This is a genomic window from Rhizobium sp. AN73 (assembly GCF_030757975.1).
GTDB classification, from domain to species: Bacteria; Pseudomonadota; Alphaproteobacteria; order Rhizobiales; family Rhizobiaceae; genus Agrobacterium; species Agrobacterium arsenijevicii.
Genome location: NZ_JARWME010000002.1, coordinates 517,685 through 626,142, shown reverse-complemented (window position 1 = coordinate 626,142; position 108,458 = coordinate 517,685). Strand labels below are relative to the sequence as shown.

The 108,458-nt window shown below is 58.7% G+C and carries 125 protein-coding genes, 1 tRNA gene, 1 other RNA gene and 2 pseudogenes (1 of these 129 cut by a window edge); 43 read left to right on the top strand and 86 right to left on the bottom strand.

Annotated elements, in window-relative coordinates; genetic code table 11:
• Positions 1-389: 389 nt before the first annotated feature.
• Entirely contained in the window at positions 390-743 is a 354-nt protein-coding gene (locus tag RBH10_RS12960) for a nuclear transport factor 2 family protein (protein WP_045017006.1), read from the top strand.
• 316 nt (positions 744-1,059) lie between these two features.
• Here the strand turns inward: RBH10_RS12960 and RBH10_RS12955 are convergent, their stop codons facing one another.
• The 37 genes from RBH10_RS12955 to RBH10_RS12775 all read right to left on the bottom strand — a co-directional run bounded on the left by RBH10_RS12955 (position 1,060) and on the right by RBH10_RS12775 (position 21,086).
• Positions 1,060-1,722: a hypothetical protein gene (locus RBH10_RS12955; RefSeq protein WP_281036915.1), complete on the bottom strand. Its 663-nt coding sequence runs from the start codon at positions 1,720-1,722 to the stop codon at positions 1,060-1,062.
• A 203-nt stretch (positions 1,723-1,925) separates the two neighbouring features.
• Positions 1,926-2,951, bottom strand: coding sequence for an acyltransferase family protein (locus RBH10_RS12950; protein WP_281036916.1), 1,026 nt, complete (start codon positions 2,949-2,951; stop codon positions 1,926-1,928).
• Positions 2,927-3,241: a hypothetical protein gene (locus RBH10_RS12945; RefSeq protein ID WP_281036917.1), complete on the bottom strand. Its 315-nt coding sequence runs from the start codon at positions 3,239-3,241 to the stop codon at positions 2,927-2,929. Before RBH10_RS12945 ends, RBH10_RS12950 begins: the two co-directional genes overlap by 25 nt.
• 3 nt (positions 3,242-3,244) lie before the next feature.
• On the bottom strand, positions 3,245-3,367 hold the full coding sequence (locus RBH10_RS12940; protein ID WP_272871359.1) for a hypothetical protein: 123 nt from the start codon (positions 3,365-3,367) through the stop codon (positions 3,245-3,247).
• Positions 3,368-3,370: 3 nt separating this feature from the next.
• Complete coding sequence (locus tag RBH10_RS12935) at positions 3,371-3,673, bottom strand: hypothetical protein (protein ID WP_281036918.1); 303 nt, start codon at positions 3,671-3,673, stop codon at positions 3,371-3,373.
• A gap of 3 nt (positions 3,674-3,676) precedes the next feature.
• Positions 3,677-3,952, bottom strand: coding sequence for a hypothetical protein (locus RBH10_RS12930; protein ID WP_112416389.1), 276 nt, complete (start codon positions 3,950-3,952; stop codon positions 3,677-3,679).
• A 5-nt stretch (positions 3,953-3,957) separates the two neighbouring features.
• Positions 3,958-4,314 carry a hypothetical protein gene (locus tag RBH10_RS12925; RefSeq protein ID WP_281036919.1) on the bottom strand — a complete coding sequence of 119 codons (357 nt, stop codon included), beginning with the start codon at positions 4,312-4,314 and terminating at the stop codon, positions 3,958-3,960.
• A gap of 140 nt (positions 4,315-4,454) precedes the next feature.
• Positions 4,455-4,946, bottom strand: coding sequence for a DnaT-like ssDNA-binding protein (locus RBH10_RS12920; RefSeq protein ID WP_281036920.1), 492 nt, complete (start codon positions 4,944-4,946; stop codon positions 4,455-4,457).
• 6 nt (positions 4,947-4,952) lie between these two features.
• Positions 4,953-5,318, bottom strand: coding sequence for a hypothetical protein (locus RBH10_RS12915; protein ID WP_281036921.1), 366 nt, complete (start codon positions 5,316-5,318; stop codon positions 4,953-4,955).
• A 53-nt stretch (positions 5,319-5,371) separates the two neighbouring features.
• The gene (locus RBH10_RS12910; protein ID WP_112521877.1) at positions 5,372-6,406 is read right to left on the bottom strand and encodes a major capsid protein; all 1,035 of its coding nucleotides are present in this window, start codon (positions 6,404-6,406) and stop codon (positions 5,372-5,374) included.
• An 11-nt stretch (positions 6,407-6,417) separates the two neighbouring features.
• The gene (locus RBH10_RS12905) at positions 6,418-6,867 is read right to left on the bottom strand and encodes a hypothetical protein (protein ID WP_281036923.1); all 450 of its coding nucleotides are present in this window, start codon (positions 6,865-6,867) and stop codon (positions 6,418-6,420) included.
• Positions 6,868-6,869: 2 nt separating this feature from the next.
• Positions 6,870-7,991, bottom strand: coding sequence for a hypothetical protein (locus RBH10_RS12900; protein WP_281036924.1), 1,122 nt, complete (start codon positions 7,989-7,991; stop codon positions 6,870-6,872).
• Positions 7,991-8,251, bottom strand: coding sequence for a hypothetical protein (locus tag RBH10_RS12895; RefSeq protein ID WP_111784365.1), 261 nt, complete (start codon positions 8,249-8,251; stop codon positions 7,991-7,993). The genes RBH10_RS12900 and RBH10_RS12895 overlap by 1 nt, the downstream gene beginning before the upstream one ends.
• A 2-nt stretch (positions 8,252-8,253) precedes the next feature.
• Entirely contained in the window at positions 8,254-9,624 is a 1,371-nt protein-coding gene (locus tag RBH10_RS12890; protein WP_281036925.1) for an anti-CBASS protein Acb1 family protein, read from the bottom strand.
• A 9-nt stretch (positions 9,625-9,633) separates the two neighbouring features.
• The gene (locus RBH10_RS12885) at positions 9,634-11,085 is read right to left on the bottom strand and encodes a PBSX family phage terminase large subunit (protein WP_281036926.1); all 1,452 of its coding nucleotides are present in this window, start codon (positions 11,083-11,085) and stop codon (positions 9,634-9,636) included.
• A complete protein-coding gene (locus RBH10_RS12880; RefSeq protein ID WP_281036927.1) occupies positions 11,049-11,663 on the bottom strand; it encodes a terminase small subunit in 615 nt (204 codons plus the stop codon). Before RBH10_RS12880 ends, RBH10_RS12885 begins: the two co-directional genes overlap by 37 nt.
• A 225-nt stretch (positions 11,664-11,888) precedes the next feature.
• Complete coding sequence (locus RBH10_RS12875) at positions 11,889-12,068, bottom strand: hypothetical protein (RefSeq protein ID WP_281036928.1); 180 nt, start codon at positions 12,066-12,068, stop codon at positions 11,889-11,891.
• 30 nt (positions 12,069-12,098) lie between these two features.
• Positions 12,099-12,518, bottom strand: coding sequence for a hypothetical protein (locus RBH10_RS12870; RefSeq protein WP_281036929.1), 420 nt, complete (start codon positions 12,516-12,518; stop codon positions 12,099-12,101).
• Positions 12,519-13,385: 867 nt separating this feature from the next.
• A complete protein-coding gene (locus RBH10_RS12865) occupies positions 13,386-13,565 on the bottom strand; it encodes a DUF1150 family protein (RefSeq protein WP_113382113.1) in 180 nt (59 codons plus the stop codon).
• Positions 13,565-14,479 (bottom strand): hypothetical protein, encoded by a 915-nt coding sequence (locus RBH10_RS12860; RefSeq protein ID WP_281036930.1) that lies wholly within the window; start codon positions 14,477-14,479, stop codon positions 13,565-13,567. The genes RBH10_RS12865 and RBH10_RS12860 overlap by 1 nt, the downstream gene beginning before the upstream one ends.
• On the bottom strand, positions 14,476-14,955 hold the full coding sequence (locus RBH10_RS12855) for a hypothetical protein (RefSeq protein ID WP_281036931.1): 480 nt from the start codon (positions 14,953-14,955) through the stop codon (positions 14,476-14,478). The genes RBH10_RS12860 and RBH10_RS12855 overlap by 4 nt, the downstream gene beginning before the upstream one ends.
• Positions 14,952-15,494: a helix-turn-helix domain-containing protein gene (locus RBH10_RS12850; RefSeq protein WP_281036932.1), complete on the bottom strand. Its 543-nt coding sequence runs from the start codon at positions 15,492-15,494 to the stop codon at positions 14,952-14,954. Before RBH10_RS12850 ends, RBH10_RS12855 begins: the two co-directional genes overlap by 4 nt.
• Positions 15,491-15,832: a hypothetical protein gene (locus tag RBH10_RS12845; RefSeq protein WP_281036933.1), complete on the bottom strand. Its 342-nt coding sequence runs from the start codon at positions 15,830-15,832 to the stop codon at positions 15,491-15,493. The genes RBH10_RS12850 and RBH10_RS12845 overlap by 4 nt, the downstream gene beginning before the upstream one ends.
• Complete coding sequence (locus RBH10_RS12840; RefSeq protein ID WP_281036934.1) at positions 15,829-16,584, bottom strand: DNA cytosine methyltransferase; 756 nt, start codon at positions 16,582-16,584, stop codon at positions 15,829-15,831. The genes RBH10_RS12845 and RBH10_RS12840 overlap by 4 nt, the downstream gene beginning before the upstream one ends.
• Positions 16,585-16,685: 101 nt before the next feature.
• Positions 16,686-16,844 (bottom strand): hypothetical protein, encoded by a 159-nt coding sequence (locus RBH10_RS12835; RefSeq protein ID WP_281036935.1) that lies wholly within the window; start codon positions 16,842-16,844, stop codon positions 16,686-16,688.
• On the bottom strand, positions 16,841-17,044 hold the full coding sequence (locus RBH10_RS12830) for a helix-turn-helix transcriptional regulator (RefSeq protein ID WP_281036936.1): 204 nt from the start codon (positions 17,042-17,044) through the stop codon (positions 16,841-16,843). Before RBH10_RS12830 ends, RBH10_RS12835 begins: the two co-directional genes overlap by 4 nt.
• Positions 17,037-17,552 (bottom strand): hypothetical protein, encoded by a 516-nt coding sequence (locus RBH10_RS12825; RefSeq protein ID WP_281036937.1) that lies wholly within the window; start codon positions 17,550-17,552, stop codon positions 17,037-17,039. Before RBH10_RS12825 ends, RBH10_RS12830 begins: the two co-directional genes overlap by 8 nt.
• Positions 17,518-17,877 carry a hypothetical protein gene (locus tag RBH10_RS12820; RefSeq protein ID WP_281036938.1) on the bottom strand — a complete coding sequence of 120 codons (360 nt, stop codon included), beginning with the start codon at positions 17,875-17,877 and terminating at the stop codon, positions 17,518-17,520. Before RBH10_RS12820 ends, RBH10_RS12825 begins: the two co-directional genes overlap by 35 nt.
• On the bottom strand, positions 17,874-18,182 hold the full coding sequence (locus tag RBH10_RS12815) for an endonuclease (RefSeq protein ID WP_281036939.1): 309 nt from the start codon (positions 18,180-18,182) through the stop codon (positions 17,874-17,876). Before RBH10_RS12815 ends, RBH10_RS12820 begins: the two co-directional genes overlap by 4 nt.
• Positions 18,183-18,247: 65 nt before the next feature.
• On the bottom strand, positions 18,248-18,661 hold the full coding sequence (locus RBH10_RS12810; RefSeq protein WP_281036940.1) for a hypothetical protein: 414 nt from the start codon (positions 18,659-18,661) through the stop codon (positions 18,248-18,250).
• 20 nt (positions 18,662-18,681) lie between these two features.
• On the bottom strand, positions 18,682-19,089 hold the full coding sequence (locus RBH10_RS12805; protein ID WP_281036941.1) for a hypothetical protein: 408 nt from the start codon (positions 19,087-19,089) through the stop codon (positions 18,682-18,684).
• Between the two features lie 242 nt (positions 19,090-19,331).
• Entirely contained in the window at positions 19,332-19,658 is a 327-nt protein-coding gene (locus tag RBH10_RS12800; protein WP_281036942.1) for a hypothetical protein, read from the bottom strand.
• Between the two features lie 112 nt (positions 19,659-19,770).
• Positions 19,771-19,947, bottom strand: coding sequence for a hypothetical protein (locus RBH10_RS12795; RefSeq protein WP_281036943.1), 177 nt, complete (start codon positions 19,945-19,947; stop codon positions 19,771-19,773).
• A 2-nt stretch (positions 19,948-19,949) separates the two neighbouring features.
• Positions 19,950-20,120, bottom strand: coding sequence for a hypothetical protein (locus RBH10_RS12790; protein ID WP_281036944.1), 171 nt, complete (start codon positions 20,118-20,120; stop codon positions 19,950-19,952).
• Positions 20,117-20,437: a hypothetical protein gene (locus RBH10_RS12785; protein ID WP_281036945.1), complete on the bottom strand. Its 321-nt coding sequence runs from the start codon at positions 20,435-20,437 to the stop codon at positions 20,117-20,119. The genes RBH10_RS12790 and RBH10_RS12785 overlap by 4 nt, the downstream gene beginning before the upstream one ends.
• An 8-nt stretch (positions 20,438-20,445) precedes the next feature.
• Positions 20,446-20,889 carry a helix-turn-helix domain-containing protein gene (locus tag RBH10_RS12780; RefSeq protein WP_281036946.1) on the bottom strand — a complete coding sequence of 148 codons (444 nt, stop codon included), beginning with the start codon at positions 20,887-20,889 and terminating at the stop codon, positions 20,446-20,448.
• Positions 20,886-21,086: a helix-turn-helix transcriptional regulator gene (locus RBH10_RS12775; protein ID WP_281036947.1), complete on the bottom strand. Its 201-nt coding sequence runs from the start codon at positions 21,084-21,086 to the stop codon at positions 20,886-20,888. Before RBH10_RS12775 ends, RBH10_RS12780 begins: the two co-directional genes overlap by 4 nt.
• Before the next feature lie 91 nt (positions 21,087-21,177).
• Between RBH10_RS12775 and RBH10_RS12770 the strand changes: the two genes are divergently transcribed.
• The 6 genes from RBH10_RS12770 to RBH10_RS12745 all read left to right on the top strand — a co-directional run bounded on the left by RBH10_RS12770 (position 21,178) and on the right by RBH10_RS12745 (position 23,355).
• Positions 21,178-21,870 (top strand): helix-turn-helix domain-containing protein, encoded by a 693-nt coding sequence (locus RBH10_RS12770; RefSeq protein ID WP_281036948.1) that lies wholly within the window; start codon positions 21,178-21,180, stop codon positions 21,868-21,870.
• Positions 21,870-22,061, top strand: a complete 192-nt coding sequence (locus tag RBH10_RS12765) for a hypothetical protein (protein WP_281036949.1) — start codon at positions 21,870-21,872, stop codon at positions 22,059-22,061. The genes RBH10_RS12770 and RBH10_RS12765 overlap by 1 nt, the downstream gene beginning before the upstream one ends.
• Complete coding sequence (locus RBH10_RS12760; protein WP_281036950.1) at positions 22,061-22,309, top strand: hypothetical protein; 249 nt, start codon at positions 22,061-22,063, stop codon at positions 22,307-22,309. Before RBH10_RS12765 ends, RBH10_RS12760 begins: the two co-directional genes overlap by 1 nt.
• Positions 22,310-22,435: 126 nt before the next feature.
• Complete coding sequence (locus RBH10_RS12755; RefSeq protein ID WP_281036951.1) at positions 22,436-22,708, top strand: hypothetical protein; 273 nt, start codon at positions 22,436-22,438, stop codon at positions 22,706-22,708.
• 22 nt (positions 22,709-22,730) lie between these two features.
• Positions 22,731-23,012 (top strand): hypothetical protein, encoded by a 282-nt coding sequence (locus RBH10_RS12750; protein WP_281036952.1) that lies wholly within the window; start codon positions 22,731-22,733, stop codon positions 23,010-23,012.
• Positions 23,005-23,355 carry a hypothetical protein gene (locus RBH10_RS12745; protein ID WP_281036953.1) on the top strand — a complete coding sequence of 117 codons (351 nt, stop codon included), beginning with the start codon at positions 23,005-23,007 and terminating at the stop codon, positions 23,353-23,355. Before RBH10_RS12750 ends, RBH10_RS12745 begins: the two co-directional genes overlap by 8 nt.
• Before the next feature lie 180 nt (positions 23,356-23,535).
• Here RBH10_RS12745 and RBH10_RS12740 read toward each other — a convergent pair whose 3' ends face one another.
• Positions 23,536-23,847, bottom strand: a complete 312-nt coding sequence (locus RBH10_RS12740) for a helix-turn-helix domain-containing protein (protein ID WP_281036954.1) — start codon at positions 23,845-23,847, stop codon at positions 23,536-23,538.
• A gap of 6 nt (positions 23,848-23,853) precedes the next feature.
• Between RBH10_RS12740 and RBH10_RS12735 the strand changes: the two genes are divergently transcribed.
• Positions 23,854-24,705, top strand: coding sequence for a tyrosine-type recombinase/integrase (locus RBH10_RS12735; protein ID WP_281036955.1), 852 nt, complete (start codon positions 23,854-23,856; stop codon positions 24,703-24,705).
• Between the two features lie 83 nt (positions 24,706-24,788).
• Here RBH10_RS12735 and RBH10_RS12730 read toward each other — a convergent pair.
• Positions 24,789-24,864 (bottom strand) — tRNA-Thr (locus RBH10_RS12730).
• A 207-nt stretch (positions 24,865-25,071) separates the two neighbouring features.
• On the opposite strand from RBH10_RS12730, the gene RBH10_RS12725 reads away from it, so the two are divergent.
• Positions 25,072-26,811 carry a diguanylate cyclase gene (locus RBH10_RS12725; RefSeq protein WP_281036956.1) on the top strand — a complete coding sequence of 580 codons (1,740 nt, stop codon included), beginning with the start codon at positions 25,072-25,074 and terminating at the stop codon, positions 26,809-26,811.
• 24 nt (positions 26,812-26,835) lie between these two features.
• On the opposite strand, the gene RBH10_RS12720 is transcribed toward RBH10_RS12725, so the two are convergent.
• The 5 genes and pseudogenes from RBH10_RS12720 to RBH10_RS12700 form a co-directional block, all read right to left on the bottom strand.
• A complete protein-coding gene (locus RBH10_RS12720) occupies positions 26,836-27,945 on the bottom strand; it encodes an endonuclease/exonuclease/phosphatase family protein (RefSeq protein ID WP_281036957.1) in 1,110 nt (369 codons plus the stop codon).
• A 59-nt stretch (positions 27,946-28,004) separates the two neighbouring features.
• Positions 28,005-29,033 (bottom strand): ABC transporter ATP-binding protein, encoded by a 1,029-nt coding sequence (locus RBH10_RS12715; protein WP_281036958.1) that lies wholly within the window; start codon positions 29,031-29,033, stop codon positions 28,005-28,007.
• Positions 29,021-30,715, bottom strand: coding sequence for an iron ABC transporter permease (locus RBH10_RS12710; protein ID WP_281036959.1), 1,695 nt, complete (start codon positions 30,713-30,715; stop codon positions 29,021-29,023). Before RBH10_RS12710 ends, RBH10_RS12715 begins: the two co-directional genes overlap by 13 nt.
• Positions 30,716-30,724: 9 nt before the next feature.
• A complete protein-coding gene (locus RBH10_RS12705; protein ID WP_281036960.1) occupies positions 30,725-31,708 on the bottom strand; it encodes an ABC transporter substrate-binding protein in 984 nt (327 codons plus the stop codon).
• Between the two features lie 302 nt (positions 31,709-32,010).
• Positions 32,011-33,256 (bottom strand): annotated as a pseudogene (locus RBH10_RS12700) (PLP-dependent aminotransferase family protein).
• 263 nt (positions 33,257-33,519) lie between these two features.
• On the opposite strand from RBH10_RS12700, the gene RBH10_RS12695 reads away from it, so the two are divergent.
• Positions 33,520-33,972: an RbsD/FucU family protein gene (locus tag RBH10_RS12695; RefSeq protein WP_281036962.1), complete on the top strand. Its 453-nt coding sequence runs from the start codon at positions 33,520-33,522 to the stop codon at positions 33,970-33,972.
• A gap of 108 nt (positions 33,973-34,080) precedes the next feature.
• Positions 34,081-35,112, top strand: a complete 1,032-nt coding sequence (locus RBH10_RS12690) for an endonuclease/exonuclease/phosphatase family protein (protein WP_281036963.1) — start codon at positions 34,081-34,083, stop codon at positions 35,110-35,112.
• Between the two features lie 101 nt (positions 35,113-35,213).
• Here RBH10_RS12690 and ilvC read toward each other — a convergent pair whose 3' ends face one another.
• From ilvC to RBH10_RS12675, 3 genes are all read right to left on the bottom strand, one after another.
• The gene (gene ilvC / locus RBH10_RS12685; protein ID WP_045016989.1) at positions 35,214-36,233 is read right to left on the bottom strand and encodes a ketol-acid reductoisomerase; all 1,020 of its coding nucleotides are present in this window, start codon (positions 36,231-36,233) and stop codon (positions 35,214-35,216) included.
• Between the two features lie 47 nt (positions 36,234-36,280).
• The gene (locus RBH10_RS12680; protein WP_281036964.1) at positions 36,281-36,934 is read right to left on the bottom strand and encodes a TetR/AcrR family transcriptional regulator; all 654 of its coding nucleotides are present in this window, start codon (positions 36,932-36,934) and stop codon (positions 36,281-36,283) included.
• Positions 36,935-37,099: 165 nt separating this feature from the next.
• On the bottom strand, positions 37,100-37,513 hold the full coding sequence (locus RBH10_RS12675) for a helix-turn-helix domain-containing protein (protein WP_281036965.1): 414 nt from the start codon (positions 37,511-37,513) through the stop codon (positions 37,100-37,102).
• 113 nt (positions 37,514-37,626) lie between these two features.
• Between RBH10_RS12675 and RBH10_RS12670 the strand changes: the two genes are divergently transcribed.
• Positions 37,627-38,508 carry an SDR family oxidoreductase gene (locus RBH10_RS12670; RefSeq protein WP_281036966.1) on the top strand — a complete coding sequence of 294 codons (882 nt, stop codon included), beginning with the start codon at positions 37,627-37,629 and terminating at the stop codon, positions 38,506-38,508.
• A gap of 38 nt (positions 38,509-38,546) precedes the next feature.
• Here RBH10_RS12670 and RBH10_RS12665 read toward each other — a convergent pair whose 3' ends face one another.
• Positions 38,547-39,467 carry an AraC family transcriptional regulator gene (locus RBH10_RS12665; protein ID WP_281036967.1) on the bottom strand — a complete coding sequence of 307 codons (921 nt, stop codon included), beginning with the start codon at positions 39,465-39,467 and terminating at the stop codon, positions 38,547-38,549.
• 191 nt (positions 39,468-39,658) lie between these two features.
• Between RBH10_RS12665 and RBH10_RS12660 the strand changes: the two genes are divergently transcribed.
• A complete protein-coding gene (locus RBH10_RS12660; RefSeq protein ID WP_045016984.1) occupies positions 39,659-40,705 on the top strand; it encodes an NAD(P)-dependent alcohol dehydrogenase in 1,047 nt (348 codons plus the stop codon).
• An 88-nt stretch (positions 40,706-40,793) separates the two neighbouring features.
• Here RBH10_RS12660 and RBH10_RS12655 read toward each other — a convergent pair whose 3' ends face one another.
• Together RBH10_RS12655 and RBH10_RS12650 are read right to left on the bottom strand one after the other, a co-directional pair.
• Entirely contained in the window at positions 40,794-42,059 is a 1,266-nt protein-coding gene (locus RBH10_RS12655) for an NAD(P)/FAD-dependent oxidoreductase (protein WP_281036968.1), read from the bottom strand.
• Between the two features lie 71 nt (positions 42,060-42,130).
• The gene (locus tag RBH10_RS12650; RefSeq protein WP_281036969.1) at positions 42,131-42,886 is read right to left on the bottom strand and encodes a pyridoxine 5'-phosphate synthase; all 756 of its coding nucleotides are present in this window, start codon (positions 42,884-42,886) and stop codon (positions 42,131-42,133) included.
• Positions 42,887-43,120: 234 nt separating this feature from the next.
• Between RBH10_RS12650 and RBH10_RS12645 the strand changes: the two genes are divergently transcribed.
• Complete coding sequence (locus RBH10_RS12645; protein WP_045016980.1) at positions 43,121-43,816, top strand: MerR family transcriptional regulator; 696 nt, start codon at positions 43,121-43,123, stop codon at positions 43,814-43,816.
• Positions 43,817-43,899: 83 nt separating this feature from the next.
• Here RBH10_RS12645 and RBH10_RS12640 read toward each other — a convergent pair whose 3' ends face one another.
• Positions 43,900-45,027 (bottom strand): ATP-dependent RecD-like DNA helicase, encoded by a 1,128-nt coding sequence (locus RBH10_RS12640; RefSeq protein WP_045016978.1) that lies wholly within the window; start codon positions 45,025-45,027, stop codon positions 43,900-43,902.
• Positions 45,028-45,151: 124 nt separating this feature from the next.
• Here RBH10_RS12640 and RBH10_RS12635 point away from each other — a divergent pair, with 124 nt between their 5' ends.
• Together RBH10_RS12635 and RBH10_RS12630 are read left to right on the top strand one after the other, a co-directional pair.
• Positions 45,152-46,438 carry an SDR family oxidoreductase gene (locus RBH10_RS12635; protein WP_281036970.1) on the top strand — a complete coding sequence of 429 codons (1,287 nt, stop codon included), beginning with the start codon at positions 45,152-45,154 and terminating at the stop codon, positions 46,436-46,438.
• Entirely contained in the window at positions 46,438-46,920 is a 483-nt protein-coding gene (locus tag RBH10_RS12630) for a DUF2269 domain-containing protein (RefSeq protein WP_281036971.1), read from the top strand. Before RBH10_RS12635 ends, RBH10_RS12630 begins: the two co-directional genes overlap by 1 nt.
• 6 nt (positions 46,921-46,926) lie before the next feature.
• On the opposite strand, the gene RBH10_RS12625 is transcribed toward RBH10_RS12630, so the two are convergent.
• Entirely contained in the window at positions 46,927-47,409 is a 483-nt protein-coding gene (locus RBH10_RS12625; protein ID WP_281036972.1) for an SRPBCC family protein, read from the bottom strand.
• Positions 47,406-47,765: a helix-turn-helix transcriptional regulator gene (locus RBH10_RS12620; protein ID WP_281037381.1), complete on the bottom strand. Its 360-nt coding sequence runs from the start codon at positions 47,763-47,765 to the stop codon at positions 47,406-47,408. Before RBH10_RS12620 ends, RBH10_RS12625 begins: the two co-directional genes overlap by 4 nt.
• 142 nt (positions 47,766-47,907) lie before the next feature.
• On the opposite strand from RBH10_RS12620, the gene RBH10_RS12615 reads away from it, so the two are divergent.
• The 3 genes from RBH10_RS12615 to RBH10_RS12605 are packed head-to-tail and all read left to right on the top strand — an operon-like array spanning position 47,908 to position 49,611.
• Entirely contained in the window at positions 47,908-48,288 is a 381-nt protein-coding gene (locus RBH10_RS12615; protein WP_281037382.1) for a hypothetical protein, read from the top strand.
• Positions 48,272-48,829, top strand: coding sequence for an RNA polymerase sigma factor (locus RBH10_RS12610; protein WP_045016968.1), 558 nt, complete (start codon positions 48,272-48,274; stop codon positions 48,827-48,829). Before RBH10_RS12615 ends, RBH10_RS12610 begins: the two co-directional genes overlap by 17 nt.
• Positions 48,826-49,611 carry an anti-sigma factor gene (locus RBH10_RS12605; RefSeq protein WP_281036973.1) on the top strand — a complete coding sequence of 262 codons (786 nt, stop codon included), beginning with the start codon at positions 48,826-48,828 and terminating at the stop codon, positions 49,609-49,611. Before RBH10_RS12610 ends, RBH10_RS12605 begins: the two co-directional genes overlap by 4 nt.
• 6 nt (positions 49,612-49,617) lie before the next feature.
• Here the strand turns inward: RBH10_RS12605 and RBH10_RS12600 are convergent, their stop codons facing one another.
• Positions 49,618-50,211 carry a LysE family translocator gene (locus RBH10_RS12600; RefSeq protein ID WP_045016964.1) on the bottom strand — a complete coding sequence of 198 codons (594 nt, stop codon included), beginning with the start codon at positions 50,209-50,211 and terminating at the stop codon, positions 49,618-49,620.
• A 163-nt stretch (positions 50,212-50,374) separates the two neighbouring features.
• On the opposite strand from RBH10_RS12600, the gene RBH10_RS12595 reads away from it, so the two are divergent.
• Positions 50,375-51,220 (top strand): aldo/keto reductase, encoded by an 846-nt coding sequence (locus RBH10_RS12595; protein ID WP_281036974.1) that lies wholly within the window; start codon positions 50,375-50,377, stop codon positions 51,218-51,220.
• A 153-nt stretch (positions 51,221-51,373) separates the two neighbouring features.
• On the opposite strand, the gene RBH10_RS12590 is transcribed toward RBH10_RS12595, so the two are convergent.
• Positions 51,374-51,907 carry an SRPBCC family protein gene (locus RBH10_RS12590; RefSeq protein ID WP_281036975.1) on the bottom strand — a complete coding sequence of 178 codons (534 nt, stop codon included), beginning with the start codon at positions 51,905-51,907 and terminating at the stop codon, positions 51,374-51,376.
• Positions 51,900-52,268, bottom strand: coding sequence for a helix-turn-helix transcriptional regulator (locus RBH10_RS12585; RefSeq protein ID WP_281037383.1), 369 nt, complete (start codon positions 52,266-52,268; stop codon positions 51,900-51,902). Before RBH10_RS12585 ends, RBH10_RS12590 begins: the two co-directional genes overlap by 8 nt.
• Before the next feature lie 364 nt (positions 52,269-52,632).
• Between RBH10_RS12585 and RBH10_RS12580 the strand changes: the two genes are divergently transcribed.
• Entirely contained in the window at positions 52,633-53,769 is a 1,137-nt protein-coding gene (locus tag RBH10_RS12580) for a hypothetical protein (RefSeq protein WP_306180633.1), read from the top strand.
• Between the two features lie 72 nt (positions 53,770-53,841).
• Here RBH10_RS12580 and ilvN read toward each other — a convergent pair whose 3' ends face one another.
• Complete coding sequence (ilvN, locus tag RBH10_RS12575; protein WP_003513099.1) at positions 53,842-54,414, bottom strand: acetolactate synthase small subunit; 573 nt, start codon at positions 54,412-54,414, stop codon at positions 53,842-53,844.
• Positions 54,415-54,433: 19 nt separating this feature from the next.
• Positions 54,434-56,227 (bottom strand): acetolactate synthase 3 large subunit, encoded by a 1,794-nt coding sequence (locus tag RBH10_RS12570; RefSeq protein ID WP_281036977.1) that lies wholly within the window; start codon positions 56,225-56,227, stop codon positions 54,434-54,436.
• Between the two features lie 381 nt (positions 56,228-56,608).
• On the opposite strand from RBH10_RS12570, the gene RBH10_RS12565 reads away from it, so the two are divergent.
• Positions 56,609-58,615 (top strand): ATP-binding protein, encoded by a 2,007-nt coding sequence (locus RBH10_RS12565; protein WP_281036978.1) that lies wholly within the window; start codon positions 56,609-56,611, stop codon positions 58,613-58,615.
• A gap of 9 nt (positions 58,616-58,624) precedes the next feature.
• Here RBH10_RS12565 and miaA read toward each other — a convergent pair whose 3' ends face one another.
• Complete coding sequence (gene miaA / locus RBH10_RS12560) at positions 58,625-59,521, bottom strand: tRNA (adenosine(37)-N6)-dimethylallyltransferase MiaA (protein ID WP_281036979.1); 897 nt, start codon at positions 59,519-59,521, stop codon at positions 58,625-58,627.
• Between miaA and serB the strand changes: the two genes are divergently transcribed.
• Positions 59,520-60,410: a phosphoserine phosphatase SerB gene (gene serB, locus RBH10_RS12555; RefSeq protein WP_281036980.1), complete on the top strand. Its 891-nt coding sequence runs from the start codon at positions 59,520-59,522 to the stop codon at positions 60,408-60,410. The genes miaA and serB overlap by 2 nt on opposite strands.
• On the top strand, positions 60,407-60,979 hold the full coding sequence (locus tag RBH10_RS12550; RefSeq protein ID WP_281036981.1) for a GNAT family N-acetyltransferase: 573 nt from the start codon (positions 60,407-60,409) through the stop codon (positions 60,977-60,979). The genes serB and RBH10_RS12550 overlap by 4 nt, the downstream gene beginning before the upstream one ends.
• Before the next feature lie 26 nt (positions 60,980-61,005).
• Here RBH10_RS12550 and RBH10_RS12545 read toward each other — a convergent pair whose 3' ends face one another.
• The 7 genes from RBH10_RS12545 to RBH10_RS12515 form a co-directional block, all read right to left on the bottom strand.
• Complete coding sequence (locus tag RBH10_RS12545; protein WP_281036982.1) at positions 61,006-61,755, bottom strand: SDR family oxidoreductase; 750 nt, start codon at positions 61,753-61,755, stop codon at positions 61,006-61,008.
• A gap of 89 nt (positions 61,756-61,844) precedes the next feature.
• Positions 61,845-63,386 (bottom strand): Do family serine endopeptidase, encoded by a 1,542-nt coding sequence (locus RBH10_RS12540; RefSeq protein WP_281036983.1) that lies wholly within the window; start codon positions 63,384-63,386, stop codon positions 61,845-61,847.
• A gap of 262 nt (positions 63,387-63,648) precedes the next feature.
• Positions 63,649-64,566, bottom strand: coding sequence for a protease modulator HflC (gene hflC / locus RBH10_RS12535; RefSeq protein WP_045016942.1), 918 nt, complete (start codon positions 64,564-64,566; stop codon positions 63,649-63,651).
• A gap of 1 nt (position 64,567) precedes the next feature.
• Complete coding sequence (gene hflK, locus RBH10_RS12530) at positions 64,568-65,689, bottom strand: FtsH protease activity modulator HflK (RefSeq protein ID WP_045016941.1); 1,122 nt, start codon at positions 65,687-65,689, stop codon at positions 64,568-64,570.
• Positions 65,690-65,832: 143 nt separating this feature from the next.
• Positions 65,833-66,360 carry a dihydrofolate reductase gene (locus RBH10_RS12525; protein ID WP_281036984.1) on the bottom strand — a complete coding sequence of 176 codons (528 nt, stop codon included), beginning with the start codon at positions 66,358-66,360 and terminating at the stop codon, positions 65,833-65,835.
• Positions 66,357-67,151 (bottom strand): thymidylate synthase, encoded by a 795-nt coding sequence (locus RBH10_RS12520; protein ID WP_281036985.1) that lies wholly within the window; start codon positions 67,149-67,151, stop codon positions 66,357-66,359. The genes RBH10_RS12525 and RBH10_RS12520 overlap by 4 nt, the downstream gene beginning before the upstream one ends.
• A gap of 98 nt (positions 67,152-67,249) precedes the next feature.
• Positions 67,250-67,558 carry a DUF2853 family protein gene (locus RBH10_RS12515; RefSeq protein WP_045016938.1) on the bottom strand — a complete coding sequence of 103 codons (309 nt, stop codon included), beginning with the start codon at positions 67,556-67,558 and terminating at the stop codon, positions 67,250-67,252.
• Between the two features lie 141 nt (positions 67,559-67,699).
• Here RBH10_RS12515 and ssrA point away from each other — a divergent pair.
• The 4 genes from ssrA (at position 67,700) to RBH10_RS12495 (ending at position 69,376) form a co-directional block, all read left to right on the top strand.
• Positions 67,700-68,072: a transfer-messenger RNA gene (gene ssrA / locus RBH10_RS12510) on the top strand.
• A gap of 229 nt (positions 68,073-68,301) precedes the next feature.
• Positions 68,302-68,814, top strand: coding sequence for an SspB family protein (locus RBH10_RS12505; RefSeq protein ID WP_281036986.1), 513 nt, complete (start codon positions 68,302-68,304; stop codon positions 68,812-68,814).
• Between the two features lie 44 nt (positions 68,815-68,858).
• Positions 68,859-69,062, top strand: a complete 204-nt coding sequence (locus tag RBH10_RS12500) for a DUF4169 family protein (RefSeq protein ID WP_045016936.1) — start codon at positions 68,859-68,861, stop codon at positions 69,060-69,062.
• Positions 69,063-69,166: 104 nt separating this feature from the next.
• The gene (locus RBH10_RS12495) at positions 69,167-69,376 is read left to right on the top strand and encodes a ribbon-helix-helix domain-containing protein (protein ID WP_045023766.1); all 210 of its coding nucleotides are present in this window, start codon (positions 69,167-69,169) and stop codon (positions 69,374-69,376) included.
• Between the two features lie 328 nt (positions 69,377-69,704).
• Here RBH10_RS12495 and RBH10_RS12490 read toward each other — a convergent pair whose 3' ends face one another.
• From RBH10_RS12490 to RBH10_RS12475, 4 genes are all read right to left on the bottom strand, one after another.
• Positions 69,705-73,436 carry an AsmA-like C-terminal region-containing protein gene (locus tag RBH10_RS12490; protein WP_281036987.1) on the bottom strand — a complete coding sequence of 1,244 codons (3,732 nt, stop codon included), beginning with the start codon at positions 73,434-73,436 and terminating at the stop codon, positions 69,705-69,707.
• A gap of 91 nt (positions 73,437-73,527) precedes the next feature.
• The gene (locus tag RBH10_RS12485; protein WP_281036988.1) at positions 73,528-74,940 is read right to left on the bottom strand and encodes an FAD-binding oxidoreductase; all 1,413 of its coding nucleotides are present in this window, start codon (positions 74,938-74,940) and stop codon (positions 73,528-73,530) included.
• Between the two features lie 134 nt (positions 74,941-75,074).
• Positions 75,075-78,224 carry an efflux RND transporter permease subunit gene (locus tag RBH10_RS12480; protein ID WP_281036989.1) on the bottom strand — a complete coding sequence of 1,050 codons (3,150 nt, stop codon included), beginning with the start codon at positions 78,222-78,224 and terminating at the stop codon, positions 75,075-75,077.
• Positions 78,221-79,372 carry an efflux RND transporter periplasmic adaptor subunit gene (locus tag RBH10_RS12475; protein WP_281036990.1) on the bottom strand — a complete coding sequence of 384 codons (1,152 nt, stop codon included), beginning with the start codon at positions 79,370-79,372 and terminating at the stop codon, positions 78,221-78,223. The genes RBH10_RS12480 and RBH10_RS12475 overlap by 4 nt, the downstream gene beginning before the upstream one ends.
• A gap of 227 nt (positions 79,373-79,599) precedes the next feature.
• On the opposite strand from RBH10_RS12475, the gene RBH10_RS12470 reads away from it, so the two are divergent.
• From RBH10_RS12470 to RBH10_RS12460, 3 genes are all read left to right on the top strand, one after another.
• Positions 79,600-80,010, top strand: coding sequence for a carboxymuconolactone decarboxylase family protein (locus tag RBH10_RS12470; RefSeq protein WP_045016930.1), 411 nt, complete (start codon positions 79,600-79,602; stop codon positions 80,008-80,010).
• Between the two features lie 101 nt (positions 80,011-80,111).
• Complete coding sequence (locus RBH10_RS12465) at positions 80,112-82,586, top strand: ATP-dependent helicase (RefSeq protein WP_281036991.1); 2,475 nt, start codon at positions 80,112-80,114, stop codon at positions 82,584-82,586.
• A gap of 102 nt (positions 82,587-82,688) precedes the next feature.
• Positions 82,689-83,501, top strand: coding sequence for a glycosyltransferase family 25 protein (locus RBH10_RS12460; protein ID WP_281036992.1), 813 nt, complete (start codon positions 82,689-82,691; stop codon positions 83,499-83,501).
• Between the two features lie 162 nt (positions 83,502-83,663).
• On the opposite strand, the gene betI is transcribed toward RBH10_RS12460, so the two are convergent.
• A complete protein-coding gene (gene betI, locus RBH10_RS12455; RefSeq protein ID WP_281036993.1) occupies positions 83,664-84,260 on the bottom strand; it encodes a transcriptional regulator BetI in 597 nt (198 codons plus the stop codon).
• Positions 84,261-84,358: 98 nt separating this feature from the next.
• On the opposite strand from betI, the gene RBH10_RS12450 reads away from it, so the two are divergent.
• From RBH10_RS12450 to RBH10_RS12435, 4 genes are all read left to right on the top strand, one after another.
• Entirely contained in the window at positions 84,359-85,297 is a 939-nt protein-coding gene (locus tag RBH10_RS12450) for a choline ABC transporter substrate-binding protein (protein ID WP_281036994.1), read from the top strand.
• Positions 85,294-86,124: an alpha/beta fold hydrolase gene (locus tag RBH10_RS12445; RefSeq protein WP_281036995.1), complete on the top strand. Its 831-nt coding sequence runs from the start codon at positions 85,294-85,296 to the stop codon at positions 86,122-86,124. Before RBH10_RS12450 ends, RBH10_RS12445 begins: the two co-directional genes overlap by 4 nt.
• A gap of 111 nt (positions 86,125-86,235) precedes the next feature.
• Positions 86,236-86,718, top strand: a complete 483-nt coding sequence (locus RBH10_RS12440) for a DMT family transporter (RefSeq protein WP_281036996.1) — start codon at positions 86,236-86,238, stop codon at positions 86,716-86,718.
• Positions 86,715-87,137 carry a DMT family transporter gene (locus RBH10_RS12435; protein ID WP_281036997.1) on the top strand — a complete coding sequence of 141 codons (423 nt, stop codon included), beginning with the start codon at positions 86,715-86,717 and terminating at the stop codon, positions 87,135-87,137. Before RBH10_RS12440 ends, RBH10_RS12435 begins: the two co-directional genes overlap by 4 nt.
• Before the next feature lie 85 nt (positions 87,138-87,222).
• Here RBH10_RS12435 and RBH10_RS12430 read toward each other — a convergent pair whose 3' ends face one another.
• Complete coding sequence (locus tag RBH10_RS12430) at positions 87,223-88,509, bottom strand: DUF2778 domain-containing protein (protein WP_281036998.1); 1,287 nt, start codon at positions 88,507-88,509, stop codon at positions 87,223-87,225.
• 515 nt (positions 88,510-89,024) lie between these two features.
• On the opposite strand from RBH10_RS12430, the gene pncA reads away from it, so the two are divergent.
• A complete protein-coding gene (pncA, locus tag RBH10_RS12425; protein WP_281036999.1) occupies positions 89,025-89,651 on the top strand; it encodes a bifunctional nicotinamidase/pyrazinamidase in 627 nt (208 codons plus the stop codon).
• Positions 89,652-89,658: 7 nt separating this feature from the next.
• Here pncA and RBH10_RS12420 read toward each other — a convergent pair whose 3' ends face one another.
• Positions 89,659-89,895: a DUF2164 domain-containing protein gene (locus RBH10_RS12420; RefSeq protein WP_045016918.1), complete on the bottom strand. Its 237-nt coding sequence runs from the start codon at positions 89,893-89,895 to the stop codon at positions 89,659-89,661.
• A gap of 151 nt (positions 89,896-90,046) precedes the next feature.
• Between RBH10_RS12420 and RBH10_RS12415 the strand changes: the two genes are divergently transcribed.
• Positions 90,047-90,766, top strand: a complete 720-nt coding sequence (locus RBH10_RS12415; RefSeq protein ID WP_281037000.1) for an AzlC family ABC transporter permease — start codon at positions 90,047-90,049, stop codon at positions 90,764-90,766.
• Positions 90,763-91,077, top strand: a complete 315-nt coding sequence (locus tag RBH10_RS12410) for an AzlD family protein (RefSeq protein ID WP_281037001.1) — start codon at positions 90,763-90,765, stop codon at positions 91,075-91,077. The genes RBH10_RS12415 and RBH10_RS12410 overlap by 4 nt, the downstream gene beginning before the upstream one ends.
• On the opposite strand, the gene RBH10_RS12405 is transcribed toward RBH10_RS12410, so the two are convergent.
• Positions 91,074-92,915, bottom strand: coding sequence for an aminopeptidase P family protein (locus RBH10_RS12405; protein WP_281037002.1), 1,842 nt, complete (start codon positions 92,913-92,915; stop codon positions 91,074-91,076). The two genes, RBH10_RS12410 and RBH10_RS12405, sit on opposite strands and share 4 nt — an antisense overlap.
• 338 nt (positions 92,916-93,253) lie before the next feature.
• Between RBH10_RS12405 and RBH10_RS12400 the strand changes: the two genes are divergently transcribed.
• The gene (locus tag RBH10_RS12400; RefSeq protein ID WP_045016912.1) at positions 93,254-93,427 is read left to right on the top strand and encodes a hypothetical protein; all 174 of its coding nucleotides are present in this window, start codon (positions 93,254-93,256) and stop codon (positions 93,425-93,427) included.
• 144 nt (positions 93,428-93,571) lie between these two features.
• On the opposite strand, the gene RBH10_RS12395 is transcribed toward RBH10_RS12400, so the two are convergent.
• The 3 genes from RBH10_RS12395 to RBH10_RS12385 all read right to left on the bottom strand — a co-directional run bounded on the left by RBH10_RS12395 (position 93,572) and on the right by RBH10_RS12385 (position 95,447).
• Positions 93,572-94,450, bottom strand: coding sequence for a 50S ribosomal protein L11 methyltransferase (locus RBH10_RS12395; RefSeq protein WP_281037003.1), 879 nt, complete (start codon positions 94,448-94,450; stop codon positions 93,572-93,574).
• A 95-nt stretch (positions 94,451-94,545) separates the two neighbouring features.
• Complete coding sequence (gene sco / locus RBH10_RS12390; RefSeq protein ID WP_045016908.1) at positions 94,546-95,145, bottom strand: cytochrome oxidase assembly protein Sco; 600 nt, start codon at positions 95,143-95,145, stop codon at positions 94,546-94,548.
• 143 nt (positions 95,146-95,288) lie between these two features.
• Positions 95,289-95,447 carry a hypothetical protein gene (locus RBH10_RS12385; protein ID WP_281037004.1) on the bottom strand — a complete coding sequence of 53 codons (159 nt, stop codon included), beginning with the start codon at positions 95,445-95,447 and terminating at the stop codon, positions 95,289-95,291.
• A 224-nt stretch (positions 95,448-95,671) separates the two neighbouring features.
• Between RBH10_RS12385 and RBH10_RS12380 the strand changes: the two genes are divergently transcribed.
• Positions 95,672-96,139, top strand: coding sequence for a chemotaxis protein CheW (locus RBH10_RS12380; protein ID WP_045016904.1), 468 nt, complete (start codon positions 95,672-95,674; stop codon positions 96,137-96,139).
• 43 nt (positions 96,140-96,182) lie between these two features.
• Here RBH10_RS12380 and RBH10_RS12375 read toward each other — a convergent pair whose 3' ends face one another.
• The 3 genes from RBH10_RS12375 to gcvA are packed head-to-tail and all read right to left on the bottom strand — an operon-like array spanning position 96,183 to position 98,275.
• Positions 96,183-96,674, bottom strand: a complete 492-nt coding sequence (locus RBH10_RS12375; RefSeq protein WP_045016903.1) for a CreA family protein — start codon at positions 96,672-96,674, stop codon at positions 96,183-96,185.
• Positions 96,675-96,720: 46 nt separating this feature from the next.
• The gene (locus RBH10_RS12370) at positions 96,721-97,329 is read right to left on the bottom strand and encodes a 3'-5' exonuclease (RefSeq protein WP_281037005.1); all 609 of its coding nucleotides are present in this window, start codon (positions 97,327-97,329) and stop codon (positions 96,721-96,723) included.
• Between the two features lie 43 nt (positions 97,330-97,372).
• Positions 97,373-98,275 carry a transcriptional regulator GcvA gene (gcvA, locus tag RBH10_RS12365; protein WP_281037006.1) on the bottom strand — a complete coding sequence of 301 codons (903 nt, stop codon included), beginning with the start codon at positions 98,273-98,275 and terminating at the stop codon, positions 97,373-97,375.
• Between the two features lie 197 nt (positions 98,276-98,472).
• On the opposite strand from gcvA, the gene RBH10_RS12360 reads away from it, so the two are divergent.
• Both RBH10_RS12360 and RBH10_RS12355 read left to right on the top strand, forming a co-directional pair.
• Positions 98,473-99,387, top strand: a complete 915-nt coding sequence (locus RBH10_RS12360) for a DMT family transporter (RefSeq protein WP_281037007.1) — start codon at positions 98,473-98,475, stop codon at positions 99,385-99,387.
• Between the two features lie 226 nt (positions 99,388-99,613).
• Complete coding sequence (locus RBH10_RS12355) at positions 99,614-100,147, top strand: GNAT family N-acetyltransferase (protein ID WP_281037008.1); 534 nt, start codon at positions 99,614-99,616, stop codon at positions 100,145-100,147.
• A gap of 4 nt (positions 100,148-100,151) precedes the next feature.
• Here RBH10_RS12355 and RBH10_RS12350 read toward each other — a convergent pair whose 3' ends face one another.
• Positions 100,152-101,045 (bottom strand): aminoglycoside phosphotransferase family protein, encoded by an 894-nt coding sequence (locus RBH10_RS12350; RefSeq protein WP_281037009.1) that lies wholly within the window; start codon positions 101,043-101,045, stop codon positions 100,152-100,154.
• A 64-nt stretch (positions 101,046-101,109) separates the two neighbouring features.
• A complete protein-coding gene (ligA, locus tag RBH10_RS12345) occupies positions 101,110-103,284 on the bottom strand; it encodes an NAD-dependent DNA ligase LigA (protein WP_281037010.1) in 2,175 nt (724 codons plus the stop codon).
• A 131-nt stretch (positions 103,285-103,415) separates the two neighbouring features.
• Here ligA and RBH10_RS12340 point away from each other — a divergent pair, with 131 nt between their 5' ends.
• Positions 103,416-104,030 carry a LysE family translocator gene (locus tag RBH10_RS12340; RefSeq protein WP_281037011.1) on the top strand — a complete coding sequence of 205 codons (615 nt, stop codon included), beginning with the start codon at positions 103,416-103,418 and terminating at the stop codon, positions 104,028-104,030.
• On the opposite strand, the gene recN is transcribed toward RBH10_RS12340, so the two are convergent.
• The 4 genes and pseudogenes from recN to ftsZ all read right to left on the bottom strand — a co-directional run.
• The gene (gene recN / locus RBH10_RS12335; RefSeq protein WP_281037012.1) at positions 104,027-105,700 is read right to left on the bottom strand and encodes a DNA repair protein RecN; all 1,674 of its coding nucleotides are present in this window, start codon (positions 105,698-105,700) and stop codon (positions 104,027-104,029) included. The two genes, RBH10_RS12340 and recN, sit on opposite strands and share 4 nt — an antisense overlap.
• Positions 105,701-105,715: 15 nt before the next feature.
• The gene (locus tag RBH10_RS12330; protein WP_281037013.1) at positions 105,716-106,582 is read right to left on the bottom strand and encodes an outer membrane protein assembly factor BamD; all 867 of its coding nucleotides are present in this window, start codon (positions 106,580-106,582) and stop codon (positions 105,716-105,718) included.
• A gap of 236 nt (positions 106,583-106,818) precedes the next feature.
• A pseudogene (lpxC, locus tag RBH10_RS12325) lies at positions 106,819-107,774 on the bottom strand (UDP-3-O-acyl-N-acetylglucosamine deacetylase).
• 270 nt (positions 107,775-108,044) lie between these two features.
• Positions 108,045-108,458, bottom strand: the final stretch of a protein-coding gene (gene ftsZ, locus RBH10_RS12320) for a cell division protein FtsZ (RefSeq protein WP_281037014.1). The gene runs 1,332 nt beyond the window's last position; the window shows 414 of its 1,746 coding nt (coding positions 1,333-1,746); its start codon lies off the right edge, out of view; it ends in the stop codon at positions 108,045-108,047.

The following is a 108,458-nucleotide window of genomic DNA, read 5'->3' as shown; positions in this document are numbered from 1 at the left end:
CCTTCAAACGCAAACTGTTACCCGCATGCCATCCGCCATTCCCGTGCGGCACGCGCGCGGATCATAGGCCAAATCCACCCGCACGGCACCCCGCACGGGCGCTTAAACCGGCAAAGCCCACACAAAAACCTCGGCGACATGCCACACCGTGACCGGCGGAAAAGCCCTTGATACCGAAATTTGTCGGACCCAAGGCGACTATAATGACGGGCGGGACAAAATTGTGGAAAGCGCCGGTAAAACATGCCGCGCCATGCGCGCAATCTTCTCCAAAAACCGCCGCTAAATACCTTAGCAAAGGCGTAACCGGCACGTTTTCAGGAGGTTATGGTGGAACCGCGCCAACGGGTGTAAGCTTGGCTTTTGGATCTGAAGGGAGGGACGATCCGATGCCGCAAACCATTACCCAGACCGTCACGGACTATGTGCATGCCATGGCCTATGCGGATGAGGGCCTGATGCGTGACGTTTTCGATCCGCGCGCCAACATCGTCGGCACTTACGAAGGCGAAACCGAATGGCTTTCGCTGGAGGATTTCGTCAGTCAGATGCGCAAAAGCGAACGCGGCCTTCCCGACCATGATCCCACCTTCGAAATCCTCGGCATCGACAAGGAAGGCGACAGCGCCTCGGTGAAGCTGACAACCCGTTTCGACGGCATGGATTTTTACGAATATCTGTCCCTGCTGGAACACGAAGGCAACTGGGCGATCGTGCACAAGCTTTATCACATCAAGCCATAGGCATTGACGGAGCCAAGAATAGAATATGGATGGGGAATGGCCAAGCCATTGAAAATACTGGTGCCCCCGACAAGGTTCGAACTCGTGACCCCCTGATTACAAATCCCATCGCACTTTCAATGATTTCAAATGTGTGAGAAACCACGATCTGTAAAATACAGCCCGAAAACACCCAATGTTTCCAGTTTTATCAACATCAAATTGTAAAAATGAAATCCACAGAAAACGGCCTCTGTGGATAAGTTGTGAGTGGTTCCGTGCTCATTGGCAGACTTGAGGGATGATTAGGGACCTTTCATTGTCGGTCTTCAAGCAATCACCAAGAACTAAATGGAGAAATTTTTGGCATACGCGATATTTTTTCGTTCAGGGCATCATTGCTTTTGTTTTCATCGAGCCAAGACCTAACGGCAGCGCAGATGTCTCGACATAGATAGTCCACTTGAACTTGTAGCGCCGAGTGATCTTCTCCGTTTGGCCCTTTATGTCTTTTATAATTTCGGTGAACGACCAATCCATTTTCGCTAGGGGCTGTGATGTGAAACGAGTTAAGCGTTTGATTGATATTGTGCTCAGATAGATCGTGCTCGGCACCATGAGTGAAGGCGCATCTTAGCGCATACAGGTCTTCGGCAGACATGAAAACGCGATCGTCAGTCTCTACTTCCTGTTTGAGAAACCGCCTGAAATCTTCGGGTAAAGAAGTATCTTCCCTCATCCTGTTAAGCTGCTCAATTCGTGAAGCAGATTTCTTCTGGGTGTAAAGTGGTTGGACCCACCGGCGCGCCCAGATCACGTATCGGTTAACTTTGCCCTGCTTTTGGATGTCCTCCAGTTTCGCGCAGACATCAGGAAGGTTTACTGCTACGATAAGCGCCGCCTCCCAGTTACTTGACTGTAAGCTTCGTTCTATTGCGTCTAACAGGTGTATCATCTGAAGATATATTGACTGGGGTTGGTGACGCGACGCTTCCTGCATTGATCGTGTCACTTAGTTAAGCCACGGTATCACACAAGATGCTCCATTGGGAAAGCCCCACGTCCCGAACGGCGATTGCTTCCTGAAAATCCACCTTTTCCGGCGCAGACATGGGCATATATTCCATTTCCATTCCGGGAAAAACAAGCGAAACGGGCCGCAATCGGTCCGCGTGCGACTTATGTTCTAATTCATGATGCGACCTAAGGATACGAACCGTCGACCCGTGGCAGAGGATGAGTCGCGACAACTGACGAGCGCGGCGAAAGTATTTTCCTCACAGCCCGCTGCAAATGCCGAACCCACCATTCATCCGCTCTAGTGAGGAAATATGAAAACATCGCGAGCGCCGGTATGAACGCGGCTGTAGTGACCATCAGCGCCAGCACCACTCCCCAATCAGGAGCGACATTTGCGAATATGAAGCTTGCAAGCGAACCCACGAGGAGCATGTGGACCGCGTACATCGCGAAGGAGTAACGCCCTAGCGCGGTCAGCCAACGCGCATTCATCAGGTTTCTGAGGACAGGATTCCCAACAACGCCAATGATGAAGCAAACCCCGGCCAGAGTGGAGACAACCCATGCCTTTTGTTCATCATTCCCCCACGGAATGAAAGCGTTTGGCCATCGGGATTCCTCGTGATGGTTGTAGCTGTAGAAAATGAACCCTACACCGATACACAGGAGCGAGGCGGGAAGCTTTAGTGAAAACTGCGGGCGGCTGTAAAAGAAGGCCGAAAGACCCGTGCCGACGACGAAGGGAGCCAAGCGCCACGCCGTTGCTTGCAACGCAACATATGCAAAAGCGGAAATTATCACGACCACCCTCAAGGGCGCTCGGAAAAGCAGCATGGCGAGACCAAATGTAACGAAGCTGCCATATAACTCATGGTGCATTGTCCAAAGCGACGAATTGTATTCGCTGCGGTTCTCCAGCAGCGTCCCGAAGAGGCCTTGCCAAAGAGCGGTGTAGAACGTGATTTGAAAATGCTCACTTTCCTGCGGTTGCCCGTACAGCCCCAACCAAGTCGATCCTCCGACTTGCGAAGCCTCCGTCGCATACATCAATCCCCAGGACGAAAGAAGATAAGACCCCATTACCGTCACGAAGACCAAAAACAGAAGGCGTGGAAAGCGGCTCAAAACGCCTACGGAAATCACGCCATTGTCACCGCCAGACCGAAAAAACGACATGGGCAACACTAGGCCAGAAAGAACAAAAAACACGACGACCGCCGCAGTTCCATTCGCCAACGTGGAATAGATTTTTGCCGCGATAGACGGCTCTCAAAAACCTCTTCCGTGGCCTTCTGTAGCGGTCTGTAGGCGGCTGGATCGATGTTCAAGGCCCTCATGGCCCCGTCAACATCCTGTTGCTCCAGGCGCTCGACAATCCGGTTCAGTTCGATGTTGGATTTCAGGTTGTCGATGCTATCGAAGAAGGCCTTCTGAACCGTCGGCTCAAGATCATCCAGCAGCTTTCGGATTTGCTGTTTGGCTGTTGGTTTGCGTGCCATCAATCACCCGATTATCCAGCCACCAGCGGCCCAGCCAAGCCTTGCGGCGCATGCAATAAGGAAGCCGATGATCACGCCGCGCACGAGGATGCGGGCTGCGATCGACGGCGGCACGTTGTCGTTCAATGGTTATTCCTTGAGGGCGGCCTTGATGGCGTCTTGATACGATTCCTCGCCAGAGCCGAATGAAAAATTAGCCGCCTCTTTCATCTGAGGCGTGGGATCACTCATAGCTGCCAAGGCTGCTCGCGCAATAATCCGATAGCTTTCCAGATCATCTAACTCAGCGTCAAGGAAGCGATCCTTGCCGGGGTTCTCACGCTCAAATCTGGCGCCAGCTTCCGGCTCGATGTAGAAATTGACCGGCATATCGAACTTGTCAGTTTCGGCCTTGATGGCCTTTGCCACCCTGTCGATCATAGTCTCCGCCACTGGTCACTCCTTTAGTGCCGCATCGATCATCGCGGAATAGTCAGAGGTAGGGTTCCCCGCGGCATATCCGTTCTTATCCATATTGCTGAACGCCGCTCTTTCCATTGCTTCGGTTGGCTCTCGCATGGCGGCTACTGCGGCTCGGGCCAGATCAATGTAGTGTCCTTTGATCGGGCAGTTTTCCCATGACGACTGTATGCCTCGCGAGGATGCCTCTTCTTTGGTTTTCACAAACAGCGCGCGGGCAACCCGTTCAATGATCGTCTCTGTCATCGTCATGCCCTCTACCGCCTGCCTTGGACCTCGTAATAAACCACAATACCAGCCGGTGACAGCGGCTTGAGGCGTTCAATGGCATATGCTTTGCCGTCAGCAATTACCCTGTCACTCTTTTCGAGCGTGATCGACAGGCCTTGAGTGCTCACGTAAATCTTCTTGTCGGTGGACAGAACCAAGGTTCCGTCGATATCCCGGTCCTCATACTCCAGCGTGACCAGCGTGCACGGATAGTCCGTCTCGGTGATCTCTGGATCGTAATCTGGGCCGGACGTCACCGCGCGGCGGATGGCGCCGGTAGTGCCGAACTTGGCGATCAGACGTTCAGCCGTGGCCCTTGCGCGGGCGTAGTCGAAGGTTGCCATTTGATGGCCTTTATCTTGGAGGGTGGAGCGGCTACCGGGGCTTTACGGGACTCAGCTTACGCCTACTCCGGAGATTGGAACCCTGCCGTTAGTCGGCCTCTGATTTCTCATACGCCGCTCCACAAATGAAACTTACCAATTCAGCACCCCACAGACCAGATGCCGATGTACTGCAGGTCTTCATCCTTGAGGAATGGCGCCAGCATGCCGTCGACCAGCGAAATCAGAGGGGTCAGGAATGCTGCCGTGCCGTCTTCCTTGGCGTGCGCATACTGCACCTCCAGCGAGCCGACTTTTTCACGCACAACGGCGCCTGATGCCGAACCGACCACACTGAGGCCGCCGGGGTTATTCGCCTCCTGCCACGCCGCCTCATAGGAGGCATTGATGACGGCGACCGGCACAACATTGGAAGGCAACAGCTTGCCATTCACGATAGCGCCTTCACGTGGCCACTGGCGTTCCTGCGTGGCGTCAACGACAGAACCGAGAAACCGAGAACCATACACCGCATCGATGTACTGGCTGCCACGATTGCGGAGAACAGCAGGCGCTGGCGCTTCAGCGGGGAGAACATACCCGTTATCGGATAGCCATGTGGTAAACCCGCCATCATCACCATAGCCTGCCATGTCTCGTTACTCCGCTTTCAGGCTCGCGACGTGCGCGGCCTTGTCTTCGTCGGACAGGGCATTGAAGATTTCCGCGTCATCCTTGCGGAGCGACTTCACTTCCTTGCCGTCTGCGTCATAGATGGCCCACCAGCCGCCGCCCTTGTCCTTGGCCTGGAATGGCGCCTTGGCTTCAGCGGGGTTGACGATGGCAGTCTTGGCGCCACCCTTGTCCTTGGCGTCAGTGCTGTCGATCACATCGTACCGGCCAGCCCAGCCGATCGGCTCTTCCTTGACCGTCAGTTCCGTGCCGATCTCGATTTCCTTCGCGTCGGCTCCATAAATGCCAGACGACGTGGCGCCGGTATAAGGTGCCTTGATCCGAATTTTCATTGGATTGTCTCCTGTTGAGAAGGATCAGCCCCGCCCGAGAGCGAGGCCAGTCATCAGGTGTTGGTGGAGTAGAACACGCCGGACTTGCCGTTGATGTCCGCACGGATTTCGATACCCATCGCCCCCATGATGAGGAACTGGTAGTTGTCCGTGGGGTTCTGGCGGGTCTTGGCGGTCGTGTTCACGGCCATGCCGACGAGCGGGCGGATGTACTCGGCGCTCGGTACGAAGCCGAAGAACTCGTTGCCCGACAGTTCGAAGCTGACTTCGATCTTGTTGATGCGACGGTTGGTCAGCAGGTACTGAAGCAGAGTGCCGCCCTTGAAGCCGGAGGAGCCGGAGTAGGACATATCCAGGCGCCGGCCGATATCGGGCGACACATAGAGGTTGACCTTGCCGGTGACCAGGTTGGCATCGAGCATTGCACCCATGGTCTGGGTGAAGAATGCGTCGATCTGGTCAGCAGTCGCCGTCGTCAGGTTGATGTTGGCGCCGGATGCACCGACGTTCAAAATCTTCGAGAACGGCGACGTGCGGATGCCGTAGGCGGTGTAGCCCTGGAAGACGATCGATGAGTCGCCGTTGAGTGCGTAGAGCGCCATGTCACGGCGGATCTTCGCGGTGTGGGCTTCCTGATCGTCAGACAGAGCGTCGAAGTTCTCCGACTGAAGGGTGTTCCATTCCCGCCATTCGCGACCATAGGCCGTGGAGAAGATCGGGACCGGGGTGCCGCGGTAGTCGTAGTTGACCTTGTCCAGAGGAACCGGCACCTGGCCGGACATGGAGCGGACAACAACGCCGGCATCGCCGGAGACGCGGTTCAGCACCACGAGCTTGCCGATGTTGACCGGCTTGGCCAGCGGCATAAGGTCGGCCATCCACACCTGGCCTTCGTCGGCGCGCATGACGCGACGGGTGATGCCGTCGAGTTCGAGCCACGCGTCGCGGGGAAGAACGGCAGAAGCGTTCTGAACCGCCGCCATCTGGTTTTCCATGTTGTGGAACCAGTCGCGGTCGGCGTTCACTTCATCCCACCACGCGGCGTGCGGCCGGGAGTTGGCGATGAGCTGGGAAGAGAAATAGCGCATCTGGGTTCTCCTTATGCCTGGACCGTACCGGGCTGAGCCTTACGGGCTCGCACCAGCTGGTCTGCGCCAGACGTGTTGTTGTAGGCCTCTTCGGCCACCATCTTGACGTTCTGACCAGTTGTCGCGAGGACAAACTTGCCAGAGGCATTGGTGGTCAGGTTGGCCCCACGGGTGATGTTGGTGCCGGTCGGAACACGGACGTTGAAGAACTGCTCATCGAGCGGCTCCATACCGATGACGCGGTCGTTCGCCAGCCATGCCGTGTCCACGTCCTTCAGCGCCAGGTAGTTGTCCTGGGCGATGTAGATTTTGCCAGCAGCGTTAGCGCCGGCCTGGGCGAAGCTGGAACCGGATTCCACGAGCGCCGTGCCGGGAAGAACCGCGGTGGCGCAGACGCGTTCCTGCACCTGAGGGGTTGCCTCAGTGAAGGGGCCTGCAAAGATTTTGTTGAAGCGAGCCATGATTATTCGCCCTCCGGTGCCTTATGGGCGGCCTTGTCAGCGCCGTTGCCCTTGAATGCGGAATTGAGACCGGTTGCCTTGCCGACCTCAGCCTTGGGCGCCAGTTCCTTGAGCGCGTTCAGCGTCAGTTCTTTGGCGACGGGTTCGGTGAGCAGGCTCGCCTTCACGACCTTCTCGACCAGTTCAGCCTTTTCGGCACCTTCCTTGGCTTTCTGGTTGGCTACCAGATCGGCCTGTGCGTCGAGTACGGGCTTGAGTGCCGCAGTCACCGCATTGCCGATGGTCTCGCCGATCTTGGCCATGCCCTCCGAGAGGGTCTTGACCTCATCGGAAAGCGCCTTGAACTGCTCATCAGAGACAGACATTTCGTCTTCCTTTCGATTGGTTGAGGATTCCCGCTCGGAAAAGCCAAGGGCTTCCAATATCGCGGCTTTCATTCGATCTAGAACGCCGGCCTTTTGCCGACGGTCCAGAGCACGGGCGAGATGTTCCACTGCCCAATCCAGGTCACGATCCGCGTCTTCTACTGCGGAGTTTATGACCTCGATTTCTTCTTGCTCGCCTTTGGAGTTGACCATCATGCCAACGCCGTCAGCAGGCGTAGCCGCGCCATCCTCATCAAGAAGGATTGCGTCATGGTCGAACTCGATCTCGCGAGCGATATTCTTGTACGGCACATCGCCGTTTGCAGCCTCAAGGAGAGCAAAGAGGCCCGTCGAGGTGTGGACAGGCTCGCCCTTCTCGATCGCGTTCAGGACGCGCTTGCCGCCTTCTGAGCGGCTTGCCATTTCAACGTCGATCACCTTGTCGAGGAATACCCGGCCATTCTCACGGCGCAGGTTTTCGTTCCATGCCCCGATCCAGCCGAGGTTGATGCCTTCCGGGTCTTTGGCAGAGACGAACTTGCCGTTTATGGTCGGGTGGCCAAGGGGAGCAGGCGTCCGCTCCAGACCGGCGAAGCTCTTTTCGATCTCGTCGGCCGGGTACATGATACCGTTCATCACGATGTTGTCCGGCAGCGTGGCGCTGGGCACGATCACCACATCGCGGCCGTTGCGCTTTTCTTTACGGATGGCCGTCGTATTGGCGACAGATCGAATGTTGATGCGAACTGTTTTACCCATCACAGCAACCCCACCATGTTGGAGGCCGTTGTGCCGGTAGCCAGTACCCTGCTGGGACGAACGGGAAGCATCGTGCCGTCTGGAACGTTCTGCAGCGTGACGTTGCCAGACGCCATTGCCAGTGCGACGTTGCCGCCGGTCCCTACCCATATCGCGCGGGGGATATCTGCAAGGTCGGCGCCGTCGCTGGGCGCGATCGAAAACGCGTCGGTGGCGCTGTCAAGCGAACCACGCGACGGAAACTGGTTCCGCGGAGCCATGACTATTCCTCTTGTGTTGGTGCCGGTTTACCGAGGGCGGCTTGCGTCTCGTCGTCGGTCTCATCCCGGTACTTGTCTGCATCGCTCAGCGGCTCATAGCCGACTGCTGCGCGGATCTCGTCATCGGTGAAGACGTAGGTTGTGGTGCCCATCTTCTGGTTGGTGTCGGCCATCTTATTGGCGCGATCGACCTTTTCAGTCATTGAGCTTTCGGTGAGGTCAGCCTGGTCAATGAACCAGTCCTTCTCCGGCAGTATTCCCCATGTCACCAGTCTGGTGACAAGCTCCATGACGTTCGGGTGGGTGATGTTCGCCCGCCGCGCCATGTTGGTGGTGTTCCACTCGTCGGCGTCTTCCGTCGATGCGCGCTCGCCTGTCTGATTGCCAACCAGCACCTTCAACGGAATGCCAACAGAGGCGGCGAAAGACTGAAGTGGCGCAGACCAGAAATGCTCCGGGCTTGGCAGCGTGACGCCGAGCGTCTTGGCCTGCATGCCCTGCAGCATCAGCATCTGGTCGAACCCCTTCTGGAAGTCGGCCACCTGCTCATTCATTTTGTCGGCTATGTCCTGAACCGTAACACCCATGGCCTTGGCCATTTCCGTGATACGCACGTCGGCTGGCATTTCCAGCACCGGAGCGCTCTTGGCGTTCTTCCAGAACCCCTCGCCGCCGGCGCCCTTGATCTTTTCTAGGTCGATCAGGTCATTGTAGCCAGGCTCAAGAAGGGAGCGGCCATTGATCGATCCATCTTCCGACCAGATCAGCACGCGGTCAGGATGAATTCGAAGGCTGCGCTTGTTCGGGTTGTCGTCAGCGACATTGGCCTCGTTGAACTCGTACATCGTCGGTTCGCCATAGGTCTCCGACGTCGTGTTCGTATCCCAATCGGCTACCTTCAACTGGCCTGCCCAAACTGGATCGATGCGATAGAGGCCTTTGAGGCCGCCGCCAACCCGGTCCACAGGCTGGTCAAACTCCTTTCCATCCCTCAGCCGAAGAATGACACCGGAGTAGCCGCCAACCATCGACTTGCGATCCGCTTCCGCCAGCTTGGTCCAGAGACGCATGGACGCGAACTTGAGGCGAACCTCCTTCTCAAGTTTGGTTTCTTTGCTCTTGCCCTTCTGTGAGCCGTCACGCTCCTGTTCAAGCAAGAATGGCGTGTCCTGCCATGTCTTGAGTGCAGTCTTGTCGACGGCGGCCGTTGCAATGCCGTTGCGGCAATACATGCGGTACAGCAGATCGAACGTTAGCGCGTCTGGGTAGCCGAAATCCTTGTTATAGTCATGCTTCTGACCAGGAAAGAAGCCGGGGAACATAGCGCCCAGCTGGCGCACTGCTCTGTTCGCCAGCATCACAACATTGTTCATCGGTGCCTCTTATCGGTGACGTGATGTCAGGAACATGGCAACGCCAGAGCTTGCGATGTTCACATTGTCGGCCGCGATCAGTGCGTCGGCCAGGTTATGCGATTTGACGCCCAGATCCTTCTTGAGCTTCACTTTGGGTACGACGCGCTTCTTGCCTTCCGTCTCGACCCACCAAGGCACGCAGAGTTCCGTAAACAGCGCTTCGAGCTTTTCCTTGCCGATAGCCGACGAGAACGACAGAACATCCTCTGTGCGTATCGCTTGCCCTCGTGTGACGGCATTGAACGTCAGCATGGCGCGGCGGGCTGTGTTCGCCCACGCCTGCGCCTTCAGGTTCAGATATTCATGCTTGTTGAGCGGGCTGTTGCTGTTCAGCGTATCGCTCGGTTCATCCGGGTCCATGACAGCCCCGCCGGCATGGAAGGCGAAGTGATCTACGCTGGATCCGTTCTCTTCGTTTTGCTCATCGATGTAGCCGCCGACGAAGGCACCCACGCCGATGGTATCGTATGACACGGTAGCCCCTGCGTGCTTCGCCTTGGCCCAAACCCGCTTGGCATTCTGCACCAGCTGATCCTTGCCCGACGACCAGTCTTCGGCATCCGTGAAAATGCCATCGATCTTATCGACAGTCGCGCTCTTGTCCTCGCCGTCGTCGGCGGGGTCAAAGCCGATGATGTTTCGGCCTGTAAGCTCGATCTTGAGCACCTTGTGAGCATCCACGCAGGCATCCAGCCAGCGCCGCTTGAAGATGGATAGCTCGCTGTCACCAAGCGGGACGCCGCCATAGATGTGTTCGAACGTCTCTTTGTCGCGCGCCTGCATTGCCGCGATATCACGCTTTGCCTTCTCCGACAGGAAAGGGTTCTCGGTGTAATTGATCTGGTGCACCACGCAGTGAGGTGGCGTATTGATGACGAAGTTCTTCCAGACGTAATCCGTGACCATCTTCGGGTTGAAGAGGAGGATTGCCAGGCTGTCTTCCTTGCGGATCGTGGGGCCGATGACCAGCCATTGATCCTCTGTAAGCTTCTCTGCTTCTTCCACCCAGAGGATATCAACGTCGGACGTACCCTTGATGTCTTCAAGGTTTCGCTCGATCCCGTAGAATATGAACTCCGAGCCGGTTGCCCGGTGGATGATAGTTGTCTTCTGGATCTCGTAGGCGTCTGTCAGGCCGAGATGAGCGATTGCCCACTTCAGTTCGGTGTAGACCGATTCTTGAATGCGGTTCTGAAAGCGCCGGATGCAGAGAACGCGCATCCTGACGCCAACGTGATTGACCAGCCGAACCAACTGGCAGGCCGTGTCCCTCGTCTTCGAGCTTGAGCGACCACCGTGGAGAACGGCAATGTCATTCTCCCCGAAAAATACCTGCTCCCAGAAGTCGAATAGCGCCGGGTTGGTAAGCGTGGCGGCGGCGATCAGTCCTTCGTCTCTTGCCGCAGAACCTCTCGCCATGTCCTCGTCTCTGTCTGTATGGGGCCACCCTCGGGGCCAGAATGCTCATGGCGCTCTACGAACATGCCCAGGTGCTTGCCTATGTCGACAAGAGCGCCCTTCTTGTCGTGAAGCTTGATCTTGATACCGCCCGTTGCGTTCTGGCTGATCTCAGCGATGGCGCCGGCCGTGTCGTCGTCTATCTCGTCACTCGAAATAAGCTGGACGTTGTTCGTCACCACATTCTTGATGACCAGCACGTCACCGCCATCTGGGTTGTCTTCCTCAGTGACCAGCGTTCCTTGCCATCTGATGGCCTTCCTGATGTCCGCAAAGCCGATCTTCGCAAGCTCTGCTAGAACACGCTCCTTGGTGATGGCGAGCTTCTCTACGGCCTTCTCTGTGGCTCTGCGTTCTACTATTTGCTCCCATTCCAAAAGCTCGGACACGCGTTTTGAAATGCTTTGATTATGCTTTAGTGTCGCTGCGTTGCCCCGGTTCGGTTTGAAGCCCGCCTTCTGGTACGCCTCATCCGCAGTCAGGCCCTTTGCCAACCCTTGCGCGAAAGTCTCGTGCCGTGCATTCTTGAGTACTGGCATGGGTAACCTTGGGGGATTCGAGAATGTGGCTGAAACTGACTTCTTTAACAGGCACCGAAGTGATGGTGAATTTCAACCACGTGGCATCGATGTGGGGTATTCCTCAGGGAACCCGTATTTGCACTATCGGAGATCCCGAAGGTTTCATGGTCACCCAACCGCTAAACTGGATCAAAGCAGAGATTGGCCTATAGACCGCTCTTGCTCGGTGGTGGTCATGGGGTGTCAGCGCCAAGGCACAAACAGGGCTGCTTTGCGCCCGTAGCCGTCGCGATACCCAGTCAAACGAAGCCAGAGCCACTTGAAGAGGCTGTGATAGTAGGGAGACGGGATTGCCTTCTCCCTCTCCCCTGTTTCCCGGTTCTGCGTGTAGACGTGGTGGTTATCCAGTTGGATGGTCGTCATCGCTCTCTCCATGTGGGCGGGGGAATAGGGTTAGCGCATCATCGATTGGCGCAAGTTATTGATAGCAGCATTGATCATCATGCTGGTCATACCTGCGTTGACCGATGCCAGGACCGTTTCAAAGTGTTCGGCAATGAGCTTGTTCATCGCATCGGACATAATCCGTTCGCCTAAACCGTCCCATGTTGATTGCCCGAGGGCATCAATCTTGGCTTTGATGGACGCCTTGACTTGCGCTTCGATCTCCTCGCGGATCATCCGCTTCATCGGAGACTCTCGCTTCTCCATGCGGCCATACCGCTCCTCAACGTTAGACGTGAAATCCTCGACCACGCTGGCAACCATAGCGCTCCACATCTCATCCGGGATGAGATTGACGAACTCGGCCTTGATCTTGTTGCGGATGTTCTCCTGAACTTGGGAGAGCGGGGCAATAGCATTGTCGGTCATATTGAAATCCTTTGTCGGAAGGATGGACGAGCGGGGCCGACACCCCGCCCGCCCGTTGCGCAACATCTTGATCTGTCGGGATCGTGAATGCAGAAAGCCCCACCTTGTTACGGGCGGGGCTGGTGAAATGACTTAGCATGGATGGTTCAACCCAAGCATGCAGGTATGCCAAAACCTTTTGGTGTACGCCTTAATCGGCCCGCATGCGGCGTCTGTCTACGAGGGCTTCCCCAGACCCGTTACCCGACTGCGAAGTTTAGAGCCGATCGTCGGCTGCGCAGGAAGGAACGGCCAGGCACGAACCCCAACCTTCACGAGCTATGCCCGCCTTCCTGATTTGCTGCGAGGGCCACACGCTACCGTGGCTTATCTAGAATATGCCCTGACACCACCAGCATGAAGCTTGGCATCTCGCATGCGCTTCTGCGTTTCAGCGCCGCCTCGCATTCCGTTGCCCTGTTGGGCGAATAAGCGGGCCGAGATTCCGCGGGGCCTTAATTTGCCGCGCACGTACTGATCGGTTTCGCGTCCCTCATGGCATCTAGGCGTCTCTACCTTGCGGCACTACCACTCTGCCACCACGCTCCGAGAATCTTTAAACCAAGGCGCTATCGGAAGCGCGCAACCTTGGAGTTCTTCGGCCAATCGACCGAAACTTTCGCATGCTGGGCGCCAACTACCCAGATTACTCTACACCCTTGCGGGGAGGACGGCCTTGGCTAATTACCGCGTCGTCATGCGAATTTTATCAGGAGCGGCAGAGATTGGCATTTCTCTTTATCGTGCCCGCCCATGCCCGAGTTGGCTGGCCGCTTCCTGATGTCACCGGGGAGGCCGAAGCCTCGCACGCAAACGCGCTCCCGAGTGTTAATTCAGCATGCGGACGGTGATATCCCGATCCGCCGCTGTGAAGAATGTCACCGACCGGTTATCCGTGATGACAATGGCGTTCCCGTCTTCATCGAAGAGTGCAAAGCAGTCTATGCCTTCATGCACGATCTTCTTGACGTAGCCTTCGCCGGTTCGTTTTGTTTGGGGCTGCTGCATTATGCCGCCTCCAGCTTGGCGCGCCGTCGTGCTTCACGTTCGGCGGCCGTTGTGATATTTGCGGGGCTATTCATCGGCGCTGCATGCCGGTTTATCTCTTCATCCCGCCCACAAACCGTTGACGTTATCGATTTGCATGAGTGTTTTGCCTCTTCGTGTGACACATGTAAACCGGCACAATCACGCAAGATAATTGCACGCTTGCGCAACTTCGTTTCAACTTCTTGCAGTGTTTTTGTAATTTTACGCAATATCGTTCGTTTAACCCATGCATTTTTGTGAGGGCTACGGCGGTTTCTGTTCTCGATGAAGCGCTTAAACTCCCATCCTTTCGCCTTCACTTCTGCATAGGCAAGCAAAATCTTGCGGTCTTCATCATCAAACACCAACGACACCCAGGAGAAAGCCTCTTCCATCCGCCCGATACGAGGCCTGCTGCACTTCGCCCTGCGCTCGGTCAGATCGTTGACCGCTGCATGGCGCTGCCGGGTAATGTGCTCTTCTCCCGCGACAAGCTCCACCGTTTCATGCCCACGGATTTCTGTGCTGGTTGAGGAGGTTTCAGGCCAGGCATTTCCGAACAGCTTAGGACCGGTGGCGATAGGGAGCGCCATATCCGTCTCCATGGCCTCGATAAGCCGCTCCAGAATGATGGCCTGCGGCTCCGTTATCGACATGCCGATATCGGCTTCACGGATAATGTTGCCATCCATGTCGCCGGTCCAGTCTCTACCGTCTGACTTCCATCCGCGTGGCTCGCCAATACGGTTTCCGTCTCGGTCCACCTGATAACCGATGTAGGTCCAGAATTGATCCTGACGCCGGGTAGTTTGATCTATGAGCTTTTCTCGCCTGACGATAAACACTCGGCGCCCAGCCATATCGAGGTAGGTCTGTTGCTCGGAAATCCTCATGCCGCCTGCTCCTGTTCAATCATAGCATCGGCCAACAACGTGCCGATCTTTTCCCATGTCTTGCCCATCCGCCCGTAGCTTCCATTTACGAGGCGGTGAGCGCGTTTCTTGATCTGGGCTAGGTCTACGCGCCCGAACTCCTGAATGACGTCTGGGGCCTTCCTGTGGGCCATATGGGCCGAAATAAACCTCCATACCGACAGGATCACCACGTCATCGAAACATGTGGGGTTGCTGGTCTGAATGCAGCGGACCACCAGCCCTGTCAATTCCATGTCCCTGCGCATCAGGCGCGCTACTGTTCGCCCTCCGTAAACAACGTTCGCCGGCCGGTCCTTCCAGCCTCGAGCGTCTGTGTAGGGGAGAACCTTGATGCCATAACCCTCAAGGAACCGGTGCACATTGATGCCGTTTGGCGACCGTGGGCGCTTGGTGATAGTCTCGGGGAACAGATCGGCTGCCGGGTGGCTGGTCATCGCGCCCTCGCCTTCCCGTTGGCCCTGTGCCACTTTGCCAATGCAGCTTCAAGCGTACCGTTGTCGACCATCACCTGTATCTTGCGGACGGCATAAAGGACCGAGGTATGATCGAGACCGCCGAAGTGACGCCCCAGTTCTGGAAAGCTCATGTCCGGGTCGAGTTTGGTCTTGATCTCCCACATGATGAGGTGCTTCACGATTACGACGTGCTTGAACCGTCGGCAATCGGCCATCTGCGCGTAGCTCAGCCCGAAGTCTAGCGCGCGCTTTCTGATGTATGTCCGCGTTGGACTGCCCGCGATATCGACTTGCTCTCGTATCCAAGCCCGCCAGCACCAGACATGTGCATCGAAATTGGATGGCTCCTTGCTCCAAGTCGGTGAGCGGTTTGCCCGCACGAAGACTGGAGACGAGACACTTTCACTTTGGACACGCAGAGCCAGACGGCTGGCTTTCAGCGCTCTATCCGCCTCTCTGGCCTTTGCAGCTTCGTGCCATGCTCTTTGCGATGGGGTTAGGGTGACGTGGTGGTTCATGCCATTTCCCTCCTTTCCACACTGATCTCTTTGCCCTTGCGTCCCACCTTCTCGACAATGGTTCGCTTGTTGCTGCCCTTGGCTTTGACGAAGGGCTTGAGGTTAAAGTGGGCATCGGCATCGCTGACGGCTTTGATCGTCTCACCGTCGCGGCGCATCGTGCCGTTGATGTGCTTGATGACGTGTCCCTGGGCCGCGATAAGCGCGTCGGCCTGCACCGGAAAAACCTTCGGCTTGTCGCCCTCAAGGATCGGCCACGGCTGCGCGTTCTGGGCGAAGCGGCACATGGCCCAATGGCCGCCGGGTACTGGTTTGGTATATGCGGCGAAGTGGTTCATGCTGCGATCTCCATGTAGGCGCCGATCACTTCTGCCGCGACTTGCGGCACGATGGCATTGCCGTAGGCGCGCAGTTGGCCCACTCGCTGGGGTACCCCATAAGACGGCGACAGAACGTCACCGACAGCGAGTGACGAGCCGCTTCCTCTTCCGTCAGGCCAAGGCTCATCCCGAACAGACGGGCTTGGTCCTCCAGCCGCTTTGCGTGTCCTCGCCTCCAGGCCCTCCCTCCAGCGTCCCCCCGTGCCCTCGGCGTCTGCCACCCAAAACAGCCTTTGTCGTGCATGCGGCGCACCAACGCCCGCAGCGCATAGATCGGCGGCCCCGCATGCATATCCCAGTGCTTCCAGATCAGCTCGAACAGCGGAGAGCCATTCCCTGCCATCCTCGTTTGCAACTTGCTCTCCAAAGACAACTGAAGGGCCGCACTCGGAGATGAGGCGGTGAAAAGCGGGCCAGAGGTGGCGTTCGTCGGCATGGCCTTTGTGCTGTCCAGCGCTCGAAATCGGCTGACACGGACAGGAGCCAGTCCAGACTTCTCTATCGTCATCCCATCCAGCAAGTCGGAGGGCATACGGCCATCCGCCGATGCCTGCGAAGAAGTGGCACTGCGTATAACCCTTGAGGTCATCCGGCTGGACATCAACGATGCTCCTTTCGTCAACATCGCCCGGAGCGATGAGGTTCTTTGCTATGAGGTTGCGAAGCCATTGAGCGGCATAGGGGTCGATCTCGTTGTAATAGGCGGCCATCACACCAACCTCCTCGACATGTGGCAGTCGTCAAACGCCGGTCCAAAGCTGGTGCTTGAGCCGTTCCATTGGATGGGGTGGGTCATCAGAAAAGCCATGGTTCACTTCCTGCCGAGAATGCGCATGATCTCGTCCATACAGGCCGATGCACCGCGCCCCTGCTGGTATTGGTCGATGATGCGGTGGATGGCCGTCTCTCGCTTCTTGCGGTCGCTTCCTGCCGATTTGGCGTGATGGACGCCCTTGGGAACTGCGGTCATTCGAGCCATCCCTTCCGAAGAACGAAGGCGACGAGGCCGTGCATATTGTGGGTGCCGGTCTTGTTGTAGGCCGAGGCGATATGCCGGGTGACAGTCATCTTGCTGCGCTCCAGGATTATGGCGATGTCCTGACAGTCCTTTCCATCGGATAACCAGAGCACGATGCGCAGTTCTGTTTCGGAGAGAGGGCAATCACACATGCGGCGGCTCCCATACTTCCTGCAACGATGCGAACCAGCGGGAGCCTACAGACCGCTCCTTCTTCTTCCACATGTTGATCGACATGATGTGGTCAACATCCTTGGCGATGCAGCGATATCCCTGCTTGGCAAGCTCGCCCGTTACCTTTCGCTGCATCACAGCATGGACGAGATAGTCTCTGGGCTTGGGCTGATACGGTATCGCCTTCGGCCGGTTGATGGCATCAAGCCGCGCCTGCTCACTCCGAACCATTACGGCGAGTTCTGGCGCCTTCGGACAGAAGCTCTTGCTTGCGTCTTCAATCTTGCCTGCGCGCAGGTTGTTGACCGTGTTCCAGATAGCCGTCTCGCTACACTCTGAAAGCACGTCGCAATAAAGCTGGAGGATAGCCATCTGCCGTTCGCGAGGATCGCCGTCGGCTCCATCGTTAGACGCGCGGACCGGCAACGCCACCCAAAGAGATTTCAGCGCCTCAATGGTTGATGGTCGGAAGCTTTGAGCGTTCATAGAACCCCTCCATCAAATCGTTGGTGAAATCTGCCATGTCGCCAGTGCGGCGCTGCGGCGGCTGGTGCGGGTGGCGCTGGCCTGTCTTGGCAAGCTCGTTGAAATACCAGTTGGCTTTGAAACCCTGCCAGTTCATCGAAATCTGCATTTCGGCAGCCGCAAGCGGGTTTCCGGTGATCTGGTATTCCTTCATCAGAAGCTTGGCGGCATAACCCGTGAGTGGCGCTTTCTTTGTGTGGCGGCGGAATTCGACAATCGCTTTAGCCAGTTCTTCACCGAGGAAGGGCTGCAGGACGTTGAGGGCTTCTTTTTCAGGACCGGTCATGCTGCCACCTCGCCCGCGTCTTCCCAAGACAGCGAAACCTTCACCATGCCGTTCTTTTCGACTGGACCGTGGGGCGTGGCGCTGATGATGAATTTACTGTCGTCAATGCCGATGGCATCCGAAATGCCGTCAAGCGCTGCCTTATGGGCTGCTATGAGGTTGTCGGCGTCGTAGTGGCGCTTGCTTGGCGGATAGAACGACAGCTTCACGTTGATGGCTGTGGTGTTGATTTTGCCGATACCCGCTTCCAGCACGAGATAATGGGCGGTGCGCTTCGCGGCCTTCTTGGCGCGGGCGACCTGCATAAAATGGTGCCGTGCGTTGGGGTTGAGCCGTTTGTCTGGCCACGGGAGGAATATCTCTGCAGTTCTCATTCATCGACCTCGAACGGCCCGAGGTCGAGATTGAAATTATCGATCAAGCCATCTGCGCCAATCTTCATGATGACGTAATCGCCATAACCAGAACCTCCGGGGCACATGATCTTCGGCACATAGCCATCAATCTGCTTAACGGCTTCCCGGTTTTCATCTAGCAGCGTGTAAACACCCGCATCACAGACTTTGTAGTGCAGATCTGCGGTTGTACCTTCTGGCCATCCTTCTATCTTGCCCGTGTTGAGATCGATTACGGGCTGCCAACTGTCTCCATTTCTGCACGGGATGTTGCCGTCTTCGTCTTCAACACCATTAACTTCGGCATCTTCCCAATAACGGACGCCGCAGTCTGCTTTCAGGTATCGAACACTCTTCGCTACTCCAGTTTTCACAGTGATGCTGGCCATTCCGCTATCCTTTCCTTCTCTCAAACCTCAGACGAATCCATTCCCAAGCCCGCCTGAGCAGGCTTTTCGTCAGCCGTTTCATGATTGCCTCGTCGTTTCAGGCGATCGGCCTTGTACCGATCCGCCGCTTCCTCGTTTTTCTGGCAAAGGTCGTCGTATTTCTGGATGCCAAGCATGAGGGCTCGATAGAGCGCACCGCGTACGTCTTTCTTGCCACTGGACTTGTATTGAAGGTCGAACAGCCACGTCTCAGGGACACCGATGTTATCGGCTACTCGCCCACGGGCAGACTTTTCACGATCACCACGGCCTCGAAATTCCAAGGCCATAAGCTTGTCGTACCAGTCCTTTGCTTCGACTAACGCAGTACTAGACATTTCATCCTCTGAAACAAAATTTACGTTTCGTGAAAACCTATTGTCAGACATTCTTCATCCTTTGTGCGAGGTTGGCGGCGTCAACGGAGGCCAACATGCACAAAGGCTTTGAAACTGATGGAGACGGCGGCACAGATGCCAATCAAACCGCCGTCTCCAGGCCCGCCGCACTCGTCGGGTTCGAACCACTTGCCGTCCCCCTTGCCGCAGTCATCGCAAGGCTGCGGGGGAGGACGTTAGTAAGAGTGCTGGTCGCCCATCGGGAGCGGGATGAAAGCGACCAGCGCTGAGCGTCAGGGGGACGTGCCGCTCAGTTTGGGTTCAATATTGAGCCGCTTTGCTACGAGCGGGTGCTTGTCAAGAAGCCAGCCATGATGGCCATGTTCGCTGTCATCCATGTACTGAAACCACGGGTAATCTTCGAACCACAGGTCGTTCAGCTCGGCATATTCATGCGCTGCCGTCCTGCACTCTGGGTGGACGTAGACGCTGTAGGGATACCCCTCCCAAATACCGAAGGAGTAATCTGCTGGATGACCCACTTCGATTGTCGTGTTGCACTGCTCACAAACATGAGCCTTGCGTACCGACTTGATATCTTTGGAACTGAGATTGCTCATCACTTCCGCCCCGAGAATGCCAGGTGCGCTAGTACCGCCGACACGATGAATGCCGAGAAGAATACCGATGCGTAGATGAGGAGTTGCTGTTGATCAGGGTGCATAGAGGCGATCATGCCGGCCACTCCCCTGTGATAAGAACATCAACCTGATGTGTAACGATCGCGAAAAGACCGAGGGACACGGCAAATGCATCGACTATTGAAAGCGTCGGTACGACCCGCCATCCGGAGATGGCAAACCCTATGATCGCCATCCCAGCCATCAGTCTGCGAACCAGCTTCTTCATGATCAATTCCCCTCACGAATTTCGACCGGCTTCACAGTCCCGCAGTCGTCGCAGAACTTTTCGATCTGGTTTTCAATGGAAAGTGGACGGTGGCACTCGCGGCAGCCGACGTACTTCTGTCGGAACTCGGCACGGCGCGATTGCGTGGCGGCTTCGAGACGGGCGGAGGTCATGGTTTCCTCCATCCGAAAGGCTGCTTGCCGTTCTTGATCAGAACCGCGTCGATACGCTTGAAAAGCTGCTCATGGCTGATGCGCCGGGGAGAACCACGGAAGTCCGCCTTCTCCATCGAGAAGAACCGGTGACCGTGGTAAAGCACGTTGTATCCGTACCGGGACATGAGATGCTTGAGATAATCCAGATCGGTGCAGAAGCCGTTCTCGAACTTCCGAGGCTCGCCGTTCTTGGCAATCCACTCCGCAGTCATTGCGTCTATCGCGCTGCGGTCGTGGATGTGACGGTTGGGGGCTTGGAGTGATGTGTCCATCATGGCCAGCCTCAGAATGGGATGTCGTCGTCGCTCAAAGCGACTTCGAACTCAGTGACGACGGATTTAGCCGCGATGGCCCATGTCGCCTCCAGCACGCAAAAAACAATGTCAGTATGCAGCCTGGACAGCCGCAAAGCTTCGGTTCTTGCACTGTCTTCCGACCAGTGGCGGCAAACCGGCGCGCGCTGGTCAATCCCGTAGACCATCCAGAACTTGCCGAGTTTAGGGCGGATCACGCCCCCGTCAGTTTCGTTGTGCGCCCTGAAAAGCTGGTCGAGAGACACGTCCAGAAGCTCAGCAATCTCTGCAAGTCGATTGGCTTCGGGGTAAATCGCGCCCGACTCCCACTGCGCGACAGCGCCGCGCGTAACGCCGAAATGGTCGGCTATTTCGTTCTGCGTCAGACCGGAAGCAATTCTGGCCTTCTTGAAGTTTTGCGAGAATGTGGTCATGCCACGTTCTCCGGGTGCATCCAGTCTTCCATGGTCACAAGGCCACCTGTGGCAGCCTTGATCTTGGCGATCAGGTCAATGCGCGGTGTGCGCTCTCCCTTGACGATACGCGTGATCGTGGACGGTGCCACGTCAATGCTGGCGGCGAAAGCGACCGGCTTGATGTTGTTCTGGGTGAGATACTGTTCGAGCTTCATGTCGCTCAATTTGCCACATGGCACAATATTGTCAACTGGCAATTTGCCATCTGGCGGTGGATTTCTTTGCCAAATGGAAAATAGCTAGGGAATGGCGAACAGAATCCGTGAAATCCGCAAGAAGCGTGGCCAAACCTTGGAAGAGCTTTCCGAGGCGACGGGCATATCGTACACCCACCTATCGCGCATCGAAGGCGGCAAGCGCGGCTTGAGCCTCGAGAACGTGATAAAGATCGCCCGCAGTCTTGATGTTGAACCGGTCGAGATCACGGACGAGTTCAACCACGAAGACCTTGAACGGGCTGCGGAGCTTCCGTCACTGATCTCCGCAAAGCCGGAAGACGGCGATGTCGAGAACCTGACTATCGTTTCGGGAGCCGGCGGCGGCGGGACGCTTGATGTCGAGTATCGAGACAACGGCCGGTTAGTCGACCCAGCTATGACGGATGGCTTCTGGAGCTTCCCTGAAAGCATCAAGGCTGGGTGGAAGAACCTGGACCACATCAAGGCCCTTCCTGTGATAGGTGACAGCATGGAGCCGACGCTGATCAAGGGATCAACCGTCTTCATCGACACCAGTTACACATACCCAAACCCAGAGGATGTCTATGCCTGCGACGTGGGCGATGGACTAGTCATCAAGCGGCTCAAGCTCGTACCTCGAAGCGACAAGATCTTGGTGATTTCCGATAACACCGAACGGTACGGACAACCTGACGAGCTTCTCCGAGAAGAAGTCCGCGTGTACGGCCGCGTTGTTGCATGGTTCCAGTGGAGAGGATGATGACGCGGCCCCAACCTCCCCGCGAACGCGCCGCCCGTGCGCTGTGCCGCTTGAGCGACGTGCCAGAGAACACGAAGTTCGACGGACGGCCAATGTGGGAAAGCTTCCTGCCAGAGGTGGACGCGGTGCTTGAGGCGGTGTTTGGCGCGGATGAGCTTGCGGCTATGAAACGCGAAGAAGGATCAGATTGATGGCAAAGGCACGCGATCCGATTGAAGAGATTATCGAGGTTATGGCCAACATGCAGGCGGCCAACAATACGGCGTTGATTGCTCTCGCAAAGACACTTGAAGATGCCGGCGCAATGAAGGTGAAGGACTACAAGAAAGCCCTTCTCCATGCAGCACAAGATCTCGCACATAACGGCGCGCTCGGCCCGTCTGCTCTCTTGGAAGACCTGGCAGAGATGATGAAACGTGACGAGGTGAAGAAGCAGTAACGGGACGCATTTCAATCAGGTCACTGTGCCACACGTAGATTGAAATTCATGGACTCTAAACGTTTTGCGTGTTTTCTTTAATCGTGGCTGCACCGCGGTCGGGTTAAAGGGGATCTGACAAACGAAATGCCAAATGGGCTTATCTCAGAGCTGGAACTAACAGCAGCTAGAGGAGACATCCATCCGGCAGAGTTCAGTTTGTTGATGGACAAGACTGTGGACATGGTGCGTCATTTGCAGAAGCAAATGCCGAATGACCCGACTGTTCAGAGCCTGATTTACTACCTGAGCATCGCATCTGGCCGAGCGAACCGGCTTTCGAGAAACGAAACCACGCATCTTCTCCTTGATGCAGCAGACGCGTTGCGGATTCTCTCGGAGAAGCTGGCTTATCGATAAAACGGGACGAGGTGAAGAAGCATTGAGCGAAGAGACAGAGCTAACAAGTGAGATGTTCAGGGATCAAGTTTGGCAGCGCTTTGAAGGGCGTAGTGAGCCTGTCACAGTCTCTGATCTCGCACGCCTTTATCGATCGGTTCTCGTCATCCACGATGAGCTAATGACCGTTACAGACATCGCGCTGAACCAGCGCCGCCTCAGCATGCCTGAAATAATCCAAATGAAGGAACATCACGCAGAAATCATCAAGGTGATCAGCGAAGGATTGATTGATCTCGACAAGCGGATTCCAGAAGATGAATGAAAAAGTTGTCCGCCCCAATATTCCTTCTTGGAGAGACCACACCTTGAGAAACCTCGAAGATACGTTCTCCTTGCCCAACGGCGGCGATGGTGGCAATAATGGCGGCATGGATGGACGCATAGCCAAACTTGAAGCCGATATGGAGTACGTCAAACGTGACGTATCCGAACTGCGCACCGATATGCGCGATGTCCGAGACAGGGCAGTAAAGATCGAAGAGCGAATGGCGACGAAGACGTTTGTGTTTAGCGTCTACGGAATCGTGAGCGCATTGATTGCGGCAATCACCCTTTTCCAAGGCCAGATACAACAGTTTCTAGGCATCGCGACTGGAACACAGTGACCCGCTCCGGCGGGTTTCTTTTTGCTCTGGAAATGGAAGAGATTTCCTTTATCTCCCGTTGCTACCAATTACCCTCAGAGCAAGAACCTTATAAACAAATAACCCTTTAGAAATTCAGCTTTATAGATTGGACCCGCAGATTTGCGACCCAATTGACCCGCAGATTTGCGACCCAAGGCATTATTCGAATGGCAGACGGATGAAGTAGCTGTTCGATTTTCGATGTTCCCTGACCACGATCAGGACGCCCTCGCCTTCCAGCTCCGCGACTGCTCTCAAAACCTTGTCCTCGGACATGGAGAGCCGCTTGGCGATTTCCTTGATCCCGTACCAGCATGACTGGTCCTGCCCGTTCATCCGCTTCGCCAGCCAGTAGCCGACGCGGAAGGCGCGATCCGATAGCGCGTCCATCTCACAGATGAAATCGAGCCACTTTCGCCGCTTGTCATAGAAGGCTGCGGCTGCTTGGCCGTCGTCATTGGTTTTTAGCATGACCCTTTGTGCCATACGGCAATTATTTTTGCCAGATGGCATTTTGCCACTTGTCATTATTTTTGCCATGTGGCACAAATAGTCATCAGCAGCGACGAAGAAGCCCCCGCCGATCTCGCTGCCACCACAAGAACCGGAGATGACGACAGCATGGAAAAGCACATTGAGCTATTGGAGCAGGCAAAGGCCCACTACGCAGCGGACATGCTGTTAAAGGATATGCATCTGGGGCTTTTGGCGCGTGTCTTCGCATGGGCAAAAGACAATGAAACCATCCTTCGCAATCCATTGGAGCGCGTGGAGCATCTCCACGAGGGCACCAGAAGAGATTCCGTGTGGACGATGGACCAGATCAATACCGTTCTCACGAAAGCCGCCCCACATATCCGGAACGTGGCCTGTATCGCTCTATGGACCATGCAGAGGCAGGCCGACATACTTTCAATGCCTATGATAGCTTTCGACGGTCAAAGAGTATCAATTAAACAGGGGAAGACAGGCGCGCGCGTGCGCATAACCGCAGCGCCGGCAATCCTGCCAATATTGCAGGATGCAAAGGAAAACAGCCGCCAGCGCGTCTTGGTGAACTCTTTCGGCCAGAACTGGACACCGAGCGGGTTCAAGTCTTCATGGCGCAAGGAAATGGCGCGTCTGAGCATCAAGGGGGTAACGTTTCACGATCTGCGAGGCACCGCCATCACCTACGCCTATGCGCATCTGGACAGATCACATGAAGACAAGGTTCAGCTGATCGCTGAGATTTCCGGGCATTCTCGGGAGGAAGCGGAGGGGATTATTCGGCGTCATTATTTGGCTGGACAGGAGGTCATTGACGCCATCAGCAAGGGAACGCGCTAGCAACAAAAAGTAAAATGCGCGACATGCTGTAAAACGCATGTTTTTGAGAAATCACATAAAGTATTGAAAAATAAACGAAATACTGGTGCCCCCGACAAGGTTCGAACTCGTGACCCCCTGATTACAAATCAGGTGCTCTACCAACTGAGCTACAAGGGCAAGCCAGTGCCTTGCCAACTATCAGATTCTCACTTCGTGTAAAGCAAAAATTGACTATACGCCGTTGGGAAATTTCTTTTCCACACGGTGCCTGCGGGTTGGGATCGTCAAGTTGCGGCGAAAAGCCCGTAAAATAAGCGAAGTATTTACGCGATAGAGCTAAATTGGCGATAACTCATAACAATCCCATCGGGAATAACGCATCCAATGCGCGCAAGCATACAGAAAATACAGCTGACCGGTACGATCGTCATCGCGGTGACTTCCATCTTGCTGGCGACCCTTGCCGCACTGCCGAGCGTTTCCAATTATTTACGCTACCGGACCAATGCCCAGCAACTCAACCGCTTCGAAACCGCTCTCCAGTCCGCGTGGCTGGTATCGGCAGAGCGTGGTCCTGCCAATAATTTGATGGGAGCGTCTTCCCCCGATGCAACGCTGATCGTAGGGCTTGCCGCGGCACGCAAGGCAACGGACGACAAGCTGGCGGAACTCGAAACCTCCTTTGCCGCGGAAATCAAGGCGCAGCCCGACCTCGCAAAATCGCTTGTCGACACCCGCCAAAAGCTGGCGCAGTCCCGAGCGGCGGTGGACCAGGTTGCAGCAATTCCGGCGTCTGAACGCAGCTATACGGCAATGTCCAACGCAATTCTGTCGATGTTCAAGGCGGCAGACAGCGTCAACCTGCTTCGCGGCAAGACCGCGCGTGCAATCATCAAGGTCACGCCCAATGTGGCGATCGACATCGCCATGACCGGAACCGCCGGGGTAATGCGCGACAGGATCGGCCGCCTCGGCTCTTACGTGATCATGAGCATGCGGGCGAACAGGCAGGACAGGCTGAGCTTCCGCGCAAAGTTCGACACGGAAATGCAGAGCCTTGCGCTGCTGAGATCATCGCTGACGAACTACACCGCCGCTTACCTGTCGACACCGCGTGTCGATGCGGCGTTTCGCGATCTTGAAACCTTCTATTTCGGTCAGGCGCTTCCCTACGCGCAGAATACGATAGCGATGGTGGTGCCATCCGCCCAGCCGAGCGTTCGCGAATTCTCTGAAAACTACATTCTCGGCATGCGGTCATCCGGCACGCTGCGCGACCTTATTCTCGCCGAAACACGGGCCAGGATAGAAAAGAACAAACAGCAGGCGCTGATCTATGGCGGAGCGTCTCTCCTCCTCGCCTTCATCGCGGTTCTGGTACTGCTGCGGCTTGCATCGGTTTACAGAACGGCGCTGTTCCGACCCATGCAATCCGTCCGGACGCAGATCGCGGCGATCGCCGCCGGCGATCTTTCCGAAGCCCTGTATCAGGACAAGGCTGCCCCCGAAGTGAAGAAAATGTTCCAGGAACTGGATTTCCTGCGCGAGCAGCTTCGCCAGAAGGAGGAAATGGAGAAGCAGCAGTCCGCCCTGGCCGAACAATTACGCACACTCTCCGAAACCGATGCCTTGACCGGCGTGTCCAATCGCCGTGCGCTTGAAAAAACCGTTCGCGCCATATTGAGCGGCGAGGAGCAATACCAGTCGCTCGGCGTGATGATTGTCGACATCGACCACTTCAAATCGATCAACGACCGTTATGGCCACGCCATGGGCGACCTCGCGCTGCAAAAAACGGCTGAACTTTTAAGAGGCGCATTGCGCAGACACGATATTCTGGCGCGTTACGGCGGCGAGGAATTTGTCGTCGTGCTGCAGGATGTCAGCCATGCCACGGCAACGTCAACCGCTGACCGTCTGCGCCGCCTGATCGAAGCCCAGATCATCGATGAACAGAGCGGGCTGTCGCTCACGGCAAGTTTCGGCGTGGTCTGGCAGGAAGCACGCGCGATCAAGAACTGGGACGAGCTGATCGCGGTTGCCGATGACCGGCTCTACGAGGCCAAGCGCGCCGGCCGCAACCGGGTCTGGGCGACCTATTTCCCGAAGGTCGCCAACGGATAGGCCGCACCGAGATTTTACCGGACGCTAGATCAGGTCCAGCGTCATCACAACCGGGCAATGGTCGGAGGCCTTCGGGCGGTCCCAGCCGGTGCGCGGGTAACGCTCCACCTCCTGCCCCGGCGGAAAAATGGTGCGGTATGGCTGGCCGGCGCGAATGATCTCGGGAACCCTCGTCGCATTGATCTGCGCAAGATGCGGGGAAAGCCAGATATAATCGAGCTGGCAGAGATGCTGCTCCTGCGGCCCGCGCGAATGATAAAGCGTCCAGCGATCCATGACGTCGCGCCGCATCATCGGATTGCTGACAAAATCATCCGCCGTGAAGATATCGAGCGCGCTGCGCTCCTCCTTGACCGGCGTGAAGGTATAGCCGTTGCGCCGATCTCCGGAAATCGCAATGCGCTCCTGATAGTCGTTCATATCGCCGCAGATGGCGAAATTTTTGTTGCGGGTATTGCCCGCACCCCAGCGGTTTTCGATGATCCGGCGAACGGCCAGGGCTTCCGCCTCGCGGATCGGCATGGTGGCGAGCCGCGCATCGACCGGGTCGCGGGAATTGGTCATGGATTTGAAATGCGTGACGTAGAGCGTCAGCGGTTTGCCGCCGATCCTGAGATCGATTTCCAGACAATCCCGTTTGAAAATCTTGTCGTCGATCTGGTTGGTCGCAGCCAGCGCAGGAGTGAAGAGATCCAGATTACGGTAGGTCAGCGCCGCATGGCTCTTGATGTCGACGACCTCTATTCTATCACCGTCTCGGGTCTGCTCGCGCATGACCACGGCAACATCGATGCCGCGGCTGTCATTGCCCTCGACCAGATATTTCTGCAGGTAGCCATTGCCGACCATGCGGTAGAGATAGCCATATTCGAAAGCCTGCAGCGCGGCCATGTTGTCGACTTCCTGCAGGCAGAGAATATCGGCATCCGCATCCGCAATGGCCAGCGCCGAAAGCTGCCGCGTATCGTCGGTGGAAGAGACGGCCCGCGCGCTTTCCAGCGCCTGATAGGTCGCCTCGTCGCGAATGTCGAAAAGCTGGATCGCCCTGTCGCGCCGCGTCTGGTTGCGAAAGCCGGTGAAATCGAAACGGGTCAGCAGGTTTTCGATATTGAAGGTGGCAAGCCGAAGCGACATGGTTCATTCCTATTGCTGGAACGGGAGCTTAGCCGCTCCCGCCCCGCCTCGCCAGTGGTCTATAGACGCCAGGCCGCACGAATTGCCACCGGCAGCCGGTCTCCAATGGCCACCGCTTCCCGGGAATAGGCCCGGAGCGCCTGCCCGTCCGGCAGATCGAGACGCAGGGAATAACGCTCGCCCTCATAAAGAACCGAGGTGACAGTGCAGACAATGCCTTCCGCATCCTGCACCACATCCTGCGGTCGCACGAGAATATCCGCCTTCGACGATGCCGCCGCGCTATCCATCACCGACCGAAGTGCGGCCCAGTCGAGATCGCGCGAAGCGCCTTCCGGCGCCGGCAGGTTGAGAATTGACCCCTGCCCCACCAGCGAGCCAACGAGCCTGCCCTCCGGCCGCGCATAAAGCTCGGACGGTGGCGCGACCTGTAAAAGCTTGCCCTGCGACATGACGGCGACATCGGTTGCCAGCGCCATGGCTTCGGCCTGATCGTGGGTCACATAGATCATCGTCGCGCCGGAGCGGATGTGGAACTCGCGAAACGTCTCCTCCATCTCCTGCCGCAGATGCCGGTCGAGATTGGCGAGCGGCTCGTCGAGCAGCACGACATCGGGTTCGGTAACAAGGCAGCGGGCCAGTGCCACGCGTTGCCGCTGGCCGCCGGACAATTCGGCGGGGCGGCGATCCGCAAAACCTTCGAGACGGACGGCTGCCAGCGCCTGGCGAACCTTCTCGTGATATTTCTCGCCGGAAATGCCGCGAACTTTTAAGGGATAACCGGCATTGTCGGCAACCGACATATGCGGCCACAGCGCATAGGACTGGAACACCATCGCCATGTTGCGCCGCTCCGGCGGCACCATGTTTCCCGCGTCGGCCAGCACCCGCTCGCCGAGCAGGATGGAACCATCCGTCGGTTGCTCGAAACCGGCGATCATGCGCAGTACCGTCGTCTTGCCGCAACCGGAGGGGCCAAGCAAAGCCAGAAACCCGCCTTCACGCACGGTCAGCGATACATCGTCGACGGCAGGCTTCGAACCGGCCCCAAAGCTTTTTGTCAGACGATTGAGGATCAGTTTCGCCAAGGCACGACTCCTTTCGGCAGATAGCGCCCCAGAATTTCGAGCAGCAGCATGAGGAAAATCACCATGATGACGACAAGCACCGAAAGCGCCGAGGCGAGATCGAAGCTACCGCTGTCATCGAGGTTGTAGATGAGCACGCCGAGCGTCTGCGTGCCGGCGGACCATAACAAGGCCGATACCGTCAGTTCGTTGCAGGCGATCAGGAAAACGAGGATGACGGAGGCACCCGCCGCAGGTCCGACCAGCGGCAGGATGATATCCTTCAACCGCCGCCAGAAACCGGCGCCGGAAAGCCGTGCCGCCTCTTCCAGCGACGGGTCGAATTGCAGGAAGGCGCTGACCATCGGCTTGAGGCTGACGGCAAAAAAGGAGGAGAAATAGGCGAGCAGAATGATCCAGATCGTGCCGTAAAGTGTGGCGCCGAGCAACGGGATGGGCGCCGCGAAAAGCAGCACGTAGGATACGGAAATCACCACGCCCGGCAGCGCATAGGGAATATCCACCAGCGCCGACAGCAGGAACATGAAGCGGCTTTTGCCACGCACCAGAAAATAGGCGGTCAGAACTGTCACCGCCAGCAGGCAAAGTGATGTAACCGTCGCCAGAAACAGCGAGTTGCGGAAGGCCGTGCGGGTCACGCTCTGCCGGTAGAGCAATTCCTCATAGGCATGCATCGTCGCGGTCTTGAGGCTGAGCGGCACGCCATAAGCGGGGGCCAGCGAGCTTGCGACCAGCGCGGCGAGCGGTGCCACCAGCATGAAGAACAGGACGAGCCAGAGCACAAATTCGGCCGCCGGCCGCCAGCGCGAAAGCCGGAACGTTGCCGCCTTGCCGGAAAGACCGATGATGCGATAGTCCCTCCCCTTCATCGCCCGTTCCTGAAGCGCAAGCCCGGCCACGGAGATGATGGCGATCATGGTGGAGAGAATGGCGATATCGCCGAATGTGCTCGCACCGAAACTGGCAAAACGGCTGTAGATCAGCGTCGGCAGGGTGAAGATCGACGCCGGAATGCCGAGGATCGCCGGAATGCCAAAATTGCCGACATTGGAAACGAAGGAGATCGCCGCACCAGCAATCAGCCCCGGCGTCGACAGCGGCAGGATGATATCAAACAGCACCCGGCGTGGCGAAGCGCCGGAAAGCTTGGCGGCCTCGATACCGTCCTGTGGCAGGGCCAGCAGACCGGCACGCAGCGAGAGATAGACAAGTGGCGCATGCTGCACGCCGAGCAAAAGCGCAATACCCGCGACGGAATAAAGCGGCTGCGGTGAACCCATCGGAGGCGCAAGGCCAATCGCCTTTAATAGTGTGCTCGACGGGCCGGTCATGCCGATCCACGACAGCGCCGTCACCTGCGGTGGGATCATCATCGGCAACATGAAGAGGAAGCTCAAGATCGACTTGCCGCGTATGTCGCAGAGCGTCAGCGCCAGCGCAAAAGCGCCGCCGATCGCCAGCGAAATCAGCATGCCGAAAAACGAGGTAGACAGTGTGTTGAGCGCCGCATTCCAAAGGGCGGGATCGGCCAGAAGGCGCCATATGTCACCATTGAGTGACGAAACGATGCCGGTATAGGCAAGCCGCCCGAGCGGCAGGGCGCTGAGCGCGAAAACGACGCTCACCACAAAAGGAAACAGCCAGCGCGGCTGGCTGTTTCCATAGACATTTGAACGGGACATGCCGCTATATCAGCCCTTGGAGCCGAAGATGTCGGAGAAGGTCTTCAGATCCTGCTCGGAATTCTTGAGCGCGTCTGCGGCATTGAGCGGCAGAACCTTGAGCTTGTCGCGGGCCGGGAAACCTTCCGGCATGCCGGCATCGGCGCGAGCGGGGATGTAACCGAGCTTAACGAAGCCCTGCTGGCCCTTTTCCGAAAGCACGTAGTCGACGAACTTCTTGGCGGCTTCCTCGTGCTTGGTACCCTTGAGGATCGCGACCGGCTCGGTGACGGCCGATACGCCCTCTTCCGGGAAGACGAACTCAACCGGTGCACCCTTGGCCTTTTCGCGGATCGGCATGTAGTCGACAACCACACCATAGGCCTTCTCGCCTGAAGCGACAGACTTCAGCACCGCACCGTTGCCGCCGCCGGAGATGGCTTCATTGGCCTTCAGCGCCTTGTAGTAGTCCCAGCCGAGATCCTTTACGGCGGCCAGCGTCTGCGCATGGATAAGAGCTGCACCCGATGTCAGCGGGCTCGGCATGGTGACCAGACCCTTGGCTTCCGCCTTGGCCAGATCCTTCCAGCTCGTCGGCTTCATCGCAGCGGCGGTGTTATACATGATGCCTGTGGTGATGAGCTTGGTGGAGTAATAATAGCCATCCGCATCGTAGAGCGAGGCGTCGATGTTCTTCGCTTCCACAGACTTGTGGGCGAGAAGCTGGCCAGCCTGCTTCATACGCTCGAGCGTCACGGTGTCGGCGATCAGCAGCACGTCGGCGACCGGATTGCCGGCGCTGATCTCGGCCATCAGCTTGGCCATGATCTTCGGCGTTCCGTCACGCACCCATTCGACTTCGATACCGGGGTTGGCGGCCTTGAAGCCATCAACGGTCGCCTGCGCATCTTCGTTCGGCTGGCTGGTATAAAGCACCAGATCGGCAGCATTGGCGGCGGTGGCGATGAAGCCGAGCGATACGATGGCGGTGAAAGCGGAAAGCAGCGTTTTCATAGGTCCAGTCCCTTTTGTTTCGTGGGACCGCTAAACCATGCCTGCATAACATGTATGTGACAGGCAGGATTTTAAGGGTGGTATCTCTGTAGCCAAGGTGGAGATCGGGGCTTACCCCCCTCTGCCCTGCCGGGCATCTCCCCCTCAAGGGGGGAGATCGGCAAGAGGCACGGTCTCGCCGACCTCAACGTTCGAGAATGAAGTGACGAAAGAGCGTCTTGCTGATCTCCCTCCTTGTGGGGGAGATGCCCGGCAGGGCAGAGGGGGTAACGCCGTTCCCTCCGCCGTTGCCGAGACCACTATCAAATCGCCGGAACCACCTCACCCGACGTCGCCTGTGCCGTCGCGATCAACCGGCCGAGACGCATCATGCCTTCCTCGATCATCGCCTCGTTGGCGCAAGAGAAGCTGATACGCAGCGTATTCGTGCCGGAGCCATCCGCGAAGAAGGCGCGGCCGGGAACGAAGGCGACCTTTTCCGTGGCGATGGATTTCGCCAGAAGTGCGGCGCCATCCATGCCTTCCGGCAGCGTGACCCAGATGAACATGCCGCCCTCAGGCTTGGTCCAGCGCGTGCCCTTCGGCATGTATTTGTCGAGCGCGGCCAAGATCGCATCACGGCGCGCGCTGTAAGCGGCCTTGATCTTGGCGACTTGGCTGTCGAAACCGCGCGAGGCGACATGCTCGATGGCGATCTGGTTGATGGTGGAGGAATGCAGGTCGGCAGCCTGCTTCATCAGCACCAGCTTGCGGATAACCGGCGCAGACGCGACGATGTAACCGACACGAAGGCCGGGTGCGAGGGTCTTGGAGAAGCTGCCGCAATAGATGGTGCGGGTATTCTCGATGCCGCCCGAGCGAGCGATATCCAGCGCCATGATCGGCGGAACTGCTTCGCCATCGTAACGCAGCGACTGGTAGGCAGCGTCCTCAATGACGGCGATATCCAGCTCGTCGGCCAGCGCCAGAACCTTTTCGCGGCCGGCAAGATCGACAGTTTCCCCGGTCGGATTGGAGAAATCGGCCGAGAGATAGGCAAACTTCACGGCACCACCGAGCTTGGCTGCGGTTTCGCGGTAAGCCTCTGGCGTGCGGTTGCCGCCGGGGTTGAGCTGATCGTAATTCGGCTCATAGGCGTTGAAGGCGGAAAGCGCGCCGAGATAGGTTGGCCAGGTCACCAGCGCCGTATCCTTCGGCGACAGGAACAGCTTGCCGAGATAGTCGAGGCCCTGCTGCGAACCGGAAACGATGAAAACGTTGTCGGCGGTGCATTCGATGCCGATCTCGGCCATCTCGCCTGCCAGCCACTCGCGCAGCGGCTTGTAACCCTCGCTGACAGAATATTGCAGCGCCGCGTTGACCTGCGCGCCGGAAAAAATATCCGCATAAGCCTGCTGGAATTCCTCTGCGGGGGAAGAGAGCCGGGTCCGGAATGCCGCCGGCAAAGGAGATGATATCGGGTTGCTCGAGCAGCTTCAGCAACTCGCGGATTTCAGACGCCTTCATGCGCGAAGAGCGCGTGGCGAAAATTTGTTCCCAATCAAGCATGGGTACGTTTCCTCTTGTGTCGTTTTTATGCGTGCATCTTTACAGAAATGTCGATACGTCAGCAATACTGACTTATCAGTTTTTCATATTATTTCTGCCTCCCTGCACGTTACCCGCATTTAGGCCCGTTTTCGGCGGACAAAGCCAAATACACCCTCCCGCAAAGCTTCACAATCTCACCTTTGCGATTGACGCGGCAAGGTTTTCCGGCTGGATTGCGGGCGCGTCGCGAAGCAGCGAAAGCATTATGGGAGTTTGACAACATGCTGAAAAATATCGACCCGGCGCTGAATGCCGATGTTCTGCACGCGCTGCGCGCCATGGGTCACGGCGATACGCTGGTGATCTCCGACACCAACTTCCCTTCCGATTCGGTGGCGCGCGATACGACGATCGGCAAGGTGCTGCGCATGGACAACATCTCCGCCGCTCGCGCCATGAAGGCGATCCTGTCGGTATTGCCGCTCGACACCCCGTTGCAGCCCTCGGTCGGCCGGATGGAAGTGATGGGCGCACCCGATCAGCTGGAACCGGTACAGGCCGAAGTGCAGAAGGAAATAGATGCGGCAGAGGGAAAATCCGCCCCCATGTACGGCATCGAGCGCTTCGCCTTCTACGAACAGGCCAAAAAAGCCTATTGCGTCATCACGACAGGTGAGACCCGCTTTTACGGCTGCTTTCTCCTGACCAAAGGCGTCATCCCGCCGGGCGAATAAGATCGAACGACAAAATGGGCCGGGCGCTTCACCCGTCATGACAATTTCAAGTTGTTATGGCAAAAACTTCCACTGGGTTTGCAAAACCAACCGGAGGGGTGAGGTATCATGACACAATATGTCCTGGCGTTCTGGAATGTCGAAAACCTGTTTGCGCCGGAGGGATATCCGGCGCGGGAACCGTGGATTGCCGAGCGGCTGAAGAACGATCTGAAAGGCTGGACCGAGGACCTGTTCAAAACCAAGATCAGGCAACTCGGTTCGATCATCCGGCAGATCGGCGGTGCCGGGCCTGATCTGCTTGGCGTCTGTGAGGTCGAGAACCGTTTTGTTCTGGAGACGCTTGCGGAACATCTGAACGACCTCATGCCCGAGCGCGCCTATCGCGTGGTGCACGCCGATTCCAGCAAGGACCAGCGTGGCATCGATACCGCATTCATCTATGACAGCAAAAAGCTGCTGATCGACGAGAACGAGATTTTCAGCCATTTCGTGATGCGCCGCACCGGCACGCGCGACATTACCCAATGCACCTTCATCACCAAGGGCGGCCGTCAGCTTATCGCGCTGTCAAATCATTGGCCATCACGTTCCGGCGGCGCTGTGGAGAGCGCCGGTTTTCGCATGACCGCCGGCGAAACGCTGGGTTACTGGCACCAGCGGATCAGGGAAGAGAAAGGCAACGACATCGCCGTCGTCGCCTTCGGCGATTTCAACGACGACCCCTCGGATGCATCGCTGCGCTACCACGCCAATTCCACCCGCGAGCGCGACGATGTCGAAAGCTCGCAATCGGCCATGTTCTACAATCTCACCTGGAATTATCTGCGCCAGTCGGTGGTGGATTCAGTCGGCACGGCAAGGACGATCTACGGTACGCTCTATTTCAACGGCGACGCCAACATCTTCGATCAGATCCTCGTTTCCCGATCGCTTCTGAGCGGTACGAGCGGCTTCAAGGTGCGCGAAGAAACCGCAAAAATCGAAGCCATTGCCGCCATGGTCAGCCATAGCAAGAACGAGGGACCGATCCGTTTCGGCCTATCGAAAGGCGATGCGGTCAAAAACGTCAATCTCGGCGGATTTTCCGATCACTTCCCGGTTTCCGTCATCATCGAGGAAGACGACGCCATCGTGTGATCAAGCGCAAGCCGCCTCCCTGATAGGGCGTGCGTCACCAAAACAAACAAAAAGGCCGGAGCTCTCGCCCCGGCCTTTCTTTTTCCAATCGATAACGAAGCTTAGTTGACAGCCTTGTCGACCAGCTTGTTCTTGCCGATCCAGGGCATCATGCCGCGCAGCTTTGCGCCGACTTCTTCGATCTGGTGGGTGTCGTTCATGCGGCGGATGCCCTTGAAGCGGGCGGCGCCGGAACGGTATTCCTGCATCCAGTCAGAGGTGAACTTGCCGGTCTGGATGTCGTGCAGAACGCGCTTCATTTCAGCCTTGGTTTCGGCAGTGATGATGCGCGGACCGGTGACGTATTCGCCCCACTCGGCCGTGTTGGAGATCGAGTAGTTCATGTTGGCGATGCCGCCTTCATAGATCAGGTCGACGATCAGCTTCACTTCGTGCAGGCACTCGAAATAGGCCATTTCCGGTGCGTAACCAGCTTCGACCAGCGTTTCGAAACCGGCGCGGATCAGTTCAACGAGACCGCCGCACAGAACGACCTGTTCGCCGAAGAGGTCGGTTTCGCACTCTTCCTTGAAGTTGGTTTCGATGATGCCCGAACGGCCGCCGCCAACGCCGCAGGCGTAGGAGAGAGCGAGTTCAAGCGCATTGCCGGAAGCGTTCTGGTGAACGGCAACGAGGCAGGGAACGCCGCCGCCCTTCTGGTATTCGCCGCGAACCGTGTGGCCAGGGCCCTTCGGTGCGATCATGACGACGTCAAGCGATGCCTTCGGCTCGATGAGGCCGAAGTGAACATTGAGGCCGTGTGCGAAAGCGATCGCTGCGCCGTCGCGGATGTTGCCGGCGATGTCGGCCTTGTAGATGTCGGCCTGCAATTCGTCAGGCGTTGCCATCATGAGGAGGTCGCCCCACTTGGCGGCTTCAGCAACGGTCATGACCTTGAAACCATCGGCTTCGGCCTTCTTGACGGTCGGCGATTCAGCCTTCAGAGCGATGACGACGTTCTTTGCGCCGGAATCCTTGAGGTTCAGCGCATGGGCGCGGCCCTGGGAGCCGTAGCCGACGATGACGACATTCTTGGACTTGATGAGATTGAGATCGGCATCACGATCATAATAAACGCGCATTTTATGGTCCTTCCCTAACGCTTGTCTCTGTTGTGTGGGCCGGAACTTCAGGCGACTTTGCCGCCCAGTTCCGAATGTACCTTTTCCGTGCCGTAGAGTGTCAGAAAGGCGACGACCGCCTTCTTTGCCCGGGCGGAAAAATCCTTTTCCGGCGCCTCGCCCAGCAGCATGCGCACATGCAGATCCGAAACGATGAGGCCGTAAAAACTGCGATACGCCTCTTCGGCGTCATCGAAACGCAGATAACCGGAGCGGCGACCCGCTTCGATCAGTCCGCGGGCGCGGCGGTCGATCTGGCGACGGCCACGCTCCAGCAGCAGATCGCCGAGCTTCGAACCATCACGGCTCGCCTGCCCGATCGCCAGACGGTTGAGCGCCAGCGACACGTCGCCCGCCAGCACGTCGAGCAGATCATGCGCGAAAACCTCGAGATGATCGGCAAGCTGCGGCGCAGACACGCGATCGCCCGCCTTCTCGAAGGTGCGAACCTTGCTCTGCTGGAAAGTGATCATCGCGGCCAGCAGGCCGTCCCGGTCACCGAACCACTTATAGAGGCTTTCCTTGGAACAGTTGGCGGCGCGCGCAAGGCCCGATGTCGTGAGCGCTTTCTCGCCACCTTCGACCAGAAGACGCAATGCCTGATCCAGAACGGCGTTCTGGCGCGGCGAAAATTCCTGCGCTGTGATCGGGTCGGAGGCCACGTCTTTCCACTCCAGAGGCTCGATTAATGTACCGTACGGTACGGTTCGAGCGCCATTTAAGCGGAGGCAGCTTGTCCGTCAAGCGGATTCTTCAGAGGGAGGTGAGAATTGACGCGATGCGACAGTTCGATGCGCCGCACCATGACGCAAGGCGGGTGCGGGCAGTCAGTTTTCGACGTCAAAACGGCTTCTCGCCGTGCGTATTGCATCGTGATTGTCGAGCGCCCATTGAATAACAACTTTGAGCGGCGCGTAAAGCGATGTGCCGAGCGGGGTGATGCTATATTCCACACTCGGCGGTTTCGTCGGAAAAACCTGCCGGTGAACATAACCTTCGCGCTGCAGGTCGCGCAGCGTCTGGGTCAGCATGCGTTGGGATATGTCCGGCACCATGCGTCGCAACTCGCCAAAACGATAGGGCTTTGATGCGATCGCCCCCAAAAGCAGGGTGGACCATTTGCCGCCCATCTGGCTCATGACGTCACGCACGGGGCAATCGGCGAAATTCGTGACAGAAAACACCAACCCAAACGCCTCCTCCAGTGAGTTTTCCTGCCGTGTGGGCCTGACAATGTTCATCAGCATGGTTCCCTTTTGGTAACGATCCGCCAAGAACCTGCCTTCTTTACAACTTTTCGGCAATTCCTATTTTATAGCTGCTCTCTTTTTGAGACCACCGAAAGGATAGAAATATGAGCAAAATTCTGGTGACCGGCGCCGCCGGACAGCTTGGACAGGCCGTCATCCGCCACCTCCTCGAAACCTACCGGGTCCCGGTGGGCGACATTGTCACCGCCAGCCGCGATGTATCCCGGCTTTCCGCGCTTGCCGAAAAGGGCGTTGAAGTGCGGCGGGCGGATTTCGACGATCCCGCATCGCTCGACACGGCCTTTTCCGGCGTAACGACCCTGTTGGTCATTTCCACCGATGCGCTCACGGTTCCCGGCCTTCGTCTCAGACAGCACAAGGCCGCGGTGGAGGCAGCCGCAAAGGCCGGTATCCGGCACATTGCCTATACCTCGATGCCAAACCCCGCCAAATCGCTCGTCAGCTTCGCGCCCGATCATCTGGGGACGGAAACGGCGATCAAGGCAAGCGGCCTGCCCTACACCATCCTTCGAAATGCCTGGTATTTCGACAACCATCTGCACGGCATGCCACAAAATCTGAAAAGCGGCCAATGGTTCACGGCGCGGGGCAATGGCAGGTTCGCCGATATTTCCCGGGAAGACTGCGCCAGTGCCGCAGCCGCCGCACTGCTGAAACCGGCTGAAAACAGGATCTATACCTTGACCGGAGCGGAAACATCGACAGCCGACGGGCTGGCTTCCCTCATAACCGAGGTGACGGGCAAGCCGCTTGCCGTGGTGCAGGTAACGCCGGAACAGCTCAAACAGGCAATAGCGGCGACGGGATTGCCGGAAATCATCGCTGGTATGATCGCCTCCGCCGACGCCAACATCGCAGCCGGCAACTTCGATATCCTGACCAGAGACTTCAAAACACTAACGGGGGCAACACCGCAATCAGCGGCAGATTTCTTCAGGGCGCATAAACCCGCTCTGCTCGGCTGAAATTTCGGCCCGCGTCTTTGAAAACATCTGCCCCCGGATCAAGCCCCGAGGGCCGATGGCGGAACGGCCTGCTCCGCCGCAATAACGTCACGCGACGGCGATAGTCCATAGAAGCGGCTATATTCCCGGCTGAACTGCGAGGGGCTTTGATAACCGACGCGATGGCCCGCCGTGCCAGCGTCCAGCCGCTCCAGCAGCATCAGCCGCCGTGCCTCATGCAGCCGCAACTGCTTCTGATACTGAATAGGCGTCATGGCCGTGATCGTCTTGAAGTGGTGATGGAAGGACGACACGCTCATGCCGATATGTTCGGCGAGATCCTCGATGCGCAGCTGGCGCGCGAAATTCTCACGCAGCCAGGCAATGGCGCGGGCGATCCGGTTACCCTGGCTACCCGCCGCGACAATGTTCATCAACTGCCCGCCAGCCGGTCCCGTCAGGATTCGGTAGAGGATTTCCTGCTCGATCAGCGGCGCCATGGCTGCAATGTCTGCCGGACGATCAAGCAAGCGCAACAACCGGATGGCCGCATCGAGAAGCTCCGGCGTGGCGGCGTTGACGACGATGCCGCGCTGCCCGTTCACCGGCTCCGCAGGCGGATCGATGGGCATACGGCGCATGAGATCGAGCAGCTTTTCGTTGTCGATCGCAAGTCCGATGCAAAAATGTGGAACCTCCTTGCTCGCCTCCACCACACGCCAGGTCACCGGCAGGTCGACCGAGGTCAGGAGATAGTCGCCCGCACCGTAATTGATGGTATCCGTTCCCAATTGAACGCTTTTCGACCCCTGGATCACCATTGCGAAACAGGGGCGGTAGCTGCCGTGGCATGGCGCGCTGGGAACAGTGCGTCGGCTGATGCCGAGGGATTCGATCGCCGTCTGCACCTCGCCATCGCTGATGGCATGTCGCGCGGCGATGGAGGCGATCTCCTGATAGAGATTGAACGGCAAGGACATAGGGGAAATCCCTTAAATGAAGGAAAATATGCGTTAGTTGACCCTTATCTAGAAAGCCAGCCGACTTCCGCAAAGAGTGCACCGGGTATTTTTTTGCAGGATCGTGCAAAAAGCTCGGAGGATCGCTCTAACGTCTCTCAACACTTCCATTGCATATTCCGCCGTCCCCAACTCCCAAAAGGATATTTCAGATGGCTATTGCAAGAGGTTATGCTGCGACCGACGCGTCGAAGCCGCTCACCCCGTTCACCTTCGAACGCCGTGAGCCGAACGATGACGACGTCGTCATCGATATCAAATATGCCGGCATCTGCCACTCGGACATCCACACCGTCCGCAACGAATGGAAGAACGCCGTATTCCCGATCGTTCCCGGCCATGAGATCGCCGGCGTCGTAAAGGCGGTCGGTTCCAAGGTTACCCGGTTCAAGGTCGGCGATCACGTCGGCGTCGGCTGCTTCGTCGATTCCTGCGTCGGCTGCGCCACCCGCGACCTCGACAACGAGCAATACATGCCGGGTCTGGTCCAGACCTACAATGACGTCGATCCCTATACGAAGACTGCCACCCACGGCGGTTATTCCGACTCGATCGTCGTCAAGGAAGGTTATGTCCTGTCGATCCCGGACAACCTGCCGCTCGACGCTTCCGCACCGCTTCTGTGCGCCGGTATCACGCTCTACTCGCCGCTGCGCCGCTGGAACGCCGGTCCCGGGCAGAAGGTTGCGATCGTCGGCATGGGTGGCCTCGGCCACATGGGCGTCAAGCTTGGCGCCGCCATGGGTGCAGATGTGACCGTACTGTCCCAGACGCTGTCGAAGAAGGAAGACGGCCTGAAACTCGGCGCGAAGGAATATTACGCCACCAGCGACGCCTCGACCTTCGAGAAGCTGGCCGGCACCTTCGATCTGATCATCTGCACGGCAGGTGTGGCGATCGACTGGAACGCCTATCTCGGCCTCTTGAAGCCCAAGGGCAACATGGTCGTGGTGGGTGCGCCGGAACATGCGATCCCGGTCCACGCCTTCTCGCTCATCATCGGCGCCAAGAGCCTGTCCGGTTCGATGATCGGCTCGACCAAGGAAACCCAGGAAATGCTGGATTTCTGCGGCGAGCACAACATCGTCTCGGAGATCGAAACGATCAACATCCAGGACGTCAACGAAGCCTATGAGCGCGTGCTGAAGAGCGACGTGCGTTACCGCTTCGTCATCGACATGGCATCGCTCGACGCCTGATGAATGGATATGCGGGAGCAAGCTGCTCCCGCTGTCGAAGAAGGGCGGGAAGCCATGCTTCCCGCCCTTTTCTTTGTCCACCCTGCCCTCAGGCTTCGTCCTTCAAGGTCTCTTTCTGGGTAATCAGCCGCGCGCTGTGCTGGCCGCTGAGGTAAATCCACAGCCAGCTCCAGGCGACGGCAAGCCGCGAGCGCGTTCCGATCAGGAAGTAGATGTGGGCAAGCCCCCAGATCCACCATGCCAGCACGCCCTTGAGCTTGAATCTGCCGAAATCGATCACCGCCGCGCGTTTGCCGATCGTCGCCAGATTGCCCTGATGGCTGTAGCGGAACGGCGATGGTGATGGCTGGCCCGAGAGCCGCGCCTTGATGACCTTTGCCACATGGGCGCCCTGCTGTTTTGCCGCGGGCGCAATGCCCGGCACCGGCTTGCCATTTTCCTGATTGACGGCGGCGGTATCGCCGATAACGAAGATATTTTCGTCATCTTCCAGATTGAGATGCGGCCCGACAACGGCGCGTCCCGCCCTGTCGGCGCTGGCATTCAGCCACTTGGCAGCGGGAGAGGCCTGCACACCGGCGGCCCAGACCACGGTGCGGCAGGGATAAAAGGTCTCACCCACCGTCACGCCCTCATCGGTGCAGGCCGTTACCGGTGTGCCGAGCAGAACCTCGACGCCGAGCTTTTCGAGGGCTTCCTTCGCATAGGACGAAAGGTCTTCGGTGAAAACCGGCAGGACGCGCGGGCCTGCCTCGACAAGCAGCACGCGGCTCTTTCTGGTATCCACATTGCGGAATTCCGGCGGTAGCGCCTTGTGGGCAAGCTCGGCGATCATGCCTGCCATTTCCACGCCCGTCGGGCCTGCCCCGATGATGACGAAGGTCAGCTGCGCCTGCCGTTCGTCTTCATTGGTGGCGAGTTCGGCACGTTCGAAAGCCAGCAGAAGACGGCGGCGGATCGTCGTCGCATCTTCGAGCGTCTTGAGACCGGGTGCGGAGCGCTCCCACTCGTCGCGGCCGAAATAGGCATGGCGCGCGCCGGTGGCCAGCACCAGCGTATCGAAACCGATGGTTTCACCTGAACTTAAATGTACGGTCCGCGCCGCCCGGTCCACACCGTTCACCTCCGCAAGCAAGGTCGTCACTTCCTTGCGGTCGCGGTAGAGGTGGCGGATCGGCCAGGCGATTTCGGATGTCGCGAGAGCCGTCGTCGCAACCTGATAAAGCAATGGCTGGAACAGGTGATGGTTGCGGCGGTCAATCAGTGTAATGCGGACAGGGGCCCCCTCCAGCCCATGTACCAGTTGCAAACCGCCGAAGCCTCCACCCACGACGACAACATGATGTTCTTGCATATGTCTCTGCCTTCAAAAGCTCGCGCACGGAGCATGCGCTCGCTAACTATAGGCAAAAAAATTGACTTTGGTTATGAAATAGCCTGACCGCAGGCGCGACAAAAACGCCGGACTGTTTCAGCCATGCCATATTCCAGCGCATCCGCCGTCAGCCCGTGGCCGATCGAGACCTCCGCCAGATATGGTATGCGTGTCATCAGCTTGGGCAGGTTTGCGACAGTCAGATCGTGACCGGCATTGACGTCAAGCCCGAACGCTTTGGCATGATCCGCCGTCTCCCCGAGCTTCTCCAGAAGCGCGTCGCCCTTTTGCGGATCGTCAAAACAGCCGCCATAGGGACCGGTATAAAGCTCGATGCGGGCAGCACCCGTCTCAGCCGCCAGCTCCACCGCTTCGCGCTCACCATCGCCATCGGCAAAAAGCGAGACCCGCATGCCGCCAGCCTTGAGACGTCCCACCACTTCTTTCAGGAAAACGGCGTGTTTCCGGAAATCCCAGCCATGGTCGGACGTCGCCTGTGACGGATCATCAGGCACCAGCGTCACCTGTTCCGGTTGGGTCTGTTCGCAAAGAACGAGAAAATCCTCGGTCGGGTAACCTTCGATGTTGAATTCCGCTGCGGGGAAACTGTCATCGATGAGCGCACGCAGCACCGGCAGGTCCGAAAAGCGGATATGGCGCTGGTCGGGACGAGGGTGTACAGTCAGCCCGCTTGCCCCCGCCGCCAGTGCAATATGCCCGAAATGCGCGACATCCGGCCATGGAAGATCGCGACGGTTGCGCAGCATGGCAATTGCGTTCAGATTGACGGAAAGTTTTGCGGGCATGGCATCGGGGCTCCGGTTCGGAATTGACATCCTGTTTCACGCAGGTTGACGCCGACCGCAAGGAGGCCGATAAAATTTTTTAAGGATACGGGAACGAAAGAAGGCAATACACGTTACGGTTCTCATGCAGCGTTCGGCAAAATGTCTTGATCAGAAGGCATGTTCGTGGCGGGGAACAAATAACGGATGCCATAAAAAGCAGGCACACTGTCAAAAAGCGTGAAGGGGGAAGCAATGCAGGATGGCAGGATGCCGTTTGAACACGGCGACGAGGACAAACCCAATCTAAGGATCAGCAGCTTTCTACCGGATGTGAGCTTGCCTTCATCCCTGCCCGCCGAACCGGTCCCCATCGCCGACATGGCCAACATCTTCGGAGTAACGCACCGGACCCTCCATTTTTACGAGGAAAAGGCACTGCTGACCTCGAAACGCATCGGCCAGATGCGGGTCTATTCCCACCGCAACGTGCAGCGCATGGCCGTCATCAATGTCTGCCGCGAAGTCGGCATTTCCGTCGCATCCATTACCGATATCATGGAAAAACTTGTCCGTTCACTTTCACAGGATGAGGCAGACGACATATTTCACGACGCGCTGCGGCAGCGGAAGAGGGAATTGACTGCCGAGCGGTCCACCCTTCAGCGTCAGGCTCAGCAGATCGAGGAACTGCTCGTCACCGACACCGATATGGACGGCTTCGACGGCACCGAGCGGGGTCCGGCCAAGGATATCGCGCTGACCGACACCGAGCGGAAATGTCTGGAACTGATGGCAGAGGGTTATGCGCCGGTGCGGCTCGCCCGCGCCCTTGGTCTTTCAGGCAGCGACCTCAACATGCTGGAGGCGAAGATCATCGGCAAGTTCAATGCCAGCAACCGCTTTCAGGCGGTCGCCAAGGCGGTTCTGCTCGGCGTCATCCGCGCGTGAGACAGAGCATTTCCAGGAAAAGTGCGTAGCGGTTTTCCGTCCGGACAATGCGCAAGCGCAAAGAGATAGAGCAACGCTCTATCTCAGCGAACGATGGTCAAAGTCTCTGCGGCGCGGGTAATGGCGGTGTAAAGCCACCTTTCGCGCGAATCGCGGAAGGCATAACTCTCGTCAAAGAGAACCACATTGTTCCATTGCGAACCCTGCGCCTTGTGCACGGTCAGCGCATAGCCGAAATCGAACTCGTCATAACGCTTGCGGGTGGTCCACGGAATTTCCGTTTCCACATCCTCGAACGCGGCCTTCAGCAATTTGATCTTGGCTGCACCACGATCCATATCGTCGTCTTCGGGACGGATCATCAGGTTGATGCCGGGTTTCACCGTTTCGCGCGAAGAGCTCATGACCTGCCAGAGCGAACCGTTCAGCAATCCCTTGGCCGGATCGTTCCTGAGGCAGACCAGCTTGTCACCAGACTGCGGATAGTCGGTCGTGAAGCCCTTCAACTCGCGAAGCCTCTGGTTATAACGGCGGCGAGTGCGATTGGTGCCGACAAGCACCTGATCGGCATCGAGCACGAGCGACTGCGTCACCTCGGATTTGGAGATCACCTGTGCAGCGCCGTAGTCACCGCGCATGATCTCGCGGCCTTCGCGCACATCCATGGCAAGATGGATGATGGGGTTATCCTTGGCCTGTCGATGGATTTCGGACAGCAGATAATCCGGCTCCTGCTCGGTGAAGAAACCGCCGCCCGAAACCGGTGGCAACTGGCCGGGATCGCCAAGCACGAGGATCGGCGTACCGAAGCTCATCAGATCCTTGCCGAGCTGCTCGTCCACCATCGAGCATTCGTCGATGATGATGAGTGCTGCCTTGGCGAGCGGGCTCTGGCGGTTGATGGAGAACATCGGCGCGACCGAGGTCTTGCCGGTCTCTTCGTCTTCCACCGTTTCTTCGCCGCGCGGGCGGTAGATCAATGAATGGATGGTGCGGGCGTTGGTCGCCCCGCGCGAGCGCAGCACCTGCGCCGCCTTGCCGGTGAAGGCCGCAAACAACACTTCACCGTCGACATTTTCCGCGAAATGTTTGGCAAGCGTCGTCTTGCCGGTTCCGGCATAACCGAACAGCCGGAAAACCGGCGTCCGGCCTTCCTTAAGCCAGCGGGAAACAGCCTTGAGCGCTTCGTCCTGTTGCGGTGAAAATAACATGCGCCCTCATCGCAGGATTCGAGCGTCATGCGCAACAGAAAAAGAACGAAAGATGAATCATGCCGCCAGAATGCGGCAATAAAACACGGCTGGTTTTTAAACCATGGTGGGTATCATGCCGCGCATGAAGATATTGATTCTCGGTGCAACAGGTTTCATCGGTTCCGAAGTGGTGCGGAGCCTTCACGGCAAACGCCATACCGTGACCGGACTGGCGCGTTCCGTCGCCCATGCCGAAGACAAGTGGCCTTTCGCCAGCTGGGTTTCGGCCGATCTTGCCCGCATGACCGGCGCTGCCGACTGGGCGGCACTCGTGAGCGACCATGACGCCATCGTCAATTGCGCAGGCGCGCTTCAGGACGGCCTGTCGGATGATCTTGCCGCGACGCAGGAAAAAGCGATGCTGGCGCTTTACGAGGCAGCGGTGAATGCGGGCGGCAAGCTGCTGATCCAGATATCGGCCCGGACTTCCGGAGCCGCATCACGCCTGCCCTTCCTCGCCACCAAACGCCGTGCCGATGCGGCGCTCGCCGCAAGCGGCCTGCCTTTTGTCATTCTCCGTCCCGCGCTGGTTGTCGGGCGCAACGCCCATGGCGGCACCGCGCTGGTGCGCGCGCTTGCAAGCTTTCCCTTCGTGACGCCCCTCGTTAACGGAAAGATGCCCGTACAGACTGTCGCGGTCGAAGATGTGGCGGCAGCCGTTTGCGCCGCAATCGACGGCCAGATCCCGTCGGGCAGCGATCTCGAACTTTCCGCAGATGAAGTGCTGACATTGCAAAACGTGGTCCATGCGCACCGGCAATGGCTAGGCCTTGCCCCTGCCCCAGCCATAAATCTCCCGGCTGCCCTCACGCGCCCGGTCGCCCTTGTCGCAGATATTGCCGGGACGCTCGGCTGGCGGTCGCCGCTGCGTTCGACGGCCATGACGGTGATGTCGGAAGGTATCGTGACCGAGAACAACGCACCAGCAGGGACATCATCGCTCAAGACCCTGAAGGAAACGCTGGCCGGTCACCCTTCCGGCGTACAGGATCTGTGGTTTGCCAGATTATATCTACTGAAACCGCTTCTCATTCTGTGCCTGTCAATTTTCTGGCTGCTGTCCGGCCTAGTGCCGCTGCTGAATATCGAGCAGGCGGCGGCGCATTTTCTGCCCTTCATGCCACAAATCCCGGCCGCTGCCCTCACGGTCACCACCTGCCTCATCGATATCGCCCTGGGCGTCACGGTCCTGCTGCGCCCGCTTGCCAGAAAAGCGCTCGTCGCCATGCTGCTGGTCACCGCCGCCTATCTGACCGGCGGCAGCCTGCTGGAGCCGGGTCTGTGGTTCGATCCGCTAGGCCCCCTCGTCAAGGTCCTGCCCTCCATCGCACTGACACTTGTCGCCCTTGCCACATTGGATGAACGCTGATGACGCTTGAAGAATTGCTGCGGCTCGCCCATGTCATCGGCGCAACCGTGCTGTTCGGCACCGGTGCCGGCATCGCCTTCTTCATGGTAATGGCGCGGCGGACGGCAAACCCGGCGCTGATCGCCCATGTTTCGGGCACGGTCGTCATCGCCGACACCATCTTCACCGCCACGGCCGCAATCATCCAGCCGGTCACCGGCTACTTCCTCGCTCGCGTCATCGGCTGGCCGCTGAGCGAAGGCTGGATCGCCCTTTCGCTTTGTCTTTATGTCTTCACCGGCATTTTCTGGCTGCCGGTGGTGTGGATCCAGATCAAGCTGCGCGATATCGCCCGCGACTGCGTAGCGGCAGATGAAGCCCTGCCGCCGCAATGGTTTCGCCTCTACCGCATCTGGTTTGCCTTCGGCTTTCCCGCATTCTTCGCGGTTCTCGGCATCATCTGGCTGATGCTCACCAAGCCGGACATTGCCCTGTTCGGTTGATGCGCCTCAATTGACCGCCTGTCTTTCGACAAGCTGCGCCAGTTGCTCGGCAACCGTGTTCCAGCCGTCGAAGAAGCCCATCTCCGCGTGCTTATCGCGATCCCCGGGGTTTCTATGCATGGCATAGGCCACATATTCCATGCCTTCAGGATGATCGCGAAAACTCATCACGGCGGTGAGGAACGGGCGTGCGGACGGGCGAAAGCCTGCCGTCAGCGCATCGGTGAAGACCAGACGCTCCTCATTATCCACCGCCAGAAAACATCCGCTGATATGCGGGCCGAATGCCGTGCCGTCCTCGCTGTAGCGCGTCTCGAACGCGCCGCCGGGAAAAAGCTCCATTTTCTCGACACGGCATTTGCCGGGATGCGGCACCCACCATTGTTCGAGACTGGCCTTGTCGACCCACGCGTTCCAAACGAGCCGGCGTGGCGCCCTTATGACCCTTGAAATCTTCAGATCGAGATCGGGATTAAAAGTGTCGGTCATTTGTCATTCTCCCCTTTTCGTGAGGTCCTGTCCTGTTGCGCCATGACGAACTGTTCAAGCCGGTCCGTCCGGCCCTCCCAGATGGCGTGCTGTTGTGAAAGCCAGCCCTCCAGCATGGAAAACCGCTGTTTCTCCAGCGAGCAGAGCCGCACCCGGCCCTGCTTGCGCGTCACGATCAACCCCGCCCCTTCCAGCTGGCGGATATGTTTCATGAACGACGGCAGGGCCATGGCGAAGGGCTCGGCAAGCGTGCCGATGCTCGCATCCCCGCCCCCCAGCCGCAGAAGCACGGCCCGCCGGGTCGGATCGGCAAGGGACTGGAAGATACCGTCGAGTTCATCTGAATAGTTTTCCACAAGGCTAACTATCACGACGAAACACTTAGCTCAATGGGTAAGTTTAAAAATCGCAGAAATCTTACCGTAACAGGGAATAAAGCGGGACCTTGCGGTGTCTCTTGATGTGCTGGCGGCAAAAGCCGCTCGAACCAAGGAGGATATGTCCATGAAGATCCGCTTTATCGTTCCCGCCCTTGTTCTGGCTTTTGCCGGAACGGCCTATGCGGCCCCCGCGGTCGAAACGGTCAAGACCGCCAAAGGCAATGTGCTTGCGGGCGAAAAAGGCATGACGCTCTACACTTTCAAGAACGACAAGAAAGGCGTATCCAATTGTTATGACAAATGCGCCACGAACTGGCCACCGTTTTTCGCAGCCGCTGGCGACAAGGCCGAAGGCACCTATTCCGTCGTGACACGCAAGGACGGCAAGATGCAGTGGGCAAAGGACGGCATGCCGCTCTACTACTGGGCCAAAGACATGAAAAAAGGCGATGCTACCGGCGACGGTATGAACGGTGTATGGGATGCCGCAAAACCCTGATGGCATGAATGGCAAGACGCGGGGGAGCCTCTCCCCCGCAGCCGGCAGCTTCGAAGCGGAGATGCTGGCGCTGATACCCATGCTGCGGCGTTATTCCCGCAGCCTTTCCCGCTCCGACGCCGATGGCGAGGATCTTTTGCAGGACTGCGTGGAAAAGGCGCTGACCAACAAAAGACAATGGCACGGAACGGCTTTAAAATCATGGGCTTACACGATAATGACGAATCTTTATCGCAACCGCCACCGCGCTGCGAAACGTCACCCGTCCGAAAGTCTTGATGGCCATGAAGAGATCGCTGTTGCCGATACGCTCGGCGACACGCTGGAGAACGACCGGCTGCACGGCGCTCTGGCACTTCTTTCGCCCGAAATGCGGGCGGTGCTGATGCTGGTGACGGTGGAAGGTTACAGTTATCAGGAAGCGGCAGCGACATTGTCGATCCCCGTGGGCACCGTCATGTCGAGACTTTCCCGCGCCCGCGAAACACTTCGCCAGCACCTGGCGGCGGACAATATCATTCCCCTGCGGAGACCACGATGAAAAGGCTCGATGCCATAACCGAAGACGACCTGCACGCCTATGTCGACGGGCTTCTTTCCGACGACGACCGCGCGGCTGTCGAGGCGTGGCTGACCGAGCGGCCGGAAGAGCGTGAACGTGTCGCCGACTGGAAAAAACAGGCTGAAACTCTGCGAAATGCATTCGCCGCCTATGCCACCGAACATCCGCATGACACTTCGATGTTTATCCCCAAGACAGGCTCCGCATGGAGGCTGAAACCGGTTCTCCTGCGAACGGCGGCCGTGTTGCTGATCTTCGCAGCGGGCGCTGCAGCCGGCAGGCTTGTGCCATCCTCCCCGTCCACGCCGCAAGACGTGGTTCTGGCATCGCAGACGACGGACATCCCCGCACAGGCGAAATCCGCCTATCTCATCTATGCCAGCGAAGTGCGTCATCCCGTCGAAGTCGGAGCAGAACAGCAGCCGCACCTTGCGGCATGGCTCGGCAAACGGCTCGGTTATCCCTTCGCGATCCCCGATCTTTCCAAACTCGGATACGACCTTGTCGGCGGACGCCTCATTCCCGTCAGCGGCAAGCCCGGCGCGATGCTGATGTATCAGGACAAGACCGGCCGCCGGGTGACAGTGCTGATCGGCCGCAACGAGGAAAACCGCACCACCAGCTTCCGTATGGCCAGCGCCGATGGCGTCGAGACCTTCTACTGGATCGACAATGAACTAGGCTACGCCGTTTCCGCGGAACTGACGCGCGACGAGGTGCAGAAGATCGCCGAGGAATGTTATCGCCAGTTCCCGGCCTGAGAACAGCTATTTCAGCATCGGCCAGAGGCTGATGACCAGCAGTACGGCCATGGTGATGTTGAACCATTTGAGCCGGACGGGCACGGACAGCCAATCGCGAAGGGCGGAGCCGAAGCCCGCCCAGGTCGAAACGCTGGGAAGATTGACGGCGGCGAAAGCCAGGCCGACGATCAGGACCGTGAGGAAATATTGCCCCTCACTGGTGTAGGTCGCCATCGCCGTCACGGCCATCACCCACGCCTTGGGATTGACCCATTGAAACGCGGCGGCAGCAAGGAAACCCATCGGCTCCGATGCGGCAGAACCTTCGCTCAGGCTGCGGGAGGTGCCGATCTTCCACGCGATCCAGACGAGATAAAGCCCGCCTGCGAATTTCAGCCCCGTGTAAAGCGCGGGCACCGAATGCAGCAACGCGCCAAGCCCGAAGCCGACGCCGATCAACAGCGAAAAGAACCCCACCCCGATGCCCAGCATATGCGGGATGGTACGGCGGAAACCGAAATTCACGCCGGAGGTAAAAAGCATCATATTGTTCGGGCCGGGTGTAATGGAGGTGGTGAAGGCAAACAGCACCAGTGCAGCAAAGGTTTCGACAGTCATGATCTCTCCTGTAAAAAGACCCTATCCGCCGAACCACCATCAAACCAGCCAGCCAGGCCGATAGGCGAGGTCAAATTTTTTGATGGGTCGATCCTTCCCTTGCCGGGTTTGAGAAGTCGGAACAAAGGGCTATTGTTCCCTCAACAACCGCTGGAGCGAACCGATGTTTGACGACATACCTTCCGTCACCCTGCCATCCGGAAAAGAGGTTCCAGCCCTTGGCCTCGGCACCTGGAATATGGGCGAGATGAGATCATCGGCTTCGCAAGAGGTTGAGAGCATCCGCAAGGCGATCGATCTCGGCATGACGCTGATCGACACGGCCGAAATGTATGCCGATGGCCGATCCGAAGAGGTGGTCGGCACGGCGATCGCCGGCCGCCGCGACGAGGTGTTTCTGGTCAGCAAGGTCTATCCCTGGAACGCCAGCGCCAAAGGCACGGTGGAGGCCTGCGAGCGCAGCCTCGAAAGGCTCGGCACCGACCGTCTCGATCTCTACCTGCTGCACTGGCGTGGCGAGAGCCCGCTCGCGGAAACTGTGGCGGCTTTCGAGAGGCTGAAAAAGGAAGGCAAGATTGGCGACTGGGGCGTCTCGAATTTCGATGTCGATGACATGGAGGAGCTTTTCGCGGTTCCCGACGGCAAGAATTGCGCTGCCAATCAGGTGCTTTACAACCTCTCCCGGCGCGGACCGGAGTTTGCACTCCTGCCCTGGTGCCAGTGGCACAGCGTGCCGCTGATGGCCTATTCCCCGATCGAGCAGGGTCGTATCCTCAACAACCACGAACTCATCCGCATCGCCAAGGCCTATCAGGCAACCCCGGCGCAGCTGGCGCTGGCATTTCTGCTGGAAAGGGAGGGCGTCATCGCCATTCCAAAATCCGCCAGCGCTGCCCGCGTGGAAGAAAACCGAGGTGCCACCGATCTTGAAATCACCGACGAGGACTGGGCCGCGCTGGATGCCGCCTTCCCACCGCCGACACGCAAGACGTCGCTGGAAATGCTTTGATCTAACAGAGCGTTAAGAGACTTTTCGGAATCAGGTGCGCAAGCAGCTGAATCAAAGTGTGAGCGCTGAAAGCCGACCCTCGGGGAGCCGCTGCAACGGCCAAAGACGGCGCGGCAAACCGCGCCGTCAGTCTTCAAAACAAGCAGCGCCGAGTTATGGTATGCGGTGCTCATATTCCTTTTTCAGCCCCAGCCACGTGTCCCAGAAAGGTCCCGGTTCCTTTTCCTGAAGACGGGCGGCAAGAATATCGAGATGCGCATGCCAGCCGGCACTGATATTGAGCTTGGTCGTACGGTCCTCCGCCAGCCGTCGATGGATCAGTGTCAGAAGCACTTCCTTGCCCAGAGCCTGAAGCTCGATTGACACCTCCGCGCCCTCACCCCAGGTGAAGACGAGGCGATGCGGTGGAACAACGGTGATGATGCGCGAGGCCATCCTGTGCTCTTCGGAAAACCCTTCCGGACGGCGGCCCGGCGGATCGGAAAGCTCATCGTTGCGCCAGACAAGTTCGAACGGCGCATCGGGCGCAAGCCGCATTTCACCGGATGCCAACCAACGGCGGCGAAGGTCGCTTTGTGTCAGATAGGCCCACACACGCTCGATCGGTCCGGGCAAAACGCGTTCGATCTTCAGGGTCGCCGGTTCGACGAGCTGGCCATAGGTGTCAGACATTGCAATATCAGCCATTGTCATTTCCTCCATCTGCAGGGGATTTCCCCTGATCATCCTCCCTGAGCATCTGCTCAAGAATATCGAAGCGGCTGTTCCAGAACCGCCGGTAGAAATCCAGCCATTCATGCGCCTCTGCCAACGGTTCCGGCGCAAGGCGGCAGACATGGGTACGCCCCCTCACCTCGCGGCGGATAAGCCCGGCATTTTCCAGCGCCTTGATGTGCTTCGAGGCCGCAGCCAGCGATATGTCGAACGGCGCGGCCAACTGGCTCACCGTTCGCTCGCCACGGGATAGATCGCGCAACATCGTGCGCCGCGTCGCATCACCAAGCGCATGAAAGACAGTGTCGAGGTGTGGAACAGATAATTCAACCATGTTGTTGAATATAGATTGCCAGTCCGAAAAGTCAACCATATGGTTGAATATAAATCCAGCGAATGGAAACGGGCTAGAATGGCTACGACAAACCGCAGGCCGAACGGCTGACAACAGTCGAGCTTTCGGGACGGAATCGGATTTGGGGAAACTTTATCGCCAACCGGGTACTCTTTGAAATGTAAACGTCGAGGCACAAAGAGCGAAATATGGGCGCGGGTGCATATCAGCACACAAACATGCTAATAATCATAATCGCATGTAAATAAAAATGTGACATTGATTAAATTACGTGAGTTCTATTTACGAGAGATCAACCCGTATACGTGAATATACTGGAATACTCATCAGGATCACCAGTATTATGATCGGGAAATATACCAACCAGATGCAAGCAGCCATCCTTTTGGAAGGCAACATCACCTCCTCACCATTGCCAGATCTGGTCAAGCAGTTCCAGACCGTGTTCAACCGGCTCGGCATCGGCCTGACGTGCCCCGCAATATCTCCGGCTTATGTGCAGATGTTCGGGCCGAACGATCTCCAGATCGCTATCGAGTTCATGGCGCGGCCGGCGGATCATGGCGTTTTCGCTCCCACTCTTGGCTCGCCGATCTCCGTCATGCTTGTGCCCGATGCCGCAGAGCGGATCCGGCGCCACAAATCCCATATACTGGTCTATGTCCAGCACGGTGTGTTTGGCGGAGTGATGCAGGAAAAGGGTATTGCGGACCTGTTCAACCAGATCGGCATGCACCAGCCTGGCCATTCGCTTGCCGAATTTCTCGAGCGGATCAGGGTCCTGTCGATCGCCTGCGAAACGATCTGCGCAAACACGCAAGCAGGCCTTATCCACTGGACGCAGAGCAACATGGTGTTTCCTGCGGAGAGTTTCACGACATTTGTGGAAGAGCCGATAGGCCCACTGACGGTTCATCCCCGCATTTACAGTGAAACGTCGTCGCGGGGCACTACGGAACAATGCATCGGCATCCACACCCTGGGGGCCGCAGACTACATCGGGCGGGAAATCCACATGGAAGCCGCGCCGGTTCCCTGGACGGAGCTATATGCGGGCGCCCTGAGTTTCATCAAAATTGCTACCCATAAAAACGGATACATTATCCCCGATAACGACACCTTCGGGGTGGAAGACGATTCCGTTTCCTTCCGGGTTCGCCATGTCGAAGCAAAATCCGGACAAGGCTTGCCGGATCACTACCAACTAACCCTTCGCTACTCCCGTGAACATGGCTATACGACGCAGGATGCCAAACGCCGGCTAACGGTTCCGGGTGGTGTCAACGGCGTTGAACAGCTGATCGGCACGGCAACGCCGGAAGCACGGGCCGAGCTTCGCAAAATGCGCGAAAGCGAGGCGCTGGCCGAAGGTATCGGCGGCCGTCTCGTCGTGACACGACCTGCGGATGAGCCATCGCAGAACCCCGGCCGTACCGGAAACGCACGCATCATTCCCTTTGGAAAACGCACAGGACTGTAGTTGGGAAAACGACAAGCCCGCGACGTAGCGCGGGCTTGGATAATTCCGGGGCATTTGCCTCGTGTGCGAAGATCACATCCCCTGCGAACCACGGTTCATCGCCGCAATACCCGTGCGGCAGATCTCGATCAGGCCGAGCGGCTTGATGATGGCCACGAACTGGTCGATCTTGGACGACTTGCCGGTGATTTCGAAGATGAAATGCTCGACTGTCGCGTCTACGACCTTGGCCTGAAACGCATCGGCAAGGCGCAGCGTCTCGGCGCGGGCCTCGCCCGAACCGGCAACCTTGATGAGCGCCACTTCGCGCTCGATCGGCCGTTCCTGCCCGAGTTCCCGGGCGCGGACGGTGAGATCAAGAACCCGGTGCACTGGAACGATGCGTTCCAGCTGCGCCTTGATCTGCTCCAGCACGATCGGCGTGCCGCGCGTTACGATGGTGATGCGCGACAGATGCGCTTCGTGTTCCGTTTCCGAAACCGTCAGGCTTTCGATGTTGTAGCCCCGACCGGAAAACAGGCCGATGACCCGGGCGAGAACGCCCGGCTCGTTGCTGACGAGAACCGACAGCGTGTGATTTTCGACGGCAGCCGTTTCCTTCTGGATGAAATAGGCGGAGCCGGTGGGTTGTAGGTGTGCGTTCATGTCCTTTTCCTCTCCCGGCTCAGACTAGCTGACGGCCCTTGGCATCGATGGCGTTGGCAACAGCTTCATCCGTCGCCTCATCCGGCAACAGCATCTCGTTATGGGCTTTACCAGATGGGATCATCGGGAAGCAATTGGCGAGATTGGCGACGCGGCAATCGAAGATGACCGGTCTGTTGACCGCGATCATCTCGGCGATCTTGTCGTCCAGTTCCTTCGGATCGTCGCAATACATGCCAACCGCGCCATAGGCTTCCGCCAGCTTGACGAAATCAGGCATGGCTTCCGTATAGGAGTTGGACAGGCGGTTGCCGTGCAGCAATTGCTGCCACTGCCGCACCATGCCCATATACTGGTTGTTCAGGATGAAAATCTTCACCGGCAAACCGTACTGGATGGCGCAGGACATTTCCTGGATGCACATCTGGATCGATGCGTCACCGGCAATGTCGATGACCAGGGCTTCAGGATGCGCGACCTGCACACCGATGGCCGCCGGCAGGCCGTATCCCATGGTGCCGAGACCGCCCGATGTCATCCAGTGGTTCGGCTCCTCGAAGCCGAAGAACTGCGCCGCCCACATCTGGTGCTGGCCGACTTCGGTGGTGATGAAGGTCTCGCGTCCCTTCGATGCCTCATAGAGCCGCTGCAATGCATATTGCGGCATGATGACATCTTTGGAGTTCTTGTAGGCGAAGGAGTTGCGGGCGCGCCAGCGCTCGATCTGCGTCCACCAGTCCGCCGTCTGCGCTTTTTCCGGCTTCTTCGGCAGGGCACGCCACAGGCGAACCATATCCTCCAGAACATTGCCGACATCGCCGATGATCGGCACGTCGACACGTACGGTCTTGTTGATCGAGGACGGATCGATGTCGATGTGGATCTTCTTGGAATTCGGCGAAAACGCATTCAGGCGTCCGGTAATACGGTCGTCGAAACGCGCGCCGATGCAGACCAGAACGTCGCAATCATGCATCGTCATATTGGCTTCGTAGGAACCGTGCATGCCCAGCATGCCGAGCCAGTTCTTGCCGGAAGCCGGATAGGCGCCGAGGCCCATCAGCGTCGAGGTAATCGGGAAACCGGTCAGCTCCACCAGCTCGCGCAGCAGCCTTGTGGCAGCCGGGCCGGAATTGATGACGCCGCCGCCGGTGTAGAAGACGGGCTTTTTCGCCTTGGACATCAGTTCGATGGCCGCGTGAATGGCATTGAGGTCGCCCTGAACCTTCGGCTTGTAGCTCTCATGCTGGATAGCGGCGGAAGGCGGCGTGTAGGTGCCGGTGGCGAACTGGACGTCCTTCGGGATATCGACAACGACGGGGCCGGGACGACCCGTCTGCGCAATGCGGAAGGCCTCGTGGATGATGCCCGCCAGCTCGTTGACGTCCTTTACCAGCCAGTTGTGCTTGGTGCAGGGGCGCGTGATGCCGACGGTGTCACATTCCTGAAACGCGTCGGAGCCGATCAGCGATGTCGGAACCTGGCCGGAGAGGCAGACGAGCGGAATGGAATCCATCAGCGCATCCTGCAGCGGGGTTACCGCATTGGTGGCGCCGGGACCTGACGTGACGAGCATGACACCGACCTTGCCGGTGGAGCGGGCATAACCTTCGGCGGCATGGCCGGCACCCTGCTCATGGCGCACGAGAATGTGCTGGATCTCTTCCTGCTGGAAAATCTCGTCGTAGATCGGAAGCACGGCACCGCCCGGATAACCGAAGATGTGCTCGACACCGTTGTCCTTCAGCGCCTGCAGAACGATCTCCGCACCAGTCATGCGATTGCTGTTTTCCGTATTGTCCTTATCCGTCATTGCCTGTTTCCATCCCGCTTTGGCTTTGGATATCGAGGAGCCCGAGGGCCTGTTTGAAGACATAAAAAAAGGCCCCTAGAGGAGCCTCGTTCAGCGCATGGGTGCTTTCGCCGGATGGTTACACCATCCTGCCCATGCGCCGTCCCACCACGATAAGTACGTTAAGATTTTTCATGGGGCGGAGTGTTAGCCAGAAAACCCCCAGCCGTCAACGCATATTGCGGAAAAAATCGGCGGCGGTTTATTTTATTGCTCGAAGTGGCCTTGCGACGAAATTTTCGAACGTAAACGGTACACATGTTGTTAAATATAATCTTTTATGATCGAAGACGCAGATACTGCCCGAACCACCGCGATCATCCGCATGTAACGGGATAAGACGTGAATAACGACGAGTTTCATAAAGCGTCCCGCATGGACGACAACGAGCGGCGAGCAGGCGAACAGCCGGCAAACCGCATGCTGGGCCGCGTCATAGCCTGCAACGGCGCACATGCGACCATATCCGCCGAAACGGAACCCGGTTCCACCGATGTCTCGCAACTCTGGTCCGTCGGGCGCCTGATCTCCATCGAAATGGGAACGAGCAGGGTCGCCGCGCTGGTATACGCCATGCGTACCGGCGAAGAACATTGGTCGTCGGACAGGCCGAACAGGCTGCTGATCGACGTGGAACTCGTCGGCGAAGTCTACCGCACCGAAGACGGCAGCGAGCGCTTCTCCACCGGCATTTCCCGCTACCCCTATCTGGGTGCGGTCGCACATCGCATCCGCACAACAGACCTTTCCAAGATCTACGACAGCGGCAAGCGCGATACCTGCGTCATCGGCAAGCTCACGCAGGACGACACGATCGGTGCGGCCATCAGCATTCCGCAAATGCTCGCAAAACATTTCGCCGTCGTCGGATCGACCGGCGTGGGTAAAACCACCGCGGTCTCCCTGCTTTTGAACAAGGCGATCGAGACCGATCCGAAGCTGCGCGTCCTCATTCTCGATCCGCACAATGAATTCGCCGCCGCTTTTCCCGATCATTCTGTAGTCATCGATACCGACACGCTGGACCTCCCCTTCTGGCTGATGCGCCTTGAGGAATTCGCGGAAGTAATCTTCCGAGGCCGCAAGCCCGAGCCGGAAGAGATGGACGTTCTGCGCGATCTCATCCCGGAGGCGAAAAAGGCGTTTCGCGGTACGGAAGGCTCCGCCGTTCGCCGCACATCCGACAAAAGCGCGATTACGCCGGATACGCCGGTGCCTTACCGCATGGCCGATCTTCTGGCTCTCATCGACGAGCGTATCGGACGGCTGGAAGGGCGTGGCGAAAAACCGGCGCTGCGCTCCCTGAAGGGCCGCATCCTCTCGGCCATCAACGACACGCGCTACAATTTCATGTTCTCCAGCAATACGATCAGCGACACCATTCTGGAAACGGTGGCGCATATCTTCCGTATTCCCGGCGAAGGCAAGCCGATTTCGGTTTTCCAGCTGTCCGGCATCCCCTCCGAAGTGGTGAACTCGGTGGTCTCTGTGCTCTGCCGCATGTCCTTCGAACTGGCGGTGCTGGCGCGCGGGTCGCTGCATATGCTTGTCGTCTGCGAAGAAGCGCACCGTTATGTTCCGGCCGACCCTGAGCGCGGATTTTTCCCCACCCGGCAATCGATCGCGCAGATCGCCAAGGAAGGCCGCAAATACGGCATTTCGCTCGGCGTCATCAGCCAGCGGCCAAGCGAGTTGGACCAGACCATCCTGTCGCAATGCTCGACCGTTTTCGCCATGCGGCTGTCGAACGAGATCGACCAGAAGATCATTCTGTCTGCCGTGCCGAATGCCTCGACCTCGACCACCAGCTTTCTCTCTTCCATCGGCAATGGCGAGGCCATCGCCTTCGGCGAGGCGGTGGGCGTGCCGATGCGCATGCGCTTCGACCGCGTATCGACAGCCAAATTGCCGAAGGCGAATGGCGCAACCACCCACGCGACCCACGAAACGCCCGATACCGTCGATCTGAACACCATCGTCACCCGCATGCGCGCTGCAGCCAAACCGGTCATCACCGGCTTCCAGCAGAGCGTCGAAGCGGCTTTTTCCGACCTGCCGGAACCGATGCCCGCCCCCAGAGAGGCGGACGACATCGACCGCTGGAAGCGCGAATTGGGGACAGCCGCAACGGACGGATACGAACCTTACCGCCCCGACATGCTGCCCGGACGCGCGACCTCAGCGCCGCAAAACCCAGCAACCGCGCCGGATACCGGAGCCATCAACGAGTTGCGTAAGGCCGGTTTCCAGATGCACGCACAGAATGGCCCGCCCCCCGGCGACGCACGCCCGTCGCTGCGGGAAAGCCTGCTGAAAAAGCCGCTCGGCAGTCTCTACCGTAAGGATTAACGCCAGCCTTTACGGCTGGATACGGACCCAGTCCGCACCCATCTGGTTGCGGAACCAGGTCATCTGCCTCTTGGCATATTGGCGGGTCGCGGCCGCCGATTTCTCGATCACCTCGGCCTCGCTCATACGGCCGGCCAGCATATCGGCGATCTGGGTAACGCCGATCGCCTTCATCACTGTGGCGTCAGGTGCAAGGTCGAGCGCGAGAAGAGCCTTCACCTCTTCCACCGCACCACTCTCCATCATGGTTTCGAAACGCCGGTTGATCCGGTCATGCAGCACAGGCCTTTCCGGCAGGACGACGAATTTTTGCGCCCTGTCCGGATCGACGATCACCGGGCCACTGGCCTTTTGGAAATACCGGATCGACTTTCCGGTCGCCTCGATGACCTCAAGCGCCCGGACGATCCGCTGGCCGTCCCCCGGCTGCAGCCCCTGCGCCATCGCAGGATCGCGCTGCGACAATTCCGCGTGAAGGACCGCCGCCCCTTCTTCGAGCAACCGGGCACGCAGCCTGTCGCGTATGACGTCGGGAATGGTGGGCATATCGGAAAGTCCACCCGTCAGCGCCTTGAAATAAAGCCCGGTACCGCCGACAATAACGGGAAAACGCCCTTGCTTGCGCAAATCGGGAAGCAGGGCCGAAATCTCACGCAACCATTCGCCCGTGGAATAGAGGCTGCTCGCCGGCACGTGGCCGTAGAGCAGATGCGGCACACCCTCCATTTCCTCTTGGGATGGCCGGGCGGTCAGTACCCTCAGCGTGTCGTAAACCTGCATGCTGTCGGCATTGATGACGACACCGTTCCGCTCCCGAGCCAAACGAAGCGCAAGCGCGGACTTGCCGCTTGCCGTCGGGCCGGTTATCAGGATCGCATCAAAATTCTCATCAAGGTTTTTCATCATGGCTTTCGTTGCCACGCTTATCGCCAATCCGTCAAATCCTGTTCTGACACCGGCCCTCGGCGAAGCGGCCGCCAACGCCGTAAAAGCCTCCGGTCTTTACTGGCTGGCCGATGGCATCGCCTGCGATATTGCCCTGCCAGAAGGAACGGATGCGGAGCAGGCCCGCAACGCCATTGCCGGCACGCTTGCCGGCCAGCCGATCGATATCGTGGTGCAAGAGCAGGATAAACGGCGCAAGAAGCTTCTGATCGCCGATATGGATTCGACCATGATCGGCCAGGAGTGCATTGACGAACTGGCCGCCGAAGTGGGATTGAAAGACAAGGTCTCCACCATCACCGCCCGCGCCATGAATGGCGAGATCGCCTTCGAACCGGCGCTCAGGGAACGCGTGGCGCTGCTGAAGGGCCTGCCGGTCTCGGTTATCGATGACGTCATCGAAAAGCGCATCACGCTTACGCCCGGCGGCAAGGAGCTGATCGCAACCATGAAGGCGAAGGGTTATTACACCGCGCTCGTTTCCGGCGGCTTCACGGTCTTCACCGGCCGCGTCGCGGCCATGCTGGGTTTTGATGAGAACCGCGCCAATCTTCTCGGCGAGGCCAATGGTGAGCTTGATGGCACCGTTGCCGAACCGATCCTCGGCAAACAGGCCAAGGTCGACGCACTGAACGATATCGCGGCAAAGCTCGGCATTTCGCCGGAAGAGGCGATGGCGGTCGGTGATGGCGCCAACGATCTCGGCATGCTGCATGTGGCCGGCGCGGGCGTTGCCCTGCACGCCAAGCCCGCAGTCGCAGCCGAGGCGCAGATGCGCATCGACCATGGCGATCTGACCGCGCTCCTTTACATTCAGGGTTACCGCAAGACGGATTTTGTCACCCCATGATCATCCACGAAACACCCAGACTCATTCTGCGCGAGTGGAAGGAGAGCGACCGCGACCTGTTCCGCGAAATCAACGCTGACGAAAAGGTCATGGAATTTTTTCCCTTCCGCCGCAGCCATGCGGAGGCGGATGCCGTTCTCGAAACCATCAATGGCATGATCCGCGGCAGCGGTTATGGCTTTTATGCCATGGAACTGCGCGAGACCGGTGAAGCGATGGGGTTCTGCGGCATATCGCCGGTCATGAACCTCGATCCGCCCTTCCCGCTCGGAACCATGGAAATCGGCTGGCGGCTGGCCACCCGTTTCTGGGGGCACGGCTATGTCACGGAAGCCGCGCAGTCGCTGCTCGCCATGGCCTTCGATGAAAAGGAAACGCCGGAAATCGTCTCCTTCGCCGTCCATAACAACCAGCGCTCAACCCGGGTGATGGAACGCATTGGCCTGAAGCGTGACCCGTCACGCGACTTCGACCATCCGCGCGTGCCGGAGGATACCCACCCGCATCTGCGCCCGCATGTGACCTACGCGCTGACATTGCAGGAGTGGCGGGAACGGCAGGCGCGGTAACGCCCTCGCCCGCCAATCCCACAAGCTTACTTCACCGCCGCATTGCCGCCATCGGCAAACAGCGCCGCCCCGGCAACGAAGCTCGACATTGGGCTGGCAAGGAAGAGCGCGGCCTGCGCCAGTTCTTCCGGCTCGGCAATGCGTTTCATCGCATGCAGACCCGCAGCCCATTCCTTCTGGGCTGCATCTCCCGCCATTGGCGTATCGACCCCACCCGCCAGCACCGCATTGGCGCGAATGCCCTGCACGGCATAATCGGCGGTAATGCCTTTCACCAGTCCCATCAGTGCGGCCTTCGATGTGCCGTAAGCCGCCATGCCGGGTATGCCGGCACTGGTGCCGACGAAGCTGGAGGTGAAGACGACCGAGCCGCCGCCCCGCTTCAACATCAGCGGAATCTGGCTGCGCGCACCCAAAAATGCGGATGTGAGATTGGCGGTGAGCACATAATCCCATTCCTCGGGAGAAATCTCCGCAAGCGGCTTCATGGCGCCGACTGCGCCGGCATTGTTGACGGCGATATCGAGACCGCCAAAGACGGTTGTGGCCGCATCCGTCAGCCGGGCATGGGTTTCCGCAAGGCAGACATCACCCACAACGGTGTGGACACGCCCGCCGGTCTGGCGAATGGCGGCAGCCACATCCTCCAGCGCCGTAGCACCGCGCGCATTGATGATGACGGCGGCACCCTGCTCGGCAAACAGCCTTGCCGTCGCCCGGCCGATGCCGGATGACGCGCCTGTAATGATCGCAATCTTGTTTTCGAGTAATTTCATATCCCTGGCCTCCTGTGTTCGGAGACCAAGGGATAGAGACCGCGCCTGCCCACAACCACCCGATTCCTGACGGATCGGGCGAAATGCGTTTATTCCAGCGGCAGTGCCACAACACGCAGATTGCCCTGCGCATCGGCAACCATCATATGCGCATTCTTGCGACCTTCGGATTTCAGGCCGTTGACACGCACCAGCACGTCACCCGGAACCTCCATGAAGTCCTGTCCGACTTCGACGATGACATCGCCCGGTTTCATGCCCTTCTGCTCGGCCGGCGAACCCGGATCGACGCTGGCGACGAGCACGCCTTCGACGCTTTCGGCAATGCCCTTCTCCGTCCGCAGCTCGTTGCTCAGCACCACGAGGTTCATGCCGAGCACGCGCTGTGGCGCTTCACGCACCTCCGGCGTCTGGTCCTGCGCCTGATCGTCAGCGCCGCCCTTGTCATCAGGCACAGCCATGCCGCCGTCGCCGTCCTCGGCCTGCGGATCGTCGGTCGCGGCCTTTTCGTCCGGCGCGTCCTGCAACTGGCCAAGTTTCACCTTGACGGTCTCTTCCTTGCCATCACGGAAGACCACCACATCGACCTCCTTGCCGACCGGGCTTTCCGCCACGATCCTCAAGAGGTCTCTCATCTCGTGAATATCCTTGCCGTCGAACTTCAGCACGACGTCACCGGCCTGAATCGGGCCGTTTTCCACCGGACCACCCTTGGCCACACCGGAAATCAGGGCGCCCTTGGCGCTTTCCATACCAAGGCTTGCAGCCACGTCATCGGTAACGGGCTGGACGCGAACGCCGAGCCAGCCACGGCGGGTCTCACCGAATTCGATCAGCTGCTCGACGATATTCTGGGCGAGTTCCGTCGGAACCGCGAAACCGATGCCGATCGAACCGCCGCTCGGCGAAATGATCGCCGTATTGATGCCGATCACCTCGCCCTTCATGTTGAAGAGCGGGCCGCCGGAATTGCCCTTGTTGATCGCCGCATCCGTCTGGATGAAGTTGTCATAGGGTCCGGCATTGATGTTGCGACCGCGCGCCGAGACGACGCCGACGGTCAGCGACCCGCCGAGACCGAAGGGATTGCCGACGGCCATCACCCAGTCGCCGATGCGCATACTGCGCGAATCGCCGAACTTGACGGCCTTCAACGGAGCCTTCGGTTCCACCTTCAAAACGGAAAGGTCCGTCTTCGTGTCGGTACCGACCAGCGTTGCCTTCAGCTTCGAACCGTTCGGGAAAATCACCTCGATGGCATCCGCGCCCTCGATGACGTGGTTGTTGGTGACGATGTAGCCGGCCGGATCGATAACGAAGCCGGATCCCAGCGAATTGACCTTGTCGCCGCCTTCCGGTTTCTGGTTGTCGAAATAATCCTTGAAGAATTCCTGGAAAGGCGAGCCTTCCGGCAGCTTCGGCGGAACAGGTCCCTTGCCGTCGGTCTTGACGTTCTGCGACGTCGAAATATTCACCACCGCATCGAGCAGCGGCTCGGCAAGATCGGCCACCGATGCCGGCCCATGGCTCTGCGCCCATGCCGCAACCGGTGCCGAAAGGCTACCCGCCACAAGCGCGATGCCCGCGACTGCGGCAATGCTGCGAAAAGGCGAAAGAAGGGTCACGGCCATAAGCGTCCTCGCGTTTCAAATAGTTTCGCCCTGCTATATCGTCAAAGCATAAGGCGGAATGATGAAGTGTAAAAATACCTTTTCGTGAACAGCAGCGGCTGCCTTGTTCACTGCCTACAGCATCGGCGCGAAAACGGATATCCCTTTCAGGGCACGGGACAACAGGATTTTGTCCCGTTTTCAGCTTTGTACCCGCCCAGCCATCAGCTCAAAAAGAAAGGGCCGGTAAAAACCGGCCCCTCCATCATTATTTGATCCGCTATCAGTTCGCCGGCGCTGGTTTGGCCGGAGCCGTGGACGGAGCGCCGTCGATGTTGTTGAAATAACGGAAGAAGGTCGAGTCCGGGGAAAGGACCAGCGTGGTGCCGGTTCCAGTCAGCGAACTGGCATAGGCCGCCATGGAACGATAGAACTCGAAGAAGCTCGGGTCGCGCTGGAAAGCCTCACCGAAGACCTTGTTACGCTGCGCATCGCCTTCACCGCGCAGTACTTCGGACTGGCGTTGGGCATCGGACTCGAATTCCACGACCTGACGGTCGGCAATAGCGCGGCGACGCTGTGCCGCCTCGTTACCGCGGGCGCGGATCAGTTCGGCTTCGGCCAGACGTTCCGACTTCATGCGCTCGAAGGTCTGCTGCGACACTTCCTGCGTCAGATCGGTACGGCGGATGCGGACATCCACGATGCTGATGCCGAGCGATTCCGCGTCGGGGCGCAGGTCGTCACGCACTTCCTGCATCATCGATGCACGCGCATCCGAGAGTGCCGATTCAAAGCCGCGAAGACCGTAGACCCGGCGCAACGATGCGTCGAGACGGGTGCGAAGACGCGATTCAGCCGACATCTGATCGCCGGAGACCGTTTGCCGGAAGCGGCGCGCATCCGTGATGCGATAGACCACAAAGGCGTCAACCTCGTAGAACTTGCCGCCGGAGACCTGAACACGAATGTTGTCGTGATCGAAGCGCAGCGCCCGGTTCTCGATATATTGCACCCGGTCGGCATCCATGAAGGCGAAGGGCAGCTTGAAATAGAGGCCCGGCGCCGTTTTCACGTCCTGGATCTGACCGAAGCGCACAACGATGGCCTGCTGGCGCTCGGTGACGACGAAGATCGATGAATAGGCGAGGAAAAGCACGGCGGCGAGACCGACGAGAATGGCCGTAAGACGGTTGCCCATATCAGTTGCCTCCCTGCTGTGCCGCGCCCGGATTGCCGCGCATGATCTCGTTCAGAGGCAGATAAGGCACCACACCCTGTTTTTCGTCGATGATGACCTTGTTGGAGCCCTTCAGGACCTGTTCCATGGTTTCAAGGAACATGCGCTGGCGGGTCACTTCCGGTGCCGTGCGATACTGATCGTAGATGGAGATGAAGCGCTGCGCCTCACCCTCAGCCTCGTTGACGACACGCGACTTGTAGGCGTTCGCCTCTTCGATGATCTGAGCTGCCTGACCGCGTGCGGCACCCAGCTTCTGGTTGGCGTACTGGTTGGCTTCCTGCACGAAGCGGTCCTCGTCCTGTTCGGCACGCTGCACTTCATCGAAGGCATCGGCCACTTCGCGCGGCGGCGCCGCGTCTTCGATGGCCACCGCATTGATGGAGATGCCGGCGCCATAACCGTCCATGGTGGACTGGATGATGGTGCGCACATCCGCCGCGATCGCCTGACGGTTATCACGGAAAATGTCCTGTGCGGGACGACGGCCAACGACTTCGCGCATGGCGCTTTCGGAAACCTGCTGCAATGTCTCAGCCGGGGCGTCGACGTTGAAGAGGTAGGATTTCGGATCCGAAACGGTATAGAGCACCGAGAACTGCACGTTGACGATGTTCTGGTCGCCGGTCAGCATCACGCCGTTCGCCGAGGAAGACGACGCGCGCGAACCGATATTCTGCTGCTGTTCGGTGACCTTGACGATTTCAACCGTCTCGATCGGCCACAGATGGAAATGCAGGCCAGGCATCGAGATTTCATCCTTGGGACGCCCGAAACGCAGCTCCACGCCGCGCTCGTCCGGCTGGACGGTGTAAATGGACTGAATGCCGAGGAATACCAGAACGACAAGAGCGACGATCGCAACCGCGCCGCCGTTGAAGCCGCCCGGCAGGACATTCTTGAAACGGTCCTGACTGCGCCGGATGATCTCTTCCAGATCGGGTGGGCCGCCATTGCCGCCGCCTCCACCGCCGCGAGGCCGGTTAGGCCCCTGCCCCCATGGGCCGCCACCGCCGCCCTGGTTGTTTCCGCCACCGCCGCCGCCCCAAGGGCCGCCGCCGCCATTCTGATTGCTCCAGGGCATCAATACCTCTTTATAAAAGCCTCTCCCGATCCCGTTCGAAAGCGATTGCTCGCGTGCGGCGGGAATATGGACCCGTTATAAGAAGGAGAAGCGTGTGTTTCAACGCAGAGGTGGTAACTAAATACCCAATCAGGGTAAATAGTTCACTTTGACGCGGCTCTGCGCAAATAAGTGGTGAACAGAACGGGATAATTGTCCTTTTCCCCGGCGGGAACGGCATTTTCCTCGATTTTCTCAAAGACGGCGGGATCGATTTCCGGAAAAAAAGTGTCGCCATCGAGCTTTACGGCCACATGGGTGACGGAAAGTTGATCGGCAAACGGCATGGCCTGAAGGTAAATTTCCCCACCACCGGCCACGAAAACCTCATCCACGCCCAGTTCGGCCGCCTTGCTTTTGGCAAGTTTCAGGGCCTCTTCCAGCGACGAGACGACATCCACGCCCTGCGGCCTGTAATCGGCATTGCGACTGACGATGATGTGCGGCCGGCCCGGCAAGGGGCGCTCGCCGACAGACAGAAACGTCTTCCGGCCCATGATGAGCGGCTTGCCCATCGTCGTCGCCTTGAAGCGCTTGAGGTCAGTGGAAAGCTTCCACGGCATATCGAGATCACGGCCGATAACGCCGTTTTCCGAAACTGCGACAATGATGGTGACGCGTGGCTCGCTCATACCGCGATCGGTGCCTTGATGCTTGAATCCGCCTCGTAGTTTTCGAGCGTAAAGTCTTCGAACTTAAAGGAGAAAAGGTCTCGCACATCCGGGTTGAGGCGCATCGTCGGCAGGGCCTTGGGAGTCCGCGTCATCTGCAGTTCCGCCTGCTCGAAATGGTTGGCGTAGATATGCGCATCGCCGAGTGTGTGGACAAAATCGCCAGGCTTCAGCCCCGTCACCTGCGCCACCATCAGCGTCAGCAGCGCATAGGAGGCGATGTTGAAGGGCACGCCGAGGAAGATATCGGCCGAGCGCTGGTAAAGCTGGCAGGACAGCTTTCCATCCGAAACATAAAACTGGAACAGGCAATGGCAGGGCGGCAACGCCATCTCGTCCACCAGCGCCGGGTTCCAGGCCGAAACAATGTGACGGCGGGAATTGGGGTTGGTTTTCAAGGCCTCGATCAGAAGCGCGATCTGGTCGATATGACGCCCATCCGGTGCCGGCCAGGAACGCCACTGCGCGCCATAAACCGGGCCGAGATCGCCGTTCTCATCGGCCCACTCATCCCAGATGGAAACGCCATTTTCCTTGAGGTAGGCGATATTGGTGTCGCCCTTCAGGAACCACAGGAGTTCATGGATGATCGAGCGCAGATGCAGCTTCTTGGTGGTCAGAACCGGAAAGCCTTGCGCGAGGTCGAAACGCATCTGGTAACCGAAGACCGAACGCGTGCCGGTGCCGGTGCGGTCTCCGCGGTCGGAGCCGGTATCCATCACATGCCGGAGAAGATCGAGATATTGTTTCATGCGTTCTGCCGCCGATTCCCTGATATCCAGGGAATATAATAGCACGGGGCGGCAGAACAAATCACCGGGGGTCGTTTATCCCCGTTTTTCCGGGAAAATCAGAGCGACTGGAGCTTCCCCAGTTCCTTCGCCACCAGATAATAGAAGGTCACGCGCGACTTGGAGCGGTCCCCTGCCATGATCTTGCAAACGGCGGCGATCGCCTCATCGGCGCTGCTGTCGGTAATGCCAAGCTTCTTGCCGCACCAGCTCGCCTTGACACGCGCAAGCTCTTCCGGATCGGTAGCGGACACCAGTGATGAATCCCGGTTGCGCAATGCAATACCGAGATGTTTGACGATCTTGCCGACAATGGCTTCGTCGGCTGCTGCATCGTATTTCTTCACATCTGCGAGATAGTCAGTCATGTCCACTCCTTCGTGTGTCCCCGGCCCGGTGTTGCTTCTGTTGACCGGTTGTAGGGAGAATGTGTCAGCAATCCCTCGTCGTCAAGAATTGTCTAAATTGCGGGCGACGAATGCGAAATCTTTTCATGGAATTGTCATCGGCCCCTTTTCTCGGCCAAGGGAAACGCCTATATGAACCTTGCCGGGGCAACCCGGCTATGGCGATAAACGGTCGGTGTAATAAACCTATTGGACCCGGGGGCGGTACCCGGCGCCTCCACCAAAAACCGGCGGGCTTTTCAAGATAAAGGCCGGCTTTTGATGGGGGCGAAATAGGATCGACAAGGGCGTAAAGATCGAACTTTTGCTCGGCATGATACCGCCGTTATCGGGTCACAAGTGTAGTTGCAAATGACAACAACGCTAAGGAATACGCTCTCGCTGCCTAATGGCGGTGCGGGAATTCCGCTCTAAGTCCTCACGGTTAGCCCCGTGAGGCGGGGTTCGGAGGTACCTGGCAACAGAAACCTCCACCTTCTCCATTTTGCCTGAATTGGTTATATGATAGCTGACTTGCAAACAGCATCGGCTTTTCCGTTGCTGCCGTTCAGGACATTGCGTATACTTGGGTAATGCGTAGCCGCTTGGATCGAAATTGATCCCGGCTTCAGGATTACGCGAAGATTCAAAGTGTTACAGCGTCCTTGGCGCACATGGCGCGCAGCGCTTTAAAAGACGTTCGAATAAGGGAAAGACAGGACCGCATGGGGCAGGATCATATCCGTTACGACATTCTCGCACAGGATGCCCTTCGCGGCGTTATTCGTAAAGTTTTGGGTGAAGTGGCCGCAACCGGCCGCCTGCCCGGAGAACACCATTTCTTCATTACATTCCTGACCGGCGCACCCGGTGTGCGGATTTCGCAGCACCTCAAGTCCAAATATGCCGAGCAGATGACCATCGTCATCCAGCATCAGTTCTGGGACCTGAAAGTTACGGAAATCGGCTTCGAAATCGGCCTGTCCTTCTCGGATACGCCGGAAAAGCTGGTTGTTCCCTATAACGCCATCAGAGGTTTCTACGATCCTTCCGTCAATTTCGAGCTTGAGTTCGATGTGCCTCTGGCCGACGAGGAAGAGCTGGAAGAGGCCGAAATCACCGCCTATCCCGTTTCCCACGAGGCAAAGCCTGCTTCCACTTCCGAGACCCCCAAGTCCGGCGAGGAAAAGAAGGAAGGCTCCGTCGTTTCGCTGGATTCCTTCCGCAAGAAGCAATAACGGCTCTCTGCCCGACCGCGCGAAGCTCAAGGAGACATATCCGCATGGCCGCCGATATCGTCAATCTGCGTCAGTTTCGGAAGCAGAAAGCCCGCAGCGAAAAAGAAAAGCAGGCGGATCAGAACCGCCTGTCCTTCGGCCGCACCAAGGCTGAAAAAAATCTCACATCGGCCCTTAACGAGAAAGCCGAAAAGGCGCTCGATCAGGGGCGGCTCGAAAAAGACGATGACAGGACCGACAGGGACTGACGAGCCGGCTAACCGGAACTCTTCCCGGAAAAATCAGAAGAGAATCACAAAACAGGGGCTTACCGGCGAAACATGATTCAGATTTCCAGCCGGAGACCGATCTGATGATCCGCAAACACTCCACGACATTGCACGGCCACCGCACCAGCATTTCGCTGGAGGATGCCTTCTGGGACGAGCTGAAAATCATAGCCGAAAAGCGCAAGATCAGTTTCGCCGCCCTGCTTGCGGAAATAGACGACAATCGGCCCGCCGACAGCAATCTGTCCTCATCCCTGCGGGTCTATGTGCTGAACTGGCTCAAGACCCGCTGATATTTTCCGGCTAGAGCCTGATCCGGCCGCATCCCGCTATGCCCGGCCAGGGTATCTCGCTTCGCCGACTACAAATATTCAGGCCGAAAACTCGTAACGCCGTGAAAGTATTCATTAAACATTCCCGGCCTAATCTGCGTTGCAAGGCATTCCCGTATTGCGTAGCCTTGTTTTCAGACCGTTGCAGCCCGCACATTCGCCTCGAGGCGAACCATGATGTCAACCATCTCAGGAACAGGCACGCGGCTTCGCTCTTCTCCCCGTCCTCCACGGTTTTCGGCACCTTCTCACTCTGAGATTCGGCCATCTTTACCCTTGCGAAGAGAAGTCACGGAGTGGCGGGAGCGTTCTCCGGCGCCAGTTGCCTGATCGCGTTTTCCGTTGGCGGCACCGTTAGAACCGGCGCGGATTGCCGCTCGGGAGCGGGTTGTTGCTGTTGCTGTTGCTGTTGCTGTTGCTGTTGCTGTTGCTGTTGCAACCGCTCTTGCTGTTCCTTTTCCTGGCGCAGACGTTCTTCGGCCACGGCCTTCAGCCGCGCCTCCTCTTCCGCCTTGGCCTTGGCTTCCGCCTCCACCCGCTCTTTTTCGGCCTGACGTTCGGCCGCCTGAGAACGGTAAAGTGCTGCTTCACGGCGCAGCCGCTGCTTTTCAAGAACGCTGGCCTGCATGGCCTCGACGCGACGGCGTTCCTTTTCGAAAGCCCGGAGCGACAGATAATTGCCGAGCGCCGAAACATCGGTCGTCAAGGCAGGCGCGGCAAGCGGACCGTTGTAGTTCAGGCGAAGCGACGGCTCGGCCCCGGCGACCACCTCGGTACCGGGATTGAAGATGAGATCGAGATCGCCATTCACCGTCGATGCAGCAATATCAACCGTCGCATCGCCGGCAAGCGTCACCGGATCGATCCCGGCGCGCAAATTCTGGAAGTGAAGCGCACCGCCATTCAGGGAGAACGGCAGGGCCACGTTACCGAGCGGTATTTCGCCCTGCCACAGGCTCTGGTCGACCAGCGGCCGCACCTTGGGCGCATCGATCGGCTGCTGCAAGCCTTCCGCCGCCTGCAGGATCGGCGGAAAGGCTCCGGGATTAAGTCCCTTGAGCACAAGCCCGCTGGCGCGGACTTCGCCCGAACCGCCTGCGGATTTCAGGATTTCGCCAACGCTTTTTCCCGTCGATTCGGCGGTCAGGTCGATAGCCACCCGGCCGGTCGCGACCGGGCCGTTGGCGTTCGCCCATAATATCGATTCCGGATTGGCGTCACTCACCGCAATCTTGGTGCGGAAAATGCCTGCCCCCTGCCCTGTGGACATGGCGACCCGCCCGGTCAGCTTGCCACCCATGAAAGTGCCGGCGACATCGTCGAGCGCGAGACTGCCCTCATCATGCGTGACCTTGGCCGAAAGACCCGTGACCGTCCCGAACGAACCGGCCTCGAAACTTTCCGCTTTCAGCGACAACGAAGCCTTGAGCTGCGGGAAAGCCGGCATGGCCAGCGGCTTGGCGTTAAGCGCGCCGGTTTCCGGATCGATCACCGGCCCGTAGATCGCGTCGCCGAGCCAGGCAAGATCGACCGTCCTCAAGGCCAGGTCACCGGTGACAGGATGGGGCGCTGCGCGCTGGAATGCCAGATTACCCGAGAAGGGATTGCCGCCCGCCTGTCCACCGACGGAGGAAAACGCAATCTTTTGCGCATCCACCGCCATTTTTCCGTTCGCCTTCAACGCCATGCCGCCGCCGAGTTGCGGCAGGCCGACGGCGTTCATGATGAGATATGGCTCGATATCGGCGCTTTCCAGCGCCAGATCCGCACTGCCCTCACCGAAATTGGCGGCAGCAACGCCAAAGGACCCGATCATCGAAAAATGCGTGCGCTCCGTCGAGAAGCGGATATCGGTCTGCGCAGGAGAGCCGAGCGTACCGTTAAGCTTGACGGAAAGAAGCCCCTCCCCGTCCGCATCGAACGGCAGCGGATCAAGCCCTGCCTGCCCGAACAGGATCGCCGTCGACTGGTTTTTCAAAACCGCTTCCAGCGACATCGCCGTATCGTCGGTGATCGACAGGAAATCCGGCATCTTGGCCACGGCCGACAGGCGGCTGCCATTGACGGTACCGGAAACGGCAACATTGGCGCCGCCATTTTCGCTGTTGACCGAGACATCCATGGAAAGGTCGGAATTAGCATACCAAGTCGCACTCGCCGCTAAGCGGCTGAGAAACGGATGATCAGGCAATTTCTGCTGCAGCATCGCTAAGAACGGCTGCATATCGGTCGCATGCAGGTTCACCGTGCCCTTGCCCGCATATTTCAGCAGTGAGCCCTGCAACTGCCCCTTCGCCTTGACTTCGGCACCGGCGATATCGCCAGCCGTCATCTTTTCAAGCGAGAGAACGCCACCCGCCATGGTAAAGGCGGTTTCCACATGATTTGCGGTCACACCGGCCATGTTGAACCGGTCGGCCTTGAACTTCGCGTCGATGCGATGATCGAGCACCGAGCTTCCGACCTGATCACCGAGCGCCAGACTGCCGAGCGCCTTCAGGGCATCGAGGTCGATCTCGTTACCGGCAAGATCGATGGACAGATTGGAGGTCTTGCCATCGGAGCGCCGTTCCAGCTCTCCCTTTAGCGAAGCGTCGCCTATGGCAAGCTCGAGATTGTCGAAACGCTGGTTGAGCGTCGTCAGCGAAACATCGGCGGAAAAACCGGCGGCATTGAGCTGCCGGATTGCCGGATCGACGGAACCGGAAAGCCAGTTCGCCAGCCCAGACGGCTGGTTGGACGCAACAAGCAGATTACCGTTGAAGGCGGGGCCACCGAGAAGCGTGAGCGATCCCTTGGCTTCCAGCTGCGTCCTTCCCGGCAGCGTCGCCACGGCGTTCACCACCTGCCAGCCGGTACCCTCCGGGCGCACATCCAGCCGAATGTCGCGAATGGTCGTGTCGTCGGAAACGAGTGCCGGAAGACTGATGCTGGCCTTGCCCGGCACCTGCGGAACCGGAATGCGGGCAACCATGGCGGCAAAGGCCTCGATACGCTGGCGCACGGAAACCGTGGGCTGGCGCGAAGTCTTGCCGGTCTGTACGACGGGCGGCGCGAAACGGTTGACGTCGATCTGCTGGCCATCCGCCGTCAGCAGGAATTCCGGCTTCGCGCCGGTATCCAGCGTCGCCTCACCGGTCACGACGTATGGGTTTTCGCTGCCGCCGAGTTCCATGCGGTAGCTCGGTATGCGCACGCTTTCATTCGTCAGCTCAAAGCTGCCGCGGGTGCGCGGCGAAGAAAAGAGCGATTGTCCGGCCTGCTGCTTCTGCTTTTCGTCTTCCCGGAAACTGAACGCGAAAGAGCCGCTATAGGCGGGCTTTCCCGCCGTTGCGGCAATAGCGCCATCCAGATCGACCTCGACCGGATGCTCGTCCGGCACCACGCGGACCCGCAGGCCCATGCGACCGGCGGCATAATCCGGCTCGCTGCTGGAGAGCGAGAACGAACCCGGATGCCCGTCAACGGCGGCGCGCCCTTCCGCCTTCCATGGTCCAGCCAGCGAATTGGCGGACATATCGGCGTTGAGGCCCGTCACCACGCGGTTGCGGCCGGATTGCTCGTCAATGAATTCGATCTGCCCGCCTTCGATCTGTACGCTTTCCAGAACAACGGTGCGCGCGGGAATTTCCGCCCGGCTACCGCGCATCCAGTCAAGAGTACCGTCTTTCAGCAGCCGGATCTTGGCCTTGGGTTCCTCGATGCGCATGTCGAAGATACGCGCCTCACCCGAAAGGAAGGGCGCAAGCTCGGCATCCATGGAAAAACGCGCCACCTGAATGAGTGGCGATCCATCCGCATCCGTTCCGGCGCGCACGTCATGCAGCGTCACCGAAGGGAAAGGCAGAAGCCGGGCCTCGACGCGGCCATGCACCACCACCTTCTTGCCCAGAATGCGGCTTGCCTGATCCTCGAAATCACGACGGAAATCCGTCCAGTCAACGAAATAGGGAATGAGCAGCGCCGAAAACAGCACCACGGCCAGCAGTCCGCCCAGAAAAACCAGAATACGCCCGAGCACTGACCTGCATCTCCCTTCGCGAACGCTGCAAACCTATTCTTATTTGCCTTAACGGCAAGCAGCCTTTTGTACCAATCAAATATGAGAATGATCAGACAAGACGGAATAACTTGCCCGGATTGAAGATGTTATCGGGATCCAGCGACGTTTTGATGGCGCGCATCACATCGAGCGCATTTCCCGCTTCCTCCGCCAGAAAACTCATCTTGCCCTGGCCGATGCCGTGTTCGCCGGTGCAGGTGCCATCCATGGCGATGGCTCGGCGGTTAAGGCGGGCGACAAAGGCTTCGGTTTTGGCGACACTTTCGGCATCCTTACCATCGAACAGGATGAGTACATGGAAATTGCCGTCGCCGGCATGGCCGACGATTGGCGCCAGAAAGCCGTTTTCCGCAATATCCTGCTGGGTTTCCACCACGCAATCCGCAAGCCGCGAAATCGGCACGCAGACATCGGTGGAAAGCCCGTCGAGATGCGGGGCCAGCGCCCGCGAGGCCCAATAGGCGTCATGCCGCGCCTTCCAGAGCTTGTTGCGCTCGGCTGCGTCGCTGGTCCAGCGGAAATCGACGCCACCACATTCCGCCGCGATCTCGGCAAATTGCTGCGATTGCAGCGCTGCCGTCTCCTCGGTGCCGTGGAACTCCACGAACAGCGTCGGCTTTTCAGCGTAGTTCAAGCCGGAATAGGCGTTACAGGCGCGTACCTGCACCTCATCAAGCAATTCGATGCGAGCGACCGGAACGCCCATCTGGATCGTCATGATCACGGCATCGCAGGCCGCCTTGATGCTGTCGAAGGTGCAGACCCCGCCGGCAATCTTTTCCGGGATGCCCTGCAACCGCAGCGTAACCGAAGTCAGAACCCCGAGCGTGCCCTCGGCGCCGACGAAAAGCCGCGTCAGATCGTAACCGGCCGACGACTTGCGGGCGCGGCGTGCCGTGCGGATTTCCTCGCCATTGGCAACAACGGCGGTAACGGCCAGAACATTGTCCTTCATCGTGCCGTAACGCACGGCATTGGTGCCCGATGCTCGCGTGGAGGCCATGCCGCCAATCGAGGCATTGGCGCCCGGATCGATCGGGAAGAACAGGCCGGTGTCGCGCAGATAGACGTTAAGGTCCTCGCGCGTAACACCCGGCTCCACCGTCACGTCAAGATCTTCGGCGTTTACCTCAATGATGCGATTCATCCGGCTGAAATCGATGCAGATTCCACCATTCGGCGCATTGACCTGCCCTTCCAGCGAAGATCCGGTTCCGAAGGGAATGACCGGCACCTTATAGTGCGCGCAGGCCTTCACCACGGCTTTCACGTCGTCTGCGTTTTCGGCAAAAACGACGCCATCAGGTGCCTGCAAGGTCAGATAGGTGGTGGTGTGGCCGTGCTGCTCGCGAAACGCCTGCCCCGTCTGGACCTTGTCGCCCAGCTGCTGCTTCAGCACCGCCAGCACTGACGCGATGCCCTCTTCGTTGCGTTTTCCCGCCACCACATCTTTCAGCGCCATCGTCCATCTCCACCGCAAGATACCGCCGTAACGGACTCGATCCGTTACGAAATTCCGTTGCGTGGTATGGGATACGGTTAACGCTTTGTCCAGCAGTGCGATTGCGTCAGACGTCGTTTGGCGGCAACCGTTTTTTATTCCGCCGCAAGCAGCTGATTGTCCTCCTCCAACGCCTTGCGACGCGCGGCAAGTTCCAATTCGCGGTGCAGGCGAATTTCCTCATCGGCCTGCGGTTTGGCGAAACGGGCAATTAGCAGGTAGGAGACCGGGGTAATGTAAAGCGTCACCAGCGTCGCAAAGCCCAGACCGCCGACGATGACCCAGCCGAGCGCGATGCGGGCTTCCGCCCCCGCCCCCTGCGCCAGCACAAGCGGCACACCGCCTAAAATGGTGGCGATCATCGTCATCATTACGGGGCGCAGGCGGATGCTGGTGGCTTTTTCGATGGCTTCACGCACCGTCGCACCCTGATCGCGCAGATGGTTGGCGAATTCCACGATGAGGATGCCGTTCTTCGCCATCACGCCGACCAGAAGCACGAGGCCGATCTGGCTATAGACGTTGAGGCTGGATCCGGTGACGAGCAGCGCGATCACCGCGCAGGCGAGACCGAGCGGCACTGTCGTCATGATGATGACCGAACTCAGGACACTTTCGAACTGCGCGGCCAGCACCAGGAAGATGATGGCAATGGCGAAACCGAAGGTCAGCAGCATGCCGCTCGAATTTTCCTCGAGCGTCGCCGCCTCGCCAAGCGGCAGCAAACGGGCGCCGGGCGGCAGGATGGATTGCGAAAGCTCGTTCACCTTTTCCAGAGCCTGGCCGAGCGAAACGCCGTCCTTGAGGTTAGCGGTAAAGCCGACGGAGGGAAGCTGCTGTTCGCGGTTGAGCTGTGGCGCGACCGCATTTTCCTTCAGCGTCGCGATGACCGACATCGGCACGATCTTGCCGTCACCCGTTTTGAGGAAAACGTTTTCGAGGTCGGTCGGGTCGTTGATCGGCCGCGTGGACGACATGAGCCGCACCGGGATCGCATCGCCATTCACGAAAACGTCGACGATGGAACGGCCTTCCAGCAGCGATTGCATGGCGCGCGACAGGCCGGTGATATCTATGCCGAGATCGGAGGCGCGCTCGCGGTCGATGGAGACGGAAAGCTGCGCCTGATTGGGCTCGTTGTCGAAACGCGGTGTTTCGAACAGGCCGCTTTCCTCCATCGAAAGCAACAATTTCTGCGTCGCGGCGGTCAGTGCGGGGTAATTACTGCCGACCATCGCCATCTGCAGGCCGTTGCCCGCGCCGCGGATCCTCAGGCTATTCGGCTGCATGGCGTTGCCGCGCAGCGCCGGCACACTGTTGGCGGCAGAGGTGACATCGGCGGCAATCTGGTTCTGCGTGCGCTCACGATCGGCCCAGGGCGCCAGCGTCAGCACCAGAAAGCCGGTATTGGAGGAACCGTTCATGCCGGTGATGGAGTAGACATTGCGGATTTCACCGCTGTCGCGCAGCGGCTGGAGATTTTCCTCGATCCGCTGCAACTGGTCGCGCGTATATTCGAGGCTGACACCCTGCGGCGCCGTCACGCGCATCATGATCGAGGCGCGGTCCTCACGCGGCGTCAGTTCGTTCTGGATCATGCCGAAGGCAATCCACGACAGGCCGGAAAAGGCGAGCGCAACGATGATGACGATGAGCGGGTTGTTGAGGCAGGCCGTAAGTGTTGTCTTGTAGGTGGAAGCAAAGACATTGCCGAACCAGGCGAGCGGTCCGGTTGGCTCCTTCAATCCTTCTTTCAGCATCCGTGAGGCGAGCATCGGGCAAAGCGTCAGCGCCACGATGGAGGAGAGGCCGACAGCGAAAGCCAGCACGAAACCGAATTCACGGAAAAGGCCGCCAAGCTGGCCCGGCAGGAAAGAAAGCGGAATGAACACCGCGGCAAGCGTTGCCGTCGTCGCAATGACAGCGAAGAACACTTCCTGGGTGCCGAGAACGGCCGCGGCGCGCGGCCCCATGCCTTCCGCCCGGCGTCGCACGATATTTTCCAGCACCACGATCGCATCGTCGACCACGAGACCGGTCGCCAGAACGATGGCAAGCAGCGTCAGGATATTGACCGAGAACCCGACCATATAGATGGCGATGATGGTGCCGATCAGCGCCACCGGCATGGTGATCGCCGGAATAAGCGTCGCCCGCCAGTCGCGCAGGAACAGATAAAGCACGACCACGACGATGAGCGCGGAGAGGCCGAGCGCCAGTTGCACTTCGTGCAGCGCGCCTTCGATGAAGACGGCGTCGTCATTGGTCACGATGATGCGCGTGCCTTCCGGCAGGTTGGCCGACATGGCGTTGACGGCGGCTTTCACGCCGGTGGAAATATTGAGCGTGTTCGACTGCGCCTGCCGGATGACTCCAAGACCGACGCCCTGCACGCCATTAGAACGCAGCGAGGTGGATTCGTCATCCGCGCCCAGCATCACGGTTGCAACGTCCCGCAGGCGGACATTGTTCTTGATGAGAAGGTTGGAGAAATCCTCCGGCTTCGTCAGGCTGGCCGTGGCGCGCACGACGATATCCTGCGTGGAGCTTTTCAGCGATCCCGCCGGCACGTCGAGCGCAGCGCTTGCAAGCGCGGTGGAGACATCGGTAACCGTCAAACCACGGCTGGCGAGTGCCGCCTGATTGAGATCGACGCGGAAAACCTTTTCCTGATCGCCGTAAAGCTCCACATCCGCCACGCCGTCGACGGCGGCGAGACGGTCGATGACCTCGTCATCCACCAGCTTGGTCAGATCTTCCATGCTGAGCGTGGACGATGTGACGGCAAGGCGCATGATCGGCTGGCTGTCGGAATCCGCCTTGATGATCTGCGGCTCGTCGGCGTCCTCAGGCAACTGGTTGGTAACGCGGCCGATGGCATCACGCACATCGTTTGCGGCAACGGCCATATCGACATTGTCGCCGAACTCCATCGTCACGCGGCTGGTGCCGAACTGCGAATTGGAGGAGATGGATTTGACACCGCTGACGCGCGCCACCGCGCCCTCGATGGTTTGCGTCACTTCCTGATCGATGGTTTCGGGCGCCGCACCTTCATAGGTCGTTCTGACGCTGATGGACGGCCGGTCCACGTCAGGCAATTCGCGCACTTCGACGCCGACCAGCGCGGCAAGGCCCGCAACGACCAGCAACGTATTGAGAACCGCCGCCAGAATGGGACGGCGAACGAACAATGCGGTGAAGGCGAGCTTGGAATCCTGACCCGAAGGCGGCTGTGTCGTCATTGGCTGGCAACCTCCTCGGGCTTCGGCTGGTTGGCAACGCGGATGGCACCACCTTCCCGCACCCGCTGCAATCCTTCGGTCACGACCTGATCGCCTTCGGCCAGTTCCGCCTTCACGAGAACGGCGTCGGGATTGCGCTGCACGATCTGCACTCGCACCTTGCCGGATTTATTGTCGGTCACGCGCCAGACATAGGACCCTTCGGCATCCCATTGCACAGCCAGCGGATCGACGGAGGCATAAGTTTCCCCGGCAAAACGCATGGTGACGCCGAAGGACATGCCGGCCCGCAACTCGTCCTTGTCGTTGTCGAGCCTCGCCCGGATACGGATGGTGCGGCTCACCGCATCGACACGGTTGTCGACCGCCTCGACCTCACCCTTGAACGTCTCGCCGGGACGCGAAATCGAGGTGGCTTCGACAGGCATTCCAACCGCAATCGCGGTTGCGAACCGCTCCGGCGCCCAGAAATTGACCAGAATTTCGGAACGGTCGTCGATGCCGACGATCGTCGATTGCGTGGTGACATTGTCGCCGATATTAGCGGCGACGATACCGGCAATACCCTCTATCGGCGCAACGATGTCGCGGCGCCTGAGGTTCAGTTCGGCGGTGCTCAGCGCAAGCTTTGCGGCTTCCTCGGCAATCTGCGCACCCAGCACATCAAGGCGCGATACGGATTTCAGGTTACTGTAGGAACTCGATTTTTCGACGGCGCTTCGAAGTGCCACCTGCGCCTTGTCCCGCTCGATCACCTGCTCCTCGTCATCGAGCCGTGCGAGCACCTGCCCCTTCACGACGCGGGCGCCGGATGAAATGCGGATTTCCGAAAGCGTGCCGGATGTCTGCGGCATGACGACGACCGACTGGATTGCCTCGCCATTGCCGATGGCGTTCAACCTGTCGTTGACTGTACCTGTTTTGACCGGGGTCATCACCACCAGGGTCGCATTGTTGCGGCGCGCGCCGCCGGCATTTTGTCCGGATGGCGCGGCACCAGATGCGGCAACCTCTGTCGCTGCGGCCGGTGCTTTTCCGATGCCGATGCTGGCAAGCACATTGCGGGCCTCGGGCGCATAAAAGCCCCAGAGACAGAGCCCTGCTCCCGCCACGGCAAGACAGACACCCACCTGTTTCCACACCCGCATACAATTCTCCGGTTATCCGCACAGCATAAATCCGCCCCGAAAAAGACCTTTTCGGACCGGGCGAAGTATTCCCGCATGCCTTAACGAAGGCAACGCACAAATCCGTTTCTTACATAATTGTAATTTGTGATGAATTGTCGTCCAAAAGCAGCCCGGCGGCCATTTCGGTCGCAAATATTTGCCGATCCGGTAATCTGCCGCGGAAACAGCCGTGACCGGAGGAAGCCATGAGCACCGTGACGAAAGCCGAGAATCCCGAAGCCAATCCCCGCGTCAAGGCGGTGTTCGATGATATCCGCGCCACCCGCAAATCGGATTTCATCAACAATATGTGGCTCTATCTCGCCTTCGATCCCGATCTTCTGGAAAAGACCTGGGCCGAGGTCAAGGCGGTGATGGCCACACCCTCAGTGCTCGATCCACTTGTGAAGGAAATGCTCTATATCGCCGTTTCCGTTACCAATGGCTGCTCCTATTGCGCGCACTCCCATACGGCAGCCGCGAAAGCCAAGGGAATGACGGGCGAACAACATGCCGATTTGCTGCGGGTGATCGCCCTTGCCGCCAAGACCAACCAGCTGGCCGTGGCGCTGCAAGTGCCTGTCGATGCCGCTTTTGATGCCGACAGGCGGGTATGAGACGAAAAAACGCCTTGGAATAGGCATTTTGACTGACGATACCGGAATAAAAGCAGAACACGGTTCTGGCCTTTATATCCCGAATCACTACATTGGGCCGCATGAGCAACAGTTTTGACGATATGCCGTTCTTCGACGAAGAACCCGAAGCGCCGCGCAAGGCGACGAACAATGCCGATGTGGCGAGCGGCGGCGGGCTTGGCATTGCTGCACGCGCCATGGCGGCGCGCGATCAGGCCCGGCCCACGCCCGATTATCTTTCCGGCCTTAACCCGGAACAGCGCGAGGCCGTGGAAACGCTTGACGGTGCGGTTCTGGTACTTGCGGGCGCCGGCACCGGCAAGACCCGCGTTCTAACGACACGCATCGCCCATATTTTGGCGACCGGCCGCGCCTATCCCAGTCAAATCCTTGCCGTGACCTTCACCAACAAGGCCGCCCGCGAGATGAAGGAACGTATCGGCGTTCTGGTCGGCGGCGCGGTGGAGGGCATGCCGTGGCTTGGCACCTTCCACTCCATCGGCGTCAAGCTTTTGCGTCGCCATGCCGAACTCATCGGTCTGAAGTCGGACTTTACCATTCTCGACACCGATGACGTGGTACGGCTTCTGAAGCAGCTTATTCAGGCCGAAGGTCTTGATGACAAGCGCTGGCCCGCCAAACAATTCGCCGGCATGATCGACGGCTGGAAGAACAAGGGGCTGACGCCGCCGGATATTCCGGAGGGTGATTCCCGCGCCTTCGCCAATGGCAAGGGTCGCGAACTTTACGCCGCCTATCAGGCACGGCTGAAAACGCTGAATGCCTGTGATTTCGGCGATCTTCTACTGCACCCGATCAGCATCTTCCGCCGTCACGCCGATATTCTGAAAGAGTATCACCAGAAGTTCCGTTACATTCTGGTGGACGAGTATCAGGACACCAATACCGCGCAATATATGTGGCTCAGGCTTCTTGCCCAGCGCCCGAAAGGCGAGCCGCAGAACGTCTGTTGCGTCGGCGACGACGACCAGTCGATCTATGGCTGGCGCGGCGCAGAAGTGGACAATATCCTTCGCTTCGACAAGGATTTTCCCGGCGCCAAGGTCGTAAAGCTCGAGCGCAACTATCGCTCCACCGAACATATTCTCGGCACCGCCGGCCATCTGATCGCCCATAATGAAGGGCGTCTCGGCAAGACCCTGTTCACCGAGCGCAGCAGCCCGGATGACGAGAAGGTGGTGGTGCATGCGGCATGGGATTCCGAAGAGGAAGCCCGCGCCGTTGGCGAGGAAATCGAGCAGCTTCAGCGCAAGAACCACAAGCTGAACGACATGGCCATTCTCGTTCGCGCCTCCTTCCAGATGCGCGAGTTCGAAGACCGTTTCGTCACGCTTGGCCTCAATTACCGCGTCATCGGCGGTCCGCGCTTTTATGAGCGTCTCGAAATCCGCGATGCCATGGCCTATTTCCGGCTCGTCTGCCAGCCGGCCGACGATCTGGCCTTCGAGCGTATCGTCAACACACCCAAACGCGGCCTTGGCGACACGACCATCCGCAATCTGCATGATTACGCCCGCGCCCGCGACATTCCGATGCTGGCGGCGGCGACCGACATCATTGAGACCGACGAGCTGAAACCCAAGGCGCGCAAGGCGCTGTTCGATGTGGTGCAGGATTTCCGGCGCTGGCAGGGCCTCTTGGAAAACACCGAACACACCACGCTCGCCGAGCAGATCCTCGACGAAAGCGGCTATACCGCCATGTGGCAGGCCGACAAGACGGCGGAAGCGCCCGGACGGCTGGAAAACCTGAAGGAACTCATCCGCTCGATGGAGGTGTTCGAAAGCATGCGCGGCTTCCTCGAGCACGTCGCGCTCGTCATGGATGCGGAACAGAATGCCGAGCTGGATGCCGTCTCTATCATGACGCTGCATTCCGCCAAGGGTCTGGAATTCGACACCGTCTTCCTTCCCGGCTGGGAAGAAGGCCTGTTCCCGCACCAGCGGGCGCTGGACGAAGGTGGCCGTTCGGGTCTCGAGGAAGAACGCCGTCTCGCCTATGTCGGCATCACCCGCGCCAAGAAGCTCTGCCATATCTGGTTCGTCTCGAACCGGCGCATTCATGGCCTGTGGCAATCCACCCTGCCCTCCCGTTTCCTCGACGAACTGCCGCCCGCCCATGTGGATGTCGCGGCGTCCGACAGCAATTACGGCGGTTATGGCGGACGCGGCGGCTACGGCCAGTCCCGTTTCGACAAGGCGGAACCCTTCGCCAACAATTATTCTACCCCCGGGTGGAAACGTGCGCAGGCCAACAAGTCCGACGCGACCCGCGATAACTGGGGCACACGCTCCGGCCATGCGGTGGAGCGGATCGGTTATGGCGAAAGCGGCCCGCGCGCGCGCACGATCGACGGCGAACTGGTGGCCAAATCGGTTGCCGCGACACCGTCGAAATTCGTGGTCGGCGACCGCGTTTTCCACATCAAGTTCGGCAACGGTAATATCTCCGCCATCGAGGGCAACAAGCTGACCATCGATTTCGATCGCGCCGGACAAAAGCGCGTGCTGGATGGATTTGTGGAAAAGGTTTGATCCGACAACTATAAGTGCCCGGAGGCCGCTTTTTCCATAGCCCGCGTCATGCCGTTGCAATAAAGAAGTTGCAACAAGAAGCGAAATCGGGCGGGGACTGCTTTGTATATATTACCGAAAAGCCGGCGTAAGCTCGCCGTTTTCCTCATCAATATGGACAGCGCCACCAAGCGCCTCGAGGATATGACTACCCGCCTCGACGCCATCGGCCTGAAGGCGGAGCGGGTCGCCGGCGTCAATGGCAGGGAACTGAATTATCCAATCCCGGAATTCAGCGAGCTTTCCTACATGCTCATGCATGGCCGCCGTACCTCGCCGCCGGAAATCGGCTGTTATCTCAGTCATGTTGCCTGCGCCGGCAAATTCATGGACAGCGATGCCGATATCGCGCTCATCCTCGAAGACGACGTGATCTTCCAGAGCGACTTTCTGGAGGCACTCGATGAAGCCGTGCTCAACGGCAACGACTGGGATGTGCTTCGGCTCACCACCGTCAGCAATGGCCGGAAATTTCCATTCCGCCCGCTCGAAGGCGGCCGTTCGCTTGCCATAGCACTGACGCGGGAAAAGGGCTCGGGCGCCTATCTCGTCAACCGCCGCGCCGGGAAATGGATATCGAAACTCATCCCCATGCGGCTCGCTTACGATATTGCTTTCGATCTGGAATATCTCGCCGGTCTAAAAGCGGCTTTCATTTACCCGCTCTGCGCCACGCAGGATGCGGACATGGACAGCCAGATCCAGAGCAATCTGCGCATCTACCGCCTGCCGCGCTGGCGTTATTTCACCGTCCTGCCCTACCGCGCCTATCTGGAAACGAGCCGTTTCCTGCTGCGCGGCATCCGCTTCGCCATTGCCAAGCTGCGCGTGGCGATGGAACGCGGCAAGGGCAAGACCGCTCCAGCCGCCCATTGACCGAACGGCTTACACTTCTCCGGGTGTAAAACCGACCAGATAGACGGCGGCTATCATGGCTGCGAGAATGAAAATCGAAATGACGAAAATCGTCATCCGGTTCAATGGCTTGCGCGTCGTTTTCTTCATGCTGGAACAATGCGGAACGCGCTTACTGGTTCCCTATCGGGCGGCGGATTCTGCATTCGGCAACCTGTGAGACAGGTAATCCCGCATCTGTTCCATTGCTTCCTCGCGCGTCAAACCTCCTGATTGCAGCCCCAAGCGCAGCCAAAGCCCGTCGATAAGCGAAGTGATACCGAGCGCGACAGCTTCGCATTCCTCTTTCGGAACGAGGTGCGACAAAGCCGAAAGAAGGTTGGAACGCATTCGCGCATGAATAACCTTCTGGATGCGGGCAAGCTGCGGTTCTCGCGGAACCTCGGCGCAAAGCGATAGCCAGGCGTGGCAGATCGACGGCTGAAAGAAGCTCTCGTCGAAATTCCCCTCGATAATGGCATCGAGCCGCGCGCGCGGGCTGGTCGCCTGATTGAGGCGCGCCACCACAACCTCCTTCAGCTTCGTATTGGCTTCGCGCATCGCGTGCTCGAACAATTCCTGCTTGTTGGCGAAATAATGCAGCACGATGCCTTTCGAGGCGCCTGCCTGTGCCGCCACCCTTTCAAGCGTGGCACCCGCCATTCCCTCTCGCTGCAGGACCTCAAATGCTGCCCGTCTCAGTTCCGCCCGGCGAATATCGCTTATTTTAGTCAGTCGCATCTTTGTCTCCTTGCCCGGAATATTGACAAGTTTTCCGCAAAGATCAATTATTGTCCCACCGGTCAATCTAATGACCCAACAGACAAAAAGGTGGAGCAATGAAAAAATGGGCAGGATTTTTTTCGGCAACGATGTTCCTGACGAGCGTCGGAACCTCCGCGCTCGCGGCGGATGCTGAAGCTTGCAAGATTGTGCGACTGGCCGAACCGGGCTGGAACGACCTTGCGTTCACCACCGGCATCGCCATGTCGCTGTTGAAATCACTGGGATATGAACCGCAAAGCCAGCTCCTCGGTATCGACGTCATTTACACGAGCTTGAAAAGCAAGAACCTCGACGTCTTTCTGGGTTACTGGAACCCGGCAATGGTGAACTACTACAAGCCCTACAAAGAGGACGGATCGGTCGAAAAAGTCCGGACCAATCTGGTAGGCGCCAAATACACCTTCGCGGTTCCGACCTACGTCTGGGAGGCCGGCGTCAAGGATTTTTCCGACCTGCAAAAATTCGCCGACAAGTTCGATAGCAAGCTTTACGGCATCGAGCCGGGCTCCAACCAGTTGATGCTGGATGCCGTCAACGATCCGGCACTGGGCCTTCAAAAATGGGAGGTGGTCGAATCCAGCGAACAGGGCATGCTTTCGCAGGTGGCTCGTCTTGTCCGCAACAAGTCCTTCATCGTTTTTCAGGGGTGGGCTCCGCACCCGATGAACAGCAAGTTCGACATCAAATACCTGACCGGCGGCGACAAATTTTACGGCCCGGACTTCGGCGCCGCCACCGTCGATACGCAGGTGCGCAAAGGTTACCTGCAGGAATGCCCGAATGTGGCGAAGCTGCTCGACAATCTCGCATTCGACGTGAACTACGAGAACAAGGGCATGGACTACATCATGAACGGTGGAATGGCTCCGGAAGACGCGGCAAAGCAGGCGATCAAGGAGGAGCCGCAGCGACTGGACGCCTGGCTGAAGGGTGTATCGACGTTCGACGGCAAGGATGGTCTTGCAGCCGTCAAGACGGGGCTCGGCCTGTGACGCCAATCTTCTTCGATGATTGGGAGAAGCGGAAGCAATATGTCGAATTGCCCCAGGGCCGCCGGCTGGCATTCATAGACAGCCGCGGTCCCGGCCCGGTGCTCCTGATGCTGCATGGCTTTTCGGACACCAGTCGCAGCTTTTCCATGCTGGAGCCTTTTTTCAGCGAGTACAGGCTCATCATTCCCGATCTGCCCGGACATGGGGTTTCCTCGGCGGGACAGGGCCTGCATGTCGCTGATTTCGCCGAAACGATCGACCGGTTTCTGACGCTCATGGGTGTTTCGCGGCTGTTTCTGCTCGGTCACTCGATGGGCGCGATGACGGCCATCGAACTTGCCGCCCGGCGGGGTGATGCGATCCGGGCTCTTGCCCTCATCTCGGCAACGCTCGAGCCGGATTTCGGTGCGGAAAGTCAACTGACGAGGGATATACTCGCGCTTCGGGATCCGATCATGCCGACCGTCGGCTTCCTGCGCGACTGGTATTCGTGCAGTCAGCCTGTCGACCAGGATTTTCTGTCAAAAATGAAACAGGACGCAGCCAACATGCCGGCTGCGATCTGGCATGGGATCGTTACCGGTTTTGCCGATACAAACCTGCACCACAGCGCCTCGAGAATAAAAAAACCAGTGCTCTGCCTCGCCGGTTCCGAAGACCCCCTTTTCGACGCATCGCATCGCCAGCAATTGGCTGAAGCCTTTCCGGGAGCTGAAGCCGTTACCCTTGATGGACATGGCCACAATCCGCATTGGGAAAACCCGCAGGGCGTATCGACGCAGATAGCCGATTTTTTCGCGGACGTGATGTCAGACAGCGTCAAGTGAAGGCGCCGAGCCGCTTGGTTGCACATGATTTTGGAAACAACTGACAAATCGATTTCGATTCAGGGGCCGATGCTGTAACGCTTCGCTGAATAATCATATTTTCGGCTGGCCATGACAGAAACGACCCATCCCCGCCTGAACCCGTTGCACCTTGCCGCCGCCTTCGCAAGCGGTTGCCTTCTGACATTGATGGTGCATTTCAACGGCCAGCTTGCCCACTATGGCAACGCGCTCTTTTCCTCCTGGACGGCGCATGGCACCGGCACGGTGGCGGCGCTGATCTATCTCGCAATCGTGCGCCCTAAGAAAGAAGCCGGCGCGCCGGCCAAACCGAAAGCGCCACTCTGGGCCTATTGCGGCGGGGTCGTGGGCGCGGCCATCGTCATCCTCACCTCCACCGCCGTCAATTCGCCGCTGGCGCTCTCCGGCACCATCGCGCTCGGCCTCGGCGGGCAGGTAATTTTCAGCTTGCTGGCCGATTTTTTCGGCCTTTTCGGCCTGCCCAAACGGCGGCCGGATTTGCGTGACATGACGGTGGTGGCGCTGATCCTCTGCGGCAGCGCACTCATCATCCTCGTCGGGAGAACGGCATGATCGTCTGGATAGCCATGGCATTTACCGGCGGCGTCTTCGTGGCGCTGAGCCGCCAGATCAACGGCCGCCTCAGCCTGTCGAACTCGCCCCTGATTGCCTCCTTCTGGAACCACATTGTCGGTTTTGGTGTGCTGACGATCATCGGCCTCATCGTCGGCGGCCTCATTCCGCCGGGCGCGGCCGATGCGCCGTGGCTCGCCTTTATCGGAGGCCCCATCGGGGTCGTCTTCATCGCTTCGGGAAGCTGGCTCATCCCCCGCATCGGCGCGGTCAATACCGCGCTTCTGGTCATCAGCGGCCAGATGGTGTCAGGCGTCGTGCTCGATCTTTTCAGCGATCACCCGCCGGAAATCTGGGCGAGCGCCCTCGGCATTCTGCTGATCCTGGGCGGCATGGTGCTAACGCAGCGCCGCCGCTAGAGCATTTCCGCTAAAAGTGCGAAGCGGTTTTACGTCCGGAACATGCGTAAAAACTGGACGTGCTTTACGGCATTTCCGTTAGAGCTCAGGTATCGTTGCCGCGCGAGAACATGCCAAACAGGGTCTTGCCGCCGCTTTTCCCACCGGTGCTTGCAAGGGTCGGGCGACCGCCGTTCAGTTTCGGCACCACCACCATGCGCTTGACTTCGCCGCGCTTGAAGGCCGCAAGGAAGCGGGAATAATCCCGGAACACGACGCAGCCGTTCGATTCCCCGCGTTTCGCCAGCATGTAGGTATGGGCAAGAAGACCATCGCGGCCATGTGGGTTAACGCCGTTTTCCGGCGTCAGCCGAATGGCTTCGACGCCATGGAACCGCGCCTCGCGCATCGTCAACCGGTAGCTGGAAGGCGGCGTCGAACCGCGCATTCTCACATGAACATAATCAGGGTTGTCGCGCATCTTGCCGATGCCCGAATGGGCTTCGAGCTTCTCGCCGTTCGGCATGTGAACCAGGCCGGAGGAAATATCGTAGATCGCCGTACCGTTGCCGCGATCCGGCCACGGAACCGCATCCATCTTGCTCGGTTCGCGCACCGGATTGTCCGGTTTCGCAAAGGCGAGCATGCCAGCCGTGCCCTGCCGCGGCTGCTGCGGCGCACGCGCAGGAACCGGCGCATCAAAAGCGGGTGCGGAAGCAACGGCCGCCGGGTGTTCATCGGTCTTTGCAAGAGCGGCGGGGCGCGGCGACGGCTCGACCGCCTCTGCAGCCGCCACCTCTGGCCGGAAGCTTGGCAGCGGCACGTCGTCCGGAAGAAGGCTGCTTGCCTCCTCCTCGATCTGCGGACGCCCCAGTGCCACTTCAAATGCCGGATGTTGCGAGGCAGCGCTCTGATAGGCAACCTCGGAAGTGCGCCCAAGCGCCGAATCGACGATTGCGGACGGACGGAGAGCGGCAAGTTCCTTGACCGTCGCCTGCCCTTTTGCATTCGCAGCCGCGCCAAAACGTTCGCGGAATTCCTTCGCGCCGATCTCGGGCATGATGCCGGCAAGGCGCACGGCCTTCTGCTGGCCATGGCTGTTGTCACTCAGGCGGGAAAATTTGCGGACGTGAATATCTCGAACGGCTGCGCGATCGATCGCCGTCTCTGCCGAATCAAGCCGCGCCACCAGCGTCTTTTCAAACTGACCGACGCCATGCGAAGCCGCCGCGATGCTGTGAAGCGAGGCGAAGGCAGCCACGGCGAACAGGCCGGCAAAGGCACCACCGCCAAGCAGAGCGGACATTCGGCCAAGCGAAAAGGATTTGCCTCTCTTGAGGCAAGACGAACCGGCAACACCGGCGCCATTATAAGCCGCAGCAGAAAACGCCATGATACTCGTTACTCGAACCGTTCACGCACACCCGGCCGACGCCGGAGGGATTTTGGGGCATCCGAACAGCGGGCGGACACCCGTCCGATTTCGGAACTGACTGGTTCGAAGCATGACGAATTATGGTAACCAAAGTGTTTACGAGTCCCTGCAAAAATAATTCGTTAAGGTCTGCGCATTGTCAGGCGAAGGCAAAACAACGACTTGCGCGACTGTTGCGTCCGAGCGCCCCGGCGCAAAATCGCACTCGATTTTCGCGAGGCACGCTGCGCCGGTTCAATAACAAGCACCGTCCTGTCGCGAAAAATGCCCTTCCGGGCGTCATTGACCTTTAAAGTTTCCGTCGCCGCATCGTCAGGTAAATTCTGACTTGGCCGGAAATTTGCTGCAAATGCGGCAGCACTGCGACGGAGCAAATCTATGCGGTCGGCCAATCAAGCCCGGACAAAGGTGGTAAGGGTACTTGATCCGCCACTGCCGGCTTGGCATCCTGACGGAAATAAGGGAGGCAAATCATGAAGGCGCTGCTGCTCATCGATATCCAGAACGGCTTTTGTCCGGGCGGTAATCTGGCTGTTGCCGATGGCGACGGGATCGTGCCCGTCGCCAACGCCCTGATCGACAATGGCGGTTACGATCTGATCGTCGCCTCGCAGGATTGGCACCCGGAAAATCACGGCAGTTTTGCCTCGCAGCATTCCGGCAAGAAGCCGTTCGATATGGGCGAACTCTCCGGCAAACCGCAGATGATGTGGCCGGACCATTGCGTGCAGGGCACGCAGGATGCGGAATTCCATCCCGATCTGAAGACGGAAGCTTTCGACTACATTCAACAGAAGGGCGAAAATCCCGCCGTCGACAGCTATTCCGCCTTTCGCGACAATGATCAGGGGGCAACGACCGGGCTTGCCGACTATCTGACCCGTCAGGGCGTGACGCAGCTCGATATCTGCGGCCTCGCCACCGATTATTGCGTCAGTTTTTCGGTGCTCGATGCCCTCGACATGCTGCCCGGCGTCAAGGTGCGTTTCATCGAAGACGCAAGCCGCGGCATCGATCCGCACGGCATAAAGGCGTCGATTGCGACCATGCGGGAAAAAGGCGTGGCCATCCTCAAAAGCCGCGACATATTGCGCGACTGAGTAACCTCTAGCGCAGTCTGGGCTTTTCCAGCACGTCGATATCGCCCGCAGCATCCTCCAGACGCCTCAGGATCGCGGCATGCGCATCCTTGAGCCCCTGATTGTAGAAAACATATCCGACTTCCTCGGCCAGGAAGTCCACGAAGATTTCCGCCTGCAGCAAACCGATCTCGGTTTCGGTCTCCCTCGCAAGATAATCCTTTATACGTGCGGCTAAAACCGCCTTTTCCTGCTTCTCGAGCATCGATCATCCGTGATTTCGCGATTTGGGCGCCGATGCGCCGGGATGCAGCTAACGTAACGGATGCTTCAAGGGAATCAATCGATCCATTCATGCAATTTGTTTGCCAGCCAGCCGGGACGGCGATAGAGCGGCGGCAAGGAGTTCCTGTACAATGTCCAATGAAGATTTTCGCGAGGGTCTTAAAAGCGGCTTTCCGATCGCCCTTTCCGCCGCGCCCTTCGGCGCACTATTCGGCGCAGTCGCGGTCGATAACGGGCTGAGCGTCGCCGAGGCCACGATCATGAGCGGCACCGTCTATGCCGGCGCAAGCCAGCTTGTCGGCATCGAATTGTTCGGCCAGAAGGTTGCCCCATGGCTGATCGTTCTGTCGGTCTTTGCCGTCAACTTTCGCCATATCCTCTATTCGGCCGCCATTGCCCGAATGATCACCAACTGGTCTCTGCTGCAAAAAGCGGTGGGGTTCTTCGTGCTGGTCGATCCGCAATTCGCCGAATCAGTCAGGAAATACGAAAACACCGGCACGGTGGGTTTCGCCTGGTACATGGGTTTTGCCACGCCGATCTATGTCCTGTGGCTGGTCATGACCATTGTCGGCGCATCGCTGGGCAACATGGTCGGTGATCCGAAGGCCATCGGCCTCGATGTGCTGTTGCCGATCTATTTCATGGGTATGGTTTTAAGCTTCCGCAAGCGGGAGAATTTTTACCCGGTGATGCTGGCAAGCGCGCTCGGCGCAACGGTCGCGTATCACATCGTCGGCTCGCCCTGGCATGTTAGCCTCGGTGCGCTTGCCGGCATTCTCGTTGCAGTTCTCTATCCGCCGAAACCAACCGGCGAAGCCAATTCCGAAAGCAAGGTGGAAACACCATGAGCGACATGCTGCACGCCGACACACTGATCCTCATCGCGCTCGCCACCATCGCCACCTATCTTACCCGCATCGGCGGTTATGTGTTGATGACGCGGATGAAATCCATCCCGCCGCGCATGGAGGCGGGACTGAACGCCGTTCCCGTAGCGGTTTTGACGACCCTTGTCGCACCCGCCTTTTTTGAAGGCGGTTACGAAGTGAAGATCGCCATGGTGGCCGCTCTTCTGGTCTGCCTGCGTTTCCCCGGCCTGACGATGCTGGCCGTGGGCTGGGCCATCGTCATCGCAATCAGGCACTTTTCGCTTTTTTAAGCGGTAAGCTCCAGAGGCCGCGTGGCCGCAACAAGCCACGCCTTCACCTCTTCATCCGCGATCAAAGGCGACAGCTTTTCCAGAACGCCGGCATGATAGGCGTTCAGCCACTCAAGCTCGTCGTCGGTCAAGAGTGCCGTGACAACCAGCCTGCGGTCGATGGGGCACCAGGTCAGGGTCTCGAACGACAACATCGGCTGATCGCCGCCCGTCACCGCTTCCGCCTCGCGCACATAGATCAGGTTCTCGATGCGGATGCCAAAAGCGCCGGGGCGATAATAACCCGGCTCGTTCGACAGAATCATGCCCGGCAGCAGTTCCTGCGTCGAAAGACGTGAAATACGCTGCGGCCCTTCGTGCACCGAAAGATAGGAACCGACGCCGTGGCCGGTGCCATGGGCGTAGTCTGCGCCAGCCCGCCACAACGCAATACGCGCCAATGGGTCGAGATCGCAGCCGCGCGTTCCCTTCGGAAACCGTGCGGCACTGATGGCGATCACGCCCTTCAGCACCAGCGTGAAGAATCGCCGCTGCTCTTCCGGAACATTCCCAATCGCCACGGTACGGGTGATGTCCGTCGTGCCGTTGACATATTGCGCACCGGAATCGACGAGGAACATCTCACCGTCGGCAAGTGTGCGGTCCGTATCGGTGGTGACGCGGTAGTGGATGATGGCCGCATGTTCGCCGGCGCCGGAAATGGTATCGAAAGATACGTCCTTCAGCGGGTTTTGCAGCCCCTGCCCCACCTTGGCGCGCGCTGCCTCCAGAGCCTTCACGGCCGCAATTTCGGTGACGCTGCCCGGCTGCTGGCGATCCAGCCAGCAGAGATATTCAACCATCGCCGCACCATCCTGAACATGTGCTGCAGCCGAGCCGGCAAGCTCCGCCTCATTCTTGCAGGCGCGCGGCAAGCGGACGGGATCGGCCTCCTCAATCAAGGTGCCGCCCGCAGCTGTGATCGCCCCTGTCAGCGCCACGGGTGTCAGATCGGCATCGACCATGACGCGGCCCTTGGCGCTGGCAATGGCGTGCAGGCGATCGGCGATCTTCGAAGGCGGTAATTGTGTCGCAAGTTGTGCGAGATAGGCCTCGGCCTCGATACCGGTCTTGCGCTTGTCGAGAAAAATATCTGCCTTACCATCCGCATAAATAATGGCGCGGGCCAGCGGATGCGGCGTGTGCGGCACATCATTGCCGCGAATATTGAAAATCCAGGCGATGGAAGACGGATCGGTGACCAGCAGGGCGTCCGCTCCCTTGGCCGATACCGTCTCGGCAAGCGAGGCGATCTTTTCCTTCGCCAGCTTGCCCGTAAAGGCCTCCGGCTGGATGACAACTGGTTCCAGCGGTTCGGAAGGGCGGTCCAGCCACAGCGCGTCGAGCGGGTTGTTTTTGAGCAGGACGACGGAGCCGCCCTTGGCCACAAGCGCCTTTTCCAGCCGCTTCAATTCAGCGCCGGTATGCAGCCACGGATCGATGCCCAGCCGAAACCCTTGAGAGCCGTGTTCAGACAACCAGACGGAGGGCGGCGCACCGACCAGATCACCGCCGGTGAACACCGATTGATCGACCTGCGAGGTGAGCTGCGTCGTATAACGACCGTCAACGAAAACCACCGCCTGCTCGCGCGTCACCAGCGCGATGCCGGCAGAGCCGGTAAAGCCGGTCAGCCATGACAGGCGCTCGGAGGATTCCGGCACATATTCACCCTGATATTCGTCGGCGCGCGGCACCAGAAAACCGTCTATACCAAGGGCGTCGAAACTGGCGCGCAGCGCCTCGACGCGGGCCTTGCCGAATTGCGGCGCGGATTTGTTTTCGAAGGTCTGGAACATGGGCGTCTTTCGGGAACTGTCATGAGAAAAGCGGTTTGGCCGCACGCCCAAATCGTCGGCGCGCGACGACAATGCCATGCGGGCAAACCCGGTTTCAAGCCATATATGACAGCGTCGGTCGCGGCAGGCACTCGCGCTGCCGTTTACGTGAAAGACTGGGAAAGGAAGCCGCTAATTTGGGCAGTTTTCTCTAAATAAGTAATATTGAAAAGCCATAGATATGCGAAAAACGCATGCCTACATTGAGATAACACCCCTAACCAAACAAAAACACATCGCTTATCTTCAAGTCAACACGGCGAGAGAAACACTCTCCTGGCAAACAAGGATTTGAAGCAATGGCAAAATCTTTCCTCCGCACCGCCTTCGATCGCGTCATTGAAGCACGCGAGCGTCAGGTCAGCCGTCATGTCAACGCCGCTCTTCTGAACCTCGACGACAAGTCGCTCGCAGCGCTCGGCGTGAACCGCGCCGATCTTCGTCGCAAGGCAAAGTCCAGCTACGTATTCTGATAACTTCCGGCGCGGCGATCCTCCCTCCACCGCGTCTGAACAGGAATACGTCGACCCGCTTGAGCACTCTCCTCCCTCAGTGCTCGCGGGTTTTCAGGCGGCGCGGAAGCGCCGCCTTTTCTTTTGCCCGAAAGAGATGCTGCTTCAGTCCTTGCGCAGATGCAGCGTGACCCAGCCGTTGCGCCAGATGGTGCGGATATGGGAAAGCCGCGCGCCATTATAGGCGGCAAGAACCTTCCAGCGCTGCGATGCGAGAATGCCCGACAGGATGACGGTGCCGCCGGGCGCCAGATGCGTGACGAGCTGCGGCGCCATCTTGATGAGTGGCCGCGCCAGAATATTGGCGATGATGAGATCGAACGGGCCATATTTGCGGAAAGCGTCGGAATGGAAACCCGGTGCGGTTTCGAGCGCCAAACCGGAGACGATGCCGTTCAGGCGCACATTCTCCCTGGCCACCCTCACGGCGATGGGATCTATATCCGTCGCAAGCACGGGAATATGGCGCATCTTGCGCACCGCAATCGCCAGCACGCCGCTGCCGGTGCCGAGATCGAGCGCATTGCGCACGGTCCGTGCCCGCAGAACTTCCTCGATCATCTCAAGGCAGCCAGCCGTTGTGCCGTGATGGCCGGTGCCGAAAGCCTGCCCTGCCTCGATTTCAATCGCCAGATCGTTCGCCTTGACCTTGTCGCGATCATGCGCACCGTGAACGATGAAGCGCCCTGCCCGGACCGGTTTCAGCCCCTCGAGCGACTTGGCGATCCAGTCGACATCGGGAACGATCGCTTTCTCGATGGCAAGGCCGGGAAAGGCTGGTGCCAGCAAGCCGCCGATGCGCTCACGAAACTCGTCTTCCTGCCCGGCCATGAGGTAAACCGAGGCTTCCCAGATGTCGCGTTTCTCATCCACCTCGGTGGTGGCGATCGCGACATCCTCCTCGCCGAAATAGTCCGACATGAGATCGAGGATTTCACCGGCCTTGATTTCGGTCGTGGTGACGTAAAGTCGGATTTCGCTCACGGCGGGCTGCTTTCTCTAGCTAAGGTTCTTAAGGCTTGCCTTTGCCACAAAACCATCGCCAGTCCAATAAGCCAGGCACAATTATGCCGTCTCGTTCAGCCCTTCAGCAGATTCTGAAGCTTCTGCTCGGCAACATCAGGGTTCTCGCCATAGGCGATGGTACCGGAAAAACGGCCCTTGGCGTCAAGCAGGATGACGGAAGCCGTGTGATCCATGGTGTAGTCACCGTTCGGATCCTTCTCGTCCACCGGCACCTTCTTGGCATAGATGCGGTAGCCTTTCAGCGTCTCGGCAATCTTGTCGGCCGGACCGGTGATGCCGGTAATCCGCTTCGAGACGTTGGAGACATATTGCTGCATGATGTCAGGCGTATCGCGCTCGGGGTCAACGGACACGAAATAGGCCTGCAACTTGTCGCCGGCCGGGTCCACTTTCTGCATCCAGCCGTTCAGCTCGAACAGCGTTGTCGGGCAGACTTCCGGGCAATGGGTGAAACCGAAGAACAGCGCTGTGGGTTTGCCCTGAAAGGCTTTTTCGGTGATCGGCTGGCCATTCTGGGCCGTCAGCTCGAACGGCACGCCATAGGCCGTTTCCACCATTTCCTCACGGGTTTTCGTCATTTCGAGCGTCAACCAGCTGACGACACCGACAAGAACGACCACCACTGCCCACAATACGATGCGAATATTTCTCATTGTCCTAATCCTACCCCCGAAGGCCGGCCGCATGTAGCAAGCCTCCATCGTCTGATAACGAACAGCGGTGGCGACGGCAAATCAACTGGGCGTATTTGCCGGAACCGCGCTGATTTGTCACAAAGCCGGGACCGGCAGACAGATCACAGACACCAGGCAATGCCGCTCTGCACGGCGGACAGGAAAATATCCGTGCTGTGCCGCACCCAGCCGTCGAAGGCAAGCAGCACGACGGCAAGCGAGACCGCTACGCCAAGACTTGCCAGAATAAACTTCAGCGGATTGGAAACGAGTGCGTTCATGCACCTGTTATAACCTGTTTGCATCAGCGCGAAAACCGCCAAAATACTGGGTTTTGCAGGGACAGCGCCGGCAATTGTTAGGGAAAGTTTAAAATCTTGCTGTGCATTATGGCCATAGCGGTTTCTAAGTCCCGACATGATGTCTCCCGGTTCACTCCGGCCACCGCATAAAGCTCAATCATGCATGGGCCTGCCTTAAGAGCCGCCAGAGGAAACCTGCCGTCATGTCCAACGCCATCAAGCAATCCGGCGCATATCTCGAAATCGTTTCCTTCCATCTCGGCGGTCAGGAATTCTGCATCGACATCATGGCGATCCGCGAAATCCGCGGCTGGGCGCCAGTCACACCGATGCCGCACACGCCGCCTTATGTTCTCGGCCTCATCAACCTGCGCGGCGCCGTCATCCCCGTCATCGACATGGCCGGCCGCCTTGGCATGAAAATGACCGAGCCATCCGAGCGCTCCGCCATCATCGTTACCGATATCGGCGGCAAGCTGGTCGGACTTCTGGTGGAACAGGTCTCCGACATGATGACCATCCGCTCCGAAGACCTGCAGCCCGCGCCCGATATCATCCCGGAAGAGCAGCGCAGCTTCTGCCGCGGCATCGTCGCGCTGGAAAAGAGCATGGTCTGCTTCCTCAACCTCGACACCGTCATCGCCGACGAGCTGGCGCGCGAAGCAGCCTGATCGAGCCTGAAGCAATCAATGCTGTAAAAGCAACGGGCGAGCCTTACGGCTTGCCCTTTTCCCACGTCACCTGCTGATTATAAAGCGGCACTGTGGAAATCGCCATCTTGGCCGAACCGTCGGTCAGTTCCCGCGCATGCACCAGATAGATCAGCGCATCATTGGCCTTGTCGTAAACGCGGCTGACGACGAGCTTTTTCCAGACCAGCGACATGCCCTGCCGAAAGACCTCTTCCCCGCCCTTGGACAGATCGATGTCGCCGATTTCCACCGGCCCCGTCTGGCTGCAGGAAATGGCATTGTTTGAAGGGTCTTCGAACCAGTTGCCGTTTTTCAGCCGGTCGATGACACCTCGCTCGAAATAGGTGACGTGGCAGGTCACGCCCTTGATCTTGGGATCGGCAATCGCCTCAATGACGATATCGTTGCCGATCCAGTCCACCCCGACCTTACCGACGACTTGCGAATGCGCAGCCGTGACCGGAAGCAACGTCAAAAAGCCCGCAAACAAACCCGACAGAGTTTTCATCGTCATCGCATCTTCTCCGTTACGTTGCATTCAACATAGGTGGACGGAGCCGTTACGCAACCCGGGAGACGGCACGTTTTTTCATGCTGCAGGGCTGGTAACCCGTGGATGTGAGACGACCGGCGACCATGCCGATCTTTTCCGGCAGGTCGCGAATATGGGCAACGCGCAGCGCCTTGGCCGCTGCAATCGACGCGGCGGCGCAGACAACGGCATCTTCGGCGGCATTGTGATGCACGAAACGAAGCTGGAGATGATGGGCAATCACGTTCAGCTTGTGTGATTCCAGCTGCGGCCAGACATGGCGGGCAATCTTGACGCTGCAAAGATAAGAAAGATCCGGATAGGACTGCCGATATTTATCGAAGGAGGCGCGCATGACGCTGAAATCGAAGGCGGCATTATGGGCGATCATCGTGGCGCCCTGGAAATCGTCGATGAACTCCTCCATCACATCAGGGAATTCCGGCGCGTCCTCGACATCGGCAGGTCGAATCCCGTGCACGGCGATGTTGAAGGGCGAAAACCGCATGTCCTTCGGCCGGATGAGCCGTTCCTCGACGCGAACGATCTCGCCGTCTTCTATCCACGCAAGCCCGACGGAGCAGGCGCTGCCCCGTTCCTCATTGGCGGTCTCGAAATCGATGGCAATGGTTTTCAAGAGTGATTCCCGTTGTTTCATTCCGGCATAAACCGGATTGGCGTCAAAGAGAACCGGCCTCGGTCGACCCCGCCTCCGCAAGCATCCAGTCGAGCAGCGTCACGAGATCGGGATTATCCAGCATTCGCCGCGGGTAAACCAGGAAATAGGCAAGCGTGCTGGCAATGTCCGTACCAAACGGCGCAATCAGCGTTCCTTCCTCCAGCTCGCGGGAAACCAGCGAGCGTCGCGTCAGCGCAACACCATGCCCGGCCTTGGCCGCATCCAGCGCACCGTTGCTGTCGATGAATACGGTGCCACCGGAAGCATCGACCTCGGACGCGCCCGCCGTTTCCAGCCACCGCCGCCACTCATTGCGGTTTTCATCGTGCAGCAGCGGCATGGACTGCAGATCGCCCGCCACCCGAAGCGGCCCGTATTTTTCAAAAAGCTGCGGCGAGCAGACCGGCAGGGTGCTGTCGTCTATGAAGAGGATGCTCTCCAGCCCCTCATAACGGCCGAACCCGTGCCGAACGGCCAGATCGACATCGTCCCTCGAAAAATCCACCAGCCGGTTGGTGACGCTGATGCGGACATCCACATGCGGGTGTCGCTGCTGGAAGCCAGGCAGCCTCGGCATCAACCACTGCACGGCGAAAGTCGGCGTGCAGCTCAGAGTTAAAACCGTAATCTCGGATCGAGCCGTGAGCTCTGCCGTCGCCTCGCGCATCATCCGGAATGCCGTGCGAAGGGAGCCATAATAACGCTCGCCCTCCCGCGTCAGCTGGATGCTGCGCGGCTTGCGGACAAACAGCTGTACGCCAAGCCGGGCCTCCAATTCCCTGATCTGCAGGCTGACCGCGCCGGGGGTGACGTTCAACTCGTTGGAAGCAAGCGTGACGCTGCGATACCGTGCGGCGGCCTCAAAGGCCTGCAATCCCTTGAGGGACGGAAGTTCCATTGCCATGATTTAGCTCAGCTCAATTATCTAACGAGAAACTATCGTTTGAAAACAGCATAAAACGGGGAGTAAATAGAAGCAACACGACGCGAAGCAGCCGGAAACCTGAAAATACCAGCTTGAGGTCAACTCAACCGATATCGGGTGGATGACGGCGCTCGTGTCTGCGACTATGTCAGAATTCATGCCCTTGGGAGACAAAGATGGCGATACAAAAACAGATGGATGCCGGCGAATGGGGGATGCTTGTCGCGCTCTCGTTGCTGTGGGGCGGATCGTTCTTTTTCATCGGCATCGCCGTCAAGGAACTGCCGCCGGTCACCATCGTCACGTTGCGCGTCAGCCTCGCAGCCATCGCACTTCTAATCGTCTGCCGGATCATGGGCCTTCACCTGCCGCGGCAATGGGCCGTGTGGCGCGCCTTCTTTGGCATGGGGCTGCTCAACAACATCATTCCCTTCTGCCTGATCGTCTGGGGTCAGACCCATATTGCCAGCGGGCTTGCCTCGATCCTCAACGCGACGACGCCCCTTTTCACCGTCATCGTCGCCCATTTCCTGACCACTGACGAGAAGATGACCGGCAACAAACTCGCCGGTGTTCTCATCGGTTTTGTCGGCGTGGCAACGATGATCGGCCCGGCAGCCTTTGGCGGTGCGATCTCCGGCCTCTGGGGCCAGATCGCCGTTCTCGGCGCGGCCATCTCCTATTCCTTCGCGGGCATATTCGGCCGCCGCTTCAAGGCCATGGGCGTACCGCCGCTGATGACCGCCACCGGCCAGATATCCTCCTCGACGCTGATGCTCATCCCGGCTGCGCTCCTCATCGACAAGCCTTGGACGCTTGCCATGCCGAGCCTTGGAACCTGGGGCGCGCTTATCGGCATCGCCTTGCTGTCGACGGCGCTCGCCTATCTCATCTTCTTCCGCATTCTCGCGACAGCCGGCGCCACCAACCTCGCGCTCGTCACCTTTCTCATCCCTGTCAGCGCCATCCTGCTCGGCTCGCTCATTCTCGGCGAACAGCTGGAAATCAAGCACTTCGCCGGCATGGCGATGATCGCGGCCGGGCTTGCGGCGATCGACGGCAGGTTGTTCAGACGCTTTCGAGCGGCCTGAAACCGGAAGGGGCACGGGCAAGAGCATTGACAAGTTTTCCGGCCCCGACCATTCTGCCAGTCATGATCGCACAGTCGCGCAAAAACATGCTCATCAATACCACCTCCGGCAAGCCGGCGGGCGGTGGAGCATTGTCGCGATAGATTAGCGATCCTTGTCCATCATGCCCTGCCGCAAGAGCAGGGCGAATGGTCCCCTGCTCTCCGGCCCAACAGGAGAACAGCCAATGCCCCAGCCGCAAAGCGACATACCGCCCTTTCAGGATTTCAAGATTGATGAGTTGCTCATCCGTGGCATCAGACCCGATGATGCCGAAGGCTTGACGCAGGTGCTCAACATGCCCGGCGTGCGCTGGGGAACATTGCGCCAGCCCTTTCAGAGCATCGCGTGCACGCGGCAATATATCGAAGGCCTCTCCCCTTCCGATATCGTCGTGGCGGCCGAATGGCGCGGCAGGATTCTGGGCAACGCCGGCCTGCATGCCAGAGCCGGACGGCAGAAACACGTCGCCGGCCTCGCTATCGGCATCCATGACGATTTCGCCGGCAAAGGCATCGGCTCAAAGCTTCTCGCGGCGTTGCTCGACGCGGCCGACAACTGGCACGATATTCGCCGCATCGAGTTGAACGTCTTCACCGACAATCTCGCCGCTATCCGGCTCTATGAGAAGTTCGGTTTCGAACACGAAGGCACCCTGCGCAACGATGCCTATCGCGACGGCAAATATGCCGATTCATATGTGATGGCGCGTCTGCGCTGATGCTTCAAGCGGATAGATGATCCGCAAACACTTCCCGAATGGTCCTGCGTGACCATTCGGCGAGTTTTTCGTCGCGGCCGCGTTGCGCTTCAAGCGTGATCAACGCTTTCCACAGCGCCCAGCCGCGTCCGCGCTGCCATGTGGCATCGTCCAGATTCATCGCGCGACGAAAAACGGCCCGGCTTTCGGTGTCCAGCACATTCCACGCGAGAATGAGATCGGAAGAAGGATCACCAACGCCGGAACTGCCGAAATCGATGACGGCTGAAAGGCGGCCATTTCTCACCAACAGATTGCCCTCGGCAATATCGCCATGCACCCACACGCCCGGCCCCTGCCAGCGGCTAGAAAGGGCAAGTTGCCATATCTTAGTGGCCTGTGCTTGGTCGACCTCATCGGCAAGACGCAACGCCGCTGCCCTCGCCTCGCTGTCATAGACCGCGAGCGATCCGCCGCGATGAAAATTATGCTCGCCCGCAAGCGGACCATTCGAGGCATCGATACCGTGCAGAGCTTTTAAAAACGTCGCCACATCGACGGCTATGGTTGCGAGATCGATATGGTCGAGATGTCGGGCAAGAGGCTCACCTTCTAGCCAGCCATAAACCGACCAGCAAAACGGATAATCCCGTCCCGGCTGACCGAGCGCCAATGGCTCCGGGATCGGAAGAGGCAGCCGGGACGCAAGCTCCGGCAGCCAGCGATGCTCCTTCTCCACCTGCGCCACATAACGCTCGGCACTTGGCAGCCGCACCAGCATATCGTCACCAAGGCGGAAGCTGCGATTGTCCCAGCCGCTCAGTTCCACCGGCCTGACATCAAGGTGCGCCCACTGCGGAAACTGGCTCTCGACCAGCGCCCGGACCTGCTGCGTGGTAACGACGATGCGATCATCCATGGTGTGTTCCCCGTTTCAGGCGCAAACCTCTAGCGGTCCAGAACAACATTGCGATGACGGCGCCTCAGCCACCGATCAGCGCCAGCCACTCGTCCTCGTCCATCGTCTGCACGCCCAGCTCCGCCGCCTTGGCAAGCTTGGAGCCCGCCCCCGGCCCGGCCACCAGAATGTCGGTCTTCTTCGATACGGACCCGGCCACCTTGGCGCCGAGGCTTTCGGCACGAGCTTTGGCTTCGTCGCGGGTGAATTTTTCCAGCGAGCCGGTAAAGACTACCGTCTTGCCTGCCACCGGGCTGCCTTCGGTAGATGGCTTCTCGGCCTCCTTCGGCTGAAGCTCACGAATCAACCGGTCGATGACATCGAGATTGCGCGGCTCCTTGTAGAATTCGATAATGGCACGGGCCACGACCTCGCCGATGCCGTCGATGCTGTTGAGTTCGGCCCAGGCATCGCTCGCCGGATCAGCCGCCGCCTTCATGCTCTCTTCGAAATGTTCATAGGTGCCGTAGGAGCGCGCTAGAAGTTTTGCTGTGGTCTCGCCCACATGACGGATGCCAAGTGCAAAAATCAGCCGGTGAAGATCGATCTCGCGGCGGGCATCGATCGCATCGAACAGTTTCTTGACGCTGACCTTGCCGAAGCCGTCGATATTTTCGAGCTTAGTCAGCGCGGAGGATTCCTGCCGCGCCTTCAGCGTGAAGATATCTGGCGCGGTCTTGATCGACAAAGTGGGGTCTTCGCTCTCGAAGAAGAAATCGATCTGCTTGGTGCCCAGCCCCTCGATATCGAAGGCATTGCGCGAGACGAAATGTTTCAGATGCTCGACTGCCTGCGCCCGGCAAACGAAACCGCCAGTGCAGCGCGTGACCGAATCTAGCTTGCCGGTCTTTTCATTGCGCTCCCGCACCGCATGGCTGCCACAAACAGGACATTTCTCCGGGAACGCATATTTCACCGCATCAGCCGGGCGTTTCTCCAGCAGTACATCAAGAACCTGCGGGATGACGTCGCCGGCGCGCTGCACGATCACCGTATCGCCAATACGTATGTCGTGATCCTCAGGACGAATGCGCTCGCCGCCATTGCCGATGCCTTCAACGTAATCGGCATTGTGCAAGGTTGCATTGGTGACAACAACACCGCCGACCGTGATCGGCGTCAGTCGCGCAACCGGCGTCAGCGCGCCGGTGCGCCCCACCTGGATTTCGATGTTCTCGACCGTGGTGAAGGCCTGTTCGGCCGGAAACTTGTGCGCAGTCGCCCAGCGCGGGCTGCGCGAGCGGAAACCCAGCCGTTCCTGAAGATCAAGCCGGTCGACCTTGTAGACCACGCCGTCGATATCGTAATCGAGATCGGGTCGCGCAACGCCGATTTCATTATAATGTTCAAGCAATTGCTCGGTCGAGGTGAATCGCTTCATCAGCGGATTGACCGGAAAACCCCACTCCCGGAATTTCTCGACGATGCCATATTGCGTGTCGGCAATCCGCGTCGGCTGGCCGCCATTCGAGACCTCGCCCAGCGCATAGGCAAAGAACCTCAGCTTGCGTTTCGCCGTCACATTGGCGTCGAGCTGGCGCAACGAACCGGAGGCGGTATTACGCGGGTTCACATAGGTCTGCTTGCCGTCGGCCTCCATCTGGGCATTGAGCGCCATGAAGTCGCTTTTGGCCATATAGACCTCGCCGCGCACCTCAACCACATCGGGTGCATCGGACGGCAGCTCGTTTGGAATTTCCTTGATGGTCTTGATATTGGCGGTGACGTTCTCGCCCGTCGTGCCATCGCCACGCGTCGCCGCCGTCTTCAGCTTGCCATTCTCGTAACGGATCGACATGGAAAGTCCGTCGATCTTCGGCTCGGCCGTAAAGGCGATCGAATCATCCGGCAGATGCCCGAGGAAGCGATAGACGGAGCTGACGAAATCCCGCAGATCCTCTTCGGAAAACGTATTGTCGAGCGACAGCATCGGCCGCGCATGCACGATCGGCGCAAAGGTCGGAAGCGGCGTGAAACCGACTTTCTTCGATGGGCTGTCGGCCCGCACCAGCGCCGGGAAAGCCGCCTCGATGGCGTCGTTGCGCCGTTTCAGCGCATCATATTCCGCGTCCGAAATCTCCGGCGCGTCCTTGCCGTGGTAAAGCGCATCGTGGCGGGCAAGCTCGGCCGCCAGAAATGCCAGCTCGGAAGAGGCTTCAAGCTCGGTCAGGTTTTCGACGGGAATCTGATCTTTCGACATGGAAGAAGCCTCACGGGTGAATCTGCATTGCTTTTAGCGAATTATTGCCAAACGCAAAACCATCCTCGCTTTTCAACAGGCGGGAATTCGTTATTCTGAACATCCGGATGAAACAGATGCCGGAGCCTCCCATGGAAGTCACCACCCTCATTGCCTTTGCGGCAGCCTTCTTCGTATTCGCGGCCAGTCCCGGACCGGACAATATGACAATCGTCGCCCGCACCATCACCCACGGCGCCGCCTCCGGCCTTGCCTATGGGGCCGGGACTGTCGCTGGAATATTGATTTTCCTCACGCTTGCAGCCTTCGGATTGTCGGTCGTCGCTGCGGAGATGGGGACGGTAATGACCGTGCTGCGTTATGGCGGGGCGGCCTATCTGATCTGGATGGGCTTCAAACTCTGGACGGCGGAACCTGTCGTTCCCGGTCTACAGCCCATGAATGATGGCCGCAACCTCATCTCGATATTCGCCACCGGAACCGCACTTAACCTCGGCAATCCGAAAATGCCGCTCTTCTACGTGGCATTGCTGCCAAACGTCGTCGGCGCTTCGCTGACGGTCGATCACCTTCTGGCGCTGGCGTCCGTCATCGTCGCGGTGGAAGCGATTGTTATCGGCGGTCATGTTGTTCTGGCGGTGCGGGCAAGAAAGCTGCTGCGTGAGCCGAAAATCGTCCGCAGGGTGAACCGGGCAGCGGGCGGCGTCATGATCGGCTCCGGCGTGGCAGTGGCCGTCAGCCGTTAATCCTTGGCGGCGAGCAGGCGGGCGGCCGCAGCCCTCGCCTCATCGGTCACCGAAGCACCGGCGAGCATACGGGCGATTTCTTCCGTGCGGTGTTTCGGCTCCATCGTCGCCACGCGTGTGGCGATGCGCTCGCTGCCGTCGCCGGAAGGGCCTTTGGAAATGAGCAGATGCGTGGCCGCCCGCGCTGCCACCTGCGGCGCGTGGGTAACGGACAGTACCTGTACGGTCTTCGACAGGCGACGAAGCCGCTGGCCGATGGCATCAGCCACCGCACCGCCGACACCCGTGTCGATTTCGTCGAAAACCAGTGTCGGTGCAGAACCGCGATCCGCCAGCGCCACTTTCAGCGCCAACAGGAAACGGGACAATTCGCCACCCGAAGCGACTTTCATGATCGGGCCGGGGCGCGTTCCCGGATTGGTCTGGACGTGGAATTCCACGGTGTCGATGCCATCAGCCGTCGCCTGCTCCGGATCGGAGCTAACCTCGACGGTAAAACGTGCCCGCTCCAGCTTGAGTGCCGGAAGCTCGGCCATGACAGCCTCGGAAAGTGCACTCGCCGCATGGCTTCGCTTTTCCGAAAGCGACTTTGCCGCATGGTCGAAATCGGCTTTCACGGCGCCGAGATTGGCTTCGAGCTTGCCGAGCTTTTCCTCGCCCGCATCGAGATCGGCGAGATCGGCAACCATTTTTTCCGCAAGCGCCGGCAGATCAGGCACCGCGACATTGTATTTGCGTCCGGCGGCGCGCAGCGCAAACAGCCGCTCCTCCACCCGTTCCAGTTCGCGCGGATCGAACTCGGTGCGGCGCAACGCCGCCTCCACTTCCATCTGCGCGTTGGAAAGGCTCTCGAGCGCGGCATCCAGCAATTGCACGGTATCTTCCAGCAATCCCGGCGCTTCATGGCTCTTACGCTCAAGGCGCCGCATCATCGAGGCAATCATTGGCACGGGCGAGGCATTACCGTTCAGGAACTCGCTCGCTTCGGCGATATCGCCGGCAATGCGTTCGGATTTCTGCATGACCGCCCGACGTTCGGCAAGCTCGTCCTCCTCACCATCACGCGGTGAGAGCACCTCAAGTTCCTCGACGGAAGAACGCAGGAAATCCGCCTCGCGGGCAGCAGCCTCCACCTTGGCGCGGTGGGTTTTCAACGCCCGCTCGGCATCTTTCCAGGTGCGGTAGAAACTCTGCACGGCACGGGCATCGTCAGAGAGCCCGGCAAAGGCATCCAGCAGCGTGCGGTGAGCATCAGTGTCGACAAGGGCGCGGTCGTCGTGCTGGCCGTGTATTTCGACCAGCAGCTGCCCGAGCTGGCGCATCATCTGCACGCTGATGGCCTGATCGTTGATATAGGCCTTGGTTCGTCCGTCGGCGGATTGCACCCGGCGGAAAATCAGGTCGCCATCGTCATCAAGGCCGTTTTCGCGCAGGAGATGCCGGGTCGGATGGCTGGTGGGTACTTCGAAAGTGGCGGTAACCTGCCCCTTGTCTTCCCCGTGGCGCACCAGGCCGCCATCGCCGCGGCCGCCGAGGGCCAGCGACAGGCTGTCGAGTAGAATGGATTTGCCCGCGCCCGTCTCACCCGTCAACACGGAAAGGCCCGCCTCAAAGCCGAGGTCGAGCCTTTCAATCAGAACGATGTCACGAATCGAGAGCTGGACCAGCATGGCCTATGCCCTGTCTCAGGCGCCGATAAGCTTCTTGCCGGCACGCGAAATCCAGGACCCCTTGTTTTCACGCGGCTCCAACCCGCCGCCCTTCAGCAGCTTGTAGGAATCCGCATACCATTGGCTGTCGGGATAGTTATTGCCGAGAACGGCGGCCGCAGTCTGCGCCTCGTCGGCAAGCCCCATCGCATAATAGGATTCCGTCAGACGGGCCAGCGCTTCCTCGATCTGGTTGGTGTTCTGGTATTGCTCGACGACGATACGGAAACGCGACACGGCGGCGAGATATTCCTTGCGCTCAAGGTAATAACGGCCGACCTGCATTTCACGGCCGGCGAGCTGGTCGCGGGCGAAACGGATCTTGGCCTGCGCGTCAGCGACATATTCCGAATCGGGATAGTCGTTGACCACCTTGTTCATCGCCTCAACCGTGCGCTGCGCGGCGCGCTGGTCCTGCGTCACGTCGGAAATCTGCTTCGAATAGGCAAGACCGATCATGTATTGAACGTAAGCGGCATCCTTGGAGCGCGGATATTGGCGCAGGAAGCGGCTGCCCGACGCGATGGCCACGTCGTTCTTGTTGGTGCGAGTGGCGATGAAGGTCTGCATGACAAGCGCCTTCTGGCCCCATTCGGTAAAGGGATATTGCTTGTCGATCGCCTCGAACTTGCGTGAGGCTTCCGTCATGTTGCCAGCGTTCATGTTGGCAAGCCCCTGCTTGTACAGAACGTCAGGCGGATCGGTCTCGACGCCGAGCTTGGTAATGTCGATATCCGGATCGGACTGGCAGGCCGTGACCACCACACTGGCGCCGACCAACATCAACGAAACGGCGATCCCCCGCATCGTACCCTTCATTGCACCAGACCCTACATGCTTCATTCGACAGTTCCCACTTCCCGCGCAAATACATAAGCATCGGCTTTGCACTGGCGTTTCTAGCCATAAAAGCATCTGCAGGGCAACGCAATGATGATGCATTAACGCATTTTTATGGCATCGGCCCGTGCAATCGCATGAATATCAGGCGGTATGACGAAACATCTCGCCCCGCATCGTGAAAAAGCCGCCCCGAAAGGAGCGGCTTTTCCTGTCAATCGATTAGCCTGCGAATAAACTCAAGCCGACCAGGGTGCAAATTCCGGCATGTTGACCGGAACGAATTCGCGGGCACGTACCTGGTTGCGGGGGCCGGAGCCTCCACGATTTCATAGGCCGAACGATCGCTCAGCAAAGCCTTCAGCGCATTGGCATTGACCTTGTGGCCGCCGCGATAGGAGCGGTAGCAACCAATGAACTGCGCACCGGCAAGTGCCAGGTCGCCGACGGCGTCCAGCGTCTTGTGGCGGACAAATTCGTCCTTGGCGTAACGCAGGCCTTCCATATTGATGACGCTGTTGTCGTCGGAGATGACAACCGAGTTCTCAAGCGAGGAGCCGAGTGCGTAACCGGCAGCCCACAGGCGCTCCACGTCACGCATGAAGCCGAAGGTGCGGGCGCGCGAAAGCTCGTTCTTGAACGTATCCGCCGTCAGGTCGCCCTTCCAGGACTGCTTGCCGATCAGCGGCGTGTCGAAATCGATATCGACCTCGAACCGCGTACCGTCGTAAGGGCGGAATTCTGCCCAGGACGCACCCGAATCGATGCGGACAGGCTTGATGACGCGAATGTAGCGGCGCTTCACGCCGAGATTCTTGATGCCGGCCGATCCGATCGCATCGATGAAAGGCGCAGAGCTGCCATCCATGATCGGCACTTCCGGACCGTCTACCTCAACGACGAGGTTATCGAGACCCATGGCGTAGATGGCGGCCATGACGTGCTCAACCGTTGCCACTGACTGGGATAGCGAGCGGCCGAGCACGGTGCACAGATCGGTATTGCCGACATTGGAAGAAACCGCCTTCAACTCGGTTACGCTGCCATTTTCATGAAGGCGCTGAAACACGATGCCCGTTCCGGCTTCTGCGGGCTGGAAGGTCATCGAAGCCGGATTGCCGGAATGCACGCCAATGCCCTTGAGCTGAACAGCATTTGCGATAGTCGTTTGAAATCCGAGCAGTCCGATAGTCATGCGTATATGCCTTGTTTTGAAAACCGCGCCGTATATTCAGCGCCGTTCAAGTTTTTCAAGCCGGTTTTTACAACCGGCGAGGTCAATGTTTCCCTTACCCAGCCTCATACATACGCACATGAAAGTGCCAGGACAAATCACTGTTCGTTTCGGATTGTTACACGCACAAACCATTGAAAACGTGAATTAATTTACTGTTAACAACACATGACAAAACAAAACGCCCGGGTCGTGTGACCCGGGCGTTTGGAGAGGCGAGTGGAATCGCCGTTAGTTGGACTGGCGGCGCAGGAAGGCCGGAATTTCCAGCTGGTCGTCGTCATGGTGGCTTGCCGAAGAAGGCGTCGCACGACCGTGATCGTCAAGCTGGCCACGACGCGGAGCGTAGAGGCTGGCTTCCGGCGAAAGTGCGCGGCGCTGCTGCGGTGCCATGCTCGGTGCATCCATCATTTCGGACGGAACTTCTTCTTCTTCGCGGCGACCAAGCGAGTTGGTGATGCGCTTCAGAAGACCCATCGGGCCACGCTCTTCCTGGGCAGCCGGAGCTGCGTGGGCGCGGTGATCCATTTCAGCCTTCACGACCGGCGGAAAGTCCTCGACCTTCGGCATGCGGACAGGCTCGGGCTGGCGGGCAACAGGAGCCTGATCCTGATAGACCGGAGCCTGCGGCTGCTGCAGACGCGG

Bases quoted from the DNA above. Each gene is read 5' to 3' on its own strand.
- RBH10_RS12960 (WP_045017006.1), top strand. From the start codon at position 390: ATGCCGCAAACCATTACCCAGACCGTCACGGACTATGTGCATGCCATG.
- RBH10_RS12955 (WP_281036915.1), bottom strand. From the start codon at position 1,722: ATGCAGGAAGCGTCGCGTCACCAACCCCAGTCAATATATCTTCAGATG.
- RBH10_RS12945 (WP_281036917.1), bottom strand. From the start codon at position 3,241: ATGGCACGCAAACCAACAGCCAAACAGCAAATCCGAAAGCTGCTGGAT.
- RBH10_RS12930 (WP_112416389.1), bottom strand. From the start codon at position 3,952: ATGACGATGACAGAGACGATCATTGAACGGGTTGCCCGCGCGCTGTTT.
- RBH10_RS12925 (WP_281036919.1), bottom strand. From the start codon at position 4,314: ATGGCAACCTTCGACTACGCCCGCGCAAGGGCCACGGCTGAACGTCTG.
- RBH10_RS12920 (WP_281036920.1), bottom strand. From the start codon at position 4,946: ATGGCAGGCTATGGTGATGATGGCGGGTTTACCACATGGCTATCCGAT.
- RBH10_RS12915 (WP_281036921.1), bottom strand. From the start codon at position 5,318: ATGAAAATTCGGATCAAGGCACCTTATACCGGCGCCACGTCGTCTGGC.
- RBH10_RS12910 (WP_112521877.1), bottom strand. From the start codon at position 6,406: ATGCGCTATTTCTCTTCCCAGCTCATCGCCAACTCCCGGCCGCACGCC.
- RBH10_RS12905 (WP_281036923.1), bottom strand. From the start codon at position 6,867: ATGGCTCGCTTCAACAAAATCTTTGCAGGCCCCTTCACTGAGGCAACC.
- RBH10_RS12900 (WP_281036924.1), bottom strand. From the start codon at position 7,991: ATGGGTAAAACAGTTCGCATCAACATTCGATCTGTCGCCAATACGACG.
- RBH10_RS12895 (WP_111784365.1), bottom strand. From the start codon at position 8,251: ATGGCTCCGCGGAACCAGTTTCCGTCGCGTGGTTCGCTTGACAGCGCC.
- RBH10_RS12890 (WP_281036925.1), bottom strand. From the start codon at position 9,624: ATGAACAATGTTGTGATGCTGGCGAACAGAGCAGTGCGCCAGCTGGGC.
- RBH10_RS12885 (WP_281036926.1), bottom strand. From the start codon at position 11,085: ATGGCGAGAGGTTCTGCGGCAAGAGACGAAGGACTGATCGCCGCCGCC.
- RBH10_RS12880 (WP_281036927.1), bottom strand. From the start codon at position 11,663: ATGCCAGTACTCAAGAATGCACGGCACGAGACTTTCGCGCAAGGGTTG.
- RBH10_RS12875 (WP_281036928.1), bottom strand. From the start codon at position 12,068: ATGACGACCATCCAACTGGATAACCACCACGTCTACACGCAGAACCGG.
- RBH10_RS12870 (WP_281036929.1), bottom strand. From the start codon at position 12,518: ATGACCGACAATGCTATTGCCCCGCTCTCCCAAGTTCAGGAGAACATC.
- RBH10_RS12865 (WP_113382113.1), bottom strand. From the start codon at position 13,565: ATGCAGCAGCCCCAAACAAAACGAACCGGCGAAGGCTACGTCAAGAAG.
- RBH10_RS12860 (WP_281036930.1), bottom strand. From the start codon at position 14,479: ATGAGGATTTCCGAGCAACAGACCTACCTCGATATGGCTGGGCGCCGA.
- RBH10_RS12855 (WP_281036931.1), bottom strand. From the start codon at position 14,955: ATGACCAGCCACCCGGCAGCCGATCTGTTCCCCGAGACTATCACCAAG.
- RBH10_RS12850 (WP_281036932.1), bottom strand. From the start codon at position 15,494: ATGAACCACCACGTCACCCTAACCCCATCGCAAAGAGCATGGCACGAA.
- RBH10_RS12845 (WP_281036933.1), bottom strand. From the start codon at position 15,832: ATGAACCACTTCGCCGCATATACCAAACCAGTACCCGGCGGCCATTGG.
- RBH10_RS12840 (WP_281036934.1), bottom strand. From the start codon at position 16,584: ATGGCCGCCTATTACAACGAGATCGACCCCTATGCCGCTCAATGGCTT.
- RBH10_RS12835 (WP_281036935.1), bottom strand. From the start codon at position 16,844: ATGACCGCAGTTCCCAAGGGCGTCCATCACGCCAAATCGGCAGGAAGC.
- RBH10_RS12830 (WP_281036936.1), bottom strand. From the start codon at position 17,044: ATGTGTGATTGCCCTCTCTCCGAAACAGAACTGCGCATCGTGCTCTGG.
- RBH10_RS12825 (WP_281036937.1), bottom strand. From the start codon at position 17,552: ATGAACGCTCAAAGCTTCCGACCATCAACCATTGAGGCGCTGAAATCT.
- RBH10_RS12820 (WP_281036938.1), bottom strand. From the start codon at position 17,877: ATGACCGGTCCTGAAAAAGAAGCCCTCAACGTCCTGCAGCCCTTCCTC.
- RBH10_RS12815 (WP_281036939.1), bottom strand. From the start codon at position 18,182: ATGCAGGTCGCCCGCGCCAAGAAGGCCGCGAAGCGCACCGCCCATTAT.
- RBH10_RS12810 (WP_281036940.1), bottom strand. From the start codon at position 18,661: ATGGCCAGCATCACTGTGAAAACTGGAGTAGCGAAGAGTGTTCGATAC.
- RBH10_RS12805 (WP_281036941.1), bottom strand. From the start codon at position 19,089: ATGTCTGACAATAGGTTTTCACGAAACGTAAATTTTGTTTCAGAGGAT.
- RBH10_RS12800 (WP_281036942.1), bottom strand. From the start codon at position 19,658: ATGAGCAATCTCAGTTCCAAAGATATCAAGTCGGTACGCAAGGCTCAT.
- RBH10_RS12795 (WP_281036943.1), bottom strand. From the start codon at position 19,947: ATGAAGAAGCTGGTTCGCAGACTGATGGCTGGGATGGCGATCATAGGG.
- RBH10_RS12790 (WP_281036944.1), bottom strand. From the start codon at position 20,120: ATGACCTCCGCCCGTCTCGAAGCCGCCACGCAATCGCGCCGTGCCGAG.
- RBH10_RS12785 (WP_281036945.1), bottom strand. From the start codon at position 20,437: ATGATGGACACATCACTCCAAGCCCCCAACCGTCACATCCACGACCGC.
- RBH10_RS12780 (WP_281036946.1), bottom strand. From the start codon at position 20,889: ATGACCACATTCTCGCAAAACTTCAAGAAGGCCAGAATTGCTTCCGGT.
- RBH10_RS12775 (WP_281036947.1), bottom strand. From the start codon at position 21,086: ATGAAGCTCGAACAGTATCTCACCCAGAACAACATCAAGCCGGTCGCT.
- RBH10_RS12770 (WP_281036948.1), top strand. From the start codon at position 21,178: ATGGCGAACAGAATCCGTGAAATCCGCAAGAAGCGTGGCCAAACCTTG.
- RBH10_RS12765 (WP_281036949.1), top strand. From the start codon at position 21,870: ATGACGCGGCCCCAACCTCCCCGCGAACGCGCCGCCCGTGCGCTGTGC.
- RBH10_RS12760 (WP_281036950.1), top strand. From the start codon at position 22,061: ATGGCAAAGGCACGCGATCCGATTGAAGAGATTATCGAGGTTATGGCC.
- RBH10_RS12755 (WP_281036951.1), top strand. From the start codon at position 22,436: ATGCCAAATGGGCTTATCTCAGAGCTGGAACTAACAGCAGCTAGAGGA.
- RBH10_RS12745 (WP_281036953.1), top strand. From the start codon at position 23,005: ATGAATGAAAAAGTTGTCCGCCCCAATATTCCTTCTTGGAGAGACCAC.
- RBH10_RS12740 (WP_281036954.1), bottom strand. From the start codon at position 23,847: ATGCTAAAAACCAATGACGACGGCCAAGCAGCCGCAGCCTTCTATGAC.
- RBH10_RS12725 (WP_281036956.1), top strand. From the start codon at position 25,072: ATGCGCGCAAGCATACAGAAAATACAGCTGACCGGTACGATCGTCATC.
- RBH10_RS12720 (WP_281036957.1), bottom strand. From the start codon at position 27,945: ATGTCGCTTCGGCTTGCCACCTTCAATATCGAAAACCTGCTGACCCGT.
- RBH10_RS12710 (WP_281036959.1), bottom strand. From the start codon at position 30,715: ATGTCCCGTTCAAATGTCTATGGAAACAGCCAGCCGCGCTGGCTGTTT.
- RBH10_RS12705 (WP_281036960.1), bottom strand. From the start codon at position 31,708: ATGAAAACGCTGCTTTCCGCTTTCACCGCCATCGTATCGCTCGGCTTC.
- RBH10_RS12695 (WP_281036962.1), top strand. From the start codon at position 33,520: ATGCTGAAAAATATCGACCCGGCGCTGAATGCCGATGTTCTGCACGCG.
- RBH10_RS12690 (WP_281036963.1), top strand. From the start codon at position 34,081: ATGACACAATATGTCCTGGCGTTCTGGAATGTCGAAAACCTGTTTGCG.
- ilvC (WP_045016989.1), bottom strand. From the start codon at position 36,233: ATGCGCGTTTATTATGATCGTGATGCCGATCTCAATCTCATCAAGTCC.
- RBH10_RS12675 (WP_281036965.1), bottom strand. From the start codon at position 37,513: ATGAACATTGTCAGGCCCACACGGCAGGAAAACTCACTGGAGGAGGCG.
- RBH10_RS12670 (WP_281036966.1), top strand. From the start codon at position 37,627: ATGAGCAAAATTCTGGTGACCGGCGCCGCCGGACAGCTTGGACAGGCC.
- RBH10_RS12665 (WP_281036967.1), bottom strand. From the start codon at position 39,467: ATGTCCTTGCCGTTCAATCTCTATCAGGAGATCGCCTCCATCGCCGCG.
- RBH10_RS12660 (WP_045016984.1), top strand. From the start codon at position 39,659: ATGGCTATTGCAAGAGGTTATGCTGCGACCGACGCGTCGAAGCCGCTC.
- RBH10_RS12655 (WP_281036968.1), bottom strand. From the start codon at position 42,059: ATGCAAGAACATCATGTTGTCGTCGTGGGTGGAGGCTTCGGCGGTTTG.
- RBH10_RS12650 (WP_281036969.1), bottom strand. From the start codon at position 42,886: ATGCCCGCAAAACTTTCCGTCAATCTGAACGCAATTGCCATGCTGCGC.
- RBH10_RS12645 (WP_045016980.1), top strand. From the start codon at position 43,121: ATGCAGGATGGCAGGATGCCGTTTGAACACGGCGACGAGGACAAACCC.
- RBH10_RS12640 (WP_045016978.1), bottom strand. From the start codon at position 45,027: ATGTTATTTTCACCGCAACAGGACGAAGCGCTCAAGGCTGTTTCCCGC.
- RBH10_RS12635 (WP_281036970.1), top strand. From the start codon at position 45,152: ATGAAGATATTGATTCTCGGTGCAACAGGTTTCATCGGTTCCGAAGTG.
- RBH10_RS12630 (WP_281036971.1), top strand. From the start codon at position 46,438: ATGACGCTTGAAGAATTGCTGCGGCTCGCCCATGTCATCGGCGCAACC.
- RBH10_RS12625 (WP_281036972.1), bottom strand. From the start codon at position 47,409: ATGACCGACACTTTTAATCCCGATCTCGATCTGAAGATTTCAAGGGTC.
- RBH10_RS12615 (WP_281037382.1), top strand. From the start codon at position 47,908: ATGTCCATGAAGATCCGCTTTATCGTTCCCGCCCTTGTTCTGGCTTTT.
- RBH10_RS12610 (WP_045016968.1), top strand. From the start codon at position 48,272: ATGCCGCAAAACCCTGATGGCATGAATGGCAAGACGCGGGGGAGCCTC.
- RBH10_RS12605 (WP_281036973.1), top strand. From the start codon at position 48,826: ATGAAAAGGCTCGATGCCATAACCGAAGACGACCTGCACGCCTATGTC.
- RBH10_RS12600 (WP_045016964.1), bottom strand. From the start codon at position 50,211: ATGACTGTCGAAACCTTTGCTGCACTGGTGCTGTTTGCCTTCACCACC.
- RBH10_RS12595 (WP_281036974.1), top strand. From the start codon at position 50,375: ATGTTTGACGACATACCTTCCGTCACCCTGCCATCCGGAAAAGAGGTT.
- RBH10_RS12590 (WP_281036975.1), bottom strand. From the start codon at position 51,907: ATGGCTGATATTGCAATGTCTGACACCTATGGCCAGCTCGTCGAACCG.
- RBH10_RS12585 (WP_281037383.1), bottom strand. From the start codon at position 52,268: ATGGTTGAATTATCTGTTCCACACCTCGACACTGTCTTTCATGCGCTT.
- RBH10_RS12580 (WP_306180633.1), top strand. From the start codon at position 52,633: ATGATCGGGAAATATACCAACCAGATGCAAGCAGCCATCCTTTTGGAA.
- ilvN (WP_003513099.1), bottom strand. From the start codon at position 54,414: ATGAACGCACACCTACAACCCACCGGCTCCGCCTATTTCATCCAGAAG.
- RBH10_RS12570 (WP_281036977.1), bottom strand. From the start codon at position 56,227: ATGACGGATAAGGACAATACGGAAAACAGCAATCGCATGACTGGTGCG.
- serB (WP_281036980.1), top strand. From the start codon at position 59,520: ATGGCTTTCGTTGCCACGCTTATCGCCAATCCGTCAAATCCTGTTCTG.
- miaA (WP_281036979.1), bottom strand. From the start codon at position 59,521: ATGATGAAAAACCTTGATGAGAATTTTGATGCGATCCTGATAACCGGC.
- RBH10_RS12550 (WP_281036981.1), top strand. From the start codon at position 60,407: ATGATCATCCACGAAACACCCAGACTCATTCTGCGCGAGTGGAAGGAG.
- RBH10_RS12545 (WP_281036982.1), bottom strand. From the start codon at position 61,755: ATGAAATTACTCGAAAACAAGATTGCGATCATTACAGGCGCGTCATCC.
- RBH10_RS12540 (WP_281036983.1), bottom strand. From the start codon at position 63,386: ATGGCCGTGACCCTTCTTTCGCCTTTTCGCAGCATTGCCGCAGTCGCG.
- hflC (WP_045016942.1), bottom strand. From the start codon at position 64,566: ATGGGCAACCGTCTTACGGCCATTCTCGTCGGTCTCGCCGCCGTGCTT.
- hflK (WP_045016941.1), bottom strand. From the start codon at position 65,689: ATGCCCTGGAGCAATCAGAATGGCGGCGGCGGCCCTTGGGGCGGCGGC.
- RBH10_RS12525 (WP_281036984.1), bottom strand. From the start codon at position 66,360: ATGAGCGAGCCACGCGTCACCATCATTGTCGCAGTTTCGGAAAACGGC.
- RBH10_RS12520 (WP_281036985.1), bottom strand. From the start codon at position 67,151: ATGAAACAATATCTCGATCTTCTCCGGCATGTGATGGATACCGGCTCC.
- RBH10_RS12515 (WP_045016938.1), bottom strand. From the start codon at position 67,558: ATGACTGACTATCTCGCAGATGTGAAGAAATACGATGCAGCAGCCGAC.
- RBH10_RS12505 (WP_281036986.1), top strand. From the start codon at position 68,302: ATGGGGCAGGATCATATCCGTTACGACATTCTCGCACAGGATGCCCTT.
- RBH10_RS12500 (WP_045016936.1), top strand. From the start codon at position 68,859: ATGGCCGCCGATATCGTCAATCTGCGTCAGTTTCGGAAGCAGAAAGCC.
- RBH10_RS12495 (WP_045023766.1), top strand. From the start codon at position 69,167: ATGATCCGCAAACACTCCACGACATTGCACGGCCACCGCACCAGCATT.
- RBH10_RS12485 (WP_281036988.1), bottom strand. From the start codon at position 74,940: ATGGCGCTGAAAGATGTGGTGGCGGGAAAACGCAACGAAGAGGGCATC.
- RBH10_RS12480 (WP_281036989.1), bottom strand. From the start codon at position 78,224: ATGACGACACAGCCGCCTTCGGGTCAGGATTCCAAGCTCGCCTTCACC.
- RBH10_RS12475 (WP_281036990.1), bottom strand. From the start codon at position 79,372: ATGCGGGTGTGGAAACAGGTGGGTGTCTGTCTTGCCGTGGCGGGAGCA.
- RBH10_RS12470 (WP_045016930.1), top strand. From the start codon at position 79,600: ATGAGCACCGTGACGAAAGCCGAGAATCCCGAAGCCAATCCCCGCGTC.
- RBH10_RS12465 (WP_281036991.1), top strand. From the start codon at position 80,112: ATGAGCAACAGTTTTGACGATATGCCGTTCTTCGACGAAGAACCCGAA.
- betI (WP_281036993.1), bottom strand. From the start codon at position 84,260: ATGCGACTGACTAAAATAAGCGATATTCGCCGGGCGGAACTGAGACGG.
- RBH10_RS12450 (WP_281036994.1), top strand. From the start codon at position 84,359: ATGAAAAAATGGGCAGGATTTTTTTCGGCAACGATGTTCCTGACGAGC.
- RBH10_RS12440 (WP_281036996.1), top strand. From the start codon at position 86,236: ATGACAGAAACGACCCATCCCCGCCTGAACCCGTTGCACCTTGCCGCC.
- RBH10_RS12435 (WP_281036997.1), top strand. From the start codon at position 86,715: ATGATCGTCTGGATAGCCATGGCATTTACCGGCGGCGTCTTCGTGGCG.
- RBH10_RS12430 (WP_281036998.1), bottom strand. From the start codon at position 88,509: ATGGCGTTTTCTGCTGCGGCTTATAATGGCGCCGGTGTTGCCGGTTCG.
- pncA (WP_281036999.1), top strand. From the start codon at position 89,025: ATGAAGGCGCTGCTGCTCATCGATATCCAGAACGGCTTTTGTCCGGGC.
- RBH10_RS12420 (WP_045016918.1), bottom strand. From the start codon at position 89,895: ATGCTCGAGAAGCAGGAAAAGGCGGTTTTAGCCGCACGTATAAAGGAT.
- RBH10_RS12415 (WP_281037000.1), top strand. From the start codon at position 90,047: ATGTCCAATGAAGATTTTCGCGAGGGTCTTAAAAGCGGCTTTCCGATC.
- RBH10_RS12410 (WP_281037001.1), top strand. From the start codon at position 90,763: ATGAGCGACATGCTGCACGCCGACACACTGATCCTCATCGCGCTCGCC.
- RBH10_RS12405 (WP_281037002.1), bottom strand. From the start codon at position 92,915: ATGTTCCAGACCTTCGAAAACAAATCCGCGCCGCAATTCGGCAAGGCC.
- RBH10_RS12400 (WP_045016912.1), top strand. From the start codon at position 93,254: ATGGCAAAATCTTTCCTCCGCACCGCCTTCGATCGCGTCATTGAAGCA.
- sco (WP_045016908.1), bottom strand. From the start codon at position 95,145: ATGAGAAATATTCGCATCGTATTGTGGGCAGTGGTGGTCGTTCTTGTC.
- RBH10_RS12385 (WP_281037004.1), bottom strand. From the start codon at position 95,447: ATGAACGCACTCGTTTCCAATCCGCTGAAGTTTATTCTGGCAAGTCTT.
- RBH10_RS12380 (WP_045016904.1), top strand. From the start codon at position 95,672: ATGTCCAACGCCATCAAGCAATCCGGCGCATATCTCGAAATCGTTTCC.
- RBH10_RS12375 (WP_045016903.1), bottom strand. From the start codon at position 96,674: ATGACGATGAAAACTCTGTCGGGTTTGTTTGCGGGCTTTTTGACGTTG.
- gcvA (WP_281037006.1), bottom strand. From the start codon at position 98,275: ATGGCAATGGAACTTCCGTCCCTCAAGGGATTGCAGGCCTTTGAGGCC.
- RBH10_RS12360 (WP_281037007.1), top strand. From the start codon at position 98,473: ATGGCGATACAAAAACAGATGGATGCCGGCGAATGGGGGATGCTTGTC.
- RBH10_RS12355 (WP_281037008.1), top strand. From the start codon at position 99,614: ATGCCCCAGCCGCAAAGCGACATACCGCCCTTTCAGGATTTCAAGATT.
- RBH10_RS12350 (WP_281037009.1), bottom strand. From the start codon at position 101,045: ATGGATGATCGCATCGTCGTTACCACGCAGCAGGTCCGGGCGCTGGTC.
- ligA (WP_281037010.1), bottom strand. From the start codon at position 103,284: ATGTCGAAAGATCAGATTCCCGTCGAAAACCTGACCGAGCTTGAAGCC.
- RBH10_RS12340 (WP_281037011.1), top strand. From the start codon at position 103,416: ATGGAAGTCACCACCCTCATTGCCTTTGCGGCAGCCTTCTTCGTATTC.
- recN (WP_281037012.1), bottom strand. From the start codon at position 105,700: ATGCTGGTCCAGCTCTCGATTCGTGACATCGTTCTGATTGAAAGGCTC.
- RBH10_RS12330 (WP_281037013.1), bottom strand. From the start codon at position 106,582: ATGAAGCATGTAGGGTCTGGTGCAATGAAGGGTACGATGCGGGGGATC.